Raw genomic sequence first — 97,465 nt, forward strand, 5'->3', positions numbered from 1 at the left:
TCAAACACCTGGTGCGACGCCGCAATGATCACGCGGGCGCCCACGGCGTAGGTGGTGCCGGCCGCCCATTCGGGGTAATCCGTCTCAGGGACAGTCGAGCTCGTGAGCTCCGCATCGCTTACGGTGGCCGGCACGCCGAAGTTGTGGGCGTGCGATGTGAGCGCATCAAACACGGGTTGCGGCACAACCACATCAAGGCAGTCGGCCACCCACGGCAACGGGCAGTAACGTCTTCCAGATCAACGGCGGCAACCTCACCGCCCACCAGGTCGTGGTCGGTGACGTCAATAACTACACCGTCGCCCGCCCACCACGCCCCCGCGTCGTCGTCACGCCCGGTGAAGGCGTCGTCACCGATGCCCAGAAGGCCAAGATCAACGAGCTCCGCCTCGACTGGATCACCCTGCACAACAGCATCAAGAAGACACCGCTCACCGACGCCGCCGCCTGGGTCAAGATCAACCGCAAGGCCGGGGTCACCTCCTACCACCTGATCCCGGGCGAGCGCTTCGACCTGGTCATCCAGTACATCAAGCGCGAGATGGCCACGCTCCGCGCCATGCGCTCCGCCCCCAAGAAGGACGCAACCTGGCGCACCACACGCATCAGCGCCATCAAGGCCCGCAGCAAGAACCAGCTCGGCGACCCAGACGCCTACCGCCCCTACATCGCCAAGAACTTCAGCGCCACGTCCCTGACCGACCTCACGGACGAAGCACTGCAGCGCACCTACAGCTACATCATGGCCAAGAAGCCCGCAGCCCAGGCCGCGCCCGAGTTTCCCGACGCCGACCGCAGTTAGCCAGCAGCGCCGCCAAACGCAAAACGGGCCAGGGATAACCCCCTGGCCCGTTACTTTTCACGCCCCTGCTCGGTTTCGCCCAGAAAACTAACGCTCCCGTGCCAAATCCTGTGCAAATCTGACCAGTTCCCGCGCATTTCCGCCGCCCGCCGTCGCGAATCCCCGCCCCACCAAAACCCGCCCGAAACCCAGTCCCGGCGCGGCCTCGCGGGCTCCCGCCCGCCCCTGGTCTCCTGTGCCAAATGAACAGCTCCCCCACACGAGATCGTGGTGACGACCGTTTACCCCCGCTTTTCCATCGCCGAACGACGCACGCCCCCCGGCACGCAACCGCTGGAAGCCGGAGACGAGGTTCACGGGCATTGAGAAGGAACGGTAGAAAAGCAAAAAGCCCTGATTGCTCAGGGCTTTTTGCTAAAGTACTTGGGGCGACATACCGGGTTCGAACCGGTGACCACTGGAATCACAATCCAGTGCTCTACCAACTGAGCTAATGCCGCCACTGCAGGTCATCGATTTGCATCGCCAACCTATAAACCAAATTATCCAGAGCCTGCCCGACAGGAATCGAACCTGTAACCCCCGGCTTAGAAGGCCGGTGCTCTATCCAGTTGAGCTACGGGCAGATTGCCGCGGGCACCGGGGTCAAGCTTTGGTCGGGGTGGAGAGATTCGAACTCCCGACATCTTGCTCCCAAAGCAAGCGCGCTACCGGACTGCGCTACACCCCGAGAGCCGCGAATAATACATATCCCTTCCGCCCTCGTCAAACAGGATCGCAACAATTTTTCGCAGCCCTCGAAAAACCGTCTGCAGGAACATATTCTTGCGCTGTCCGTGTCATGCCACATAGTCAGCCGCCGTTGACCCTGCAACAAATCCATCGCCTCAAACGATAATAGGATTCGATGCCTCCCTCCCCTACCCCCTCGCGGCCCCCCAGGGCCGTTCTCGCATGGCTGCTTGTTGCAGGCGGTGCCTGCACGCCCCTTGGCGCGGCCGCAAGCATGAGCCTGGGCGGGTTGATCGATGCAGCCCTCGCACCCTATCTGCTCGGCGGAGTGAGCGGGCTGGCGGCGGGCCTGGTGTTTCGGCGCCTGCTCCGGCGTCGCCCCCCGCAAACGCGCAGCGTGAGGGGCCAGGCTAACGAGCACCTGTGGCGGGATTTCATCGAGGTATCGGGTGACTGGCTGTGGGAAACCGATTCGGAGCTGCGCTTTGTCGCCATTCCCGATGCCCCTCCGCCGCCCAGCATTGCCCCACCGGATGTGATCGGCCGCCACTGGAAGGATGTGGTCCTGCCAGACCTGCCGGCCGACTTCGCGGTGGCCCTCGAAGAGACCATGGCACGCCACGGCCCTCTCGCCGCCACCCTGCCGCGCCGCACGCCGGGCGGCGAGCTGCGCCACCTCGAGCTGAAGGGGCGGCCGATGTTCGATGCGGACGGTCACTTTTCGGGCTATCGGGGCATTGGCCGGGAAGTCACCGAGCGGGCTCGCCTGGCTGCCGACCTGGAAAGGAGCGAGGAGCGCATCGTCGCGCTGATCGCCTATGGCCATGACGGCTACTGGGAACAGGATGCCGACCTGCGCTACACGACCATCACGCCCAGCACCGGACATCTCGCCGATCTGGCTGCCGAGGATGCCATCGGAAGCCGGCGATGGGAGCTGCCCGGCGTCTCCCCCACGGCTGAACCCTGGGTCGGACATATCGAACGACTGCGCCAGATCGAACCCTTCTCGGATTTCCTGTTCTGCCGCTCCGACACCCAGGGTCGACCGGTATGGCTGAAGGAGTCCGGCATCCCGGTGTTCGACAGGCGGGGGGTGTTTGCCGGCTATTGCGGCACGACGCACAACGTGACGGCCGAGATAGAGTCCCGGCGTGAATTGAACCGGGACGAAGCGCTGTTCCGCAGCCTGTTCACCTACGCGCCAGTTGGCATCGGTCGGATCTCCGCTGACGGACACCTCGTGCAGGCCAATCCGGCGCTGGCAGCCATGCTGGGGAGGCCAAGCACCGAACTGATCATGCAAACGGTCGAGTCCGTGCTGGAGGAGGACGACAGCGCCACTGGCGAGGCCCTGCGCAGACGCTGCCTGGCCGGTGAAATACCCGAGTTCTCCCGTGAAACGACCTACCGGCACGCCGATGGCAGGCAGGGCTGGTGCCACGAAAGCGTGCGGCGCATCGAGGATCCGGAAGGGGCTCCGAGCCTGCTGCTGGTACGCCAGGACATCTCGGCGCTGCGTGCCGTCATCACGGGCCATGAAGCCGCCGGACGGCGCTATCAGACCCTGTTCGAACACTCCCCCGAGGCCACCCTGGTGGTCATCGGTGGGCAGATCCGGCTCGTCAATGCCGCCTGCCGGCGCCTGTTCGGCGGAGACAAACCTGCCGAACTGGAGGGCATCGAGCTCATCAGCCTGATCCACCCGGACGACAGGGCCATGGAAGCCGCCCGCCTGGCCGATTTCGATGTAGACGCGCGGCAACTCCGCCTGCCCCCGCTGCCGCTCCGCTATCGCCGGCTGGACGGTGAGACCATCAATGCCGAGGCCACCGGCGTACGGCTCGACTTCGACGGGCGCCCGGCCATGCTGTACGTGCTCCGCGATGTGGCCCGCTGGCTGCTGGCCGAACAGGTACTGCGCGAAAGTCAGGCCATGTACCGGGACGTGGTCGAATCGGTCAATGAGATTCTTTTCCAGACCGATGCCGATGGCCGTCTCACCTTCCTCAACCGGGCCTGGCGCAACACCACGAACTTCGACACCCGCCTGAGCATCGGCCAGGACCTGCTCGACTTCGTGACGGAAGACGACCGGGGTCGGGTAGGTCATTGCCTGGGCGCGATCCGCGAGGGTTACGAGGAGATCGGCCAGTTCGAGTTCCGCCTGCGCACCCAGGCCAGCGGCCCCCGCTGGGTCGAGGCCACCATCCGCCCCCTGCGTGACACCTATGACCGCATCGTGGGCAGCTCCGGCACCCTTGACGACATCACCGTCCGCAAGGAGGCCGAGCAGACCCAGCGCAACCTCAACCGCGAGCTGGAAACCCGCGTGCGCGTGCGCACCGCCGAGCTGGAAGCCTCCAACCGGGAGCTCGAAGCCTTCTCATACTCCGTATCCCATGATCTGCGCGCGCCCCTGCGCGCCATCGACGGCTTTGCGCAGATCGTTGCCGAAGACTACGCCCCGCGCCTGGACGACATCGGGCGCGAATATCTGCAGCGCATCCGGGTGGCCACCCAGCGCATGGCCCGTCTCATTGACGATCTGATTGACCTGGCGCGCCTGACCCGCCAGAGCATGCGGCGGGAACAGGTCAACCTCAGCCAGCTGGTGGACCAGATCCTCGGCGAACTACACCAGGAAAGCCCTGAGCGCTGTGTCGAAACCAGCGTGGAACCCGGCCTCATTGTGGCCGCCGACCGAGCCCTGATGCGTGTAGCCCTCGACAACCTGCTGCGCAACGCCTGGAAGTTCACCAACCGGCGGGAGGTGGCCCAGATCCGCTTCCACGCCGAAATGCGCGACCGACAGATCGTCTATTGCGTGTCCGACAATGGCGCCGGTTTCGACATGAGCTTCGCCTCCAAGCTGTTCCTGCCCTTCCACCGCCTGCACGGCGTCAGTGAGTTCGATGGCACCGGCATCGGCCTGGCCACGGTGCAGCGGGTCATTCAGCGCCACGAAGGCAAAGTCTGGGCAGAGTCCACTCCGGATGAAGGCGCAAGCTTTTTCTTTACGCTCAGCCACTGAATCGTCGCGCTAGCACCAAACCGTTGTTGCCATGCAACACTTTGAATTAAAAGCCTTGATATATGTCACAACCGGAATTGTGCAGCGCAATATCGCGCTACTTTTCCCAATACGCAGGCGAAGCCCGCAGGGTAAAATCCGCCCCGACCCCAAATCGATCGACGACCCCGTGACAACGGCAGGCCAATAGCCGCACGAATGCACTCAGCCGAGTACTCACCATGAACGAACAACATTACCTCACGCCCCTCTTCGAGCCCCGCTCCGTGGCCATCATCGGCGCCAGCGAAAGGGAGATGTCCCTGGGCAACATCCTCGTCCGCAACATGCTGGAAGCAGGATTCAAGGGCAAGTTGTTCGCCGTGAATCCGAAGTACGAGCAAGTCCTGGGTGTCCCCTGTTACAAGAGCGTCGAAGACATCCCCCAACGCCTTGACCTGGCGGTCATCACCACCAAGGCCGACAGGGTCCCGGCCATCGTCGACGCCTGTGGTCGCGCCGGCACCAAGTCGGTTGTGGTTCTGCCCTCCGGTTTTTCCGACGCAGGTCCGCGGGGTCGCATGCTCGAAAAGAACACCTTCGAGAACGCCCGCCGCCATCGCATCCGCCTGCTCGGCCCGAACTGTCTGGGCGTGCTGCGCCCCGAGCTCGGCCTCAATGCCAGCTTTGCCGACGGCGGCGCCATCAAGGGCTCCATCGGCCTGATCTCCCAGTCCGGCGCCCTCTGTTCGGCCATCCTCGACTGGGCCCGCCCGAACAATGTGGGCTTCTCCTCCGTGGTGTCCCTGGGTACCTCGGTGGATATCGACTTCGGCGAAGTCCTCGAGTACATGGTGTCGGACTCCCGCACCGAGAGCATCTTCCTGTACGTGGAAGGCATCAAGGACGCGCGACGCTTCGTCAGCGCCCTGCGCGCCGCCGCCCGGGTCAAGCCAGTCCTGCTGATCAAGGTGGGTCGCCATCCGGCCGGTTCACAGGCCGCCCTGCTGCACTCGGGCGCCATGGTGGGCGAGGATGCGGTATTCGACGCCGCCCTGCGCCGTGCCGGCGTGATCCGCCTCTACAACATGGGCCAGCTGTTTGCCGCCGCCAACGCCCTGTTCTCCCACTTCCGGCCCCGCGGCAACCGCCTGGCCGTGATCACCAACGGCGGCGGACCAGGCGTGATGGCTGCAGATCGGGCTGCCGACCTGCGCATCCCCATGGCGCAGCTCACCGACGGCACTGTCGCTAAGCTCAACGAGATCCTCCCGCCCAACTGGTCCCACTGCAACCCGGTGGACATCATCGGCGACGCGGACCCGGAGCGCTATGCCAAGACCCTCGAGATCGTGCTCGCCGACGAGAACGTGGAAGGCGTGCTGACCGTCCTGACCCCCCAGGCCATGACCCGACCGACCGAGGTCGCCCAGAAGATCATCGACATCGAGCGCGCCGCCGACAAGCCGGTGTTCACCTGCTGGATGGGCGAGGAGCAGGTGCGCGAAGGGCGCAAGCTCTTCGAAGCCGCCGGCATCCCCACCTTCCGCACCACCGAACCGGCGGTCGAGCTGTTTGGCCACATCTCGGCCTACTACCGCAACCAGAAGCTGCTGGTGCAGACCCCCAGCTCCCTGTCTTCCGATCTCAACCCGCCCTCCGTCGAAAGCGCCCGGCTGGTGATCGAGACCGCCCTCTCCGAGCGCCGCAAGAACCTCAACGAGATGGAGTCCAAGGCCCTGCTGGCGGCCTTCCGCATCCCCATCGCGCAAACGGTGGTGGCCCGCTCGGCCACCGAGGCCATGGTGCTGGCCGAAGAGCTCGGCCTGCCGGTGGCTATGAAGATCGATTCACCCTCCATCACCCATAAGGCCGAGCTGGGCGGCGTGCGCCTTAACCTGCGCGGCCTGGCCGCCGTGCGCAGCGCCTACCAGGAGATCCTGGAAGAGGTGAAGAAGAAGCGCCCCGATGCCATCGTCAACGGTGTCGCCATCGAGCCGATGATCATCAAGCCCTATGGCCGCGAGCTGATGGTCGGCGCCTTCCGCGACCCGGTCTTCGGCCCGGTGATCACCTTTGGTGAAGGTGGCGCCCATGTGGAGATCCAGAAAGACCGCGCCGTCGCCCTGCCGCCGCTCAACAACTACCTGGTGCGCGACCTGATCAAGTCCACCCGCGTGGCGACCCTGCTCGGCGAATACCGCAACATGCCGCCGATCAACATGGAGTCTCTCGAGTTCGTGCTGCTGCGCATCTCCGAAATGGTGTGTGAGCTGCCGTGGATCCGCGAGATGGACATCAACCCGCTGATCGTGGACGAACATGGCGCCGTCGCCGTGGATGCCCGCATCGTGGTGGACAACATTGCCCCCACGGCGGACCGCTACGACCACATGGCAATCCACCCGTATCCGTCGCATCTGATCACCAAGGTGTCGATGCCCGAGGGCGAGATCGTCATCCGTCCGATCAAACCCGAGGATGCCGACCTGGAAATCGAGTTTGTGCGAAAGCTGACGCCGGAGACCAAGTACCTGCGTTTCATGAACACCATGCGCGAGTTGCCGCCTGCCATGGTCGCCCGCCTCACCCAGATCGACTACGACCGGGAAATGGCCTTCGTGGCGACCATCGACGAGGAAGGTGCCGAGGTGGAGATCGGGGTGGCCCGCTACGCGGTCAATCCCGACGGGGAAACCTGTGAGTTCGCCATCGTCGTGGCCGAAGACTGGCAGCACCGGGGCCTGGCCCGCCGCCTGATGGGCGTGCTCATCGAAACCGCGCGCAACCGCGGCCTCCATGCCATGACCGGCATCTTCCTGTCCAACAACGACCGCATGCTCAAGTTCGTCCAGAGCCTTGGCTTCGTGCTCACCAACGATCCGGAAGACAACACCATCAAGCATGGCGCCCTGATGCTGCAGGGCTGATGATGAGCGACGCACCCACCACCGTGCGCTGCGCCTGGTGCGGGGATGACCCCCTGTACCAGGCCTATCACGACACAGAGTGGGGCGTTCCGCTCCACGATGACCGGGCGCTGTTCGAACTCCTGACCCTCGAAGGCGCCCAGGCAGGGCTGTCGTGGATCACCGTCCTGCGCAAGCGCGAGACCTACCGCGAGGCCTTCGCCAACTTCGATCCGGCCATCGTTGCCCGCTTCACCGAGGCCGACCAGGCCGCGCTGATGCTGAACCCGGGCATCGTCCGCAATCGCCTGAAGATCTCTTCCACCGTCGACAATGCCCGCGCCTTCCTGGCCATCCAGGCCGAGTTCGGCAGTTTCGATGCCTGGCTGTGGCGCTTTGTGGAGGGTCGCCCCATCCAGAACAGCCTGCGCAGCCTGGCCGACGCCCAGGCCAGCACGGCCCTATCCGACGAACTCAGCAAGGCCCTCAAGAAGCGCGGCTTCCGCTTCGTCGGCAGCACCATCTGCTATGCCTTCATGCAGGCCGCCGGCCTGGTGAACGACCACACCACCGACTGTTTCCGCCACCGGGAAGTGGCCGCGTTATCATCGCGCCCTCTGTAACCCCGTACCCTCCGGAATCATGACCGACCCGATCGAAATGGCCGAGCTTCACGGCCAGCCCGTCATCAAACTGCAAACCCCCGAGGGCGCCGTCGCCCTGATCAGCCTGTTCGGCGCGCAACTGCTGTCATGGACCCCGGCCGGTGGCGAAGACCGCCTCTACCTCAGCCCGAAGGCCATCTTCGACGGCCGCACCGCCATTCGCGGTGGCGTTCCCGTCTGTTTTCCCCAGTTTGCCGGTGAAGGCCCCCTGCCCAAGCACGGCTTCGCTCGCAACAAGCTTTGGGAAGTGACCGGCAGCCGCGCCGGCAAGGATTTCTCCGTCGCCACACTGCAGCTCGTGGATGATGCCGACACCCGCGCCCTGTGGCCCCACGCCTTTACCGCGGAGATGAGCATCTCCATCGGCGGCGGACGCCTGGACATGGAGCTGGAAGTCACCAATACCGGCGACACGCCCTTGAGCTTCACGGCGGCCCTGCACACCTACCTCAAGGTGCGCGAAGTGGAAGCCCTGCGCATCGAAGGTCTGCGCGGGATCGACTACCGGGACTCGGCGGACGACAACAGGATAAAGAAGGAAAGTGGCGTCGGTGTTCTCATCGAAGAAGAGACCGACCGCATCTACCACGGCACGCCACCGACTCTGCTCGTGCGTGAAGACCACCGGGCAATGGGCATCCACGCCGAGAATTTTCCCGACGTGGTGATCTGGAACCCCTGGGAAGACAAGTGCCGCCAGCTGGCAGACATGCCCGCCGACGGCTTCCGCCGCATGCTCTGCGTGGAAGCCGCCGCCGTGCGTCAGCCTGTCGAGCTGGCCGCCGGCGCCTCCTGGTGGGGCCGGCAGACCCTTGTGGCGATGTAAGACACCTTCAAGGCCTGCAAAGAAAGCATAGCGAGCGGTCCGGGTTCGCGACGAGAAGCACAAGAGCGAAACCGGACCGCACAGCAGGTACTTTCAAACGCTCAGTTGGTTGAAGCCCGCACCGCCTCGGCCACGTTACGGCCGTTCACCCGCACCACCGCTACGGTGTGGCCGGAACCATCCACCTCCACCGGCTCAACCGTCACGCTGCCCGCATCAAGAGCCCGCTGCAGGCGCTGGGTGGCGTGCTCGGAGCTCATCCCCGGATCACGGGCATCGAGCCCCTGGACGCGGATTTTGCGGCCACTCTGATAGAAGGTCGCCCCATCCATCGCGTAAGCCCGTGCCACACCGCGCCCCGAACGGGCCTGGGGTTGAGCAGGCACGGCGGCGGGCGCCAACGGCGGGGGCATCACGGCCGGCATCGCCGGCGCCACCGCACGTTCCACCGGCACAGGCGCGGGTGCAGCCGGCGGCACTACAGGGCGCGCGGCTTCGGCGGCGCGTGAGGCATTCAGGGCTGCTGCCGCGGCCGCAGCAGCCTCAGGGCCGGACAGCTCGGACGGTGCAGGCGTGAAGCGGACTGCCGGTTTGGGCAGCTCGCTGGTCACCTGCAGCGGCGCTTCGGCAACCGGCGCCGGACGCGCTGCCGCGCGGGAAACCTCCACTGCAGGTGGCGGCAGCGTTAGCGAGGCACGCGGAGCCGTCACCGGCGCGGCAGGCGCCGCCGGTGACGCCACCCTGCCCTGCAACTGGCGCACGGCCTCGGCACGGGGAATCGGGGGCGAGCTGGGAACAAAGGCCTCACGGCCGATCGGTGCGCCCGTCCCCCTGACAACGGGCTGACGCTCCATCACCTGAGCGGGGGCCGGCGGCTCGACCCGAGCGCGACGCTGACTGCGCGGCTCACGGACAGCGGCTACCACCGGCTCGGCTCGGGCCTTGCGCCCTTTGGCCTCGGGCACGACCGAGGCCCGCTGTGAAACCGCCTTGGCGCCGCGCCCAGCCTTGCCGGTTGCGGCCTGCTTGCCCGCCACGTGCTTGCCGCCCGCCGCTTTCGACAGCACCGGCTTTGCGGGCACCGACTTGGCAGAGCTCCCCTTGGATACCACAGCCTTGGCCGCAGGCGCCCTGGCTACCTTGGCGGGCGCAGCAGAACGGGCTGGCGCAGACTTGGCCGCGGCCTTGGGGGCAGACTTGGGAGCTGACTTGGCTGTGGATTTGGCGGCGGACTTGGCCACCGGTGCGGCCTTGCGTGGCGCGGTGCGGGATGGCTCAGGGGCGGCCGAAACATCGGCTCCGGCCACGGTCAAGCCAAACGCCACCGCCGCCAACGCGGCGAAAAAAGGATTCATGCGGTGTTATCTCCTGCTGGGCCGGACTCGCCGAAAATGGCGGCCAGGCTGGATGTGCGCGGAATGGGACTGCGTCGCGACGCGGACAATTGATTGATTTTACCGGAAACTTGGTCGGCAACGGGCTTGCAGGCGCGGCCGGCTTTCTGCACCATGCGCCCTTTTTCGCGTCAGCCCGTCCATGCTTCTGCCGATCGAACAACGCATTGCCGCCGAATTGGGTGTACAGCCCCGCCAAGTTTCCGCTGCGGTGCAGCTCCTCGACGAAGGCGCCACGGTGCCCTTTGTTGCCCGCTACCGCAAGGAAGTCACCGGCGGCCTGGACGACACCCAGCTGCGCAACCTGGAGGAGCGCCTCGGCTACCTGCGCGAGCTGGAAGACCGCCGCGCCGCCGTGATCGCCAGCATTGCCGAACAGGGCAAACTCGACGCGCCCCTGCGCGAAGCCATCGAAAACGCCGAAACCAAACAGCGCCTCGAAGACCTCTACCTGCCCTTCAAGCAGAAGCGCCGCACCAAGGCCCAGATCGCCCGCGAAGCCGGCATCGAGCCCCTGGCCAACGCCCTGCTGGCCAACCCCAGCCTGGTCCCCGAGACCGAAGCGGGCGCCTATCTCAACGTCGAGGCGGGCTTTGCCGACACCCGGGCGGTGCTCGACGGCGCCCGCCAGATCCTGATGGAGCGCTTTGCCGAGGATGCCGAACTGATCGGCAAGCTGCGGGAATACCTGGCCGACCACGGCGTCGTCGCCTCCACCGTGATCGCCGAGAAGGAGAACGATCCGGCTGCGGCCAAGTTCCGCGACTGGTTCGACTTCCGTGAGTCCATCGAGACCGTCCCCTCCCACCGGGCCCTGGCCCTGTTCCGCGGCCGTAACGAAGGCTTCCTGCGCCTGCAGCTGGGGCTGGACTCCGACCCCACCGACGGCAGCGCCCCCGGCCCCAACCCCTGCGAGGGGCGTATCGCCGGCCACTTCGGCATCCGTGACGAAGGCCGCGGCGCCGATGCCTGGCTGCGCGAAACCGTGCGCTGGGCCTGGAGCGTCAAGATCTCCCTGCACCTCGAGCTGGAACTGCTCGGCCAGCTGCGCGAGAAGGCCGAGGAAGAAGCCATCCGCGTCTTCGGGCGCAACCTGAAGGACCTGCTCCTCGCCGCCCCCGCCGGCCCTCGCGCCACCCTGGGCCTCGACCCCGGCCTGCGCACCGGCGTCAAGGTGGCGGTAGTGGACCAGACCGGCAAGCTCCTCGACACCGGCGTGATCTATCCCCACGAGCCCCGCCGCGACTGGGACGGCAGCCTGCACGCGCTGGCCAAGATGTGCGAGAAGCACGCTGTGTCGCTGATCGCCATCGGCAACGGCACCGCCAGCCGCGAAACCGACAAGCTCGCCGCCGACCTGATCAAACTGCGCCCCGAGCTGCACATGACCAAGATCGTTGTCTCCGAAGCCGGCGCCTCGGTGTATTCGGCCTCGGAGCTGGCTGCAAAGGAGTTTCCGGATCTGGACGTAAGCCTGCGCGGCGCCGTGTCCATCGCCCGCCGCCTGCAGGACCCGCTGGCCGAGCTGGTCAAGATCGATCCCAAGTCCATTGGCGTCGGCCAGTACCAGCATGACGTCAACCAGACGCGCCTGGCCCGGGCCCTGGATTCGGTGGTGGAAGACTGTGTAAACGCCGTCGGCGTGGATGTGAACATGGCCTCTGCCGCCCTGCTCACCCGCATCTCCGGCCTCAACCCCACCCTGGCCGCCAACATCGTTGCCCACCGGGACGCCAACGGCCCCTTCCCGAGCCGCGAGGCGCTGCTCGACGTTCCCCGCCTCGGCCCCAAGACCTTCGAACAGGCCGCCGGCTTCCTGCGCATCAGCAATGGCAACAACCCGCTGGACGCATCGGCCGTGCACCCGGAGGCCTATCCGCTGGTGGAGCGCATCCTCGCCGACATCCGCAAGGACGCCCGCGAGGTGATGGGCGACTCCCGCACCATCAGCCAGCTCAAGCCCGAGCGCTACACCGACGAACGCTTCGGTCTGCCCACCGTTCAGGACATCCTCAAGGAACTCGACAAGCCCGGCCGCGACCCCCGCCCCGAGTTCAAGACCGCCAGCTTCAAGGACGGCGTTGAACAACTGAAGGACCTGGAAGTCGGCATGATTCTCGAAGGTGTGGTCACCAACGTCACCAACTTCGGCGCCTTCGTGGACATTGGCGTGCACCAGGACGGCCTGGTCCACGTCTCGGCCCTGGCCGACCGTTTCGTGAAGGATCCGCACAGCGTCGTGAAGGCCGGCCAGGTGGTGAAGGTGAAGGTCATCGAAGTGGACCTGCCGCGCAAGCGCATCGCCCTGACCATGCGCATGGGCGACCAGCCCCAGGGCGGCAGCAAGCCGGCCGGTGATCGACGCGATGCCCCCCGGAGCAATGCCCGCCCTGCCGCCGCCAAGCCGAGCCGGGAACCCGCCATGGCCGGCTCCCTGGCCTCGGCCTTCGCCAAGGCCCTGAAGAAATAAGCCCGGGCCCCGCCACGGGCGGCTAAAATCCGCCCCATCCCATTGATTTTCCAGCGACGCCTCCCGGGGCGTCGCGCTGCTTCCGGCGCCATGACGACGATTTACGGCATCAAGAACTGCGACACCATGAAGAAGGCCTTTGCCTGGCTCGACACGCACGCAGTGGCCTATACCTTTCACGACTACAAGAAATCCGGCATCGACTCCGCCCGCCTCCACGCCTGGAGCAAGGCCATCGGCTGGAAGAGCTTGATCAACACCCGCGGCACCACCTGGCGCAAGCTACCGGTCGAGCGCCAGGCCATCGACACCCAGAGCGCCGCCGTGCAGCTGATGCAGGAATTCCCCAGCCTGATCCGCCGGCCGGTCATCGAGACCGACGGCGGGCAACTGCTGGTCGGCCTCGACACCGCCCTTTACACCAGTTTTCTCAGCCCCGCGGGGACGACCGAATGAGCACTTCCACCATCCAGCGCTTTCTGCTTGAAGACCTCGACATCCGCGGCGCCATCGTCAGGCTCGACGATGTCTGGCAGGCCCTGCTGGCCAAGCGCGACTATCCGCCCGCCGTAAGCGACCTGCTCGGCGCCATGAGCGCCATCGCCAGCGTCATCGCGGGCAACCTGAAGCAGGCCGGCCGTCTCACCATCCAGCTCCAGGGCCACGGCCCGGTGAGCCTGCTGGTGGTGGACGTGACCGAAGCCCTCAACCTGCGCGGCTACGCCAAGGCCAGTGACGAAGCCGCCGGCAAGACCGGGATTGCCGACCTGGTGGGTGACGGTCAGCTCCTGCTGACCCTGGACATGCCCGGCCTGCGCCACCCCTACCAGAGCTATGTGCCCATCGAAGGCAACTCCGTGGCCGAGATCTTCGAACACTATCTCACCCAGTCCGAGCAGCAGCCTGCCGCCCTGCACACCGCGGCCTCGTCCCGCAGCGCGGCCTGCCTGTTCCTGCAGAAGCTCCCCGATGCCGACCGCAAGGACCCGGACGGCTGGGACCGGGTCACCCGCCTGGCCGCCACGGTGCGCGAGGAAGAGCTCCTCGGGCTCTCCGCCGAGGACATCCTGATCCGCCTCTTCCACCAGGAAACCGTACGCCTCCTCGACGCCCGTGAGGTCACCCATGAGTGGCCCCAGGCCTGGGACAAGGTGCGCGAGATGTTGCGCTCCCTGGGCCGGGCCGAGCTCGACGCCATGCTGGCCGAGCACGGCGAGATCCTGATCCACGACGATCTGTCGAACCACGAATACCGTTTCGATGCTGACGACGTGGCCGCCCTGTTCGCCGAGCCCCCCGCCGAACCCCGCATCCTGCATTGATCTTCAGCCATTTGGCGAGCGGACTTGCCCGAAACCCTGCTGAAAAGTAGACTCCACCGGTTTTAGTCCGCTAACCCTTCACCCGATATCCATGGCCGACGCTTCCCCGCAGGGCAAACTGATCGAGTTCAAAGGCGCCAGCCTGGCGGTAATGACCGCCCACGTCCGTGAAACGGAAGCCGTGCGTCTTGCCGACGCCCTGCACATGATGCTCGGCGGCATGCCGGACTTCTTCGCCGGAGAGCCGGCTGTGCTCGACTTCGCCCAGCTCGTCAGCACACCGGACCGGGTGGACTGGACCGCCATCATCAGCCTGCTGCGCCGCTACCAGGTACAGCCGATCGGTGTGCGCAACCTGCCGGACTACCTGCACGACGGCGCCCGCCGCGCCAATCTGGCCATTCTCGGTCCGGAAGGCATTTCCGCCGAGCGCCCTATCGCGCCCCCCAAGCCCCAGGCCCCGCCGCCAGCCCCCGCACCGGTCGAGACACCTCCACCGCCCCAGCCGGCTGCCGCGGCAGCCACCACGCCGGCCCCCACCCTGGTCGTCGAGCGCCCACTGCGCTCCGGCCAGCAGGTCTATGCCAAAGGCGGCGATCTGGTGCTGCTGGCCGGCATGAGCCCGGGCTCGGAAGTCATCGCCGACGGCAGCATCCACTGCTACGGCCCCCTGCGCGGCCGCGCCCTCGCCGGCGCCCGGGGCGACACCAGCGCACGCATCTTCAGCACCAATTTCGGACCCGAGCTGGTCTCCATTGCCGGGGTGTACCGCACCTTCGAACGGGGCATCCCGCAGGCCGTCGCCGGGCGCAGCGCCCAGGTACGGCTGAGCGGCTCGGACAACCTGCATACTCTCGAAATCATGTCGCTTCAGAACGACTGAAGCTGCAACTCACAGACTTAAGGGGACATCGTGGCACGCGTCATCGTAGTAACGTCCGGCAAGGGTGGCGTCGGCAAGACCACCACCAGCGCGAGCATTTCCACCGGTCTGGCCCTGCGGGGCTTCAAGACCGCCGTCATCGATTTCGACGTGGGCCTGCGCAACCTCGACCTCATCATGGGCTGCGAACGCCGCGTAGTGTACGACCTGATCAACGTGGTGAACGGTGAAGCCAACCTGCACCAGGCCCTGATCAAGGACAAGCACTGCGAGAACCTCTTCATCCTGCCGGCATCCCAGACCCGCGACAAGGATGCCCTGACCGAAGAAGGCGTCGAGAAGGTGCTCAAGGAGCTCGAGCACATGGGCTTCGACTACGTCATCTGCGATTCCCCCGCCGGCATCGAACGGGGTGCCGTGATGGCCCTGACCTTCGCCGACGAAGCCATCGTCGTGTCCAACCCCGAAGTTTCCTCCGTGCGCGACTCCGACCGCATCCTCGGCATCCTGCAAAGCAAGAGCCGCCGCGCCATGGAAGGCCGCGAGCCGGTCAAGGAACACCTGCTGGTCACCCGCTATTCCCCGAAGCGCGTCGAGGACGGCGAGATGCTCTCCTACAAGGACGTCCAGGAGCTGCTGCGCGTGCCGCTGATCGGCGTCATCCCCGAATCCGACGACGTGCTCCAGGCCTCCAACCAGGGCACCCCGGCCATCCACCTGAAAGACAGCGACGTGGCCACCGCCTACCAGGACGTGATTGCCCGCTTCCTCGATGAAGAACGGCCCCTGCGTTTCGTCACCTACGAAAAGCCCGGCCTGCTGAAGCGCATCTTCGGAGGCAAGTGAGATGTCCCTCCTCTCCTACTTCTTCGGCTCCAAGCAGAAGACCGCCTCCGTCGCCAAGGAACGCCTGTCCCTGATCATTGCCCACGAGCGGGGCACCAACCGGGCACCGGATTTCCTTCCGGAACTGCAGCGCGAGCTGATCGCCGTGATCTCCAAGTACGTCAATGTCGGCCCCGACGACATCAAGGTCCAGCTCGAAAAGCAGGACAACTGCGAGATCCTCGAAGTCAACATCACCCTGCCGGAACAGCCCCAGCGCTGAAGCCCTCCCCGCCCGGATGGTGAAATTGGTAAACACAGCGGACTTAAAATCCGCCGGCGCAAGCCTTACGGGTTCAAGTCCCGTTCCGGGCACCACCGTGCATAAAGTTGTAACGCAAAGCCTCCGGCCCTGGCCCGGGGGCTTTGTCGTTTCAGGGCGTGCGCAATGAATGCCCTGCTGCTCGGCGGCGACATCGGCGGCACCAAGACCTTGCTGGCCCTGGCCTCGGTGGAGGCCGCAGGTGTTTCCATCCTGCGCGAGCAGCGCTACGCCAGTACCGGGCATGAAGGGCTCGAAGCCTTGCTGGACGACTTCCTGGCCGGCGGTCCGATACCGGCAGCAGCCTGCTTTGGCGTGGCCGGGCCCACCGATGGGCAGACGGCCGACCTCACCTACCTGCCCTGGCATCTGTCCGCGCCGAACCTGGGAAAGCGCTTCGGCATCAGGCATGTGGGGCTGGTCAATGATTTTGCCGCGGCGGCCCACGGGCTGCCCCTGGTCGCGCCAGCACACATCGTGCCGCTGCAGGCCGGCCAGCCGCTGGCCCGGGCGCCCCGGGTCATCCTCGGTGCCGGCACCGGCCTGGGGGTAGCAGGCCTGGTGTGGAATGGAAAGCGCAGCCAGGTGGTTCCCGGCGAGGGTGGCCACATGGGCTTCTCGCCCCAGACCCCGGAACAACTGACACTGGCGGAGGCGCTGCTGGCCCAAACGGGCCGGGTCAGCGTGGAGGACGTGGTGTCGGGGCCGGGCCTGGTGCGCATCCACCGCTTCCTGGGCGGTCGGGCAGACAGCCCGGCCGGGATAGGCGCCGCCGCCCTGGACGGCAGCGACCCGATGGCACGCCGGGCCCTTGAGTTGTGGCTGGAAGCCTACGGCGCCTTCGCCGGCGACCTGGCCCTGCAGTGGCTGGCCCGCGGCGGGGTATACCTGGCGGGAGGAATGGCCGCCAAGCTGCTGCCCGGCGGTGCCGGCGCAGCCCCCTTCGTGACGGCCTTCAATGCCAAGCGGGAGCATCGCCCACTGGCCGAATCCATGCCAATCCATCTGGTCACCGAGGAACGCCTGGGCCTGCTCGGCGCCCTGGCCCTGGCCGCGACCCGTCTTCAGAGCGGCTGAAGGATCACCACGGCCAGGGGTGGCAGGGTCGCCACCAGACTGGCCGGCCGGTTCATCCAGGAGCCCTCGACCGCCGCAAGCCGCCCCCCGTTGCCCAGATTGCTCCCACCATAGTGGGCCGAGTCGGAATTGAGGATCTCCCGGTACTCGCCCGCCAGCGGCACACCGATGCGGTAGTCGCAGCGTGGCTCGGGCGTGAAATTGGCGAGGACCACCACGAAACGCCCATCCCGTGCCAGGCGCAGCCAGGCCAGAACCGAATGCTCGCTGTCGTGGCAGTCGATCCATTCGAACCCTTCCGGCTCGAAGTCCTGTTCATGGAGCGCGGGCAGATCGCGATAGAGGTGATTGAGATCGGCGGAGAGGCGCTGGACGCCGGCGTGGCCGGCATCGGCCAGCAGGGTCCAGTCCAGCTCACGGGCTTCGGACCACTCCCGCACCTGGCCAAACTCCCCCCCCATGAACATCAGCTTCTTGCCCGGGGTACACGCCTGCCAGGCCAGCAGCAGGCGCAACTGGGCCCGCCGCCGCCAATCGTCGCCTGGCATCTTGCCGAACAGCGAGCCCTTGCCATGCACCACCTCATCGTGGGACAGGGGCAGGACAAAGTTCTCGCTGTAGGCATACATCTGGCCGAACGTCAGCTCGTCGTGATGCCAGCGCCGATGCACCGGGTCACGCCGGAAATAGCGCAGGCTGTCATTCATCCAGCCCATGTTCCACTTCATCGAAAACCCCAGGCCCCCCGTGTAGGCCGGCCGCGAGACCTGGGGCCAGGCGGTGGACTCCTCGGCCAGGGTGAGGGCGCCGGGAAATTCCCCGTGCACCAGGGTGTTGAGATCGCGCAGGAAGTCGATGGCCTCCAGGTTCTCGCGCCCACCGAAACGGTTGGGCAGCCACTCACCGGGCCGGCGGGAGTAATCCAGGTAGAGCATGGACGCGACCGCATCCACGCGCAGGCCGTCGAAATGGAACTCCGCCAGCCACCAGTGGGCCGACGACAGCAGGAAGCTGCGTACCTCGTGGCGGCCGTAGTTGAAGATGTGCGTGCCCCAGTCGGCATGCACGCCCAGGCGCGGGTCGGCATGCTCATAGAGCGCGGTGCCGTCGTAGCGGGCCAGGGCCCAGTCGTCCTGCGGAAAATGCCCCGGGACCCAGTCGAGCAGCACCCCCAACCCGGCCTGGTGGCAGGCGTCGATGAAAGCGCGCAGCGCGTCGGGCGAGCCATAACGGGACGTCGGAGCGAAGTAACCGGTGGTCTGATAGCCCCAGGACTCGTCGAGGGGGTGCTCGGTGATCGGCAGCAACTCCAGGTGGGTATAGCCCTGCTGCAGGGCGTAGGGGATCAGATGCTCCGCCAGCTCGGACCAATGATAGGGCGAGCCGTCGGCATGACGCATCCACGAGCCCGCATGCAGTTCGTAGATATTGACAGGTGCATGCAGCCAGTCCCAGGCCGCACGACGAGCCATCCATTCAGCATCCTGCCAGCGGTGCTGGGATGGGCCCACCACCCGGGCCGCCGAACCGGGGCGCAGCTCAAAACCCCGGGCGTAGGGATCGACCTTGCGCAAGCGCGCCCCGCCATCCCGGCAGGTGATCTCGAAACGATACAGGCTGCCCGGCCCGGCGTCCGCCACCCGCCCTTCCCACAGGCCGCCACTGCCGAGGCGGTGCATGAAGTCGGCATCCCCGTCCCAGGCGTTGAAATCGCCCACCACAGAAACCCGTTCTGCATTGGGCGCCCACACCCGGAACAGGGTGCCGGCGGCGTCCGGATGGGCGCCCAGCAACCGGTAGGACTGCAGGTTGCGCCCTTCGTTGAAAAGATGCATGGCATCAGATAACTGCATTCGAGCCCCCTTCGCGCAGTACCATACGGCAAAACAGCAGCGAGGGAGAACAATCGTGGCCCCGAGCAACAACTGTCCGCATCTGCCGTATTGCGAGATGCGTGATCAGACCGACCTGCGCTTCATCAGCCAGCTCACCCGCAATACATTTGCCGTCATCCTGGCCGGTGGCAGGGGCAGCCGCCTCAAGCAGCTCACCGACTTCCGCTCCAAACCGGCCGTCCCCTTTGCCGGCAAGTTCCGCATCATCGACTTCACCCTGTCCAACTGCGTCAACTCCGGCATCCGCAAGATCGGTGTGGCCACCCAATACAAGGCCCATAGCCTGATCCGCCACATCCAACGCGGCTGGAGCTTCCTGGACGGGCGCTTCGGCGAGTTCATCCAGCTCCTCCCCGCCCAGCAGCAGATCGACGAAAACCAGTGGTACCAGGGCACCGCCGATGCGGTTTACCAGAACCTCAACTTCCTGCGCCACAACAGCCCCCGCCACATCCTGATCGTCGCCGGCGACCACATCTACAAGATGGATTACGGACGCATGCTGGCCTTCCACGCCCGCCACCAGGCGGACATGAGCGTGGCCTGCATCGATGTCCCCATTGCCGAGGCGCGGGAGTTCGGCGTCATGAATGTGGATGATGACGGACGGGTCATCGACTTTGTCGAAAAGCCCTCCGATCCGCCGCCCATGCCCGGCAACCCGGGGCGAGCCCTGGCCTCGATGGGCGTCTACATTTTCAACGCCGACTTTCTCTACGAGCAGCTCCGGCGCGACGCCCAGACCACCGGTTCGAGCCGCGACTTCGGCAAGGACATCATTCCCCACATCGTTTCGCGCCATCGGGTGTTCGCCCACCGCTTTGCCGAATCCTGCGTGGGCAGCGATCAGCATCAGCCCTACTGGCGCGATGTGGGCACCATTGATGCCTACTGGGAGGCCAACATGGAGATGACCAAGGTCACCCCGGACCTCAACCTGTATGACCGGGACTGGCCCATCTGGACCTACCAGGAGCAGTTGCCGCCGGCCAAGTTCGTGTTTGACGATGAAGACCGCCGGGGCATGGCCGTGGATTCCCTGGTGTCCGGCGGCAGCATCATCTCCGGGGCGACAGTCAAACGCTCGCTGCTGTTCTCCAGCGTCAACGTGCACAGCTGGGCCACGGTCGAGGATTCGGTGATCCTGCCCAACGTGGATATCGGCCGGCATGCGGTGATCCGGCGCTGTGTGGTGGACAAGAACGTGCGCATCCCCGAAGGCCTGGCCATCGGGCTGGATCCGGACGAAGACCGCAAACGCTTCGTCGTATCCCCCGGCGGCATCACCCTGGTCACCGCCGAGATGCTCGGCCAGGGCGCCGCCGCCCGCACCGCCTGAGCCAAGGCCGGCACCATGGCGGACCTCGCCTTCCTGTGGCACATGCACCAGCCGGACTATCGGCACCCGGAAACCGGCCACTTCACCCTGCCCTGGACTCTGCTCCACGCCCTCAAGGACTATCCGGACATGGCCAGCCACCTGGAGCGCCACCCGGCGATCCGCTGCACGGTCAACTTCGTCCCGGTGCTGCTGGCCCAGATCGAGGACTACTGCGACCAGCTCGCCACCCGGCAATGGCGCGACCCCCTACTGCGCATCCTGGCCTGGCCCGACCCGGACCACCTCGCCCCGGCCGACCGCAGCTGGCTCCTCGACATGGCCTTCCGCTGCCACGCCCCAACCATGCTGGAGCCCTTCGCGCCCTACCGGCGCCTGCGCGACCTGCTCACCTTCGTCCGCAGCCAGGACGGCAACGGCCTCGACTACCTTGCGGGGCAGTATTACGCCGATCTGGCCACCTGGTATGTGCTCGCCTGGAGCGGCGAGAGCCTGCGCCGCGGCCCCGGCCCCATCGCCGCCCTGATGGCCAAGGGCGGCAGCTTCGATCTGGCGGACCGGGAAGCCTTGATCAACGAGATCCGCACCGTGCTGGACGGCCTGACCCCGCGCTACCGGGCCCTTGCCGAGCGTGGCCAGATTGAACTCTGCTGCACCCCGGCGCACCACCCCCTGGCCCCCCTGTTACTGGATTTCGGCGTCGCCCGGGAGGCCATGCCCGACTGCCTGCTGCCGGCCGCGCCAGGCTATCCGGGCGGACGCTCGCGGGTGGAGGCCCACCTGCAACTGGCCCGGCAAAGTCACCAGCAACGCTTCGGCCACCTGCCCGCAGGCCTGTGGCCGGCGGAGGGCGCCTTGTCGCAGGCCTTCCTGCACCAGATCGCCGACGCCGGCTTCACCTGGACGGCCAGCAGCCGCGGCGTCCTCGAACACTCCGCCGGCCCCGACGCCAATACCGGCATCCCGTGGCAGGCCCCGGAGGGCATCCCCGGTGACCTCACCCTGTTCTTCCGAAACGAGCACCTCTCCGACCTGATCGGCTTTGAGTACGCCCGCTGGCATGGTCGCGACGCTGCTGCCCATTTCATGGCCGAAGTGACCACCCTGCACCGGCAGGACGCGGACGCCCTCATCCCGGTCTTCCTCGACGGCGAGAATGCCTGGGAGTACTACCCCTACAACGGCTGGTACTTCTTCAACGATCTCTACGAAGCCCTTGCCGGCACACCAGCCATCACCACCGTCACCCTCTCCGAAGCCACCGACAGGCACCGCCCGCGGCGCCGGCGCCTGCCCGGCCTGACCGCCGGCAGCTGGGTCTTCGGCACGCTCTCCACCTGGATCGGCAGCCCCGACAAGAACCACGCCTGGGAGCTGCTCTGCGACGTCAAACAGTGCGTCGACCGGGCCCTCGACAGCGCCAGCCTCGACGCCGGCCAGCGGCAGCACATCCTTGCCCTGCTCGCCGTGTGTGAAAGCTCCGACTGGTTCTGGTGGCTGGGCGACTACAACGCTCCCGAATCGGTGAGCGCCTTCGACCACCTCTTTCGCGACAACATCCGCGCCCTTTACCGGCTGCTCGGGCTACCCGCACCCACCAGCCTCGACCACCCCATCAGCCGCGGCGGTGGTACCCCCGAAAGCGGCGGCACCATGCGGCGCGCCACCTGAAACCCCAACGGAGGCCGACCTTGACCCGTGCCGTGACCCTGCTGCTGGGCGTACATGCCCACCAACCTGTCGGCAACTTCCCCGAGGTGATCGAGGATGCCCACCTGCGCTGCTACAAACCATTTCTGGAGACCCTCAACGCCTATCCGGATTTCCGCTTTGCCGCCCACTTCTCCGGCTGGCTGCTGGACTGGCTGCGTGAGCGCTTCCCGGAAGACATGGAGATGCTCGCCGGAATGGTGCGGCGCGGCCAGGTGGAGATGTTCAGCTCCGGCGACACCGAGCCCGTGCTCGCCGCGATCCCGCACCGGGACCGGGTGGGCCAGCTCGCCGCGCTCAACGACAAGCTCGGCACCTGGACCGGCGTACGCCCGCAGGGCGCATGGCTTACCGAACGGGTGTGGGAATCCGCCGTTGTCCCGGCGCTGGCCGAAACCGGCATCCGCTACGTGACCGTCGATGACTACCACTTCTTCTGTACCGGCCGCAGCGCCGACGAGCTGGACGGTCACTTCAGCACCGAGGAAGACGGCACCCGCCTCGATCTCTTTCCCATCTCCGAAGCCCTGCGCTACCGCCTGCCCTTCCATCCGGCCCACGAGGTGGTGGCCTACCTGGAGCAGCTGGCCGACAGCGGCCGGCGCGCCGCCATCTACTTTGACGACATCGAGAAGTTCGGCATCTGGCCCGAGACCTACGACTGGGTTTACAACCGGGGCTGGCTCAAGGCCCTGGTCGAAGGCGTGCTGGCCAGCCCGAAGATCCACACCGCCACCTACGCCGACTTCCATGCCCGGCACGCCACCCGGGGCATCGTCTACCTGCCCACCGCCTCCTACAGCGAGATGAACGAGTGGACCCTGCCCATGCCGGCCGCCGCCACCTATGCCCAGCTCCTCGCCAGCGAGAAGGCCGCCGGGCGCGGCGACCTGCACCGCCCCTTCATCCGCGGCGGGATCTGGCGCAACTTCCTGTCCCGCTACCCCGAGGCCAACTGGATGCACAAGCGCATGCAGGCCCTGTCGGCGCGCCTCGCCGCACTCCCCGCCGCTCCCCCGGACCTCACGGGCGCCCTGTACCGCGCCCAGGCCAACGACGCCTACTGGCACGGGCTCTTTGGCGGGCTCTACCTGCCCCACCTGCGCCGGGCCGTGTGGAACAACATCCTCGCCCTGGAAGCCGGCCTCGATCGCCTGCAGCCCCGCGCCGCCAGCGCACCTACTGATATGGACCTGGACGGCTGTCGGGAGACCTTCCTCACCACCTCACTGCTGCAGATCGCCCTGCGGGATGACGGGCTCGGCGCCGTCCATGAACTGGCCAGCTATCCCCTGGCCCACAACTTCGGCGATACCCTGCGCCGCCACCACGAGCATTACCACGAGCGCATCGGCGCCGGCCCCAGCCAGCACGACGGCGCCGGCATCGCCTCGGCCCACGACATCGTGCGTTTCAAGCATCCGGTGGAGCCCGCCGACGTGCGTCCTGACGCCCATCCCCGGGTTATCTGGCTCGACCAGCTCGACGGCCACGCCCTGACCGACTACCGGCAGGCCGACAGCACACCCGCGCACTTCCAGCGCGAGGGCATCGACAAGCGCTACACCGTGGATGCCGCCGGTGTCAGCGTGCACTGGCGGCTGCGTGGCCTCGCCGGGCGGCACTTCGCCACCACCCTCAACCTCGCCATGCCCAGCTGCGATGGCTTCCTCGGCCGCTACGTGCTCGACGACGGCCACATTCCCTGCGGCTTCGGCCAGGCCCTCGACCTGCCCGAAGCCACCGGGCTGACCCTCGAGGACGGCGTCCTCGGCGGCCTCCTGCACCTCACCTGCAGGCCCCCGGCCCAGATCTGCGGCCGCCCCCATCACACCGTTTCCCAGTCGGAAGCGGGCTTTGAGAAAATCATGCAGGCTGCCGAGATCCACCTCAGCTGGACGATTCCCGGCGACGACTGCACCCTCCAACTCCAGATCACCATCGAGCCCCGTACGCCATGACCGGCACCGTCTATAAACTCGAAGTCAATCCCCGCATTCCGGCGCGCCTCGAGCGCCTCGAAGACCTGGCCAACAATCTCTGGTACAGCTGGGACCGCCCCACCCGCTCGCTCTTTGCCAGCCTGTCACGCACCCTGTGGAAGGCGGTGGATCACAACCCCAAGGCCTTCCTCAAGCGCGCCGACCAGAAGCACCTCGACAGCGCCGCCGAGAACCCGGTGTTCCTGGGCAGCCTGGCCCGGGTGCTGTCCACCTACGATACCTACCACGACCTGCCGTCGATGGCCCACGTGCATGGCCGCCCCTTTCGCGACGACGATCTGATCGCCTACTTCTGTGCAGAGTTCGGCTTTCACGAAAGCCTGCCGATCTATTCCGGCGGCCTCGGCATCCTGGCCGGCGACCACTGCAAGGCGGCCAGCGACATGGGCCTGCCCTTTGTCGGGGTCGGCCTGCTGTACCGCCAGGGCTATTTCCACCAGACCCTCGACGCCGACGGTCAGCAACACGCCACCTACACCGATTCGGATTTCGACGACCTGCCCGTCACCCCGCTCCACGACGCGGAAGGTCGGGAGGTGCGCGTCACCGTGGATCTGCCCGGCCGCGCCGTACAGGCCAAGGTCTGGGAGGTCCGGATCGGCCACGTGCGCCTGATCCTCCTCGACACCTGGCTCCCGGAGAACACCGAGCACGACCGCGAGATCACCCACCGACTCTATGGCGGTGACCGCAACACCCGCATCGAGCAGGAGATCCTGCTCGGTGTCGGCGGCGTTCGTGCCCTCGCCGCCCTGGGTCTGAAGCCCACCGTGTGGCACGTCAATGAGGGCCACGCCGCCTTCCTGATCCTCGAACGCATCCGCAGCCTGGTGACCGGCGGCCAGCCCTTTGCCGCAGCGCTCGAAGCCACCGCTGCCAACGTGGTGTTCACCACCCACACCGCCGTGCCGGCCGGCCACGACCACTTTGCCGAAGACACGATCCGGCGCTACTTCTCCCACTGGGAAAAAGACACCGGCATCTCCTGTGATCGCCTGATGGCCCTGGGCGCCGAGCCGGGCAAAACCGACTTCAACATGACCGCCCTGGCGATCCGCGGCTCGCGCCACCAGAACGGCGTCTCGCGCATCCATGGCGACGTGTCGGCGCGCATCTGCAGTCACTTCTGGCCCCAGCTCAGCGCCGCCGAAAACCCCATCGACTACGTGACCAACGGCGTCCACCTGCCCACCTTCCTGGCTACCGAATGGCACGAAACCTTTGATCGCTACCTGGGTGTGGGCTGGCAGCAACGCCAGACCGACCCGGCCAGCTGGGAGGGCATCGACCGCATCCCCGACCAGACCTACTGGAGCGTGCGCCAGCTCCTCAAGTCGCATCTGCTCTACCTGGTGCGCGACCGGGTGCGCGAGCAGCACCTGCGCAACCAGGGCTCACCGGCACACCTGGATCGCCTGCTCAAGCTCGCCGACCCGAGCCGGCCTAACGTGCTCACCATCGGCTTTGCCCGGCGCTTCGCCACTTACAAGCGCGCCGCGCTGCTCTTCCACGATCCGGAAGTCCTGCGCAGCATCATCTGCGACGCCGACCGGCCGGTCCTCTTCCTCTTCGCCGGCAAGGCGCACCCGGCCGACCATCCCGGACAGGAGATCGTCCGGCGCATCGCCGAGATGGCCGCCCGCCCGGAGTTCGAGGGCCGCATCCTGCTGCTGGAGGGCTACGACCTGCACCTCTCGCGGCGCCTGGTGGCCGGGGTGGACGTATGGCTCAACAACCCCATCTATCCACTGGAAGCCTCCGGCACTTCGGGCATGAAGGCCGCCATGAACGGCGCCATCAACCTGTCGGTGCTCGACGGCTGGTGGGGTGAGGGCTACGACGACCGGGGAGAGGTCCCCAACGGCTGGGCCATCAAGCCCGCCTCCGGCCACCTGGATGAAGCCCGCCGGGACGCCGAGGAAGCCCACACCCTCTACGAGCTGCTGCAGGACAAGGTCATCCCGACCTTTTACCGCAGCGGCCCGATGGGCTACTCGCCCGAATGGGTGGCCATGTCCAAACGCTCCATCGCCACCATTGCACCCCGCTACAACGTGATCCGCATGGTCGGCGAGTATGTGCAGAAGTTCTACGCGCCCGCCGCACGCCAGGGCCGCCGCCTGGCCGCCGACGGTTTCGCCCCGGCCCGGGCCCTGGCCGACTGGAAGATCCGCATCCGCAACGCCTGGGCCGGCGTGCGCCTGCGCTGCCTGGAAACCCCCACCGGCCGGGTGCCATTCGGCCAGGCCGTGCGCGTACAGGTCGCCATCCAGCTGGGCGGCCTGCAGCCCGAGGACGTCACCGTCGAGGCCCTCTTCGGGCGTCCCGACACCGACCACGGCCGGGCCCGGCACTACAGCCTCACCCACAGCGGCGCTCTCGACCATGGCGAGCACCTCTTCGTGCTGGATCTGACCCCGGAGCAGTGCGGCAAGCTGGAGTACCGCATCCGCGCCTTCCCCGAGCACCCGCTGCTCACCCACAAGTTCGAGCTGGGGCTGATGGTATGGCTGTGATCCACCGCGCCGTCCTCTCTGATGGCCTATCGCGCACCTCACGGAGGCTGCGGTGAAGCGGCCCGGCGTACTCTTCGTCACCTCCGAGATGGCGCCCTGGGTCAAGACCGGCGGCCTCGGTGACGTGGCTGCGGCGCTGCCTGCCAGCCTGCGCGGAGCCGGCGTGGACATCCGTGTCCTGATCCCCGGCTATCCGGCCCTGCAGGCTGCATTTCCCGACGCCCGCCCGGTGGCCGAGCTACCCTCCCTCGCCCCCGCCCTGCCCCCGGCCCGGATCCTGGAGGCCCACACAGACGGCCTGCCCCTGTTGCTGCTCGACTGCCCCGCGCTTTTTGGCCGCCCCGGCAATCCCTATCTCGACAGTTACGGCAAGGACCAGCCCGACAACGCCCGGCGCTTCGGCCTTCTGTCCCGGGTCGCCGCCCACCTCGGCCAGCCCGGCTCCCCCCTGGGCTGGCAGCCCGACGTGGTGCATGTGAATGACTGGCAGGGCGGCCTGGCCCCCGCCTTCCTGCACTACGAAGGCGGCGCAGCCAGCGTCATCACCGTCCACAACATCGCCTTCCAGGGGTGCTTCGGCCATGACATGCTCGCCGCCCTGGGCCTGCCCGCGCACGCCTGGCGCTTCGATGCGGTGGAGTACCACAACCAGCTGTCCTTCCTGAAAGCCGGCCTGCAGTTCGCCACCCGCCTGTCCACCGTCAGCCCCACCTATGCCCGGGAAATCCAGGACGAGCACTTCGGCTACGGCCTGGCCCCCCTGCTGCGCCACCGTGCCGGGGCCCTGCGCGGCATCCTCAACGGCATCGACACCACCCTGTGGGACCCGGCCACCGACGCGGCCCTGGCGCATCCCTACTCGTCAGACCGCCTCGGCGCCAAGCGCCTCAACAAGGCCGCCCTGCAGGCGCAGATGGGGCTGCCGAGCGCCAGTGACCGGCCACTGTTCGGCGTCATCAGTCGCCTGACCCATCAGAAGGGCCTTGATCTGCTGCTCGCCGTCGCCGATGGCCTGCCGGCGCTGCCGGCCCAGCTGGTGGTGCTGGGCAGCGGCGACCGGGACATGGAGGCCGGCTTCTGCGCCCTGGCCGCGCGCCTGCCGGAGCACGTCGCAGTACAGATCGGCTTTGACGAGACCCTCGCCCACCGCATCGAGGCCGGTGCCGACAGCTTCCTCATGCCCTCGCGCTTCGAACCCTGCGGCCTCAACCAGATGTACAGCCTGCGCTACGGCACCCCGCCCGTGGTCCGCGCCACCGGTGGCCTCGCCGATACGGTTGTGGACATCGACGCGCCCCTTGCTGCCAACCCGGGCAACGGCTTCCGGATCGACGGCGATAGCCCCCATGCCCTGTGGATGACGCTGGAACGGGTGTGCCACACCTGGCACAACCGCCGCCGCTGGCTGGACATCCAGCAAAACGCCATGCGCCGGGACTTTTCGTGGGAGCAACCCGCCAGGGAGTACATTGAACTGTATCGGGAGGCTGCCGCAGCCCGCTGAACAAGGCCAGCGGCAGGCGCTGAACGCTTGCGTCAGGGCAGACGGCACGAGGAAAGCCCCACCCTGCCATGCTACGATGCCGCGGGTGCGGCCTCCCCGTCAGCCCTCAGAGCCCACGGGCGCACCTGCCCCAACCCATAACGGACGCCTCCTCCACCCCCCATCGGCCATGAGCAACGCACCAGAAGAAGACGACCGCACCATTCTCTCTGCTGCCAGCAACAACACATCGACAACGGCAACGAATACTCCGGCGATCGATGGCGATGAGGATGGTCACGCGCTCGCAGCCGGCACCCTGCTCGGTGAATTCGAGCTACAGGGAAAGATCGGGGAAGGCGGCTTCAGCATCGTCTACCTGGCCTGGGACCACTCCCTTGAACGCAAGGTCGCCCTCAAGGAATACATGCCGGGCTCCCTCGCCGCGCGCAGGGGGCCCAGTCTGGTGGCCCCCCGTTCGGAGCGCCATCGCAGCACCTACGAGGCCGGCCTGAGGAGCTTCGTCAATGAAGCCAAACTCCTTGCCCATTTCGACCATCCGTCCCTGGTCAAGGTGTATCGCTTCTGGGAGGCGAATGGCACAGCCTACATGGTCATGCCGCTGTATGAAGGGCAGACCCTGAAGGACAGTATTCAGGCAGACCGCCCCCCCGTCAGCGAAGCCTGGCTGATCGACATCCTGACCCCGCTGTGCGATGCCATTGGACTCCTTCACCGGGAGCAGTGCTTTCACCGGGACATTGCCCCCGACAACATCATCCTGTTGAAAGGCAGCGGGCGCCCCCTGCTCCTTGACTTCGGCGCCGCGCGGCGGGTCATCGGTGACATGACCCAGGCACTCACGGTCATCCTGAAGCCAGGCTACGCCCCGGTCGAGCAGTATGCCGAATTGCCCGACATGAAACAGGGGCCATGGACCGACGTCTATGCCCTGGCCGCCACCGTGCACTGGGTGATTACCGGCAGCACCCCGCCGCCCTCGGTGGGCCGACTGCTCAACGACCAGTACCAAGCGCTTGCCGAGCGCGCACTCCCGAGCTTCACCCCGGCCTTCCTGGGAGCGGTTGACAGGGCGCTGGCCGCCAGACCGGAACAGCGCACCCAGACCATCACCGACTTTGGCCATGACCTGGGCCTGGCTCCTCGGGGCGACACACGCATCCTTGATGCACCTTCCCCGGTATTGCCAGGCACCGATCCCGGCGCCGGCCCCACACAGATTGCCGCCAGACCAGCGGCGGCGGCGCGGCGTGCAGGCCCTCTTCTCGCCCTGGTGGGCCTTGCCTGCGCCCTGGCCGCGGCCTGGTGGCTGGCCACCCGAGAACATCCGGCGACGGTGCCACTGGCAACGACACGCCCCCAGGCACCCGCACCGGCGCCAGCCCAGCCACCCTCCGTGCCAGCAGTGCCCACCCCGCCCTCTCCCGCGGTAGCCCGTACACCTCCACCAGCCTCTCCGGTCGAGTCGCCGGCGTCACCTACCTCGCTAGGCAGCCAGGTTCAAAGCCCGGCCAGTGCATCCCGGGCGGCACCGCCTCCCACGCGGGAGGCACCACCCGCATCCGCGCCCGTTCGCAAGGCCCCGGTCGAAACCGCAGCAACCGCGGCCAGCAAGCCGGTCAAGGCCGAGAAGGCATCACCGCCCCGCTCGGCCGAATGTGCCAGCATCCTGCAACGCATCTCCCTCGGCGAAAGCTCACCCGAGCTCATGGCCAGATTTGATAAGGCGCGTTGCCGCTAGAACCACACACCGACGCCAACCAAAGTCCGAGGTCGAATGAATTCGACCCCACGAGAGGGCACCCATCAAGTCAGGATGACGGCCTCAGGAGGCCGCCACGCTGCGCAGGAAGACCTCAATCTCTCCGCCAGCCAGGGCTTCGCTGTCTTCCATCTTGGTGCAAGAAATGACGCTGACCGCCTTCCTGGCCAGCGATTTATCCCTCATTCCGGGTACGAACAACTGAACGCACCGGGGGTCCGGCACGATCTCGATCTCCACGACCGCGGATTCCGACTTCAGTCCGGAGGCGGCTTTCTGATCGGCCTGGACCTTACCCACCGCCCTCGGCGCACCCCACAGGAAGGTGATGGGTGCAATGACCCGTGCGGCCAGCAGGTAGTGGGCCCCGCTGCCCACCCAGGTCGAAGACAGGGCCGCCATACGGCTCGCCTGGCCGGAGGCCAGGCTCTCGCCCCGGTGACCTGCCCGTGCCGCCTGCAATATCAAGCGTACAGCCGAAGCCTGGAACCACCACGGGCTGGAGATGTATTCCTGATTTGCCACATCCGGTCGCAGGACGAAGCGGAAGAGCACCGTACCGGGCGAGAAGCCGCCCTCACCCTCGACACGCATGCCACTTCGGGCCTCATCCCAAGCCGCTTTATCTAAATAACAGCTGTTTAGCGCAGGCATTTCCACTCCCCTGCTGCGTCGACCAATCATCCGGGGCCGGTAGCGTTGCAGCCCCCGCAATGGCCCGCCCAGTCAGAACTTGAAACGCACCCCCAAGGCCACCGACTGCCCGCTGGATTGGCCGCGAACCCGGTCATCCATGCCGATCACGTAGATATCGGTGACGCTGTCGTATTCATACAGGTAGGCCGAGCTGAGGGTGGTGTGCTTACGATCTATCGCCGCCCCTTCAGTGGTGGATGAACCGATCTGGAACACCAGTGAACCGGGGCCGACCGGTACATTGACACCGGCCGAGGCCAGCTTGCTTCTGGCATCCAGAGCACGGTCCCGCACCTGCGAGTAAAGGCCGAAAACCCGCGCAAAACCAAAGTTGTAACTACTCCCCAGCTGCCACGTCGTCTCCTTGGCTGGATCCCTGATGCCATCATTCACATGGACATTCTGGGCCGCTGCCTCGATGGACAGCAGGCCCACGGACCACACCACGCTGCCTCCCTGATAGCTGCCCCGTTCATCCTGCTTCTGGACAGCATGCATCAGGTTGAAGGTCAGCCCGTCCAGATTCGGACTGGTGTAGCCGACGGCGTTGTCCCAGTAGAAATCCCCATCCACACCTTCGATATTGCCGCTGAAGAAGAGATGACGGATCGCCGGCGACAAGGGGGAACTACCGAGCGCGTTGAAGCGATTGGTGGTGTCAAAGATCAAAGTCTGCAGACGGCCGAAACGCAGCGAACCGTATTCAGTGCTACGCAAGGCGATAAAGGCATTTCTCGACAGCAGCGGATCGGAATCACGCCGGCCGGTCTTGAAATCTTGAAAGCGGATGAAGGTCTCCGCCACCGCGGCGACGCTCCACCCATCGTCGAAGCCGTAGCTGCCAGTGACGCCGACAAAGCTTGGCGACAGGGAGTTGCTGTTGAACCGTACATCCCTTGCCAGCCCACTCTGCCCGAAGGCCCCGTAGGAGAGGTCGGCGACGCCATAAACGCTGTAATCCACCTGGGCCAGGGTGGCGTCAGCGGTGATAAAAAGAAGCCCGCCCAGGATGGCAGACAGGGTCTTGGATGTCTTTTTCATGATGTTCAGCCGGTTTCGGCTCCGGATTATGGGCGGGACGCAAGGCCAGGGTCGATTCAAGTCAGGCTCGGTGCAGCGAGCAGCCAGACGCCATTCATCAGGGCATGGGCAAGCACGCAGGGGGCAAGCCGTCGCCAGCGCTCGTAGAGTGCTCCGACCAGAATGGCCGGGAGCACCACTGCGACCGCCTCAAGGCTCCCCCTCAGGGCCCAGTGGGCCAAGGCAAACGTCGCAGCCACGACCAGGTTGGCCTGCCAGCCGGACCAGCGCCGGGACAGGAGAAGCTCCTGCAGGCCCCGGCGAAAGATGATCTCCTCCACCACGGGGGAAAATAACAGCAGGACGAAGCCGCGCCGCCAGTCAGTACCACTCAGCCCCACCGCGAAGACGCTCAAGGCGATCACACCTGCAAACTGCAGCATCAGGCCGGTGCCGGGCCGGACGCCAAGGGCCGGCAACCGGTTCATGCCGCCTTGCGCCCAAGCCTGCCGGCCTCGCTACGGGCGCCAGCCTGCCTTCGCCACCACAGTACGCCAAGCGCGCCCGCTGCCAGCAGCCACAAGGTCGGGTCCAGGGGCGAATCACCCTGAGCCAGGGAGCAGCCACCGCCCCCCGACGTTTTGGGAGCCGGATCGGCCTGACCACTCAGGCTGACCTGCAATTCGGGAAGATCCGCCGCATTTGAAGCGATCTTCACGCTCCCCGTAAGCACCCCTTCCGAGGCGGGTTTGAAGCTCACCGAGAGCGTGCAATCGAAGCCCGGCTCCAGATTGAAAGGCGGCGCAGCGCAGGTCTGCTCGCTGATCACGAAGGCGCCGCTGACTGCAATGCCCGTAATCTGCAGGGATACCGAACCGTTACTGCGCAGCGTGATGACCTGCGGCACCGAACTGGAGCCGACCCGGACCGGCGCATAGCTCAGCGCCCCTGAGGAAAGACCCACCTTGGGCTCCGGCCCGCTGAGCCCGATACCCGTGACGGTCAGCAGGCCGGGAGCACTTCCTGTCGTACCGGCCTGAACGTCGGCGAGCTTGGTGCCGGACGAGCCGGGCTTGAAGGTGAGCTTGAACTGGCAGGACTGCCCTGCCGTGAGGTAGTCGTTGAACTGGCAGGAGCTCGGTACCACAAGGAAGGACTGGGCGTGGACGCCGAGGATGTTGGCGACCTTGAGGATCACTGCGGCAGGGCCCGGATTGGTGAGCGTCACATCGACTTCCTTCACAGCCCCGACCGCAACAGCCCCAAAATCGACCGCTGCCCCCACCGCAGACCATGCCAGCACGGGAGTCGGTTCATTCAACCCACGGCCGTTCAATGTGGACTTGTGGGGCGCATTTTCAGCATTGCTGGCAACGCTCACAACGCCCGTGTAGCTCGTATCCACCTGTGTGGGCGTGAATTGCACATCGATATTGCACTTGGCCCCTGGCACCAGGGTTGCCGGACAGGCTGGGCTGACCAGGGAGAACCCGGCGCCTGAAATCGAGACGGCGATATTGGAGATCGTGACGACACCGGAATTGGTGTAGATGAGTCGTCTGGGGGGATAGACGTTATTGACACCCTGGCTGCCAAAATCGGTCGATGCAGTCAGGGTGGCCGTGGGAGTTGGGGGAACGATGCCCCTGAAGTTCATGACAATGGGCAAACTGAAATCCTGACGGGGCACGCCTCCCGAATAGCTGACAGCCAGTGTTCCTTCCCGAACGCCAAGGGCGCTGGGCTTGAAGGTCATGCGGACCGTGCAAGTTTGAACGCCGCCGGGGGACGGAGGATTCGTGGCGCAATCTTCCGTGAAGGCATAGTCGGCAGCAGCAGCCCCCTGGATGGCAACGGAAAGCTGGGTGATCGGGGCGTTGCCGACATTGGCCAGCGTCACGTCGACGGTACTGCTCTCCCCCACCGGGCGATCCATCAGCGCGGCAATGTTGCCCGAGCTGAGGATGGGGACAGGAATCACCGGCGGAGGGCTCCCCGTCCCGGACAGCGCAATACTCGCCAGGGCTGGGCCAGGGTCACCACCGGCGGGGTCGAGCTGCACCTGGAGGTTGGCAGATTTAAGGCCCGCGCTCGCCGGCTTGAAGGAAACCGAGACCGTGCACGAACCGCCTGGAACAAGGCTTGGCTGACTGAAGCAGGTGCTTGAAGCCGGATTGATCAGGTAATGGGTCGTGTCGCTCACGCTGATCGACCCGGTATTCACGACAAGATTGCTGGCCCGCAAGTTGGTTATTGTGACGCTGTCACTCTTCGCAACATTGATGTCGCTGCTGCCAAAGTTGATGCTCGACTTGTCGAAGGCACCATCCAGTGCTGCCAACAGAAATATGCGCAGCTCATCGACGGCCGGGGAGCCACCGGCGATGTAAGTATCGTAATACGGCTTCATGGTGGAAGCCGCCGTAGCAATACTCTCAATGTGGGCCTTCAAGCCAGCGGCTGAGCCCAGCCAGGTATAGCTGCCTCGAAGGTTGGAACTGAAAATGGGCGGATAGGTGGCCGTCAGCGGGGGGTTCGAGGGCGTGGCCACGAATGTAGGGTGGTCCTTACCCTCGTGGCAGCTCTGGCAGACAGTCGTCCAGAGTGTCGAGCTCGGGACTCCAGCAGACATTGCCGGACCCGCCATGGCAAGACAGGAAAGCGCCACCACGACCCACTTTACGTTTCCAGGATTCCTGAACATGCCAATGTGCCCCCAGCTCGCTTATCCGGCACTCACCAGGCCGGTTGTGCAGTTGATTCCTAGATGCAATCGACGACCCGGAACTCGACCCGCCGATCCAATGCATCCCGCTGATCGTCCGTACCAAGCCCGATCAGGGCCTCCCGGGAGCCGACGCCGCCCACCGACAGCCGGGCGCGCAGTGAGCGGTCACGCCCCTCGAGCAGCTTGCTCACGGCTTCGGCACGCCTTAGGGACAGGCGCTCATTGGCGCTGGCGCTACCCGTCCGGCTGGTATGCCCAACGACCTTCATGCAGGCGGGGGTCTTGCCGGCCTCCCGCGCCATGGTGGCGAGCCACAGCTGGTATTGGGTGGGCAGGTCACCCACGTCATTGAAGCTGACCGTGCCCGGCTTGAAGAGCAGCTTCATGGGCAAACGCTTGGCCTCCAGGCCGGAAGCCACCAGCTTGCCGAAGGCGTCTTGCGCGGCCTCCCGCTGGCCCAACTGCCAGCTGGTCAGGTAGAGGCCGTTGAGGACGCGCAGGTCACCGCGGTCGGCGAGCTGGGAGGCTTCCTTGTACAGTGAGTTGGCGTCGCCGATCTTGCCGTCGTTGTAGGCCAGCATGGCTTCGTTGATAACCGCGGCGGCAGGCAGATGGGACAGATAGTCCGGGTCGGCCGGGTCGCCAACCTGGGTATTGACCTGGCAGGAGTTGATGTAGCCCATCACCGTCTTGTCTTTGTGCCAGCTCGGGCTGTCACGGAAGTAGGGCAGCGGCTCGGGATTCACCGAGCCTACAGTGGCCCGGTCGATCTGCTTGGCGACAACCCGCCTAGTCTTCAGGTCAATAACTGTCAGCCAGACCCGGAAGGCATCTGGCGGCGTGTCGACGGCCCGCTGGACGTTGACCGGGGTGAGGGTGCCGATCAGCAACAGGGGTTGTTCAGCCAGGGTCTGGCGGGTCAGCGGCTTGATAGTGAAATTGCTGTAGCGGCGCTGCTTGAGCAGGGCTTCAAGCTGCCGCCCCATCTTGACGGTACTGACCGTCTGGGCGCCGGTGTTGGCATCGATCAGCGGGTCAATGACGACGGCCCGCTTGGCACTGCCCAGTCTGGCCAGAGTGTCTTCCAACAGTTGATCTCCGGCACGGGTGATGGCGTCCTCGAACTTGATCGGAGAGGGCGCGACCAGGGGCTTGCGCGGAGACTGGGACACTGTCGACGGTGGGGCGCCCTCACCGATGTAGTCAGGCTCTGGATCGGCGGCAGCCTTGGCCGCGTCCGGGGCTTTGGGGATGCCGCCCGTTGAAGCGGGCCCCTTGATGTTGCTGCAGGCAGCGAGCCCCATGCTCAGGAGCAGCGCAGTGAGGATCTTGAGGGTGGGGATGGATGATTTCATCTGACTTTCCTTTGGTCCGGCAGGATGTCCGGGAATCAGCGACGGGGATAGACCGGATCAGGGGCCGGTGCGGAGCACCCCAGAAAATCCACTACCAGCGTCGCCAGGGAGGGGTCCGCCTGAATGTGGGTCTGAAGTTTATCCAGAGACATCAGGGCGTTCGGCATGGAGGCATTCGCATAAAGGTCAGCTTTGCCACCGCAAACATGGGGCAAGGCCACGCGGCTCAGCAGAATGGGCTGAGCCGCGCCCGCGTCCCAGTCGAAGTTGTCCTGCATCGCAGCGTGGCAGGTCCGGCAAGCGGTGCCCACCACTTCTCGGTAGAAGCGCGCGGCACCGGGCTTGACCGTGTCGTAGCTGACCCAGGCCGGCGGCACGTAGGTCTTGTCCAGGGTCAGGGGCGATTTGGCATACCAGCCCTGGATCAGGTTGCGGGTCGCAGTGGCAGGTTGGGTCGCGACGACGAGGTCGTTCAGTTTGCGGATGGCGGCGGATTGTTCTGCCTCGGAAAACCCCCTGCGGGTCGAGAACAGGTAGTTGCCGGTATCAAAGGGCAGGAAATTGGCCTTCAGATCAGGGCTGGGATGTCCCGACTCGGGGAAGCGCCCCAGATAGGTCGCCCCCCCATGGCAGGCCACGCAGGCGCCGGGCATGTATTTCTCGCCACGCCCGTCCAGGTTGACCGACAGCACGAGCTTGCCGTCGGGGCCGAAGGTCAGGAATTTGGTGAAGGGCTTGCCATCACTCCGCCCCGTGGCCGACGAATACTCCATGGCGACGCAGGCGACCCGCTTCTCGTCGGCGAGAGCCGTGTCGATCACCTCATTGGTCTCGCGCTGGGTGTCACCGTCAGGGCCAGGGTGGTTGCAGACGACAAAGGCAATCCGGTCCGGGGCGGCCTGAGTGGCCACCATGCGCCTGACCAGGTTGAGGTCGCGTTGATTCACGTAGGTGGCCGAGACTTCCTCGTTTGCGGCCCGGTAGGGGCCAATCCTGTTCTCGCGCTTCCAGTCCTCCAGGGTGATGGCACCCAGCATGTTGCCCTGGGCATCACAGTCCTTCACCGCCCCGAAGGCCCGGTAATAGTTGCAGGCGCTCACCCGGCTGTCGGCGCCCTTGTAGGTCAGGAACTGATCGGAACGGGGCTGGGCCACCGAAAACGCGCCGGCCACCGGCACCACCATCTGACCCCGGACATTGCCGTCCGGACCATTGGCCAGCATCCTGACCATGGCCGGGCGGGTATTGGGAATGACATGGGAGAACTCGACGGCGTTACCCAGGTAACCTCCGGTCGGAGTGGGCAGGTCGAGGATCGCAGAATAGGCTTCGCAACGGATACGAAGCTTGAGCCGGGCATTCACCAGCACGGCGGCATCAAGCGCATAGTCGCCGAAGCGGTTGACCCGGACCGGCGGAGCGATGCCACTGCCATCCGACTGCAGCACCTGAACGGTGGCGGAGGACTGCACACCGAAGAACGCGTTATCCACGCCGCAGAGGCCGCCATCCGCCAGCCCGACATGCCCGTACAGGCGCAGGTTATGCACGTTCGACGAAGTCTTGACGGGCAGCTGCAGCCCTTGCGAAACGGCGCTTCCCGTCAGCGTACTGCAGCCTTCGAGCATGTTCCCTTGCGGACCGCTGCAGACAATCTTGAATTGCTCCCCCTCGGCCAGGGCCGGGAGCGTCAGCTCTCCGCCAAGGCTGCTCGTACCGGAATAAACCACTTCGCCATTGCTGGCCTTGGTCAGGCTGACTCGGACGTCGGGTAGATAGACATTGCGCGCACCCGAGGCAGCCCCATCGTGGAAGGTCGTGTCGAAATCCGCAATGAAGCGAAGCCGGACGGAGCCTCCCTTCACGTCATCGCCGGCGACCACGGCCGGGGCCGAGTAGCTTGCCGGAGCGGCAACGGGGGCGGGGATCTTGAAGGCATCACTGGAGACGGCGTATTGCTGCTCGACGTAGCCCCCTCTGCCATCGCCGATCAGCACATAAGCAAAGTGCATACCAGGGCCATCGGGAAGGCTCCAGGTGGTAGCGCTGGCGTTGCGGTTGTCTATGCTGCCGGCGGTCACGCGCCATTGATAGTTCAGGTTGTCGCCGTCCGCATCACGTCCTTCAACCTGGAGGGACGTGAGCGTCGCGCCCGTGCTCTTCTTGACGCCGTCAGCACTTCCAGAGCCTCCGCATCCTGCGAGAAGACTCATGACGACCAAACAGGCGACAGACGCGGTGGACGCTTTCGAGACGAGCGAAATGCGCATTTGAGGCTCCCTCCGGGGTGACGCCGCGATGGCTTTATGCCTCGTCACGCGCAGCACTGAAACGCTTCCGTGCGCGGACGTCCTTGTCCGCTCACCTTAGCAAAAATGAGAATGTCGCGTCACTTTTTATCCCGCGCTTTATCCCGCACGCCTGAAGTCCTCTTGTCGGCACGGAGCCTGCATCAGGCTGCTCCCCGGGCAATTGCAGCAGTCACTGCTTCAAAGGCGGGCAGGCCACGTGGGGACTTGCCCGACGGCGTCACGCCGAAGTTCCGACCCATCGCACGGAGGCGCGCTCAAGCGCTGTGGTTACAGGATAAACTGCTGCGGTCGTCGACTTGCGGACCCCGATTCATGTGGAAGCCATTCAAGATCAGTTGCCAGGCAGGCCTGTGCATTGCGCTGGCCGCCTGTGGCGGGAGCAAGCCGCCAGTGCCCGAGCTTCCCCCCACACTGGTTCAACTGACACTCCAGGCAGATACGACAGTCAATCAGGACAACCGCGGCCGCCCCACCCCGGTCGTGGTGCGCTATTACCTGCTGTCTCACCCGGCTTCATTCGAAGCGGCTGACTTCTTCTCCCTCTTCGATGCCGACGAGAAAACCCTCGGCGCCACCAGCGTGCAACGGGAGGAAATCACCTTGCGGCCGGGTGAAAGCGTCAAGACCATCCTGCGGCCGGGATCCGAGGTCAAGTCAATCGGTGTGTTCGTGGCCTATCGCGATCCCAACCGCACAGTCTGGCGGGCAGTAGCCCCCATCCAGCGGAACACGCTCAATACCCTGCAGGCGAAAGTCGGGCGGGATACGGTCAGCATCAGCGCCCAACGCTGACCGGCTCCGGCCCAGGAGATCATCACAATGTCTTGGTTCAGTCGGGTTGTCTGGTCGGAAGGCCTCTTTCTGCAGCCCCAGCATTTTCAACAGCAGGACCGCCACGCCACCTGGTGGGTGGAGTCCCGCGTGGCCCCCCTGGTCGGCAATCACTGGGGTTTCTCCCATCTGGTGATCGACGAGGCGGCCCTGGTGGCCGGCAAGTTCGCCATCCTCGAGGCGCGCGGCATCCTGCCCGATGGCACGCCCTTCGACATCCCCAACGTCGACCTGCCCCCGCCAGCGCTGGACTTCCCCAGGGACGCCAAGGACCAGGTCGTCTGCCTGGCACTGCCCCTGCGGCGTGCCCAGGGGCTCGAGGTCAGCCTCGACTCCGCCGATGCCACCGCCCGCCTGGCCCGCTACGAGCCGGTGGATTTCGAGGTCAGCGACGCGCACACCGAGAAGGGCGGCGCCTTCTCCATCCAGGTCGGGCAGCCCAAGCTGCGCCTCGCCCTGAGTGACCCGCTCACCGATGCCTACGCCCGGGTCGGCGTGGCCCGCGTCACCGAGAGGCGTGCCGACAACAGCCTGCTCCTCGACCGCGGCTACATCCCCCCCGTGCTGGACAGCGCCGTCTCCCCCGTGCTCGCCGGCTACATCAAGGAAGTCAGTGCCCTGCTGCACCAGCGCGGCGACGCCCTCGCCTCGCGGCTGGCCCATCCGGGCGCCGGTGGCGTGGCCGAGGTGGCGGACTTTCTGTTCCTGATGACCGTCAATCGCTACCAGCCGGTGTTCGACCAGTTCCGCTCCGACCACCCGTTGCATCCCCGGCATCTGTTCGAGCGCCTGCTCGAAGTCGCTGGAGAGCTTTCCACCCTCGCCACCACCGAGCGGCGCCCCGGAGACTTTCCGGTGTATTGCCACGATGAGCTCGACCTGTGCTTCCTGCCCCTGATTCGCGCCATCCGCCTGGGGCTCACCACCGTGCTCGACCAGAATGCCATTGCCATCGACCTGCAGGACCACAAGCAAGGGCGGTATGTGGGCCACATCATTGATCGCAGCCTGCTGCGCAATGCCGGCTTCATCCTGGCCGTAAACGCCCAGTTGCCCGGCGAGATGTTGCGCACCCGCTTCCCGGCCCAGGCCAAGCTGGGCCCGCTGGAACGCATGCGCGACCTGGTCAACCTGCAACTGCCCGGCATCGCCCTGCGTCCGTTGCCGGTCGCGCCGCGCCAGATTCCCTATCACGCGGGTTTCTCGTATTTCGAACTCGATAACACTGGAGATCTCTGGCAGCAGCTGGATGCCTCCGGTGCGCTCGGCATCTATGTGACCGGGGACTTTCCCGGCCTTGATCTTTCCCTGTGGGCCATTCGCGCCTAGGCGCCGGCCCCGGCGCAATCGTTCCCCCCGCCCGCGCGGGGGTGTCATTGAGAGGTTTGCCCCATGGCGCACGATGATCCGTTCGGGCAGATGCCCGCCGATCGTACCCTGATCATTCCGTCTCCGGGTGCCCGCCCGGCCCCCCAGGCCGGGTCGCCACCGCCTGCCCACGGCGGCGGACGCTTCGAGCGTACCGACCTGAGCGCCCTCGACTGGGAAACCGGGCTCAACCCCCTCGTCGCGGCCGCCAGCCCTCTGCTCAACCTTGCCCCACAGCTGCGCCAGGTGGCGCCGCCCGACCCTTCAGGCCTGCGCGCCACCCTGGCCCAGGCTCTCCAGGAATTCGAGCGACGTGCCCGCGCCTCCGGCAGCCCCAACGAACACGTGGTGGCAGCCCGCTACGCCCTGTGCACCTTTCTGGACGAAGCTGCCGCCAACACCCCCTGGGGCGAGCGGATCTGGGCCCAGAACAGCCTGCTGATCCAGTTCCACAACGAGGCCTGGGGGGGTGAAAAATTCTTCCAGCTGATGGGCAAGGTCGCCGAGCAGCCCGATACCCACCGCGATCTGCTGGAGCTGTTCTATCTCATCATCAGCCTCGGTTTCGAAGGCCGTTACCGCGTGCTGCAGAACGGCGCTGCCCAGCTCGAGCAGGTACGCGAGCGCCTGTTCGCCATGCTCAGCCGGGTCCGCAGCGAGCCCGACCGGGAGCTCTCCCCTGACTGGCGGACCACTGCCAGTCAACGCAAACCGCTGCGCGACAGCCTGCCCCTATGGGCAGTGGTAGCGGTGGCTGCAGCACTGACAGGCCTGGTCTACGTCGGCGCATCCTTCGCACTCAACCGCCAGTCAGACCCGACCTTCGCCAACATCCTCGCCCTCTCCGTGACACCACGTACGGCCGTCGCCAAACCTGCGCCCACGGCCGCACCAGCCCCCGACCGCCTGGCCAGCCAGCTGGCCGCCGATGTGCGCTCAGGCCGCCTGGTGGTGCAGGATCTCGCTGACCGGTCCATCGTGCTGACCCAGGGCGATGGACTCTTCGACGCGGGCAGTGCCACCCCCTCGGCGACCTTCGTCGAGTTGCTCGACCACATCGGCGCGGCAACCGCCAAACTTGGCGGCAGCGTGCTGGTTCGCGGCCATACCGACAATCAGCCGATCCGCTCGGCACGCTTCCCATCCAACTGGCACCTCTCCAAGGCCCGTGCCGACGCGGTGGCGGCCTTGCTGGCAGCACGTCTGCCGGGCACCGCCAGCATCAAGGCGGAAGGCATGGCCGAGAGCGTGCCGGTCACCTCCAACGACTCACCCGAGGGACGTGCCCGCAACCGGCGCGTCGAAATCGTCGTGTTCCCCCCGGCCCCGGGCAACTGATCCGCTGGAAACCTCCATGAAAAGCATTTTCAAGGCCCTCCTCCACCCCTTAGCCATCACGCTCGTCGGCCTTATCGCCTTGAGTCTGGCGATTTGGTACGTGGGGCCCCTCATCGCCGTCGCTGGCCACGCCCCACTCGAATCAGAGACCGCCAGGCTGGTGCTCATCCTGCTTTGCGTGCTGACCATAGTCGGCCACCTGGCCTACCGCAGCTGGAAAGCCCGCAAGAAGAACGCCGAACTGATCGACGGCATTGTCGGTAAGCCCGCCCAGAAGGAAGAGTCACCAGAACTGCAGATTCTGCGCCAGCGCTTTGCCGAAGGTACGGCAGTGCTCAAGCAACGCCGGATGGGCGGCGAGACCCAGGGCGGCGCCCTGGACAAGCTCGCTGCGATGGGATCGAGCCGCTATCTCTACGAGTTGCCGTGGTACGTCTTCATCGGCGCCCCTGGTTCCGGCAAGACCACGGCGCTGATCAACTCCGGCCTGCGCTTCCCGCTGGCCGAGGGCACGGGGGGCCATCAGGTCAAGGGCGTAGGTGGCACCCGCAACTGTGACTGGTGGTTTTCCGACGAAGCGGTGCTGCTGGATACCGCTGGCCGCTACACGACCCAGGATTCCGACCGGGAGACGGACAAGGGTGCGTGGCGTGAATTCCTGGCCCTGCTCAAGAAGTTCCGCCCCCGCCAGCCTCTCAATGGGGTCCTGCTGACCATTTCTCTGAGCGACCTGCTCACCCAGAACGAGGCCGCTGCCAGCACCCACGCCGCCGCCCTGCGCGAACGCATCCATGAGCTGTACACCGAGCTCGGCGTGCGCCTCCCCATCTACGTACTGGTCACCAAGTCCGACCTGATCGCGGGCTTTCAGGAATTCTTCGGCAACCTGGGCAAGGATGCCCGCGACCAGGTGTGGGGCACCACCCTGCCCCTGGACGACGATGCAAAGCCCCTGGCCGGGCTCGGTGCCCGCTTTGCGGGCCTCCAGTCACGCATCGACGGCCAGCTCATGGAGCGCCTGCAGACCGAAAGGGACCTCTCCCGGCGGGAGGCCATTGCGGCCTTTCCCCACCAGTTTGCGGGCACCACCCGCCTGCTTGGCAGCTTCATCGACCGGATATTCGCGTCATCGGGCTTCAAGCATGATGCCCTCGTGCGTGGCGTCTACTTCACCAGCGGCACCCAGGAGGGCAGCCCTATCGACCGCGTGCTGGCCACCCTGGGTGGGGCCTTCAGCCTGGAGCGGCGAGTCCTTCCGCCCCAGTTCGGTTCGGGCAAGAGCTTCTTCATGACGCGCCTGCTGCGGGAAGTCATCTTTGCCGAACAGGGCATCGGCAAGGCCAATCTCGCCTGGGAACGCCGCCGCGGGCTCATCCGCCTGGCGGCGTTTGCGTCCATCGGCCTCGTTTCAGTGGGGCTGCTGCTCGCCTGGACCCTCTCTTACATCGGCAACCGCGGCTACATAGATGAAGTGGATGCCCGCGTTGCCGAGCTGAAACCCGTCACGGTCAAGGCCTCCGATCTGCCCCTGGATGACCTGCTCACCTTGCTGCCGGTGATCGATGCGGTACAAGGTGTATCCGTCACGGCCGCCCGCCCCGGCGGCAATACGCCCATGTCCCTGGGCTTCGGTCTCGCCCAGGATGAGAAGCTCGATGCAGCAGCCGGGCAGGCCTACCGCAACCTGCTGCGGGACGCGCTGATGCCGCGCATTGCGCAGCGCATCGACACGCAGCTGCGCGACAGCCTGTCACGGAGCAATCTGGAGTTCACCTACGAGGCCCTCAAGGCCTACCTGATGCTCCAGGACCCCGCCCGCTTCAATGCCGAGGCGCTGAAAGCCTGGATCACCAGCGACTGGGAACGGACCCTCCCTGCCGGCGCCACCACCGATCAACGCGGCGCCCTCAACCAGCATCTGGACAATCTGTTTGCGACGGGAGCCGTCAATTCACCGGTGGCCACGGATAGTGCCCTCGTTGCCCAGGCCCGCAATCAGCTCCTGCGCTTCTCGCTGCCTGCGCGCGTGTATAGCCGTCTCAAGCGCCAGGGGGTCGGTCGAGACATCCCCGACTTTGCCCTCGACCGGGCCGCCGGCCCGTCCGCCACACTGGTCTTTGTGCGCAAGAGCGGCCAGCCCCTGACCAAGGGTATCGCCGGCCTGTACACCCACGACGGCTACTACAAGGGCTTCGACCGGGAAGTCGGACGCGTGACCCAGCAACTGGCCAGTGAGGAGTCGTGGGTCCTGGGCACGGCGGCCGGCACGCCACCCGACTCCGTCCGCCTGATTGAGGATGTCCGGCGGCTTTACCTGGCGGACTACATCGCGGTATGGGACGACTACCTGCGGGACGTGACCCTGATCCGCTCCACCAGCCTGCAGCAGAGCATTCAGCAGGCCCGCACCCTGTCAGCGCCGGATTCACCCCTGCTGCGCTTCATGAAGGCCGTCGCCAAGGAAACCTCCCTGAGCCGCAAGCCCGAAGACAAGACCGTGGTGGATGCCGCAAAGGAAAAAACCTCCGGCGCCCGTCAAGAGCTGGGCAAGATCCTCGGCTTCGACCCGGTTGCCAACGTGCGCGGCCCCCAGGGCGTCTCCCAGGAGAGCATGGTGGACGAGCACTTCGCGCCGATCCGCAACCTGGTCGACAGCAGCGACGGAAAGACCGCCCCTATCGACGGCGTGATGTCCCTGCTCAACGAGGTCTACGTCAATCTCACTGCCACCGAAACGGCCCTTCGCGACAAAGTGGCGCCCCCACCGGGTGGCACCGCTGCCAAGGTAAAGGCAGAAGGCGCGCGCATGCCGGAGCCCCTGCGCTCAATGCTGCAGCAGATCTCCACGGCAGGCGTCAGCCAGGCCCTCTCGGCAACCCGCGAAAATCTGTCGGCTAACGTGGGCGGCCAGGTCGGCCAGTTCTGCCAGCGTGCCATAGACGGCCGCTACCCCTTCACCAAAGGCAGCAACAGGGATGTCACCCGCGAAGACTTCGCACGACTGTTCTCCCCCGGCGGCATCATCGACGACTTCTTCCAGAAAAATCTGGCCCAGTACGTGGACACCTCCACCCGCCAGTGGACCTTCAAGAAGGTTCAGGAGCAGTCCCTGGGCGACCCGGGCAGTCTGGTCCAGTTTCAGCGGGCTTCGGTCATTCGTGACGTGTTCTTCCGCAGCGGCGGTTCTCTGCGTCTCGACTTCAAGCCCCTGGAGATGGACCCTGCGCTCACCCAGATCACCATCGACGTGGATGGTCAGCTGATCCGCTATGCCCACGGCCCGCAGGTGCTCCAGTCGGTACAGTGGCCCGGCGCCAAGGGGGGCCTGAGTGCCCGGGTGCAGGTCAATCCGCCCTCTGCCAGTGGTAACTCCGGTTTCTCGACCGAAGGCCCCTGGGCCCTCTTCCGTCTCTTTGACAAGGCCCGGATCGAAAGCCTGGGCGCGCCGGAGAAGTTCCGTGTGAGCTTTGACGTGGACGGCCGCAGCGCAAGTTTCGAAGTGACCGCAGGGAGCGTCCAGAACCCCTTCCGACTGCGCGAACTCGCCGAATTCCGATGCCCCGGCGGCCTCTAGCCTCCCAAGGGTGCGATAGACCGGAACAGTAGAAAGGAGCCCGACGATGACTGCAGGCTGGTATGGCAAGCTTCCCGCACTGGGTGATTTTGCCCAGCGGCGGCTGGAACAGGACTTCATCGTAGGCTGGGACACCTGGCTGCAGAGCGTGATCGTCGACAGCCAGCGCATCCTGGGTGGAAACTGGCTGTCTGCCTACCTGAGGGCTCCGGTCTGGCGTTTCGTGCTCGCCCCCGGGGTGGTGGATAGCCGCAACTGGAGCGGCATCCTGCTCCCCTCCGTAGACCGGGTCGGCCGCTATTTTCCGCTGACCGTCTGCGCCCCGCTCCCGCAGTTCAGCTGGTCAGCACCTCAAGTAGCGATATTGGATGCATGGCTGAACCGTCTCGAGGATGCGGCCCGGGCCTGCCTGACCCACGAGGCCACGGTCGAGGGCTTTGAAGCCGCCCTGGCAGCGACCGGCACCCTCGACCTGGGGCCACCTTCACCTGGCGGCGCAGCCCTGGCCGCGCTGCGGAGTCGCAGTCGGGCCTGCACGCTCCCCCGCAGCCCCGGCCAGGCACCGGCCTTCGATCGGCTCGCCGGTGACGCACTGAACGAACTCCTGGGAGGCTACAGCCTGTGGTGGGACAGCGACGGACAACAGGCCCTTGCCCATTCGCATCTCCCCTCTGGCCCGGCCTTTGTGGACATGCTCCAAACCACGCCTCCCGCCTGAGCAGACCGATCAGGCCGGGAGAAAGCTGACGTTTATGCCCGCGGATAGGGCCGGATGACGGTGGTGGCGGGTCGGGCTCCATAAAACACCCCCACTGCGCTGAAATTGTCGTTTTCGGCCTTGGCGACCCTCTCCACCTGCAAAGCCATGCCCACCAGCCAATCATTCGCCTCGACCGCGCCTGCCAGTTGGGACAGCATGAATACCTCGTCCACATACTCCCACCATCCATCGGTGCAGATGAGGAAGGCGTCGCCCTGCTTCAGCCCCACCAGCGAACCCGCCACGGAGAGCTCAATCGTTTCAGCGGAGCCAATTGCCGAGGTGAGCAGACTGCGCTGGGGATGAGTACGGAGATCGCGTTCGTTGCTGTAACCCGCATCAATGAAGCTCTGTACCAGACTGTGGTCACGGGTACGGTAGGCGATATCACCATCGCGAAAAAGGTAGATGCGGGTATCCCCCACGTGCCCCCAGATGGCCGACTCCGTGGCCCGATCCACCATCAACAGGGCCACCGTTGCATGCATGTCGTCCTTGGTTACGCCAGCCTGCTTGGCGCTGATCACAGCATCATTGGCGTGACGCAAGAGCTCGATCGCCCGATCAGAACTCACTGACGGATTGGCGGAAAACGCTTCGAGGATAGTGCTGACGACCAGCCTCGACGCAATATCCCCGCTGCCGTGCCCGCCCGCTCCATCCGAAACGACCCAGCATGCCGCGCTGTCATTGCTCCAGAAGCCACAGGCATCTTCGTTGTAGCCCCTGCCACCCGGCTTCGAGAGATAGGCCGTTTCGAGCGCGTTAGACTGATCCATGCTTACTGGTCCTCCGCCTCATCCCTGAGGCGCTCGATCTGTTCTTCGTACGCCTTCAGAAACTCCCGTCCGAACAGAGCATCGAAATCGTCCTCGGCCTCCCGTGAGATGGCCGCATAGTGCTGCTCGTAGAGATCCCACAGGCGGGCCTTGCGCGCACCGGGCAGCACGCTGGCCAGGAAACCGCCGCGACTGATACGCTGCTCCAGCACCTCGGGCTTGAAGCGCTGAATCAGCCCGCCAATCGCGGCCCGCATGCCGGCCAGGAAGCCAAACTGATGGGAGCGCAGGTCCAGGTAAGCGTCGCGCATCGCGGGTTCGGCCGCAAGGAAGCCGCCTCCTTTGGGCTCCAGCAACTGAAACAATGCAAACTCGATGTCGGGCGCGAACTTCAGGGGGTTGTTCTCCCGACTCACGATCATTGTCATGTCTGCCCGAAACTCCCGCTTCGTCGTGGCCCTCGCCTTGAGCAAGCCCATCGTTCCCGACACAGCCTCCCGCACGACGACCCCCAGCTGCTCCATGCGCTCGGGCGTCAGCCCTCCATGCGCGTAGATCGGCATGCCCAGGCCACGCTGGAAAGCCGCGAGCAGCACGGCCGAAACATCCGGCGATGCTGACGGAGCAGGGGCAGGCGCAATGGGCTCAGGCGCCGGGCTTGGCGGAGGCGCAGCCGGGGACAGGGAAGGCGGCGGCGTGAGGACAACGTCAAAGGCCTGCGATCCGCTCCCCCGGGGTGGGCGGGCATTCGAGGACTGAACGTCCTTGCGGCGCTCATAGATCTCCGTCTGCGGAAGCGCGGCCACATCCCGGACCGGCGGAGGAGCGGCGTTGGGCCCCTCGCTCGCGGACCAGGACAGAACAATCCCCGCCCCCGTTTCGGACCGCCCCCCGGGGGGAGTGGCCCCGACCGGAGCAGGCACCGCCGGCTCCGATGCGACAGTCAATGGCACAGGGGTCGGAATCGGAGCCAGCGGCGAGCCACCTTCGCGCGCGATACCGAGGGGCGAAGCCTGCGCTGCAGATACCCGCGGCAGCCCAATGTTCTCGGCGAGCAACGGCGCATCGTCACGCATGGGATCCGGTACAGCCCCGCGGACAGCCCCCCCAAAAAGTGCCAGAGGATCATCAACGACAGGAGCCTGACCCAAGGACGGAGTGACATTTCCGGAAAGGGATGTGCCAGCAAAGGGATCCTTGCTTCCCTCCCCTGCACGGATGCCGAACAAGGCATCGACACTCGCGTCCAGTGCGGGCATTCCGCCAACGACCGAAGGAGGTGCCACCGCCGGGCGCGGCGCAGGCGCAAAGGGGTCCGGCAGGGACGCCGCCGACTCCGGCGGCGCGACTGGCGCTGCAGCCGCATGGAAGAACACACCGAAAGGATCTTCTGCAGGGGTCGTCAGCAGAGGGCTTCGTGCCTGAGACCGGAAGGGGTCGGCACCGCCCGGCGACACATCTCCAAACAGCCCGAGCGGATCACTGCCGACGGACCTCGGCCCCTCCCCAGCAAGCTCGGCTTTGCATTGATCGACCTGCATCTCGTACTGCCCGACACAGATCCGGTCACCGTCAGCGAGTTGAACACGGGTTCCGCGACCCACGGGGCGCGCATTGATGAGGCTCGGATTGCCCCCCAGATCCTCCAGCAGGAAATTCCCGCCTTCGAAGATAACCCGTGCCTGAACCCGGGAGATGTGGCGCTCGGGATCAGGCAGCATGAGGCGGTTACCCGCCTCACGACCGATGGTTCCTCCGCCAGCACCGAACTCCGCATGGATGGGCTCAGCCAGCGGAGCACCCTTGAAAGTCATCACCACGATGCGCATAAGCGAATGCTCTTTAAATTTCAATAAATCCGATTGTGTCAGACTGACGGCGGTGGCGAAATGATCCTTTGCCCTGCCAACGCTGCCCGGGCACCAAAATCCCAGCGGGCTTCAAGGTCGATCCATCGCTGGGCTTCACGGCTCAAACTGCCTTGAATATCGTGCCCAAGGCGCCAGCGTACACCACCCTGCCAGCGTTTGCCGTGCTCGTCCCATTGCTGACGGGCCTTAGCCAGGTCAGGCAGAACAAGCTCCTCTTGGAGATCCCGCAATACCGGATCATCCTCGTGATCTTCGGGGGAAGCGATTCGAGCACCGTCCGCGCTCAGCGCCGTCATCCGACTCCAGCCGCGAAGAGCCGACGCGGCCAGCAAGGGATCATCCGACGCCATCCAGGCGTACACACGCTCGAGTGCCTGAAAGGAGCCAAGACGCGCAGCCAGGAGGCCCCGCACGGCAGCGGGCTGCTCGCAGATCCGGGCGAGAACTGCGGACTGTTCCCCGGGAGGTGTCAGTGCCGCAAGCCATCCCAAAGCCCATGGCTGCCGCTCCGGGGCATCGGCGAGACGCCAGAGAGCTTCCGGAACCCAGGGCTGACCTGTCCATATGGCCGTCTCGACAGCTGCTTCCACCACGCCCGGGTCCGCGTGGCGAATTGCCTCCGCATAGGGCCTCGGTCGTGCCGTATGACGCGTGTCGACACACAGGGCCGCCCTCCAGGCGATCGCCGCCACATCACCTTTATCGTGCCCCAACAGGTGGTTCAGGTCGGCCGTATCGGCATCAAGGCGATCGTGCTGGGCAAGGGCAAGCGTGGCCCAAGCTGCATGTAGAGCGCTACTCTCGATAAGGGCAGTACGCAATGTGGGCTCTGCCGCCGCCAGGGGCAGAAGTGTCAGCGCCTCTCCGAACCCAGCCAATGCAGGCCCCCTGGCATGCAGGAATGACGCTAAGACCTGAGAGACCTGGCGACTCGCACCGCAGCGAAGGAGGGCCCAGGCAATGGCAAAGACCTCGTCCCGATCGGGCGACACCAGGCCAGCGCCAGCAATAGCGTCAAGGGAATCGCCAGCCACCATGGCGCCCTGGACATGCGCCTCGATTCTCTCAGTCAGGTAAGCGAAGTCCGACAGCGTCAAGCTGTCCGAGCGCACCGAGGCGCGACGACGTTGCCACAGGTAGGCAAGCTCTTCCAGGTGAGTGAGCACCCTGTCCGGAATGAAGGACCAGGAACGCGTGAGCGGGGCGACGACTGGCATCGCCTAATTGATGGACACGCTACCGGCCTTGATCCGTTGCAGGCCCCGAGCCCGGATCAGCACATCCTCCCCACGCAGCACGGCCTTGCCATCGGCCCTCAGATCAAGCACAGCATCGCCACACTTGAGGGTAAGGACTTCGGTCGCCTCGAGGCACAGCCGCGCCGGCGGCGCCGGAGGGCTGTATGGGCCGATCCGTCCCATCACCACAGCGGGATGGGCGCCGACGGGTGGCAGCACGATGACCCAATCATGTGCAGCCAGCTCGATCGAGCCGCTACTGCCGGACTGGAGCCAGGCGGCATCCCATTCGCGACCTCCCGGCAGGCGTACCCGTATCAGCCCGCCCTCCAGCAGCGCGATCACCTCCGCCCGCTGGGGCTGCGGATCGACTTCATGGGGCAAGACTAGGACACGTGCGGCTTCGGACATTGGGAATCTCCAGGCACCAAATACGGATAGCGGCAGATCATCACGGATTCTGCAAGTTCCGTCATGACCTCACCCAAGGATGTTCTTTTTGTTGTGCCAGAGGGGGTCGCCGAGGCGACAGACATTCTTCCCGTCGAGCATCACATTGAAGGAGTACATCAGGAACTCGCACTCCTGCTTGAAGGTGCTGCTGATGACCCCTCCGAGTGTCCCCGCCTCGTCCCCCGAGCTCGTCATGTACTTGGCGCCCTTCACCATCACCATCGAACCATCCGCCTTGACGGTCGTCGTGCCAGCAATGGTGTCTGACGACTTGCCGATGTTTGGATAGGGAATGGGTACGGGCGGCGCCGAAGGCACCGGTGTCTTGCAGACATCGGGAAAGACCATGCTCATTCCGCCGCTGGTCTTGTGCGCGAATCCGGCAATATTATGAACACTGCATGACATCACTCTACCCTCAGGTGCTGCGCTCGAAGATGACCGCGGCCCGGTCCCCCCTGTCGGAGGAAGCATAGACCAAAGCCGGGCCGGGTCGATAGCCCCCGGTCAAGCCGTGACACGCCAGCGCGGCCAGCGCCAGGCCGTGGGCAGCCCCCAGGTCGCCAAAACACTCCGCCGGGTGTTCCGTATGAGCCTCGTCGGCGAAGGCCGAGGCATTGCGGATTCGTGCCACACCAAACTCCCGTGCCCAATAGCGCTCTCCATTGAAACTGCAGTAAACGGTCTGCAGCGGCACCGTCAGACCCGCGGCGTCGAGGCACGCCGAGACGACGCCGGCCAGCCCCTCCCCCAGGTAGGGCTCATCGGCGTAAAGGTGCCCGGGCTCGAACCCGCTACCCGTCGCGGCGATCCGCGCCAAGACCGGTAAGCCGTAGCTGCGCGTCACGGACTCGCTCGCCACCAGAAGGAAGGCCGCGCCTTCAGCCGGGCTGAAGCCATCACTGACGGTCTCCCCGCGAACGCGCCCGGCCTCATCCAGCGTAGCCAGCACATGCATGTCGACAAAGGAATCCAACCCGCCCACCAGGATCAGCCCGGCCTCCCCCGCAGCGATTCGCGCAGCAGCCTGAGACAGGGCCATCAGGCCACTGGCCCGCCCCCGCGGAGCGGCAATGCTGAGCGACGGATCAAAACACGCGCCAGCCTGGCTTGCCAGAGCCTTGAGAAAGCGATCAGGATCAATCGGTCGGGTGGTGTGATGTTCAGGAAGGCCCAGGAAAAGCGGGGGAGCAGGCAAATCGGCGGGCAGTCCAGCATACAAATCACCCAGGGCCGCATGGGCCAGGCGCAGCATGCGCCCCTCGCGGGCCTGCAAAGGTGCGGCGGCCGCTGCGGGCGCGAGGGCTGGCAGGCCTTGGTCGGGAACGACCCCGACGATGAAAGGCTCCTGTCGCCGGTCGCACCAATCAATCTCACGCAACACGGACAATCGCGCCCGAGCACCCGCCGCGCTCTCCGCCAGCCCGAGGCCTGCCGGACACACCAGGCCCGCCGCGGCAATGACGACGCTCATACTGCGTGCCCTGCCTGCCCGGATACATGCAGGGCACGCAGCTTCAGCAAGTGCTTGTCCACCGTCAACTCCGCCCGCCAGACCATTTGCAGCCGGGCCATGTCGGGCTCAATGAGAACAGTGTCAAGGAGCGGTTCGGCCGCCATGTGGCGACCCGCAAAATCGAATACCAACTGCAGATCAGGGCGGGGCAAAGTGAAACAGGCCTGGCCTCCCCCCGTCACCCCCTCCAGTTCGACGGTCTCGCCCCCCACCAGACGCTCCGGGGCGACAAGCCCAGGAGGGGCGACCTGGAAGAAGCGGGGGTCGAAGTCGAGGGGAAGATAGGGGGCCCGTGTCTTCTGCCAGAGCGCATCGTAAGTGCCGGCAAACCGGGCCCGCCCCAGCCAGGCTGCAGCGACAGGCGCCACGCCGACGGGCTCGGGCCGCTCATGGGGGTGGCCCAGGAGGGCATCGGGGTCCTCGATGCAGGGCAAGGGCAGACCCACCGGGTCGGTGTCCCAGCTCGCGACAAAACCACGCCCTACCGGATTGCGCAACTCGCATTCGGGCGGATGGTCTGGCTGAGCCCGGGACTGCCCGCCAAAGGCCAGCTCCCAGCGCAGGGGCAGGCGCGCGAAGGGCTGGGGAGTGCTGGGCCGCCAGCCTTCGCCCGCCCGCTGCCAGAAACGTTCGCCGAAAACACGCAGGCGCCGGCCAAAGGTGCCGACGCGCAAGGCAACGTCCATGCTCTGTACCGGGCCCGCAGGCGCCACCGCGCGACCGAGCAGCAACACATCGGTGGATGGCTTGAGCAGGGTCAGGTCTGCCGCAGCACGCAGCGAACTGCCGGCCGGGTCGCCCCAATACACATCACTGACGAGGAACATGGCCTGGCTCGCAGCCAGCTGCGGCACCCCCGTGGAGAGGTCGTAGCTGATCTTCACCGCGGCATAGGCGCACTCAACCCCTGTCGGTGAAGGAAAGACCGACAACGTGGCCGGATAGGGAGTGGTATTGACGACCTGGAGCATCGGGCTCAGTTACTGGCTATTTTCGAACCCTTGATGACCACATCGCTTGACGCCTTGACGCTCACCTTGCCGCTGCCTTTGATGGTGATGTCACGCCCCTGGATGGTGATGGTACCGTCCTTCTTGAGGGTGATGGATGCATCGCCGGTCTTGAAGGTGATGGCATCGGCGGCCTCAAGGTAATAGGTTTTGCCGAGCTTGACCCGCCCGTCTTTGCCCACGCTGACCGACTGATTCTCACCGATGCTGAGGGTCACGTTCCTGCTGACGGTCTCGCTGAGATCGGCACCGATATCCACATGCTCGTCCCCCCCCACGCTGCGATTACGGCGCCCTCCCACATGGTGGCTTTCATTGGCCCCGACGGAGATGCTGCGGTCGGATCCCACGGCGGTGCTGGCATCTGCCCCCACCGTCAGGTCACGATTGACACCGATGGTGATGGATTCATTGTTCTGCACCGACTCGATGCGATCATGACCTACCGAGACTGTTTCATCGTGACCCACAGTCTTGGATCGGTCTACGCCGATGGAGCGGGTCTCGCAGTTTTCGATGACACCATCGAAATTGCGCTCGGCATGAACATAGACCTGCTCCTCTCCCTTCTTGTCCTCAAAGCGGAGCTCGTTGAAGTTGGCTGGGGTACCGCCTTTGCTGGAGCGGGTCTTGATGCCGGTCTGGGTCATGTTGGCGGGCAGGGCATAGGGGGGCATCTGCTCCGCGTTGTAGACCCGGCCGGTGATGATCGGTCGGTCCGGATTGCCCTCAAGAAAGTCCACGATGACTTCCTGTCCAATGCGTGGCAACGCGACCATGCCCCAATTCTTGCCGGCCCACGGATGGGACACCCTCACCCAGCAAGAGGCGTTCTCGTCCCTGCGGCCGACGCGATCCCAGTGAAACTGGACCTTTACCCGCCCGTACTTGTCTGTGTAGATCTCCTCGCCAGCCGGCCCCACCACCACGGCTGTCTGCGGCCCACGCACGATGGCCCGGGGCGTCCGGCGCTCCGGGCGAAAGACTTCGGTAGTGGGCATCGCGGTGAAACGGCAGGAATGGCTGGACCCTTGCCCAGCGCCTGTCTCATGGCCGCCATGGACCATGTCGTAGGCCGCCGAGACCACCAAATATTCCCGGTTCTGGTCTTCGCGGGGATGCTCCTGCAATGTAAAGGTGGCACCACTGGCGATCTCCACCACGCCGCTACGCCCTTCCATCACCTCATAAGGGATACGCAACGCCTCCAGGCGGGTCTTGACGTAGCGCTCGCCATCCGCCGTGCGGAGATAGTCGCCGGGGTAATCGTAAACTTCAAGCTTCGCCCCCCCATCACTGGAAGAGACCTTGCTGGACTTCTTCAAGTCCAGGGAGGGCCGTTCAAAATCATAGTCATCCAGTTCGGTCATGCCGGTCCGGATCTCCCGGGCGCTCATCCACTCGCCGATGGTCTTGTTCTCGGCCCGGCCCCGCCCACCTTCGGGCAGGAAGCGGATGGACGCATGCCCGACAACCGGCTTGTGGGCACTGATGGAGTCACATAGCACGACCGTATGCTTGCCCGGCGCATGCTTGAGGAAATAGTAGATGCCCTCCGTTTCCAGGAGCCGGCTGATGAAATCGAAGTCGCTTTCCCGATACTGAACACAGTAGTCCAGGGAGGGATAGCTACCGGTCAGGCGAAAGTCGAAGCTCGCATCCGGATACTTGCCGAAGATCTCTCGAACGATGTCGGGCACGGACTTGTTCTGGAAGATCCGGCAATCCGCGCTGCGCGTGAGCAACCATAACCAGGTGTGGGCCACGATGCGATAGCGGAAATAGCGCCCTTCCACCCCCACCAACCCGAAGCGCGTAACGCAGGCATTAAAATGCCGCGGCCCCGCTTCAAGGCCGTTGTGGATCACCGTCACGCCCTGCCCGAGGATCTCCTTGGGCAACAGGGTTTCCTTGGCCGACAGCACCGTAATGTCGTACTCCGCCAGGCGCCCCAGCTCCTCCCGGGCCTGCATCGTCTCGAAGCGTACTGCGTCCCCGAACGGGGACGTGATCTCCATCAGTTGTTCCATGACATGTCCCTCAAGGCTTGCGTGCCACTACAACCAATCCGAGCACGGGCTTGCCCCCCTCGGTCCGCAGGGTGTCCTCGCCAGCCTCCAGCAAGTCCAGGCCGGCAGCCCGGATCACTTCCTCGACGTGCCCACAGGTATGGCTGTAGCGGCCATGGGGATTAATGCGGAAACCCTCGGGGGCATCCCCATCGTCGGCCCGCTCCACGGTAAAAACCAGCACCCCTTCTGCCTTCAGTGCCCCTGCGGCAGCCATAACGACCCGCCGCAGATCGCCGAAATAGCATAGGGTGTCAGCAGACATGATCACGTCCCACACCCCATCCTGACCAAGCAGGAACTCGGTCAGCTCGGCCTTTTCCAGTTCGGTATACACACCCTTGTTGGCCGCCAGCTCCAGCATGCCGCCGGAGAGGTCAACACCGGCCAGACGACCGCACATGGGAGCGACCAGCGGGCCGCACAGGCCGGTCCCACAGCCTGCATCAAGCAGACTTAGCCCGCGGCGCGCCCCCACCTGACGGGACAGCGCCGCCGCGCAGAGCTGAGGCGCCTGATAAGAAAGCTTGAGATTAAGCTGCTCCTCGAAACTCGAGGCGAAGCGGTCGAAGGTGTATTCCAGGTAATCGTCAGCCGCTCGCTCCGGCACCCCCTGCCCCGAACAGGCCGCATGCAGGTGACGCGCCACCGGATGGTCAGGCGCTACCTCGACCCATTGCCGGAACACCTCGGCCGCCTCCTCGTGACGGCCAAGGGAATAGTAGGTCAGGCCGAGCAGCTTGTGCGCCTCCGGATGGCCCGGAATCCGGCTGATGGACTGGCAATAGTAGTGGATAGCCTCCGCGGTCTGCCCCTGGGCCGCATACAACAGCCCCATGTTGTTGTATGCCCGGGCGTTTTGCGAATCAAGCGCGATGGCATGCCTGAAGCTGGCGGCAGCCTCTTCGAAGCGCCCCTCGGCCTTGAGCAGCGCTCCGTAATTGTTGTGGAGGTTGGCGTCGTCAGGCGCGAGTTCGATGGCGCGTCCGTAGCAAGCAGTGGCTTCCGCCAGCTGCCCGCACTGGACGTGGATATTGCCGAGATTGTTGTAAAACCCGGGAAAATCCGGAACCAGCTCGATTGCCCGCGCGATCAGGGCAACGCCCTCGGCACTGCGGCCACGCTCATGACACAGCACGCCGAGGAAATGACAGGCATCTGCCATATCGGGGGCCACCTCGATGATGCGCCGATACAGCGCCTCGGCCCCCTCATGGGCCTTCTCCCGATGCAACTGCAGGGCGAGGCCCAAGGCCTCCTCCAGGCTGAGATCGGTGATTGCCTCCATCTCTCTCTGAATGTCGTCAGTCATGGCTTTTCTGATTCAGGCACAAATTTGTTCATTCAAAGGCGTAACTGAAACCACCGTCAGCCACCCCGATCCGCACGGCAGCCACTGGACGGCCCTCCATGGTGCGGGTCAGAAACTCCCGGCTCAGATCGGGCAACAGGGTGTTGGTCAGAATGGCATCAATCATGCGGCCACCCGATTCGCTCTCGGTGCAGCGAGACACCACCAGCTTGCGGACCTCGTCGGTGTACTCGAAAGGAATCCTGTAACGCGCCTCGACCCGGGCCTTGATACGGTTGAGCTGCAGGCTGACGATGCGCCCGAGCATCTCGTCAGACAGGGGGTAGTAGGGAATCACCACGAGACGGCCGAGCAGGGCCGGCGGGAAGATCTTGAGCAGCGGCTCGCGCAGACTCTTGGCCAGCCCATCGGGTTCGGGCATCAGCTCCGGATCGCGGCACATGGACGAGATCAGCTCGGTGCCGGCATTGGTGGTGAGCAGGATCAGGGTGTTCTTGAAATCGATGAAGCGCCCCTCCCCGTCTTCCATGAAGCCCTTGTCGAAGACCTGGAAGAAGATCTCATGGACGTCCGGGTGGGCCTTCTCGACCTCGTCCAGCAGCACCACCGAATAGGGCTTGCGGCGCACCGCCTCGGTGAGGACACCCCCCTCGCCATAACCCACGTAACCCGGTGGCGCACCCTTGAGGGTGGAGACCGTATGCGCCTCCTGGTATTCGCTCATGTTGATGGTGATCAGGTTCTGCTCACCACCGTAAAGGGCCTCGGCCAGGGCCAGGGCGGTTTCGGTCTTGCCCACGCCGGAAGTGCCGGCCAGCATGAAGACACCGATAGGCTTGCTCGGATTGTCGAGCCCGGCGCGAGAGGTCTGGATGCGCTTGGCGATCATCTCCATGGCGTGATCCTGACCGACCACCCGCTCTCCCAATGCGGAGGCCAGCTTGAGAATGGTCTCCACTTCATTGCGGGCCATGCGCCCGACGGGAATTCCGGTCCAGTCGCCCACCACACTGGCGGTGGCCTGGTAGTCGACGGTGGCGAGGATCAGCGGGCTTTCACCTTGTACTTCGGCCAGAGCCGCCTGCACCTTACCAAGCTGCGCCAGCAACTCGGCCCGCTCCGTCTCATCCGGTGCGCCGACCAGGGCCGCCGGATCGCCCCCGGCAACTTCGCCGGCAGCCTCTTCCAGGGCGCTGCCGGTCCCTTCGACCGGCTGGGCGCCCCCCCGCAGGCGGGCACGCAGGGCCAGCAGCTCGTCCACCAGCTCTTTCTCGCGCTTCCAGCGCGCCTCCAGTTCGACCAGACGCGCACGCTCCCCCTCGAGAGCGACGTTGACCTCGGTTTCGCGCTGGGCCACCTCGATGCCCACCGCCTTCTCACGGCCGATGATCTGCTCCTCGGTTTCAAGGGCCTCGATGCGCTTGCGGCAATCGTCCACTTCAGCCGGCGTGGCATGCAGGCTGATCGCCACCCGCGCGCAGGCCGTATCCAGGAGGCTGACCGATTTATCTGGCAACTGACGCGCCGGAATGTAGCGATGGGACAGACGTACCGCGGCCTCCAGAGCCTCATCGAGAATCTGCACCTTGTGGTGCTTCTCCATGGTGGATGCAACACCTCGCATCATCAGGATGGCGCGACGCTCGTCCGGTTCGTCCACCTGCACGGCCTGGAAACGCCGGGTCAGCGCGGGATCCTTCTCGATGTACTTCTTGTACTCGGCCCAGGTGGTGGCGCCGATGGTCCGCAGCTGCCCGCGGGCCAAAGCCGGTTTCAGCAGGTTGGCGGCGTCGCCCGTGCCTGCGGCACCGCCCGCCCCCACCAGCGTATGGGTTTCATCGATGAACAGGATGATGGCCTTGGGGCTGGCCTGTACTTCATCGATCACCGCTCGCAGGCGCTGCTCGAACTCGCCCTTCATGCTGGCGCCTGCCTGCAGCAGGCCCACGTCGAGGGCACGCAACTCGACATCCTTCAGGGACGGAGGAACGTCGCCACGCACGATGCGCTGGGCGAAGCCCTCTACCACCGCCGTTTTGCCGACCCCGGCCTCGCCGACCAGGATGGGGTTATTCTGGCGGCGTCGCATCAGGATATCGATGAGTTGGCGGATCTCTTCATCACGGCCAACAATGGGGTCCATCTTGGCTTCCCGCGCCTGGGCGGTGAGATCGGTGGTGAAGCGCTTCAGCGCCTCCTGCTTGCCCATGGAGGCCGGCGCCAGGGCATCACTGGCCTCTCCAGGCTGGCCCGTGCTGCCGGACACGGACAGCGCCTCTTCGGCAGAAGAGGCCACGATCGCAGCAAATTCATCAACCAGGGTATCTGCGCGGATCCGCTCGAACTGTCGGGAGATGCCCAGCAGCACGTTAAGCAGGCGCGGCGTTTTGAGTGCGCCGACGATCAGGTGGCCCGTACGGATCGCACCCTCACCGTACATCAGCGAGCCGTAAACCCAAGCACGCTCCGAGATATCCATCACATGCTCGGAGAGGTCCGAAATCGCCGTCGCGCCCCGTGGAAGCTTATCAAGCGCCGCCGTTACGTCTGCCGACAGGCGGGACGCATCAATCTCGAAATGACGGACGATGCAGTGAATGTCAGTGTTATCCGTCTGAACGATCTGGGCGATCCAGTGCGCCAACTCCACATAGGGATTGCCACGCAGCTTGCAAAACACGGTGGCACTCTCGATGGCCTTGTAGGCCACGCTGTTGAGTTTGCCGAACAGGGCAACACGACTGATCTCGCTCATACCGACCTTTCAATTAGGCTGACTGGGCTGCAGGGAATCGATCAGTGGCAACACTGCCTGGGTTGCTGCCACCAAACTGCGAAGCGGGGCGCCCAAGCACCCGCTCCACGTCCAGCACGAGGTCGTCGGCATCACGGGACGCATCCCGTCCGCCCAGCCAGGCCGTGTAGCCCAGCCGCACCCGACCATCGAGCCGCGCAACAGGAACGTCCGCAGCGGCGAGCACCAGCCGGACATCCCAGAAATATTCCAGATTCACATAGTTGTGCACACAGGCCGCCAGAGCCCGGATACCCGCGCCGGCAGGCAGCAGCGACCCATAGCTTGCGCCGGAGAGCGGGCCGACACGCAGACGGAACTTGTGTTGCCTGTCCCACACACGGCTACCCACCACTGCACCACGGCCCAGGGCCTGACGTCCCGCGCCCAGGGCGAGGCGATCATCCTCTTCGAGCACAATCCAGTGACCGACGAACTGCTCAACCTGCGCTTCGCAACGGAAGTAAGCCGCCACCAGCTTGGCCAAGCCTTCTCCGTTGCGGATCTGGCGACTCAGATGGCCGGCATGGGCCAGTTTGGCAAAGTCTGGAAGCGCATCCCGATCACGCAACTCGGACAGGCCAATGCCCGCCAGGGCCCCCAGATAGCGCCCGAAGGGATCGTCGTCGGGCCGATCAAGGCTAACGGTCGGTTGGGCCTGCGCCCAAGCACGGTAAAAAAGGCTTAGAAAACGGTGATGAAAAACATCCAGGAAGCGTGCGAAGCTCGCATCGCCACCATGCAAAAGACGATTACGGGCGTGCTCGGTGAGGTGTCGCGGCAACGGTCCGTTAGGGCCGAGCATGCCGAAAAAGCGCACCTCCAGGCGATTCGGCCGCCGGCCCTTGGCTGGGGCAACCGACGCCAGCGAGGCGGGCGCAAAACTGAGGTCGGGATCCTGCCCCAGACGTATCGGCTCCTCGGCGGGGCTCCGCCCAAACCCGATGCGTGGCGCGTCCGCGTTGGCCGCATCAAGGCGGCGCAGCGCGTGATAGAAATCCCATGCCCAGGGCTCCCTGGCCATGGACTCCAGCAGGGTCAGAAGATCGGGCGAAGCCCGCATCGGACCTCCCAGTTCATGACCTCGCCACGGGTCAAGGAACGCAGCCTGGTCCGCGTGAAGCTGTTTATCGACACATATCGGGCGAAGAAATGTTCAAGCACAGAGCCGAGCAGGAAGGCACTCCCACCCTCAAAGGCGAGTTCGTCGACCTCGACCGTGATGTCGATTCCCCGCCCGAAACAGGGAGGCCCGGCCATCGGAAGGCGCGTGGAAAAAGCTCGGGCGTGCACCGATCGCAGCCCCTCGATCTGCCGCCGGACGCTCAGATCATTGCTTCCGCCGTACAAGCCCAGCATCTCCCGCAGGGCCGCCGCGCCTTTGGCGCTGTCGCTGTCCAGTAGTGAGAGATAATTGAGGGAGAGCAGGCTGATGCATTTCCAGGCTCGGGCGCCTTCCGCTACGGGCGCGGCAGGCATGGAGGGGCCCCGCACGCAACGCACACCCTCCACTGGCGCGGATACGTCAAGCGCGAAGTCGCTGCCTTGACCGCTCAGGTTCAGCAGAATGGGCAGATCCCGGTTCGTACACAGAAGGGTCGCCGCCAGTTGGCGCAGGTCCGGGCTGTAAGGCGCCTCGGTGGAGTCCACGATCGAAACAAAGGTCTCACTGCCCGTGTAACGGGTCCGAGTACCGATACGACGTTGCCTCTCTGACAGCAGCCGAGGCTCACGCCGGAGGGTGAAATAGCCCTGAGCCCCCGCATCCCAGCCATGATGGCTCTCATAGAAGCTGACGAAGTTCTGCTCTCTTTCTACTCCTGAACTGTAACCGGTGAGCGTCTGCACATCGTAGACCTCGAAATCCATTGCCCGCGTTCGATCCGGTACCACGTGGAACTCATACTCACCTGTGGTGACATGAATCCGATCCGCTCGCCGCTTGAAAAGATTGATGACAGGCGTGGCGTTGAGCAAGAAATGCCCGGCATCCACCTGGCTTTCAAGGGATACATCCCCCTTGGAAAAGAGCAGATGAAGTTCCAGCTCGCTCTCCGGCAGACGGGGCAAGGCCGCGGCGAGGCCCGAGATATCGAAGAACAGGAAGCGCTGAGGGAAGGCGAAATACTCATGGATCAGACGATGACCGCTGAACCCTCTGGGGGTTGACGGCAGCAGGGCTTCATCCTCATCGTAGCCCGCCAGGGTAAGGCAACGGCCAGCCAGGAACTGGCGGTTGCGGATGGGCCGATCGATACCGGTGATCATCACGCCAAGCGGATTGCTGCCGATGCACTCAAGGAGCCGATAGGCCGCCTCGTCCGCCCCCCCAAGACAGAAGCGCAGGCGGTCGACACCCAGCTGATCAAAGCGTAAACCGGCCGTGCAGCGCAGGCGGATGCGCACACCGCCACGGAACTTGCGAGCCACGTCAGGCGATGCCAAGGGCAGGTCCGTTGCGGCACTGAAGTAGCGAGCATCCACCACCTCGATGGGCCACAAGCGGACATCCTGAGCCGTTGTGAAAGTGCACGCGCTACCGTCACGCGCCGCCGAAGCGGTGTGCAGCGCACTCCCCCGCTTGATGACGAACCCCTCGGCCAGATTCGCGTCGGACAGGATCGGCTGGAACTGGGCGATCGCCATGGCTGGCGTCGGCGACAGAAAATGGGGGTGCACCATTTCCAGCAGATGATGGGTGAAGCGGGGAAACTCGGCTTCGAGCTTGAGCTGGACACGTGCAGCGAGAAAGGCCGCGCCTTCGAGCAAGCGCTCGACATAAGGATCCGCAACCTCAAGGCCGTCCATCGACAGACGGCTGGCAATCTTCGGGAACTCCTCCGCGAACTCGCTTCCCATCTCCCGGAGATGCCGGAGTTCCTGATTGTAGAGATGCAGCAGCCGAGGATTCATGCGAACTTCATTTGCTCAGTTCGAACAGTTCAACCTGTCCGGTTTCCAGATCCAGCGTGGTCCTGATGAGCATTTCAAGAGGCACGGGCTGGGCCCACAGCAGGCCTGATATCTTCAGGCTGACAAGGTTGTGCCAGTCAAGCATGCTGTCGTCGAGAATCGCCGAGACGACAAGGGAGTCCGGCAGAATGCGAGGCTCGAATCGAATGATGGCCTCCCTGACGGCCCGTTCAATGTCGCTGACCTCGATGGAGGCCGCGGTCTCTCCGGAAAATGACGGCACACCATAGTTGAGCACCGAGTTTCCTGCGTGAACCGCCGCGGCGAGAAGATTGTCCCTGTCGGACAAACGTGTGCAGTTCAGCAGCGCGGTCAGGTCACGCAAGACAGCGGCACGCATCTGACTTCTACTGAGCACCCGGCGCTCAACCGGCTCCTGCACGCTCCCGGGATCATCATCGATCAATCGATCCAACAAGGACGGCTGGAGCCGCTCCCGCGGCACCAGTTCAGTCATCCGCAGACTCCGTGCCTTCTTCCGGCAAGGTATCAAATTCGATCAGGCGCACATCCATCAGGGCCTTGTCACCGCCGTCGGTGCTCAGGATGCGCTGACCACTGCCGTGGAACACGCCCGGCAGCGTCTCGAGCCATTCGGTGCGACGCGCCAACTGAACGAGGGGTTCGGTGGACAATTCACTGCCCGGGTAGCGGGTCGGAATCAAACCGACGCTTTCGCCACCATTGACAAACTCGAAATGAACCGGAGTCCAGACCACGTCGCGCAGGTCGGTAGGCTCCTCTAACTGGATGCGACGCAGATTGGCAAAGGGCAGCCAGTAATAGCGACCGTTGATGACCGCCTCGCACACCGGCCCCAGGCGCATATCGGCATCGGCAAGCCAGGAGAAAGCTTCGCCATCAAGGGTGCCGGTACTTGCCGGTGCTGCGTCAAATGCCTGCTGCCGCAAGCGCTCAGCGCCGACCGCATCTCCTTTCCCAGCCGTGAGCAAGGACTCGATCAGCAGCGCCAACCAGGCATCGGGCTGCCCGAAGATCATCGGCACCTTGCGCCCGGCAAACACCTCGCTGCGCAAGGATTCACACTGGATGGCCTCCCGGTAGGTCTGGGCCATGGGTAGCGCCGCTGCATCAAGTTCGGCTGCCACACTTAACTGATTGAGTGCCCTCCCCCACTGCCCGAGAACGGACAATAGCTGAAACAGGAAAACACGCAGGCGCGGGTCCGACGGGTTGGCCTTGACGCCATCCTGCAGTAGTTTGAGCGCCTGTGCCGGCGCTCCCTGATGAAGAGCACTCTCGGCATTCGTCACAGCATTCATTGAGGCGCTCCTGAAATTTGAATCTTGATTTCGGCAGACCGTGGCGCGCCCGACGGGCTCAAGCCTGATCAATCTCGGTTTCGAAGGTACAGACTCCCTTGCCCGAGCCACCCCGGTCCTGCTGCCGGTATTCCACATTCACCTTCTGAAAGGCAAAGCGGATCTCCTCAATCAACTCTGGCGATCCAGACCCGACAATTCGGTGCGAAGTCACCCTCCCCCGCTCAATGGTCACGGTAAGGTAATCGAGACCGGTTTCACCGGATGCCTTGCGCACACTCAGCACGGCTTTCTTGATCGGATCATTCCGGCGCAAGGCAGCCATCAGGCCAGTCGAAGCGGTATCCACGCGCTTGGTGACAAGCAACTCGTGAATAGTCGTACGCCCTCCCTCCCTGGAGGCCTTGTTCTGGTACCAATCACCTTCGCACTCCATTCCCCAGGACCAGCCAAGCACCTCAATCTCGCCGGCATGCCGGGAGTCACCGCTTTCGCCCCGAATCGGGCCTTGACGTGCGGACTCAACCTTCAAAAACATGTCGCAAATGGCCATGGCCGCCTTCACACTCCGCTCTGATTGCTGAAATTAGGGAGCAGCCGCCACGGCCGCCAATCGTGCCCCGGATCAGGTCGAACCGGGGCCACAGCATCAGCCAACGGGCTTGTTGGCTGGAATGTCCCAAGCCGCGGTCTTCGTGCTTCCACCGCCGCCCTTGGCGTCCTGCGGGGTGTATTCGACCTTGAACCTGCCAAAGTTCAGCGTCACATTTTCGGTCAGACGATCCTCACCACCACTGCCACCCGTCTGCACGGACGACACAAGCACATCCTCAAGGGTGATCTTGATGTATTCGAGGGGCTGGTCTCCCGCCTTGCGCACCGTCAGCTTGGCTTCCTTGATATGGGTGCCCTTGCAGCAGGAAATGATGAGCGGAGTGGACGCCGAATCCACCCATTTGGTAAAGCTCAGGTTCTGGACGTTCACCTTGCCAGAACCGCTACCAGTACCCACATGTGTGTTGCCGCTTTGGGAAAGCCCCCAACTCCACGCCAGCACGTCGATTTCCTTCTCGTGCTTGGAGTCCTTGGACTCACCCTCAATGCTGGTGAGTTTGAAAAACATATCGACTGCCATGATCTACCTCCGCACTCCGCTAAATTGTCATCTGGAAAAAGCCAGGATCCGGGCAGAACTCACTTTCTGCCCCATCCGGCATCCGCCTCGCTTCACCCATTGGAAGGGGAGTCGCCCCTGCCTCTCGAGTTTCGTCACGCCGCCTTTTGTGAGGGCAGCTTGGACACCAGCCTGAGGGACACGGTCAGGCCTTCCAACTGGTAATGCGGACGGAGGAAGAACTTCGAGGTGTAGTAACCCGGGTTACCCTCCACCTCCTCCACCACGATCTCCGCCGCTGCCAGCGGACGCCGGGCTTTGGTCTCTTCCGACGAATGGGCAGGATCCCCATCCACATAATTCATGATCCAGTCCTTCAGCCAGCGCTCCATGTCGTCACGCTCCTTGAACGAGCCGATCTTGTCGCGGACGATGCACTTCAGATAGTGAGCAAAGCGACAGCATGCAAAAAGATAGGGGAGACGCGCTGCCAGATTGGCATTGGCAGTCGCATCAGGATCGTCATATTCGGCCGGCTTGTGTAGCGACTGGGCACCGATGAAGGCCGCGAAATCCGAGTTCTTCTTGTGCACCAGCGGCATGAACCCGTTCTTGGCCAGTTCCGCCTCGCGTCGGTCGCTGATCGCGATTTCGGTGGGGCACTTCATGTCCACACCACCGTCATCGGTGGGGAAGGAATGAACCGGCAGACCTTCTACTGCTCCCCCCGACTCAATGCCGCGGATCCGCGAACACCAACCGTAATACTTGAATGAACGATTGATATTGACCGCCATCGCATACGCCGAGTTGGCCCATGTGTACTTGCTGTGGTCGGCTGCGCCAGTATCTTCCTCAAACGCAAACTCATCGACGGGATTGGTCCGTGCCCCATACGGCACCCGTGCCAGAAAACGAGGCGCGGCGAGACCAATGTATCGCGCATCATCACTTTCCCGCAGGGATCGCCAGGCGGCATATTCAGGCGTACCGAAGATCTTGCTGAGATCACGGGGATTGGCCAGTTCCTGCCACGAATCCATCTGCATCAATGCCGGGCTGGCCGCTGCAATGAATGGCGCGTGTGCCGAAGCGGAGATCTTGGCCATTTCCCCAAGCAGCTCCACATCCGGCGGCGTTTGATCAAAATAATAGTCGCCAACCAGGCAGCCGAAGGGCTCACCACCAAATTGACCGTACTCTTCCTCGTAAATGCGCTTGAACACCGGGCTTTGATCCCAGGCCGTGCCCTTGAAGCGCTTCAGGTTCTTGTGAAGCTCCGACTTGGTGATGTTCATTACCCGGATCTTCAGCATCTCGTCGGTTTCGGTGTTATTGACGAGATAATGAAGCCCGCGCCATGCCCCCTCCAGCTTCTGGAAGCTGGGGTTATGCATGATCAGATTGACTTGTTCCGACAGCTTCTTGTCGAGCTGGGCGATCATCGCCTCGATCGATTTGACGACATCGTTCCCGACCAACTGGGTCTGGGAAAGCGCCTGTTTCGCAAGCGCTTCGACGGCTTTGACGACGGCATCACGTGCCTCTTCGGACTTCGGCTTGAACTCCCTCTGCAGTAGCGATGCGAACTCGCTGCTTTCTGCCCCGGCAACGCCCTTGGCGTCGGCCTGAAGTTGCGGATCGACCATGCTCATATTCTCCGGTTGTTATTGGTAGTGACGCGCAGCGGGCTTCTCGCCCACTCAGCCTTCTGAGGGCTTCGGCGCCGAGGCAAGGGTCTGCAACAAGGCAGGGTCGTTGAGCAAGCGCCCCACCAACTCTTCGGCGCCGGTCTTGCCGTCCATGTAGGTAATCAGGTTGGACAATTGCTGGCGGGCTTCGAGAAGCTTGTTGAGCGCATCCACCTTGCGTGCAATGGCGGCCGGCGTAAAGTCGTCCATGCTTTCAAAAGTCAGCTCGACATTGAGATTGCCCTCGCCGGTGAGGGTATTGGGAACCTGAAATGCTGCCCGCGGCTTCATCGACTTCATCCGGCTGTCGAAATTGTCCACGTCGATTTCCAGGAACTTGCGCTCGGCAATCGGAGCCAAAGGCTCAGAAGGGTTGCCCGACAAGTCTGAAAGCACCCCCATCACGAAGGGCAACTGGACCTTTTTCTCGGCACCATACAGTTCCACGTCATACTCAATCTGAACCCGGGGCGCCCGGTTACGGGCAATGAATTTCTGACTGCTGTCTGCCATTTTGTGCCTCCATATGGGGATAGCGATATTGCACTGCGCAATTTGCCGGCATCACGACTCCGGGTTATCGAAACGCGCTCCAACGACCTTTTCTGCCTGATTCAAGCCGTCAGGCGCAAGATCATTCATGAGCTCAAGGAAATTCATGTTCATCATTTTCTGGGCTCGCCGCAAGACCATTGGAACCGGGCTACCCGGCTCAGTCTGGGCCAGAAAATCACACAGTCGATCGAGCGTCCGAAGGACATCGGAACGGGAGTTGATTTCCCCCTGAGGGGCAGCAGAAGTCTTGACCGCACCTACCGCGCCATCGTCTGCCAGCGTGGCGTCGGGGCTGGGAATATCGAAGTCGCCTCCCGAACCACGGGTGCATCGCTCGACGACCTGCCGGACCGGATACAGCACTGACTGAAGCGGCTTGAAGTCGACGCCCCCAGCCGCGCCAACTCGCTCGGACAGCAGCGCATCGATGCTTTTGAGCAAACCGTCCAGATTCCGCACCCTGACTGCAAGCTCTGGGTCCTCACCAAGAGCGGCCGTGATCAGTCCACTGACCTGCGCCTCACTCAAGGCCTCCGTGCCACTCCTTGCTTGCAGCCGCCCCGCAGCCACCTCGATGTCACGGACGGCAAGCATCCCAATCTGACGGGAGCGCACGACCCATGCATCGCGAACAGAACCCACCATGCTTTCTGCCGCCAGACCCGCCAAGGCGTTGATCCGCTCCGTGGGGTCATCATTGTCGTCCCGATCCAGCATGGGGTGGACATGATCCCAGAAGCCTTCGAGGAGAGAGAGCGTGAGCCGAAGCCCCATCTCCAGGCCTGTCAGCCCGTCTGAATGTGTCAGTGCCCGGGTCAGGAAGACAGCGACACGGAGATCCTTGGTTCGGGAGAAGAGCCCTTCGGACAGTTTGCGCACCTTGGCCCAGTCCGGCCCCACGCCTTCGATTCGGGTAACACCGTCTCCGTTTCCCGCACCGAACTCCAGCTCGGGAGTACCACTGGCAGCCTTTTCAAGCTCACGAAAATCGTCGTCGTACTCCAGATTCAGACCACAAGGCAGCTCGCCCGGAAAGGGCTCAAGCAATGCGTCCAGATTCACGTTCACCCCCACCGCCTCATCACCCAGAATGGGCAAAGCATCATCATCAAGACCTTCCCTCTGGATGCTAGCAAGTGGAAAGATTATCTTGGATCAAAAGAAAACGGACTACACTTTTGCCGCTGCCCGTAACCCTGCTTGCAGGACAAGATTGATAACATATTCGCATCATATTTCATAGCATTCAGGCTTAGCGCCGGCCTCGATCCGCTCTAGCTGTCTCGGGGTGATGATTTAAGCCAATACCTCAATCAGGCAATAATCCACCAGTTCGCTGTCACACAATGATCGGAACGAGCGGTATTGGCTCTCGCCTTCGTACATACTTTCAACTCGCCGGGAACCTGGCCTGACAGAACACTCACTACCTTCCACCATGATCGTCCTCGACCTGTCCTGTGACCGGGAGCACCGCTTCGAAGCCTGGTTCGCATCGAGCGAGGCCTTCGAAGCCCAGCGTGCTGCCGGCTTGGTGGGCTGCCCCCATTGCGGCAGCAGCGACGTACGCCGCCTGCCCTCGGCCCCCTACGTTCAAACCTCGTCCCATTCCGCCCCTGCGGCGCCAGCAGCCCCCAACCCTCAGGCCATTGCCGCGCGTTTGATAGAGACCCTACGCAGTGCTGCAGCCCGCTCCGAAGACGTGGGGGAGCGCTTCGCCGAAGAGGCCCGCCGCATTCACTACGGTGACAGCGAGGAAAGGGCCATCCGGGGCAAGGCTGACAGGGAAGAAATGATCGACCTGATCGAGGAGGGCATTCCCATCCTGCCGGTTCCCCCGGACAAGGACGACATGCACTGAGGCTTGGTGCGGGCAAAGCGCCCGCGACGACTAATCCGGCTGCCCCGAACGTCGGGGGTCGAAGCGCGACAGCAGACGATAGGCCGGGTGACGCAGCGGTGTGGGTAATACTGCTCGCAGCAGGGGGACAAAGCAGGCCAGACGCTTCCAGAGGGGCATGCCCAGCAGGCTGGCGCCCCGGTAGCCGCTTAGCGCCCTCTCCAGGGCATCCCGGAAGGCATGGCGCAGGTGGCTGGTTTCATCGAAACGATGGAGGATCAAGGCTTCTGGCAGGTTGGCAAAGCGCATGCCCGCCTTCGCGCAGCGAAACCACAGATCGTAGTCTTCGCTGCGCCGCAGATCGGTGCGGTAGCCGCCAACGGCCAGGATCCTGCTCCGCCGGTAGGCCACCGTGGGGTGAATGAGCGGACAGGCCCACAGCTTGGCAAGTATGTCTTCGTGGGATACGGGCATCGAGCGGACTCGGCCCAGGATGCCGACGCTGTCCATTTCCTGCGCAAAACTGCCCATGACGTCGACTGCCGGGTCTGCGCAAAAGGCCTGGATCTGCCGTGCAAAGCGCTCTGGCAGCGCCACGTCGTCACTGTCGAAACGAACCACGAGTTCATGGTGGCAGTGCTGCAAACCGGCGTTAAGAGCACTGGCCAGGCCGACGTTACGAGGCATCACGACCGACTGGATGTTGAGCGCCGCGCGATAGCGCTCGATGACAGCCCGCGCAGCGTCTCCGATCGGCCCGTCCTCAACCAGCACCACCTCCGATGCCCCGAGGCGCTGCCCGGCCAAACTCTCCAGCGCCTGCTCCAGATGCCCCGCATCATCGCGCCCGTAGGTCGCCATCAGAACCGAGAATTCCGTACCGCTCAAACCAGACCTTTCAACCCTGCGAGCACCGCAGCAATGCGGGAAACGCGTGAAGGCTCGACCCCCTGCGGAATCGAGCTATTTCGACGTAAACCCTTGAATTGTACTAGAAAACAGCTATGGCAGCCACGCCCCACCCTTAACAGGCAGCGTGCATTGACAGGTCAATGAGGGAGGTTCGTACGAAAAGAGAGACGGAGAAAGCCGCAACTACGAGCATCAGCAGCGAAGAAACTCCCTCTGGCTGATGGCGATTTCGGGCAACTCCAGCGCGCCTTTTTCCGCCGTCTCGAAGGCATCGGGGACAAACAGGGGCGCGCGCCACTGGCCGTCCATCAGGAAGGCCGTCACTTCCGGACCGAAGGCGGTATGGCACAGCTTTCTGGCGAGGGCATCGAGAACTTGCTTCATCCTGGTCTCCCGTCGGTCCGGCCCGGAGTGGGCCGACAACACTGTCGACAGGCCCCATCCTGCGTCAGCACCGTGACATGCTGACGACAACCGCTTGTCAGCCAGACTACACAACGAGGCCGAAAGATGGCAGAAACCGATGAGAATGAGCAGGGATGAAGCGGATCCGCGGCGGGAAGCAGGAAGTCCCGCAAGAAGAAAACCGCAACCTGAAAAAACAAAACGGGGAAAACGAATCATCGCAAACCATTGCGAATCATTGTTTTCCCCGTTGCATTCTGGAGCGGCAGAAGAGTCTCGAACTCTCGACCTCAACCTTGGCAAGGTTGCGCTCTACCAACTGAGCTACTGCCGCTTTGTTCTACACCTGGAGGCGCGAGCCGGAGTCGAACCGACCTACACGGATTTGCAATCCGGTGCATAACCGCTTTGCTATCGCGCCGTGAATCAAACGGGGAAGCAAGGCTTCCCCGGAAATTCTTGGAGCGGCAGAAGAGTCTCGAACTCTCGACCTCAACCTTGGCAAGGTTGCGCTCTACCAACTGAGCTACTGCCGCTCGACAGACCGCCATTATAGGTAAAAATTTTCGGATGTCAAATCCGAAATGCGGCTTTCAGCGACTACGCTTCATCAGCTCGGGCCAGGCGCAGCGCATGTAATAACCCATGGACCACAGGGTCAGAACCGCCGCCACGTAGATCAGCACGGTACCCAGGGCCATTCCGTCAAAACCGAAAACCGGGGCCTGGTAGAGCAACAACGGAATCGCTGACATCTGGGCAGCCGTCTTGAGCTTGCCGACAAAGGCCACCGCCACGCTACCCGCTGCCCCCACTTTGGCCATCCACTCGCGCAGGGCCGAAATGGTGATCTCGCGACCAATGATGACCAGTGCAATCAGCGAATCCACTCGCCCCAGGTGCACCAGCACGATCAGGGCAGCCGCCACCATCAGCTTGTCCGCCACCGGATCAAGGAAGGCGCCAAAAGCCGAGGTCTGGCCAAGGGAGCGTGCCAGGTAGCCGTCGAACCAGTCCGTCACGGCCGCGGCGACAAAGGTCAACGTGGCCACCAGGTTCTTGTCTTCCGCAGAAATGGCGGTGTCCGGAAGGTAGTAGATGCCGACGAAAAAGGGGATCAGGGCAATACGTGCCCAGGTCAGGGAGTTGGGGATATTGAAAAGCATGTCGGCGTTTGCGGGCTATCGCATCGCATTGTATATCTGTTCGGCAAGATGCCGGTTGATGCCTTCCACACGACACAGATCCTCAATCGTGGCCTTTCGCACACCATCGATACCGCCAAACGCGGCCAGCAGCTTTTTGCGCCGTGTCGGCCCCACCCCGGCAATGTCCTCCAGGCGCGAGGTGTTGCGGGTCTTGGCCCGTCGGGCACGGTGGCCGGTGATGGCAAAGCGATGCGCCTCGTCACGGATCTCCTGGATCAGGTGCAGCGCCGGTGCATCGGGGCGCATGTGCACCGGCTCGCGCCCGTCGGGGAAGACCAGCTCTTCCAGCCCCGGCTTGCGGCTCTCCCCCTTGGCCACACCGAACATGGTGATGGCCTCCAGCCCCAGTTCGGCCAGCACCTCCCTGGCAACGCCCATCTGGCCCTTGCCGCCGTCGATGAGGATCAGGTCGGGGCGAACGCCTTCTCCGGCAGCCACCTTCTCGTAGCGCCGGGTCAGAGCCTGGCGCATGGCGGCGTAGTCGTCACCCGCAGTAATGCCGGCGATGTTGTAGCGCCGGTACTCGGAGTTCTTCATGGCCTTGCCATCCCACACCACGCAGGAGGCCACGGTGGCTTCGCCCATGGTGTGGGAAATGTCGAAACACTCGATTCGGCTGGGTGTATCGGCCAGGCCAAGGGCATCGCGCAGGGCCTCGAGGCGCTGCTCACCCCGGCTGGACTCCTGCTCCCGCACCATCAGGGCCAGGCCGGCGTTGTTCTCGGCCATGCTCATCCACGCCCGCTCGTTTTCGTAGCGGGCCGCCATGACGCCGAGCTTCCCTTCGACCACCTCGTCGAGCGCCTCCTTAATGGTCGCAGGGTCGACATTGACCAGGATCTTTCCCGGCAAGGGGTGGTCCAGGTAGTGCTGCTCGACAAAAGCCACCAGCGCATCCAGTGGCGTGCAGCCCTGGGCGTTGCTGGGGAACAGGGGCCGGTCACCGAGATGGCGCCCGCCACGGATCATGGCCAGGTTGACGCACACCATGCCGCCCCGCTCCACCGCAGCCAGCACATCCACGTCCTCATCCCTGGCGCTTTCGACAAACTGCTTGTGAAGCACAGCCTGCAGGTTGCGGATCTGGTCGCGATAGACGACGGCCTTCTCGAAGGCCAGCGCATCCGATGCCTCCTGCATGCGCCTGGACAAGTCGTCCACCACGTCGCCATGACGCCCGTTGAGGAACAGGCTGGCCAACTGCACGTCGGCGGCGTAGGCATCCTTGTCGATCAGCCCGACACAGGGCCCGGTGCAGCGCTGGATCTGGTGCAGCAGACAGGGCCGCGAGCGGTTGCTGAAAGTGCTGTCCTCGCAAGTGCGCAGGCGAAAGATCTTCTGCATCAGGTGCAGGCTTTCGCGCACGGCCCAGCTGTTGGGAAAGGGCCCGAAATAGCGTACACCCTTCCGGAAACCACCCCGGTGATAGTAGATCTGCGGAAAGTCCCCCCCAGACAGGGCGATGTAGGGGTAGGACTTGTCGTCGCGGAACAGGATGTTGTACTTGGGCCCGAGGCTCTTGATGAGGTTGTTCTCGAGGATCAGGGCCTCGGCCTCGGAGCGGGTGGCGGTGATATCGACGCGCGCCACCTGCCCTACCATGATGGCGATGCGCGGACTGAGCTGGGTGCGCTGAAAATAGGACGACACCCGGCGCCTGAGGTTCTTCGCCTTGCCCACGTACAGCACGGCCTCGTCGGCCCCGATCATGCGATAGACACCGGGCTCCTCGGTCAGGGTGCGCAGGAAGACTTTGGCGTCGAAGGCCACGAACGAACTCCGGCTCAGGCGAGGGCCAGCACGCCGTCGCGGGCCGCGCGGTAAGGCGCCCAGCCGGCCAGGGTGCCTGGATCGGCCGGCGCCGTACCCGGCCTGGGGCGCAGGGCCACGATGCGCTCGCGGCTGCCCGCGTGGGCCTGGGGGTGCCAGTTGTCGAGCAGGTCTACGGCCATGTCCGGGCGGTTGCACACCAGCACCATGTCGCAGCCGGCCGAGTGGGCCGCCTCGGCCCGGGCGACGATGCCGCCGGCCACGCTGGCGCCCTCCATGGTCAGGTCGTCGCTGAAGATCACGCCCTGGAAACCGAGCTTGCCGCGCAGGATGTCCTGCAACCAGAAGCGGGAAAAGCCCGCCGGACGGGCGTCGATGTTCTCGAAGATGACATGGGCCGGCATCACGCCGCCGAGCTGGGCGGAGAGCAGGCGGAAAGGAAGGATGTCCTCGGCCCAGACGTCCTCGAAGCTGCGTCCATCAACGGGAATCGCCACGTGGGAGTCCGCCTCGACGGCCCCATGTCCGGGAAAATGCTTGCCCACCGCCCGCAGGCCACCGTCGGCCAGCCCGGCCACGACCTCGCCGGCCAGCTCGACGGTGACCTGGGGATCCCGATGGAAGGCCCGGTCGCCGATGACGCTGCTGACGCCGTAATCCAGGTCGAGCACCGGCGCATAACTCAGGTCCACACCATGGGCCCGCAGCTCCGCCGCGAGCACAAAACCGGCCTGGCGGGCACAAGCCCTGCCAACTGCCGGATCGGCAGCCCAGGCCTCACCGAGGCGACGCATCGCCGGCAGCCGGGTGAAGCCCTCACGGAAACGCTGCACGCGCCCGCCTTCATGATCGACAGAAATCACCAGCTCCGGCCGGGCCGCGCGGATCGCCCCGGTGAGGGCGCGCAACTGCGCCGGCTCGGCATAGTTGCGGGCAAACAGGATGACGCCGCCGACAAGGGGATGCTGCAGGATCTCCCGCTCTTCGGCGGTGATCTCATGGGCAGCCACGTCGAGCATGACGGGGCCGGGAAGGGCAGGAGATAACTTCATGGTCTTTCGATGACGGCAAAGGCGACAACATAGTCGGCCTCGTCGGACAGGCTGAGATGGGCGCTGAGACCCCGCTCCGCCATGTAGTCGGCAAGGCCTGGCGAATACTCGAAGTGCGGCTTTCCCAGGGCATCGTGGCCGACCCGCATTGCATGCAGCGTGGCCGGCGCGGCAACGCCGGTACCCAGCGCCTTGCCAAAGGCCTCCTTGGCGGCAAAGCGCTTGGCCAGGAAACGGGCCGGCGCGGATGCGGCCTGGAAGGCGGCGCGCTCGGACGCATCCAGGATGCGCTCGGCGAAACGCACACCGTGGCGGATCAGCGCATCCTCCATGCGGGCCACCCGCACGATGTCGGTACCGACCCCGTGGATCACGCCTGCTCGCCGCGCTCGGCAGCTTCCCGCATGAGGCGTTTCATCTCGCGCACCGCCTCACGCAGGCCGGTGAACACCGAGCGACTGACAATGGCGTGCCCGATGTGCAGCTCGCGAATCCCCGGCAGACGGGCGATGGGCTGGACGTTGTAGTAGTTGAGGGCGTGGCCGGCATTGAAGCGCAGCCCGAGCTGCCGTATCGCGGCCCCCGCCTGGCGGATCTTGTCGATCTCGGCCAGCACCGCCGGGCTCTCGGCGTCGCGCCCTGCACCGTGGAAAACATGGGCATAGGGGCCGGTATGGATCTCGCACACCTTTGCGCCAATCCGCGCCGCCGCCTCCACCTGGGCGATCTCGGCATCGATGAAGACGCTGACGATGATGCCCTCCTCTGCCAGACGCGCCACGGCATCCTTGAGGCGGGCCTCCTGGGAAACGATGTCGAGGCCGCCTTCGGTAGTCACCTCATGACGCCCCTCGGGCACGAACATGGCCATCTGGGGCTTCAAGGCGCAAGCGATGCCGACCATCTCGTCGGTCGCCGCCATCTCGAGGTTGAGCTTGATCTGGGTGAGCTCACCAAGCTTGCGTACATCCGCATCCTGGATATGGCGGCGATCCTCGCGCAGGTGCACGGTGATGCCGTCCGCACCACCAAGATGGGCTTCCACGGCGGCCCAGCAGGGATCGGGCTCCCAGGTGCGACGGGCCTGGCGCAGGGTGGCCACGTGGTCGATATTGACGCCGAGTTCGATCAAGAGGGGTCTCCGGGATAGGCAAACAGTTCAGTGAACACACGGCGGGACTGGAGCACCTGCCCGCCGAGGTAATGCTGGATGAGCCGGCGCATCAGGGCCTTGCTCTGGGCCAGGGTATCGGGATCGCGAAGATCCTGGTGGGCCATGTCGATGAGCGTCTTGCCACGGACCACCGCCGGATCGTCGATCCCGTGTTCGTCCAGGGCTACCGCACCGCGCTCGATTATATAGGCGTAGTAAGTGTCGGGCCGGACAGGCACGCCGTCGCAATCCGACTCCAGCTCAAGGCCGTAACCGAGCTCCTGGAGCAGCGCCAGCTCGAAGCGCCGGAGCACCACTTCCTGGGATTCGCCCACGGCCAGTGCCCGCAAAGCTCCACCGTAGGCCTGGTAGAGCGCCGGGTGGGCATCTTCCCGGGGCATCAGGCGCAATAGGAGCTCGTTGAGGTAATAGGCGCACAGCAAGGCCTGGCCCCCGAGGAGCGGTTGCCCGCCCTGCCACTCGGCACGGACCAGGGTCTTCATCTCGCAGCCCCCGCTCCAGTCGATGAACAGGGGCTGAAAGGCCATCAGCACGCCGCGGAGCTGCGACATGGGACGCCGCGCGCCCTTGGCCACCAGGCCGATGCGGCCGTGGTCGCGGCTGAAAACCTCGACGATCAGGCTGGTTTCCCGGTAGGGATAGCTGTGCAGCACGAAGCCGGGCTGCTGGTCGATACGCTGCCTGACACTCACGGCGGGCAGTTCCGGCCGGGCTTACTCGTAACCGAGGCTCTTGAGGGCCCGCTCGTCGTCGGCCCAGCCGCTCTTGACCTTGACCCAGACCTCCAGGAAGACCTTGGAGTCGAAGAGTTTTTCCATCTCGAGGCGGGCTTCGGTGCCGATACGCTTGAGACGCTCACCGCCCTTGCCGATCACCATGGCCTTGTGGGCCGACTTGTCGACGATGATGGCCGCATGAATGCGGCGCAGGCCAGGCTCGGCCTCAAACTTCTCGATCTCGACTGTCATGCCATAGGGCAGCTCTTCACCCAGTTGGCGGAACAGCTTCTCACGCAGGAATTCTGCCGCAAGGAAACGTTCGCTCCGGTCGGTAATGTCGTCCGCATCGAAGATCGGATCTCCGGCGGGCAGATAAGGCTGGGCCGCCTTGATCAACTGGTCGGTGTTGCGCCCTTTCTCGGCACTCACCGGGACGATCTCCGCAAACGGGAACACGGCGCTCATCTTCTGCATGAAGGGCAGCATGCGCGCTTTTTCCTCCAGGAGATCAACCTTGTTGATCACCAGGATCACCTTGGCGCCCTCGGGAAGCAGCTTGACCACCTGCTCGTCCTCGGGCCCGAAGCGACCGCTTTCGATGACGAAGAGCACCAGATCCACATCCGCCAGCACCTGGGTCACGGTGCGGTTCATGGCCCGATTGAGAGCGTTCTTGTGGCGGGTCTGGAAACCCGGGGTATCCACGAAGATGAACTGGGATGCCCCCTCAGTGAGCACACCGGTTACCCGGTGACGGGTGGTCTGGGCCTTGCGCGAAACAATGCTGATCTTCTGACCGATCAGGCGATTGAGCAGGGTGGACTTGCCGACGTTGGGACGGCCGACAATGGCGACAAAGCCCGTGCGGAAGGGCTGGTCGACAGGAGATACGGTTTCGGTCATTGCTTGGGGAGGAGTTCCAGCGCCCGCTGGGCGGACTGCTGTTCGGCAGCGCGGCGACTCACGCCGATGCCGCGGGTCTTGAGGCCAAGGCCGGCGATCTCGCACTCGACCTCGAATTCCTGCTGGTGGGCCTCGCCACGGGTATCGGCGAGGGAGTATCGGGGAAGCGCCATGCGCCGGCCCTGCAGCCATTCCTGCAGGGCGGTCTTGGGATCTTTCAGGGCGCGGGCCGGGTCGAGAGCGGTCAGGGACGATTCGTAGAGCCGATCAATGACCGCCTTGGCCGCCTCGAAACCGGCATCAATGTATACCGCGGCAAAGATGGCTTCCAGTGCATCGGCGAGAATGGATGGGCGGCGATGACCGCCGCTTTTCAGCTCACCCTCACCCAGGCGCAGGTAGTCACCTAGATTCAGGCCGTCGGCAAGTCGGTGCAGGGCTTCCTGGCGCACCAGATTGGCCCGCAGGCGGGACAAGTCGCCTTCACGCAGTTCTGCAAAACGTCCGAACAGGGCCAGGGCGGTCACGCAGTTGAGGACACTGTCCCCCAGAAACTCGAGCCGCTCATTGTGGGGCGACCCGAAACTACGATGAGTCACGGCCTGTTCGAGCAGTTCGGGGCGGGCAAAGCGATGGCCGATGGCCCGCTGCAAACCTTCCAGCTTCATAGCGGCCTGATCAACGGGAAGCCCCGGTGGTCGCCGAGAAATCGATGACAAGACTCACGTTGGAGAACAGATGAACCTTGCGGGAATAGTCGACCGAAATCACGATCCGGCCGTCCTCCTTGGTGATGTCCAGATCGGAAGGAGAAATGCTGGTGATGTCGTCCACTGTGGCACGCTTGGAAAACGCGTTGCGCAACTGGGGCACACTGGCGTTCTGAGGATCTGCTTCACTGGCCACTGCGGCAATTGAGCGCTTGATGCCGTGATACTCGGTCAATACCGGCACCAGCTTCAGACCCAGCATTAGGACCGAAGCAAGAGCGGCGCCGACAAACAGCACACCGATGAGGCTGAGGCCCGACTGACTTTTTCGCGTCATGATCAATGGAAGCTGCCGATACGTTTCAGATCACTGAAATTGAACCAGATGAAGAATGCCTTGCCAACGATATTCTGCTCGGGGACGAAACCCCAGCCACGGCTGTCGAAACTACCGTCCCGGTTGTCACCCATCATGAAATAGTGACCATCCGGCACGGTGCAGGTCACACCGCGGCTAGTATAGGTGCAGTTGTCGCGGTAGGCGTACTGGGTAATCTGGGAAACAAAGGCCGGTGCGTCATTTTCCACGATGATGCTGTGCTCGACCTCGCCAAGCTTTTCGGCCCGGCGCGGTGAATAGTAGAGACGGTCGGCGTGGAGGTAATCGCCCTCATCACGCTGGGTCATGGCCACGCCATTGATGCTCAGCTTCTTGTCGATGTACTCGACCTTGTCACCGGGCAAACCCACCACACGCTTGATGTAGTCGAGGGACGGATCGGCCGGGAAGCGAAAGACCATGACGTCACCGCGCTTGGGCTGGTTAACCTCGACGACCTTCTTGTTGATGACCGGCAGACGAATCCCGTAAGTCCATTTGTTGACGAGGATAAAGTCCCCCACCAGCAGGGTGGGAATCATCGAACCCGAGGGAATCTTGAAGGGCTCGACGACAAACGAGCGCAGGCAGAAAACCACCAGGATCACCGGAAAGAAGCTGGCCCCGTACTCCACCCACCAAGGCGACTTGGCCCCCACAGAACGCCGCTTGCTTGCAACGAAGTGGTCAAGTGCCCACAGGACACCACTCAGGACCAGCAAGCCGAAAAGAATCAGGGCGAAATTCACGCACACACTCCTGCTGCCGGACGCACCGGCTTATTTGCCTTCATCGACCCGCAGCACGGCCAGAAACGCCTCTTGCGGAATCTCCACGTTGCCCACCTGCTTCATCCGCTTCTTGCCCTCCTTCTGCTTCTCGAGGAGCTTCTTCTTCCGCGTGATGTCGCCGCCGTAGCACTTGGCCAGCACGTTCTTGCGCAGGGCCTTGATGGTCTCGCGAGCCACGATGTTTGAGCCGATAGCCGCCTGGATGGCCACATCGAACATCTGGCGCGGAATCAGCTCACGCAGTTTGGCGACCAGCTCACGGCCACGGTACTGGGAGTTGGCCCGGTGTACGATGATGGACAGGGCATCCACCTTCTCGCTGGACACCAGCACATCGAGCTTGACCAGATCGGCAGCACGGTACTCCTTGAATTCATAGTCGAGAGAGGCATAGCCCCGCGACACGGATTTCAGCTTGTCGAAGAAGTCCATCACGACTTCGTTCATGGGCATGTCGTAGATCAATTGCACCTGACGACCGTGGTAAAGCATATCCACCTGGGCGCCACGCTTCTGGTTGCACAGGGTGATGACTGAGCCCACGTACTCCTGGGGCAGGAAGATGATCGCCTTGATGATTGGCTCCCGCACCTCCTCCACCTTGGAGAGATCCGGCAGACGCGACGGGTTGGAGATCTGCTCGACCGTACCATCCTTCATGAGCACCTCATAGACCACGGTCGGCGCCGTGGTGATGAGATTCATGTCAAATTCACGCTCCAGGCGCTCCTGGACGATCTCCATGTGAAGCAGCCCCAGGAAGCCGCAGCGGAAGCCGAAACCCAGGGCCTGGGACACTTCGGGCTCGAACTGCAGGGATGCATCATTGAGGCGCAGCTTTTCGAGGGATTCGCGCAGCTGGTCGTACTCGTTGGACTCCACCGGGTACAGGCCCGCAAACACCTGGGGCTTGATTTCCTTGAAGCCAGCCAGCGGCTGTTCAGCCTTGCGGTTGGCCAGGGTGATGGTGTCACCGACCTTGGCGGACTTCAGCTCCTTGATGCCGGCAATGATGAAACCCACCTGACCGGCGGACAGGGTGTCACGCTGCTGGGACTTGGGCGTAAACACGCCAACCTGCTCGCACAACTGCTGGACGCCGGTGGACATGAACATGATTTTGTCCTTGGGCTTGAGCGAGCCATCCACCACGCGCACCAGCATCACGACGCCCACGTAGTTGTCGAACCAGGAGTCGATGATCAGGGCCTTGAGAGGCGCATCGCGATCGCCTTTGGGCGCGGGAATGCGGGTGATCACCGCCTCAAGAATGTCCTCGACACCCATGCCCGTCTTGGCAGAGCACGGGATCGCATCGGTCGCGTCGATGCCGATCACGTCTTCGATCTCCTGCTTCGCGCCATCCGGATTGGCCTGGGGCAGGTCCATCTTGTTCAGTACCGGCACCACCTCCACGCCCTGCTCCAGCGCCGTGTAGCAGTTGGCCACCGTTTGCGCCTCAACGCCCTGGGAAGCGTCCACCACCAACAGGCCGCCTTCGCAGGCAGCAAGGGAACGGGAGACTTCATAGGAGAAGTCCACGTGCCCCGGCGTGTCGATGAGGTTGAGGTTATAGATCTGACCATCCCTGGCGCGATAGCTCAGCGCTGCCGTCTGGGCCTTGATGGTGATGCCACGCTCACGCTCGATATCCATCGAGTCGAGCACCTGGCTTTCCATCTCGCGGGCGGAGAGGCCTCCGCACAGTTGGATGATCCGGTCGGCCAGGGTGGATTTACCGTGGTCGATATGGGCAATGATCGAGAAGTTTCTGATGTGTTGCATGTGGGCCATGAAAAAGGGTGCCGAAGGGCACCCTGATAAATTTTGTTTGCCTGGCAAAGACTTGCATTCTAACCGATACGCCGTAAATGAGCACGAACGGCAGATTCATCAAGGAAGTGGTGGCAAATCTCGGTATCTCCATCGAGCACGACCGGGACCCACTCGCTCCACCGGGCCTCAAGGGCTTCGTGGGCGTCCACATCCACGACCGTCACCTTGAAGCCCAATTCATCCTGCAACGGCTTAAGGGCATCAAGCAGGTCATGGCACAAATGGCACCACTCCCGGCTCAACACGGTGAGCTCGCGATCAGCGCTCAAGGGAGCGCACCGGAACAAAGGTTTGCATGTCACCACGCGCGACCAGCAGCGTCACGGCCTGGCCTGCATCCAGGCCTGCCACGGCACGATTGAACTGTTCGACCGAGCGGGTCTCGATGCGCACCCCCTTGCTGACCAGCGCCAGAATCCCATCCCCCGCCTGGATCTCGGAGGCCCGGGCAGAGGCGCTCCGTAGAGCCTCCACCACCACGCCACCCGCGGCAAACCGTCCGTCCCGACGCTGCTCGGCATTGGGCTCGACAACGGTGATCCCAAGTTTGTTGGGCGATACGGCCTCAGGCTTGGACTGGCGAGCAGTCACCTTGCGGGGCTTCTCCTCGGGCAGTTCGGCCACCTGCACGGTCAAGGCCTTGACCGCCCCACGGCGCCACACCTGCACCGGCACCCGGCTTCCCGGGCGGGTACTGCCCACCAGGCGCGGAAGATCTGCCGACATATCCACCGCACGACCATCGAAACTCAGGACGATGTCACCCTGCTCAAAGCCTGCTTTCTCTGCCGGACTTGCCTTCTCAACCAAACTGACCAAGGCGCCACCGGGCTTGCCCAACCTAAAGCTGTCAGCCAGATCGCGGGACACCTCTTGTATGACCACGCCAATTCGGCCACGCTGGACACGGCCGGCAACTCGCAACTGCTCGTGCACCCCCATAGCAACATCAATGGGGATAGCAAAGGACAACCCCATGAAACCACCTGTGCGGCTGTAGATCTGGGAATTGATCCCCACCACCTCACCCTTCATGTTGAAGAGCGGCCCTCCGGAATTACCGGGATTGATGGCAACGTCAGTCTGGATGAAGGGAACAAAGTTCTCCTGGGGCAGGGAACGCCCCTTGGCGCTGACGATCCCTGCCGTCACAGAATTCTCGAAACCGAAGGGCGAACCAATGGCCACGACCCAGTCCCCTACCCGCAGCTTTGCCGGATCACCCAGATTCACCCTCGGCAGGCCTGCCGCATCGATCTTCAGCAGGGCCACATCGGTCCGGGCATCCGTCCCCATCACTCGGGCGCGGAACTCCCGCTTGTCGGTCAACTTGACGATGATCTCGTCGGCACCCTCCACCACGTGGGCGTTGGTCAGGACGTAACCATCCGCCGATACGATGAAACCCGAGCCCAGGGAGCGATTATCGGGTTCGCTCCCCCGGGGAGTTCCCGGATGACGCGGCACAAAGCGTCGAAAGAAGTCGAACATCGGATCGTCTTCTTCCAGGCTGGGCACACCCGGGCGCGCCTGCCGCACGGCCTGTGTGGTGCTGATATTCACCACTGCCGCCCCCTGCCGTTCGGCAAGCCCGGCGAAATCGGGCAGATCCCGCGCGACCACCGGGGTAACGAGCATCACCGAAAGGAGCACCACGAAACTGCGGGAAGCCATTTGCGCCAACACCGAAACGGTCATCGCCCACAGCCTCCGGCCGGCTCACCGGCAACACGCTCAATCTTCATGGGCATCACCCCTGCAGGCCCGCTGCGAGCACGCCCAAAGAGATACATCGCCACGCCGCCTGCACCTGCCCCCAGCGCTGCCGGCAAATCCGTGTTGCCGCCTGTCGCCAATACCGTTCCCAGCGCGGCACCGGCAAGCACCCCAAGAATGGGGCCGCCGTAGGTGAACAGTGCCGCTCTGAGGGGGACTGCGTCGTCCACAAAGACACCGACCGGATCTCCCGGCAGGGCATCGATCTCATTGAGCAATCTCAACTCCCGGCGAGCCTGACCGAAGGGCCGGGCGATATTTACACCACCACACCCCCCCGCTTCGTGACAACGCCCGCAACCGCCGGAAACGGAGACGTCAACCCAGGCATAGGCGCCTTCCACACGACTCACCACGCCCCGTGCACGCATCACCGCTTCCGCATTTCCACGCCATCGGCAATCCGCACCAATGCCTGCGCCGGAACCTCACCAAGTACAGTGATGCGGTGATCGGCGACGCTGCGCCGGAAGATGTTGAAGGAGCCGGATGCGCTCAGTCCGCTCTGGGCCGTGCCCTTACCCGACTCGGGCTCGATGAACACTGAGATGGCGGCAAGGCCGTCTGAGAAGACCACATGGTAGGCCTCACCCCGCTCCTTGCGCGCCTGGCGCGCCACCGAAACAACCTGCCGGAAGCCAGGAATTGAGTGCTTGAAGACCCAGCCGATATCCTCGACCTTCACATCGTTGCCCCGAGCGTTCACCACCTTCCAGTCTGCGGAACGGACAAACCGAGAGCGCACCTTTTCTTTGTCGAAAGGGGCTCCGATCTGCACTTCCGTAAACACGAACTGCTCGATACTGTCGCCCTTCTCCCCCATCAGACGGGCGCGCAGTAACAGCCCCGACGCAACATCAGCCCATAGGTGATGGCCAAAACGCATGTCGTCCCGGGGTTCAAGAATAATCTGCTGACTCTCCATCCCGGCAATCCGGGAAATCTCACCCTTTCGAATACGATAGTTCTCGGCAAGGGCGCTGGGCGAAGGAGGCAAACGCGCAGGAAAGCTTCTACGAGCGCCAAATTGGTCCACGATCAGCAGCTTCTGTTCAGGGAGAAAGCACTGCACTTCGTCGTTATTGCGAACCACCTCCCGCGGACTGCCATCAAGCGCTTCCAGCTTTTCGTACTCGCCGTTGGCATCCACCAGATGGGTGATGCGCGACGTTTCCATGTGCTTGCCGCTCTGATAGGTGAAGGTACCTGTGTAATTGAGCTTGTGCGCTGCGCTCGATATCCGCCCCAGCCAGCTCAGAGGATCGTTCGGCACCTGAGCCAACGCCGACCCGCAACCGGCAAAAACAACCGCCAGGAAGCAAAGGAAGCGCTTCATCGCTCGCCGGCCGCCCGCGTCTCGGAAACGGAGCGCACATACATCGCCACGCCCGGCATGGCAGCCGAAGGCGCCATGGCCTGATGAGCAATCAGATATTCACGCTCGGAAGGCTCGGAAGAAGCCGCCGCGAGCCGGGCCGAAGACGTTGCATCGACAACCGCTACGGCAGGAACCGGCTTCTTGAGTGCGGCCAGGGGTGCCGATGTCGATCCCGGAGCGTTCAAGGTCATGGCCACCCAGCCAACCGCAGCCACGCCCATCACCGATGCAGCGATCGGCATGAAGTGACGAATCCAGCCGTTACGCGGCTCCACCTGCGTGGGCGCCAGTACCGTGGGCTCGTCGTCCAGGCGCAACATGAGCCGACTTGTGAAATCCGCCGACATCACGGGCTCATCCCGCAATACATCTCCGATAAGACTGTAGTGATCCCATTCCCGCCGCAGGCCACCATCCCGTTTCAGGGAATCCAGCATGCGGACAGAGGCGGCCTCGTCAAGCGCGCCATCCAGCAGGGCAGAAACTTTCTCTTTCATCGTCTTACCACCTCTTGTTCGGAGCCGTATCGAGCAACGGCTTGAGCTTTTCTGAAATTGCTTCACGTGCGCGGAAAATCCGCGAACGCACCGTGCCTATCGGGCACTCCATGATCGTGGCGATCTCTTCGTAGCTCAAACCTTCGATCTCTCGCAGCACGATCGCAGTCCTCAGTTCCTCGGGCAGGGCCTCCATGGCCACATTGACCGTGTCACCGATCTGCTTGGTCATCAGCAGCCGTTCAGGCGTATTGATATCGCGAAGCTGATCTCCCTCCTCGAAGGTCTCGGCCTCTTCCGAATCGAACTCCGTGGACGTAGGGGCGCGACGCCCTTGGGACACAAGGTAGTTCTTGGCAGTATTGATCCCGATCCGGTATAGCCATGTGTAGAAAGCACTGTCTCCCCGGAACGACGGCAAGGCTCGATAAGCCTTGATGAACGTCTCCTGGGCAACATCCTCCACTTCGGCGGGATCCCGGATCAATCTCGACAGCAGGCGGCCAAGCTTGCGCTGATACTTGGAGACGAGCAGCCCAAACGCCTGCTTGTCTCCACGCTGCACTCGCTCAACCAAAAGCTGGTCAATTTCGCGATCACTCATGGTCGGGGAACGTGATCCTTCGTAGTCGTGACCGGGACGGTCACCGACCGCGGAGTATACCGCGAGACATCCTCATTCCTCGCCGAAGTAATCGCTAGACTGCCCGACGCACGTATAGTTCAGTCACGCGCAGGGTCTTGGGCGTTCAGTGTGGCCGAGTGCCCATGCTATAGTCGGCACTCCGTAATATCGCCCTTTGCGGCAACTCCAGAAGTGATCGCTTTCGATGTCCTCATCCTGGGCAGCGGCCTTGCCGGACAGTCCCTCGCACTGCGCCTTGCCGACAAGCTCAAGGTAGCCCTCATCACCAAGCGAACCCTTGAGGACAGTGCCAGCGCCTGGGCCCAGGGAGGCATCGCCGCCGTCCTCGACCCCGCCGACAGCACGGAGGCCCACGTGGCCGACACGCACACGGCCGGCGCCGGGCTCTGCTCCGACAAGGCCACCCGCTTTGTCGTCGAGAATGGCCCCCGGGCGATACGCTGGCTGATAGACCACGGTGTCCCTTTCACCCCAGACGCGACCTCACCGATCGGCTATCACCTCACTCGGGAAGGCGGCCACGGCCAGCGCCGCGTCATCCACGTGGCCGACGCCACCGGCGCTGCCGTACAGGCCACCCTGACCGAGCAGGTCAGGGCCCATCCGAACATTTCAATCTTCGAACAGCACATTGCGGTCGACCTCATCGTCGGAGACAAGATCGGCAGGCCGGGCGAAGGCTGCCTCGGAGCCTATGTGCTGGATATCGCCAGCGACGAAGTTCGCACCTTTGCCGCCCCGCACACCGTGCTTGCAACCGGCGGCACCGGAAAGGTTTACCTCTACACCACCAATCCCGACACCGCCACTGGCGACGGGGTGGCCATGGCCTGGCGTGCAGGTTGCCGGGTGGCGAATATGGAGTTCATCCAGTTCCACCCCACCTGTCTCTACCATCCCCAGGCCAAGTCCTTCCTGATCTCCGAGGCCGTTCGTGGCGAGGGTGGGCTGCTGCGCCGCCCCGACGGTTCGCGCTTCATGCCCGACCATGACCCCCGGGAAGAGCTCGCGCCCCGGGACGTCGTCGCCCGGGCCATCGACTTCGAGATGAAGAAGCATGGCTTGGACTGTGTCTTCCTCGACATCAGCCACAAACCTGCCGATTTCCTCGAAGCCCATTTCCCCAACATCCTGGCCCGTTGTGCTGAGTTGGGCATAGACATCACCCGCCAGCCGATACCTGTCGTCCCCGCCGCGCACTACTCCTGCGGCGGAATCGTGGCCGATCTCCAGGCACGAACCGACGTGGCGGGCCTGCACGCCGTCGGCGAGTCAGCCTGCACGGGCCTGCATGGCGCCAATCGACTGGCCAGCAATTCGCTTCTGGAATGCCTGGTTTTCGGTGAGGCAGCGGCCAGGGACATCCTGGAAAATCCCCGCCACCACCCAACCGACCTACCCCAGTGGGACGAGAGCCGGGTGACAGACGCCGACGAGGCGATTGTGATCTCCCATAACTGGGAGGAATTACGCCGCTTCATGTGGGACTACGTGGGCATTGTGCGCACCAACAAGCGCCTCCGGCGCGCCCAGCACCGCATCCGCCTGCTGGCCAGGGAAATCGACGAGTTTTACAGTCACTTCCGCATCTCGAACGATCTGATCGAGCTGCGCAACCTGGTTGTCACCGCGGACCTCATCGTGCGTAGCGCCCTGAAGCGCAAGGAAAGCCGTGGCCTGCATTTCAGTCGGGACTATCCGGAAACCCAGCCCAAGGCCCGGGACACCGTGATTCGCCCAGGCAAGATCCGCAGCTGACCGCCTAGGTATCGCCCGAGGCGGCCGCGGTCAGTGACCCGACCCTCAGGCGAAGCCAGACCTGGAGCGCCCGCCACGCGGTGGGCGCCATCTGGTCGCGGACGAGCAGGCGCGCACCAGCTCCCCCGCCCCGTGCCTCGCGCCACACCAGCCAGATCGCTCCGCCGCTCACCACCGTGGAAGAGGTGACGACCCTGGCTGGCGCGCCATCAACTGCAGCCTCCGGCGCAAAATGCAGGCCCCCGTCTTCGCCCATACCGAGCACGAACGCCCCCCTTCGAGCCGCGCCCAGCTCCCTCACAAAGGACAGGGCAACGATGGTCAGCCCCAGGCAAACCTGCCACGGCTCCGGAAGAAACAGACATGAAAAAGCCGCCAGGGCATGCCCCCCTGCCAGTAGCAGGACGAGGCGCCGTGACGGCCTGATTTCAATGACGTTCAAGACGCACGGCCTCCCGTGTCGCCTCTTTCGTCAGATCTTGCGAAACACCAGCGTACCGTTGGTGCCACCAAAACCGAAATTGTTCTTCATTGCCACATCAATCTTCATCGGACGGGCCACATTCGCACAGTAGTCCAGATCACACTCCGGATCCTGTTCGAAAATGTTGATGGTCGGGGGAGAGACCTGGTGATACACCGCTAGGGTGGTGAACACAGACTCGAGCCCGCCGGCACCACCGAGCAGGTGCCCGGTCATGGATTTAGTGGAATTCACCACCAGGGTCTTGGCCACATCAGCACCAAAAGCCAGCTTGATGGCCTCGGTCTCGTTCTTGTCACCCAGCGGCGTGGAGGTGCCGTGGGCATTGAGATACTGCACCTGACCCCCATTGATGCCGGCGTTGCGGAGCGCATTGACCATGCTCCGGCGCGGGCCGTCGGTATCCGGCGCAGTCATGTGGTAGGCATCACCGCTCATGCCGAAACCAGCCAGCTCCGCATAAATGCGCGCCCCACGCTTCACTGCATGCTCGTACTCTTCAAGCACCAGCACACCCGCGCCTTCACCGAGGACAAAACCATCCCGGTCCTTGTCCCAAGGACGGCTCGCAGTTGCGGGATCGTCGTTGCGGGTAGACAAGGCCTTGGCCGACGCAAATCCGCCAACAGCCAGAGGCGTGACTGTGGACTCAGCCCCACCGCACACCATGACGTCGGCGTCACCGTATTCGATCATGCGCGCGCTGGTACCAATGGCGTGCAGCCCGGTAGTACAGGCCGTCACCACTGCGATATTCGGCCCCTTCAGACCGAACATGATCGACAGATTGCCGGAGATCATATTGATGATCGTGCCCGGAATGAAGAAGGGCGAGATCTTGCGAGGACCGCCGGCGAGGAAATCGTCGTGCGTTCCTTCGATCATCGGCAGACCACCGATGCCCGAACCGATATTGACACCGATCCGCTCAGCATTGGCCTCGGTAACTTCGATTCCGGAATCACGGAAAGCCTGAATGCCCGCAGCGAGGCCGTAGTGGATGAAACCATCCATACGACGCGCCTCTTTCGGCGAGAGATAAGCCCCAAGATCGAAGCCTTTTACCTCACCGGCGATCTTCACCGGAAAGGAAGAGGTATCGAAACGGGTAATCTCGCCGATGCCGGAACGCCCATTGGTGATGGCGTCCCAAGCTTCAGACACGGTATTACCGACCGGCGAAATAACGCCAAGGCCGGTGACGACGACTCTGCGACGGGTCAAGGCAGGCTCCGGGGAATTACTTCTTGAGGTGAGCGGTGACGTAGTCGATCGCCTGCTGAACGCTGGTGATCTTTTCGGCCTCTTCGTCGGGGATCTCGCACTCGAACTCTTCTTCAAGGGCCATCACCAACTCGACGGTGTCGAGGGAGTCGGCGCCCAGGTCGTCCACGAAGGAAGACTCGTTCTTGATCTCGGACTCGTTCACGCCGAGTTGTTCGGCAACGATCTTCTTGACGCGCTGTTCAATATTTTCCATGTGATAACTCCTTCCCAGATTGTGCGGGTGAATTCAAAAACCCCCGCATTCTACCAAAAACGCGCACCCCCGCCAGCACGGCGAGATTTACGCCATGTACATGCCGCCATTCACGTGCAGGGTTGCCCCCGTCACGTAGGAGGCTGCGGGGGAGGCCAAAAAGCCCACCACGCCTGCAATCTCTTCCGGTTTGCCGAGACGGCCGAGGGCAATCTTGCCCGCCAGCTCCTTGCGCTGAGCCTCTGGCAGGTCCTTGGTCATATCGGTATCGATGAAGCCCGGCGCCACACAATTGACCGTGATGTTGCGGCTACCGAGCTCCTGGGCCAGGGCTCGGGTCATGCCGGCCACACCGGCCTTGGCCGCAGCATAGTTGGCCTGCCCGGCGTTACCCGAGCTACCGACCACCGAGGTGATGTTGATGATGCGGCCGACTCGGGCCTTCATCATGCCGCGCATGACCAGCTTGGACATGCGGAAGACAGCCTTGAGGTTGGTGTCGATGACCGCATCCCACTCGGCGTCCTTCATGCGCATGGAGAGGTTGTCACGAGTGATACCGGCGTTGTTCACCAGGATGCCCACCGCCCCGAAAGCCTTCTCGATCTCACCCAGAGCCGCATCACAGGCTTCGGCATTGGTCACATCGAGGGCCAGACCCCGCCCCTTGACACCTGCGGCCTCAAGGCCAGCCTGGATGTCAATAGCACCGGCCTCGGAGGTGGCAGTGCCGACCACCGTCGCCCCAAGCCGACCCAACTCAAGCGCAATGGCTCTACCGATACCGCGCGATGCGCCGGTAACCAGCGCAACCTGACCTTGCAGAACCTGACTCATGCGTCCCCCGTGATCTTGAGAATGTCATCCAGACTGGCTGCGTCGGCGATCGCGCCGCCCTGCAGACCGCCCTCAATGCGCTTGGTCATGCCAGCCAGCACCTTGCCGGGACCGCACTCGAAGACGTGAGTCGCACCACGCCGGGCGATCTCCTGCACCGTCTCGATCCAGCGCACCGGCGAATAAGCCTGGCGCACCAGCGCATCCTTGATCCGGCCGGGCTGATCCTCGACAGCCACGTCCACATTATTGAGCACGGGAATGCTCGGCACACGGACCTCGATCTCGACCAGGGCCTGCTGGAGACGCTCGGCGGCAGGCTTCATCAGGGCGCAATGGAAGGGCGCGCTGACGGGCAGCAGAACGGCACGCTTTGCCCCCTTGGCCTTGGCAGTGACAATGGCCCGCTCGACGGCAGCCTTGGATCCGGCGATCACGATCTGCCCCGGAGAGTTGAGATTGGCTGCAGAAACCACATCTCCCTGAGCCGCCTCGGCACAGGCCTCAATGGCCTGGGCTTCGTCGAGCCCCAGCAGCGCAGCCATGGCGCCTTCGCCCTGCGGCACGGCCTCCTGCATGGCCTGGGCGCGCAGGCGCACGAGCTTGACGGCCTCTGCAAAATCGAGGGCGCCAGCAGCAACCAGCGCCGAATACTCACCGAGGCTATGGCCGGAGACGAGGGCCGGAACAGCACCACCCCGGGCAATCCACTCACGATACACGGCGATGCCGGCAGTCAGCATCAGCGGCTGGGTGTTGACCGTCTGGGCCAGCACGTCGGCGGGGCCTTCGGCAATCATCTGCCAGAGATCCTGACCGAGGGCATCGGAGGCCTCTGCGAAGGCCTGACGGATCACTGCGGATTCGCCATAGGCGGCCATCATGCCGACCGACTGGGAGCCCTGCCCCGGAAACACAAAAGCAAAATTCATCGTTCCCTACCTTTGGTTTGGCTTGCGAAGCGGATTGATATGGCGCAGAACCAGCTCAGAACTGGATTAGGGCAGCACCCCAGGCGAAGCCACCGCCAATCCCCTCAAGGATGACCTTGTGACCCGGCTGGATACGTCCATCACGCACGGCCAGATCCAGCGCCAGCGGGATCGATGCCGCCGAGGTGTTGCCATGCATGGCGACGGTAGCGATGACCTTGTCCATGGACAGGCCAAGACGCTTGCCAGTAGCCTGGATGATGCGGATGTTGGCCTGATGGGGAATCAGCCAATCCACCTCGTCGAGGCCAAGTCCACCCAGCGTGGCCACTTCACGCGCCACATCGGCCAGCACCTTGACGGCAAACTTGAACACAGCCTGCCCGTCCATGCGCAGGAAGGGGTCACCGGTGACTGCGCCGCAACTGACCTGGCCTGGCACACACAGGATTGGGTTGTGAGTGCCGTCAGCGTGCAGGGCCGAGGCCAGGATGCCGGGCGCCTCCGAGGCCTCCAGCACCACCGCACCGGCACCATCACCGAAGAGCACACAGGTGCCACGATCATTCCAGTCGAGGATGCGCGAGAACACTTCTGCGCCGACCACCAGCGCACGCTTGTGGCTTCCCGAGCGGATGAACTTCTCGGCGGCGGTCAGCGCATAGGCGAAGCCCGCGCATACCGCCTGCAGATCAAAGGCTGCCCCCCCGTTGCGGATGCCCAGCTTGGCCTGCAGCAGGGTCGCCGTACTCGGGAAGATATAGTCCGGCGTTGAAGTCGCGACGATGATCAGGTCAATGTCGGACGCCCGGCACCCAGCCGCCTCAATGGCCCGGATACTGGCCTCGTAGGCCAGTTGACTGGCGGTGACATCAGGTTCGGCAAGGTGACGGGAACGGATACCGGTACGCTCGGCGATCCACTCGTCGGAGGTATCGATCCCGCGCGCCACCAGATCGTCATTGGTCACCGGCTCGCCGGGGAGGTAGCTCCCGGTCCCGGCCACTCGTGCATAGATCATGCGGCAGACCTTTCGCGTTCCATGCGCTCGCTGATGCGCTCGATGAGTCGATTTCGGGCCGCCTCGGCCGCCCGCCAGATGGCCTGTTCAAAGGCAAAGGAATCAGCCGCCCCGTGGCTCTTCACCACCACACCACGCAGGCCGAGCAGGGCCGCACCGTTGTAGCGCCGGGAGTCCAGCTTGTGTTTGAAGCCCTTCAGGGCAGACATGGCGAAGACCGCTGCCAGCTTGGTCAGCCAGTTGCGTGAGAACTGCTCGCGCAGGAAGGTCGCCATCATCTGGGCCAGCCCCTCCGAGGTCTTCAGGGCCACATTACCGACGAAGCCATCACAAACGACCACATCGACAGTACCCTTGTAGATATCGTTGCCCTCGACATTACCGTAGAAGTTGAGACCGCTCTTGCGCAGCAACTCGCCGGCCTGCTTGACCGCTTCGTTACCCTTGATCTCTTCCTCGCCGATATTGAGAAGCCCTACGCTGGGGCGCTCGTTGTGCTCAACCGCCGCAACCAGCATGGCCCCCATGATGCCGAACTGGAGCAGATGCTCCGGCGTGCAATCCACGTTGGCTCCCAGATCAAGGACATGGGTCTGGCCACGCAGCGTCGGCAGGGTGCTGCAGATCGCGGGACGATCGATCCCGGGCAGCGTCTTGAGGACAAACCGGGAGATCGCCATCAGCGCCCCCGTATTGCCCGCCGACACCGCGGCCTGAGCCTCGCCAGACTTGACGAGATCCACAGCCACCCGCATCGAAGAGTCTTTTTTGTTGCGCATGGCCAGCGCAGGCGCTTCATCCATGCCAACCACTTCGGAGGCACGCTGGATGCGTAAACGCTCACCAAATTCGGCCAGGGCCGTCCCCAGGTGAGGCTCAATGGCCTCGGCGCGCCCGACCAGCACGATACGGGTATCGCGATCGACCCGCATGAAATGCAGGGCGGCGGGGACGGTCACCGAGGGGCCGTGATCGCCCCCCATACAGTCAATCGACAGGGTGACAGTCATTCGGCGCAGTGATATGGATACATGTATAAAAACGGCGCGAGCGCCCGAGGGCGCCGCGCCGCTTCCAGACCGGGGGGATTACTCGCCCTTGGCCTTGGCAACCTTCTTGCCACGATAGACGCCGGAGGGCGACACGTGGTGGCGCAGATGCACTTCACCGGTGGTCGGCTCGACGGCCAGCGGGGGCGCCACGAGGAAATCGTGGGAACGATGCATACCGCGCTTGGACGGGGACTTCTTGTTCTGTTGGACAGCCATGAAAAACTCCTTGAGGAATACTTAAACCTTGCCGCGCAACTGGCGCAGAACGGCGAAGGGCGAAATCTCTTCATCGTCGCCGGCTTTCACCGGCGGCTCGCAATCATCGTGACGCGGAACCAAGGGCAGGGACAGCAACAACTCGTCCTCAACCAAGGCGAGCAGATCGGTCAGCGGCTCTACCTCAAGGGCATCCACTTCGTCATTCTCCAGCTCGTCGTCCGGCAATGCGTCACCGGCGCGCAGCAAAAGAAGGCGATTACTGACTTCACATGGCCACACCAGAGCCTCAAGACAGCGCTGGCACTGCAAAACCAGATCTGCCCGGACCAACAATTCGACGTAGAGCTTGCCTCCGTCGTCCCGCTCGCCCTGAAACTCGAATTCCACCGACCCCACCGGCTCCAGCAAGGACTCAGCCAAACGGCCGAGACGCTCCACCGGCACCGCGCTCTGCACGCGACGTCCGTCTTTGGCTAACGCCCGCAGGTCAATCACGAAGCTTTCTTGCGACATAAGCGCGGCATGATATTATTTTCGGCTGCCTGTGTCAAAACTCTGCTACACCCCTCGCTCACCTCGTCGACACCCCTGAGCCCCATCCATGAAACTCGTCCTCGCCTCCACCTCGGCCTATCGCCGGGAACTGCTCGACCGCTTCGGCCTGCCCTTCGAGATCGCCCGCCCCGATATTGACGAATCCCCTCTGCCCGACGAAGCACCCCGGGCCACGGCCGAGCGCCTGGCCATCGGAAAGGCGAAAGCCGTGGCTGCACAGTTCGACGACGCGCTGATCATCGGCAGTGACCAGGTGGCCAGCATGGGCGAGCAGCGCTTCGGCAAGCCTGGCACACAGGAACGCGCCGTGGCGCAACTGCGGGCGATGAGTGGGCGCAGCGTGATTTTTGATACTGCACTGGCCGTGCTCAACAGCCGCAGCGGCCACATTCAGGTAGACGTCATCCCCACCGAAGTCCGTTTCCGCGCCCTGTCCGATGACGAGATCGTCCGCTACGTGGAGCGCGAGCGCCCCCTCGACTGTGCGGGCAGCGCAAAATCCGAAGGACTGGGGATCACCCTGCTCGACGCCCTGAGCGGCAACGACCCGAACGCACTGGTCGGCCTGCCCCTGATCGCTCTGGCACGCATGCTGCGCAACGAAGGCCTGACCCTGCCCTGACGATGCGTAAAGGCACCCTCTACCTGATCCCCGTCAGCCTCGGCCCCAGCCCCAGCAGCCTGACAACCCCCACAGACGTTGCGACCCGGGCGCGCAGCCTGAATTACTTTGTCGTCGAGAACGCCAAGACAGCCCGCGCCGAACTGAAACGACTGGAGCACCCGGCGCCGCTGCGCGATCTGGACATCCGGGAACTACCCGAAAAGCCTGGCGCAGCAGACCTGGACGGACTGCTTGCCCCCCTGCTCGCCGGCCTCGATGCCGGACTGATGTCGGAAGCCGGCTGCCCTGCAGTCGCAGACCCGGGCGCACTCCTAGTCCGACGCGCCCACGAAAAGGGCATCGCGGTTGTCCCGTTGGTCGGCCCCTCATCCCTGCTCCTGGCCCTGATGGCATCGGGGCTCAACGGACAGAGCTTCGCCTTTCACGGCTACCTCCCGGTCGATGAAGAGGCGCGCAACAAACGCATCCGCGAACTGGAAGCGGAGTCGGCACGCCACGCCCGCACCCAGCTGTTCATCGAAACGCCCTATCGCAACGAACGCATGTTCGAAGCCCTGCGCAACACCTGCCGGCCCGACACCCGCCTGTGCGTGGCCCGAGACCTGACCCTGGAGAGCGAATCGATCTCCACGCGCACCATCGCCGACTGGAAGCAGGCCTCACCCCCAGACCTGGCCCGGCGCCCCACGGTATTCCTGATCCTCGCGGCCTGAGTCCGCCCAACCGGCAGACGCGCCAGCTCACTCGACCAGATAGACCGCGCCGTCCCGCTCCTCGACCCGCAGCGGCACCAGGCGGGCACCACGACACGGCCCGGAAACACAGTAGCCCGTCTCCGGCTCGTACATGGCGCCGTGAGTCGCACAGATCACATACAAGCGGGAATCATCGAAGAACTTGCCGGGCAACCAGTCCAGCTCCACCGGCACATGGGCACAGCGATTGAGGTAGGCATGCACCCGCCCCTGAAAGCGCACGACGAAGGCCGGCTCCTCGCCAGTCACACGCGTCACGCTGAAGCGAACACCATCCTCCCCCTCGCGCACATCCTCCGACCTGCAGATCACGCATGCGCCTCCAGCCAGGCACGCAGCTCGGCAGGGGTGTGCACGCAGGCCAAAGGGGCCTCCGCAAGCAACTGCTCGACAGGATGCGCACCAAAACTGACCGCCAGCCCGGCCACCCCGGCATTCCTGGCCATCTGCAGGTCGTGGGTGGTGTCGCCGATCATCAGGGTGACGTCCCGCGCCACGCCCAATTCATCCATCAGCTCTTCGAGCATGGCCGGATGGGGTTTGGAGAAGCACTCATCGGCACAACGGGTGGCGTGGAAGAAGCGCCCCAAGCCCGAAAACTCAAGCGCACGCGCCAAACCCTTGCGACTCTTGCCGGTCGCCACGGCCAGGCTATAACCCTGCCCGTGGAGCGATTCGATCAGCGCATGGGTGCCTTCGAAAAGCGCAAGCTCATGATCACCTGACAGGTAATGATGGCGGTAACGCTCCACCATCGCCGGATAATCCTTCTCGGCCAGTTCCGGGACCGCATGCCGCAGCGCATCCACCAGGCCCAGACCAATGACGTGCCGCGCCCGCGCATCCGTCGGCACCGGTAGTCCCAGGTCGGCACTGGCCGCCTGGATGGCGCGGACGATGGCCGCCGCCGAATCCATCAGCGTGCCATCCCAGTCGAAGACGATCAGTTCAAAACGCTTAGCCATGCTCCCTCTCCCGGGTCTGCTCGACAAAGGCCACGAAGCCCTCCAGTTCGGCCGGCAGCGGCGCGGAGAGTTCAATCGTCTGGTCGGTCAACGGATGCCGGAACGCCAGCTTCGCGGCGTGCAGGAACATCCGCTTCAGCCCCTCCTTTTCGAGTTGCTTGTTCAGCGCGAAATCACCGTACTTGTCGTCGCCGCACAAAGGAAAGCCAAGATGGCTGAGATGGACGCGGATCTGGTGGGTCCGGCCGGTCTTCAGCTCCACCTCCACCAGACTGTAGCCATTCCAGCGTTTCACCAGCCGGACGATGCTATGCGCGGGCTTGCCCTCCGGATTCACGCTGACGCGGCGCTCCCCGTTTTCCAGCAGATACTTGTGCAGCGCCAGCCTGACGTGCTGCTGCTGATTAAGCCAGCGCCCCGCCACCATGGTCAGGTAACGCTTCTGTACCTTGCCGTCACGCATCATGTCATGGAGCACCGTGAGGGCACTGCGCTTCTTGGCGACGATCAGGAGGCCTGAAGTCTCGCGGTCGAGACGATGCACCAGCTCTAGGAACTTCGCCTCCGGGCGCTGACGGCGCAGCTGCTCGATGAGACCGAAACTGACGCCGCTCCCGCCGTGCACTGCCAGACCGGCAGGCTTGTCGAGGACAAGCAGGGCCTCGTCCTCAAAAACGATGTCAAAAGCCTTGCCCACCGGCACGGGCGCTGCCGCAGTCTTGTCCGCCAGGCGGATAGGGGGAATGCGCAGCTCGTCCCCCTCCTGCAGGCGGTAGGTCTGATCGACACGCCGGCTATTCACCCGCACCTCGCCACTGCGCAGGATGCGATAGATGTGGCTCTTGGGCACACCCTTGCATATCCGCACCAGGAAGTTGTCGATGCGCTGCCCCGCACTGCCTTCATCCACGCGGGTATGGCTTACTGCGGGAGCTTTACTCAAGGCCATCTTTTTGAAATATACTAATTAACGGTTTTTTCGGTCCTGATGCGTCGCGCTCACCTGCAGCTGTGTTGGCAGATTTCAACACCGGTCCGCGTCGTCCCAGAGCGACTCAACGCCTGGATATCCAGCGCCTTCACCGCTCCCGAGAAAATCACAGGAAGGTCCGTCGCCAGACAAAAAGAGGGCGATGGTACTGTATTCGACAATAAACTTGTACCAATTGCGCGTAGGCGCACACGCAGATTGACGGCCCTGAAACCGGGAGCCGCGAAGCACGCCAGGCAAGCAGGCCCGAGGTCGCAACGAGAGATGCCGTCGTACCCGTGAGTACGCCCCGTCCTCGAATGGCGAGACCAGGCGACGCAGCCAGCACTTCGCAGCCCCCCAGCGTATATCGCGGTTCAGGGTACAAAAGACGAATCCCGCCACCCACTTTAGTTTGTTTCCCCCCGATGAAGGATAGTCGCGAAAACGCCAAACTAAGTCACCGCAGTTAAGCGGGTGGCGCGCTTCGTCCTGCCCGTGTGCCGCGCGGGAGAAGAAGACGAATGAAGCGCATGCTCTTCAACGCGACGCAGGCCGAGGAACTCCGCGTTGCCATTGTTGACGGTCAAAAACTGATTGACCTCGACATTGAATCGGCCGCCAAGGAACAACGCAAAAGCAACATCTACAAAGCCGTCATCACGCGCATTGAGCCCAGCCTCGAAGCCGCGTTTGTCGACTACGGCGCCGAACGCCACGGCTTCCTGCCGTTCAAGGAAATTTCCCGCTCCTACTTCCAGCCCGGCGTGGAAGCCAGCCGTGCCTCCATCAAGGAAGCCCTCAAGGAAGGCCAGGAGCTGATCGTCCAGGTCGAGAAGGACGAACGGGGTAACAAGGGCGCAGCCCTGACCACCTTCGTTTCCCTGGCCGGCCGTTACCTGGTGCTGATGCCCAACAACCCCCGTGGCGGTGGCGTATCCCGTCGCGTCGAGGGTGACGAGCGTGCCGAGCTGCGTGACGTCATGGACCAGCTCGAAGTGCCCGGTGGCATGAGCCTGATCGCCCGTACCGCCGCCATCGGCCGCAACGCCGAAGAGCTGCAATGGGACTTGAACTACCTCTTGCAGCTGTGGCGCGCCATTGACGGCGCCGCCCAGTCCCAGGACGGCGCTTTCCTGATCTATCAGGAAGGCAGCCTGGTCATTCGCGCCATCCGCGACTACTTCCAGCCGGACATCGGCGAAAT

Annotated in this window: 86 protein-coding genes and 7 tRNA genes; 29 read left to right on the top strand and 64 right to left on the bottom strand. The window is 64.1% G+C overall.

Annotated elements, in window-relative coordinates; all coding sequences use genetic code 11:
- Positions 1-271: 271 nt before the first annotated feature.
- On the top strand, positions 272-802 hold the full coding sequence (locus tag ACIQ09_RS00630; RefSeq protein ID WP_398304543.1) for a hypothetical protein: 531 nt from the start codon (positions 272-274) through the stop codon (positions 800-802).
- A gap of 424 nt (positions 803-1,226) precedes the next feature.
- Here the strand turns inward: ACIQ09_RS00630 and ACIQ09_RS00635 are convergent.
- The 3 genes from ACIQ09_RS00635 to ACIQ09_RS00645 all read right to left on the bottom strand — a co-directional run bounded on the left by ACIQ09_RS00635 (position 1,227) and on the right by ACIQ09_RS00645 (position 1,532).
- Positions 1,227-1,302 (bottom strand) — tRNA-His (locus ACIQ09_RS00635).
- A 52-nt stretch (positions 1,303-1,354) separates the two neighbouring features.
- A tRNA-Arg gene (locus ACIQ09_RS00640) sits at positions 1,355-1,428 on the bottom strand.
- A gap of 27 nt (positions 1,429-1,455) precedes the next feature.
- A tRNA-Pro gene (locus ACIQ09_RS00645) sits at positions 1,456-1,532 on the bottom strand.
- 276 nt (positions 1,533-1,808) lie between these two features.
- Here ACIQ09_RS00645 and ACIQ09_RS00650 point away from each other — a divergent pair.
- From ACIQ09_RS00650 to ACIQ09_RS00665, 4 genes are all read left to right on the top strand, one after another.
- A complete protein-coding gene (locus tag ACIQ09_RS00650; protein WP_398304546.1) occupies positions 1,809-4,568 on the top strand; it encodes a PAS domain S-box protein in 2,760 nt (919 codons plus the stop codon).
- 221 nt (positions 4,569-4,789) lie between these two features.
- Complete coding sequence (locus tag ACIQ09_RS00655) at positions 4,790-7,477, top strand: GNAT family N-acetyltransferase (RefSeq protein WP_398304549.1); 2,688 nt, start codon at positions 4,790-4,792, stop codon at positions 7,475-7,477.
- 2 nt (positions 7,478-7,479) lie between these two features.
- On the top strand, positions 7,480-8,079 hold the full coding sequence (locus tag ACIQ09_RS00660; protein WP_398304552.1) for a DNA-3-methyladenine glycosylase I: 600 nt from the start codon (positions 7,480-7,482) through the stop codon (positions 8,077-8,079).
- 19 nt (positions 8,080-8,098) lie between these two features.
- Complete coding sequence (locus tag ACIQ09_RS00665) at positions 8,099-8,947, top strand: D-hexose-6-phosphate mutarotase (protein ID WP_398304555.1); 849 nt, start codon at positions 8,099-8,101, stop codon at positions 8,945-8,947.
- A gap of 101 nt (positions 8,948-9,048) precedes the next feature.
- Here ACIQ09_RS00665 and ACIQ09_RS00670 read toward each other — a convergent pair whose 3' ends face one another.
- Positions 9,049-10,302, bottom strand: a complete 1,254-nt coding sequence (locus tag ACIQ09_RS00670; protein ID WP_398304558.1) for a hypothetical protein — start codon at positions 10,300-10,302, stop codon at positions 9,049-9,051.
- Positions 10,303-10,483: 181 nt separating this feature from the next.
- Between ACIQ09_RS00670 and ACIQ09_RS00675 the strand changes: the two genes are divergently transcribed.
- The 8 genes from ACIQ09_RS00675 to ACIQ09_RS00710 all read left to right on the top strand — a co-directional run bounded on the left by ACIQ09_RS00675 (position 10,484) and on the right by ACIQ09_RS00710 (position 17,240).
- A complete protein-coding gene (locus ACIQ09_RS00675) occupies positions 10,484-12,811 on the top strand; it encodes a Tex family protein (RefSeq protein ID WP_398304561.1) in 2,328 nt (775 codons plus the stop codon).
- 90 nt (positions 12,812-12,901) lie between these two features.
- Positions 12,902-13,267 carry an ArsC family reductase gene (locus tag ACIQ09_RS00680; protein WP_398304564.1) on the top strand — a complete coding sequence of 122 codons (366 nt, stop codon included), beginning with the start codon at positions 12,902-12,904 and terminating at the stop codon, positions 13,265-13,267.
- Entirely contained in the window at positions 13,264-14,133 is an 870-nt protein-coding gene (locus ACIQ09_RS00685) for an Hsp33 family molecular chaperone HslO (RefSeq protein WP_398304567.1), read from the top strand. Before ACIQ09_RS00680 ends, ACIQ09_RS00685 begins: the two co-directional genes overlap by 4 nt.
- Positions 14,134-14,224: 91 nt before the next feature.
- Positions 14,225-15,016, top strand: coding sequence for a septum site-determining protein MinC (minC, locus tag ACIQ09_RS00690; protein ID WP_398304570.1), 792 nt, complete (start codon positions 14,225-14,227; stop codon positions 15,014-15,016).
- A gap of 30 nt (positions 15,017-15,046) precedes the next feature.
- Complete coding sequence (gene minD, locus ACIQ09_RS00695) at positions 15,047-15,862, top strand: septum site-determining protein MinD (RefSeq protein ID WP_398304573.1); 816 nt, start codon at positions 15,047-15,049, stop codon at positions 15,860-15,862.
- 1 nt (position 15,863) lies between these two features.
- Positions 15,864-16,124, top strand: coding sequence for a cell division topological specificity factor MinE (gene minE, locus ACIQ09_RS00700; protein ID WP_296411854.1), 261 nt, complete (start codon positions 15,864-15,866; stop codon positions 16,122-16,124).
- Positions 16,125-16,134: 10 nt separating this feature from the next.
- Positions 16,135-16,219, top strand: a tRNA-Leu gene (locus tag ACIQ09_RS00705).
- Positions 16,220-16,289: 70 nt separating this feature from the next.
- On the top strand, positions 16,290-17,240 hold the full coding sequence (locus ACIQ09_RS00710) for a glucokinase (protein WP_398304577.1): 951 nt from the start codon (positions 16,290-16,292) through the stop codon (positions 17,238-17,240).
- On the opposite strand, the gene glgB is transcribed toward ACIQ09_RS00710, so the two are convergent.
- On the bottom strand, positions 17,228-19,075 hold the full coding sequence (gene glgB, locus ACIQ09_RS00715) for a 1,4-alpha-glucan branching protein GlgB (protein ID WP_398304580.1): 1,848 nt from the start codon (positions 19,073-19,075) through the stop codon (positions 17,228-17,230). The genes ACIQ09_RS00710 and glgB overlap by 13 nt on opposite strands.
- Before the next feature lie 73 nt (positions 19,076-19,148).
- Here glgB and glgC point away from each other — a divergent pair, with 73 nt between their 5' ends.
- The 6 genes from glgC (at position 19,149) to ACIQ09_RS00745 (ending at position 29,948) form a co-directional block, all read left to right on the top strand.
- On the top strand, positions 19,149-20,474 hold the full coding sequence (gene glgC / locus ACIQ09_RS00720) for a glucose-1-phosphate adenylyltransferase (protein WP_398304583.1): 1,326 nt from the start codon (positions 19,149-19,151) through the stop codon (positions 20,472-20,474).
- Positions 20,475-20,489: 15 nt separating this feature from the next.
- Positions 20,490-22,145 (top strand): glycoside hydrolase, encoded by a 1,656-nt coding sequence (locus ACIQ09_RS00725; protein WP_398304586.1) that lies wholly within the window; start codon positions 20,490-20,492, stop codon positions 22,143-22,145.
- 20 nt (positions 22,146-22,165) lie between these two features.
- Positions 22,166-24,145, top strand: coding sequence for an alpha-amylase/4-alpha-glucanotransferase domain-containing protein (locus ACIQ09_RS00730; protein WP_398304589.1), 1,980 nt, complete (start codon positions 22,166-22,168; stop codon positions 24,143-24,145).
- Positions 24,142-26,703: an alpha-glucan family phosphorylase gene (gene glgP / locus ACIQ09_RS00735; RefSeq protein WP_398304593.1), complete on the top strand. Its 2,562-nt coding sequence runs from the start codon at positions 24,142-24,144 to the stop codon at positions 26,701-26,703. The genes ACIQ09_RS00730 and glgP overlap by 4 nt, the downstream gene beginning before the upstream one ends.
- Positions 26,704-26,755: 52 nt before the next feature.
- Positions 26,756-28,207, top strand: coding sequence for a glycogen synthase GlgA (gene glgA, locus ACIQ09_RS00740; protein WP_398304596.1), 1,452 nt, complete (start codon positions 26,756-26,758; stop codon positions 28,205-28,207).
- 169 nt (positions 28,208-28,376) lie between these two features.
- Positions 28,377-29,948, top strand: coding sequence for a serine/threonine protein kinase (locus tag ACIQ09_RS00745; protein ID WP_398304599.1), 1,572 nt, complete (start codon positions 28,377-28,379; stop codon positions 29,946-29,948).
- An 84-nt stretch (positions 29,949-30,032) separates the two neighbouring features.
- Here the strand turns inward: ACIQ09_RS00745 and ACIQ09_RS00750 are convergent, their stop codons facing one another.
- The 6 genes from ACIQ09_RS00750 to ACIQ09_RS00775 form a co-directional block, all read right to left on the bottom strand.
- The gene (locus tag ACIQ09_RS00750; RefSeq protein WP_398304602.1) at positions 30,033-30,563 is read right to left on the bottom strand and encodes a hypothetical protein; all 531 of its coding nucleotides are present in this window, start codon (positions 30,561-30,563) and stop codon (positions 30,033-30,035) included.
- A 132-nt stretch (positions 30,564-30,695) separates the two neighbouring features.
- A complete protein-coding gene (locus ACIQ09_RS00755; RefSeq protein WP_398304605.1) occupies positions 30,696-31,706 on the bottom strand; it encodes a porin in 1,011 nt (336 codons plus the stop codon).
- Positions 31,707-31,762: 56 nt separating this feature from the next.
- The gene (mrtJ, locus tag ACIQ09_RS00760) at positions 31,763-32,173 is read right to left on the bottom strand and encodes a JDVT-CTERM system glutamic-type intramembrane protease (RefSeq protein ID WP_398304608.1); all 411 of its coding nucleotides are present in this window, start codon (positions 32,171-32,173) and stop codon (positions 31,763-31,765) included.
- The gene (locus ACIQ09_RS00765) at positions 32,170-34,095 is read right to left on the bottom strand and encodes a choice-of-anchor D domain-containing protein (protein WP_398304611.1); all 1,926 of its coding nucleotides are present in this window, start codon (positions 34,093-34,095) and stop codon (positions 32,170-32,172) included. Before ACIQ09_RS00765 ends, mrtJ begins: the two co-directional genes overlap by 4 nt.
- A 353-nt stretch (positions 34,096-34,448) precedes the next feature.
- On the bottom strand, positions 34,449-35,768 hold the full coding sequence (locus tag ACIQ09_RS00770; RefSeq protein ID WP_398304614.1) for an OmpA family protein: 1,320 nt from the start codon (positions 35,766-35,768) through the stop codon (positions 34,449-34,451).
- A gap of 35 nt (positions 35,769-35,803) precedes the next feature.
- Entirely contained in the window at positions 35,804-37,981 is a 2,178-nt protein-coding gene (locus ACIQ09_RS00775; RefSeq protein ID WP_398304617.1) for a hypothetical protein, read from the bottom strand.
- Between the two features lie 411 nt (positions 37,982-38,392).
- Here ACIQ09_RS00775 and tssJ point away from each other — a divergent pair, with 411 nt between their 5' ends.
- The 5 genes from tssJ to tagF all read left to right on the top strand — a co-directional run bounded on the left by tssJ (position 38,393) and on the right by tagF (position 45,909).
- Entirely contained in the window at positions 38,393-38,872 is a 480-nt protein-coding gene (gene tssJ / locus ACIQ09_RS00780) for a type VI secretion system lipoprotein TssJ (RefSeq protein ID WP_398304620.1), read from the top strand.
- A 27-nt stretch (positions 38,873-38,899) separates the two neighbouring features.
- A complete protein-coding gene (tssK, locus tag ACIQ09_RS00785; protein ID WP_398304624.1) occupies positions 38,900-40,240 on the top strand; it encodes a type VI secretion system baseplate subunit TssK in 1,341 nt (446 codons plus the stop codon).
- Positions 40,241-40,303: 63 nt separating this feature from the next.
- A complete protein-coding gene (locus tag ACIQ09_RS00790; RefSeq protein WP_398304627.1) occupies positions 40,304-41,617 on the top strand; it encodes a DotU family type VI secretion system protein in 1,314 nt (437 codons plus the stop codon).
- Between the two features lie 16 nt (positions 41,618-41,633).
- A complete protein-coding gene (gene tssM, locus ACIQ09_RS00795; protein ID WP_398304630.1) occupies positions 41,634-45,191 on the top strand; it encodes a type VI secretion system membrane subunit TssM in 3,558 nt (1,185 codons plus the stop codon).
- Positions 45,192-45,237: 46 nt separating this feature from the next.
- Positions 45,238-45,909 (top strand): type VI secretion system-associated protein TagF, encoded by a 672-nt coding sequence (gene tagF / locus ACIQ09_RS00800; protein WP_398304633.1) that lies wholly within the window; start codon positions 45,238-45,240, stop codon positions 45,907-45,909.
- A 32-nt stretch (positions 45,910-45,941) separates the two neighbouring features.
- On the opposite strand, the gene ACIQ09_RS00805 is transcribed toward tagF, so the two are convergent.
- From ACIQ09_RS00805 to tssA, 19 genes are all read right to left on the bottom strand, one after another.
- On the bottom strand, positions 45,942-46,730 hold the full coding sequence (locus tag ACIQ09_RS00805; protein ID WP_398304636.1) for a PP2C family protein-serine/threonine phosphatase: 789 nt from the start codon (positions 46,728-46,730) through the stop codon (positions 45,942-45,944).
- A 2-nt stretch (positions 46,731-46,732) separates the two neighbouring features.
- A complete protein-coding gene (gene tagH / locus ACIQ09_RS00810) occupies positions 46,733-48,559 on the bottom strand; it encodes a type VI secretion system-associated FHA domain protein TagH (RefSeq protein WP_398304639.1) in 1,827 nt (608 codons plus the stop codon).
- Between the two features lie 38 nt (positions 48,560-48,597).
- Entirely contained in the window at positions 48,598-49,818 is a 1,221-nt protein-coding gene (locus ACIQ09_RS00815) for a hypothetical protein (RefSeq protein ID WP_398304643.1), read from the bottom strand.
- A 3-nt stretch (positions 49,819-49,821) separates the two neighbouring features.
- A complete protein-coding gene (locus tag ACIQ09_RS00820) occupies positions 49,822-50,250 on the bottom strand; it encodes a hypothetical protein (protein WP_398304646.1) in 429 nt (142 codons plus the stop codon).
- A gap of 69 nt (positions 50,251-50,319) precedes the next feature.
- Positions 50,320-50,646, bottom strand: coding sequence for a DUF4150 domain-containing protein (locus ACIQ09_RS00825; RefSeq protein WP_398304649.1), 327 nt, complete (start codon positions 50,644-50,646; stop codon positions 50,320-50,322).
- A 64-nt stretch (positions 50,647-50,710) separates the two neighbouring features.
- Positions 50,711-51,766, bottom strand: a complete 1,056-nt coding sequence (locus tag ACIQ09_RS00830; protein ID WP_398304652.1) for a hypothetical protein — start codon at positions 51,764-51,766, stop codon at positions 50,711-50,713.
- Positions 51,763-52,779 (bottom strand): DUF2169 domain-containing protein, encoded by a 1,017-nt coding sequence (locus ACIQ09_RS00835; RefSeq protein WP_398304655.1) that lies wholly within the window; start codon positions 52,777-52,779, stop codon positions 51,763-51,765. Before ACIQ09_RS00835 ends, ACIQ09_RS00830 begins: the two co-directional genes overlap by 4 nt.
- A gap of 5 nt (positions 52,780-52,784) precedes the next feature.
- Positions 52,785-54,836 carry a type VI secretion system Vgr family protein gene (locus tag ACIQ09_RS00840; RefSeq protein WP_398304658.1) on the bottom strand — a complete coding sequence of 684 codons (2,052 nt, stop codon included), beginning with the start codon at positions 54,834-54,836 and terminating at the stop codon, positions 52,785-52,787.
- Positions 54,837-54,858: 22 nt separating this feature from the next.
- Positions 54,859-56,199: a tetratricopeptide repeat protein gene (locus ACIQ09_RS00845; RefSeq protein WP_398304661.1), complete on the bottom strand. Its 1,341-nt coding sequence runs from the start codon at positions 56,197-56,199 to the stop codon at positions 54,859-54,861.
- Between the two features lie 28 nt (positions 56,200-56,227).
- Positions 56,228-58,954, bottom strand: coding sequence for a type VI secretion system ATPase TssH (gene tssH / locus ACIQ09_RS00850; protein WP_398304664.1), 2,727 nt, complete (start codon positions 58,952-58,954; stop codon positions 56,228-56,230).
- Between the two features lie 13 nt (positions 58,955-58,967).
- On the bottom strand, positions 58,968-60,056 hold the full coding sequence (tssG, locus tag ACIQ09_RS00855) for a type VI secretion system baseplate subunit TssG (RefSeq protein WP_398304667.1): 1,089 nt from the start codon (positions 60,054-60,056) through the stop codon (positions 58,968-58,970).
- Positions 60,032-61,906 carry a type VI secretion system baseplate subunit TssF gene (tssF, locus tag ACIQ09_RS00860; RefSeq protein ID WP_398304671.1) on the bottom strand — a complete coding sequence of 625 codons (1,875 nt, stop codon included), beginning with the start codon at positions 61,904-61,906 and terminating at the stop codon, positions 60,032-60,034. The genes tssG and tssF overlap by 25 nt, the downstream gene beginning before the upstream one ends.
- A gap of 7 nt (positions 61,907-61,913) precedes the next feature.
- On the bottom strand, positions 61,914-62,423 hold the full coding sequence (tssE, locus tag ACIQ09_RS00865) for a type VI secretion system baseplate subunit TssE (protein ID WP_398304674.1): 510 nt from the start codon (positions 62,421-62,423) through the stop codon (positions 61,914-61,916).
- Positions 62,416-63,249 carry a type VI secretion system accessory protein TagJ gene (locus ACIQ09_RS00870; protein ID WP_398304677.1) on the bottom strand — a complete coding sequence of 278 codons (834 nt, stop codon included), beginning with the start codon at positions 63,247-63,249 and terminating at the stop codon, positions 62,416-62,418. Before ACIQ09_RS00870 ends, tssE begins: the two co-directional genes overlap by 8 nt.
- Before the next feature lie 58 nt (positions 63,250-63,307).
- Complete coding sequence (locus tag ACIQ09_RS00875) at positions 63,308-63,802, bottom strand: Hcp family type VI secretion system effector (RefSeq protein WP_398304680.1); 495 nt, start codon at positions 63,800-63,802, stop codon at positions 63,308-63,310.
- 96 nt (positions 63,803-63,898) lie between these two features.
- Positions 63,899-64,384, bottom strand: a complete 486-nt coding sequence (locus ACIQ09_RS00880; protein ID WP_398304683.1) for an Hcp family type VI secretion system effector — start codon at positions 64,382-64,384, stop codon at positions 63,899-63,901.
- 134 nt (positions 64,385-64,518) lie between these two features.
- The gene (tssC, locus tag ACIQ09_RS00885; RefSeq protein ID WP_398304686.1) at positions 64,519-66,012 is read right to left on the bottom strand and encodes a type VI secretion system contractile sheath large subunit; all 1,494 of its coding nucleotides are present in this window, start codon (positions 66,010-66,012) and stop codon (positions 64,519-64,521) included.
- A gap of 54 nt (positions 66,013-66,066) precedes the next feature.
- On the bottom strand, positions 66,067-66,567 hold the full coding sequence (tssB, locus tag ACIQ09_RS00890; protein ID WP_398304689.1) for a type VI secretion system contractile sheath small subunit: 501 nt from the start codon (positions 66,565-66,567) through the stop codon (positions 66,067-66,069).
- 51 nt (positions 66,568-66,618) lie between these two features.
- Positions 66,619-67,677, bottom strand: a complete 1,059-nt coding sequence (tssA, locus tag ACIQ09_RS00895; protein WP_398304693.1) for a type VI secretion system protein TssA — start codon at positions 67,675-67,677, stop codon at positions 66,619-66,621.
- Between the two features lie 370 nt (positions 67,678-68,047).
- Here tssA and ACIQ09_RS00900 point away from each other — a divergent pair, with 370 nt between their 5' ends.
- Complete coding sequence (locus ACIQ09_RS00900; RefSeq protein WP_398304696.1) at positions 68,048-68,470, top strand: DUF1178 family protein; 423 nt, start codon at positions 68,048-68,050, stop codon at positions 68,468-68,470.
- A 30-nt stretch (positions 68,471-68,500) separates the two neighbouring features.
- Here the strand turns inward: ACIQ09_RS00900 and ACIQ09_RS00905 are convergent, their stop codons facing one another.
- The 22 genes from ACIQ09_RS00905 to rpoE all read right to left on the bottom strand — a co-directional run bounded on the left by ACIQ09_RS00905 (position 68,501) and on the right by rpoE (position 84,563).
- Positions 68,501-69,310: a glycosyltransferase gene (locus ACIQ09_RS00905; protein ID WP_398304699.1), complete on the bottom strand. Its 810-nt coding sequence runs from the start codon at positions 69,308-69,310 to the stop codon at positions 68,501-68,503.
- Positions 69,311-69,553: 243 nt separating this feature from the next.
- Positions 69,554-69,745, bottom strand: a complete 192-nt coding sequence (locus ACIQ09_RS00910) for a hypothetical protein (protein ID WP_398304702.1) — start codon at positions 69,743-69,745, stop codon at positions 69,554-69,556.
- A 279-nt stretch (positions 69,746-70,024) separates the two neighbouring features.
- A tRNA-Gly gene (locus ACIQ09_RS00915) sits at positions 70,025-70,100 on the bottom strand.
- Between the two features lie 13 nt (positions 70,101-70,113).
- Positions 70,114-70,187: transfer RNA gene (locus ACIQ09_RS00920), tRNA-Cys, on the bottom strand.
- Positions 70,188-70,226: 39 nt separating this feature from the next.
- Positions 70,227-70,302 (bottom strand) — tRNA-Gly (locus ACIQ09_RS00925).
- Positions 70,303-70,359: 57 nt separating this feature from the next.
- Positions 70,360-70,932: a CDP-diacylglycerol--glycerol-3-phosphate 3-phosphatidyltransferase gene (gene pgsA / locus ACIQ09_RS00930; RefSeq protein ID WP_398304705.1), complete on the bottom strand. Its 573-nt coding sequence runs from the start codon at positions 70,930-70,932 to the stop codon at positions 70,360-70,362.
- A 15-nt stretch (positions 70,933-70,947) separates the two neighbouring features.
- The gene (gene uvrC, locus ACIQ09_RS00935) at positions 70,948-72,684 is read right to left on the bottom strand and encodes an excinuclease ABC subunit UvrC (protein ID WP_398304798.1); all 1,737 of its coding nucleotides are present in this window, start codon (positions 72,682-72,684) and stop codon (positions 70,948-70,950) included.
- Positions 72,685-72,758: 74 nt separating this feature from the next.
- Positions 72,759-73,796 (bottom strand): beta-N-acetylhexosaminidase, encoded by a 1,038-nt coding sequence (gene nagZ / locus ACIQ09_RS00940; protein WP_398304708.1) that lies wholly within the window; start codon positions 73,794-73,796, stop codon positions 72,759-72,761.
- Positions 73,793-74,170 (bottom strand): holo-ACP synthase, encoded by a 378-nt coding sequence (gene acpS / locus ACIQ09_RS00945; RefSeq protein WP_398304712.1) that lies wholly within the window; start codon positions 74,168-74,170, stop codon positions 73,793-73,795. Before acpS ends, nagZ begins: the two co-directional genes overlap by 4 nt.
- On the bottom strand, positions 74,167-74,928 hold the full coding sequence (locus tag ACIQ09_RS00950; RefSeq protein WP_398304715.1) for a pyridoxine 5'-phosphate synthase: 762 nt from the start codon (positions 74,926-74,928) through the stop codon (positions 74,167-74,169). Before ACIQ09_RS00950 ends, acpS begins: the two co-directional genes overlap by 4 nt.
- On the bottom strand, positions 74,925-75,662 hold the full coding sequence (gene recO, locus ACIQ09_RS00955) for a DNA repair protein RecO (RefSeq protein ID WP_398304718.1): 738 nt from the start codon (positions 75,660-75,662) through the stop codon (positions 74,925-74,927). Before recO ends, ACIQ09_RS00950 begins: the two co-directional genes overlap by 4 nt.
- 21 nt (positions 75,663-75,683) lie before the next feature.
- Entirely contained in the window at positions 75,684-76,592 is a 909-nt protein-coding gene (gene era, locus ACIQ09_RS00960; protein ID WP_398304721.1) for a GTPase Era, read from the bottom strand.
- Entirely contained in the window at positions 76,589-77,260 is a 672-nt protein-coding gene (rnc, locus tag ACIQ09_RS00965; protein ID WP_398304724.1) for a ribonuclease III, read from the bottom strand. Before rnc ends, era begins: the two co-directional genes overlap by 4 nt.
- Positions 77,261-77,270: 10 nt before the next feature.
- Entirely contained in the window at positions 77,271-77,639 is a 369-nt protein-coding gene (locus tag ACIQ09_RS00970) for a DUF4845 domain-containing protein (protein ID WP_398304801.1), read from the bottom strand.
- A 2-nt stretch (positions 77,640-77,641) separates the two neighbouring features.
- Positions 77,642-78,430: a signal peptidase I gene (gene lepB / locus ACIQ09_RS00975; RefSeq protein WP_398304727.1), complete on the bottom strand. Its 789-nt coding sequence runs from the start codon at positions 78,428-78,430 to the stop codon at positions 77,642-77,644.
- A 30-nt stretch (positions 78,431-78,460) separates the two neighbouring features.
- Positions 78,461-80,257, bottom strand: a complete 1,797-nt coding sequence (gene lepA, locus ACIQ09_RS00980; protein ID WP_398304730.1) for a translation elongation factor 4 — start codon at positions 80,255-80,257, stop codon at positions 78,461-78,463.
- Positions 80,258-80,325: 68 nt separating this feature from the next.
- Positions 80,326-80,577, bottom strand: coding sequence for a glutaredoxin family protein (locus ACIQ09_RS00985; RefSeq protein WP_398304733.1), 252 nt, complete (start codon positions 80,575-80,577; stop codon positions 80,326-80,328).
- Positions 80,567-81,982, bottom strand: a complete 1,416-nt coding sequence (locus ACIQ09_RS00990; RefSeq protein WP_398304737.1) for a Do family serine endopeptidase — start codon at positions 81,980-81,982, stop codon at positions 80,567-80,569. Before ACIQ09_RS00990 ends, ACIQ09_RS00985 begins: the two co-directional genes overlap by 11 nt.
- 20 nt (positions 81,983-82,002) lie before the next feature.
- Positions 82,003-82,455, bottom strand: coding sequence for a SoxR reducing system RseC family protein (locus tag ACIQ09_RS00995; protein ID WP_398304740.1), 453 nt, complete (start codon positions 82,453-82,455; stop codon positions 82,003-82,005).
- Positions 82,455-83,420 (bottom strand): MucB/RseB C-terminal domain-containing protein, encoded by a 966-nt coding sequence (locus tag ACIQ09_RS01000; protein WP_398304743.1) that lies wholly within the window; start codon positions 83,418-83,420, stop codon positions 82,455-82,457. Before ACIQ09_RS01000 ends, ACIQ09_RS00995 begins: the two co-directional genes overlap by 1 nt.
- Positions 83,417-83,959: a sigma-E factor negative regulatory protein gene (locus ACIQ09_RS01005; protein WP_398304746.1), complete on the bottom strand. Its 543-nt coding sequence runs from the start codon at positions 83,957-83,959 to the stop codon at positions 83,417-83,419. The genes ACIQ09_RS01000 and ACIQ09_RS01005 overlap by 4 nt, the downstream gene beginning before the upstream one ends.
- Positions 83,960-83,963: 4 nt before the next feature.
- Complete coding sequence (gene rpoE / locus ACIQ09_RS01010; RefSeq protein ID WP_398304749.1) at positions 83,964-84,563, bottom strand: RNA polymerase sigma factor RpoE; 600 nt, start codon at positions 84,561-84,563, stop codon at positions 83,964-83,966.
- A gap of 213 nt (positions 84,564-84,776) precedes the next feature.
- Between rpoE and nadB the strand changes: the two genes are divergently transcribed.
- Positions 84,777-86,363 (top strand): L-aspartate oxidase, encoded by a 1,587-nt coding sequence (gene nadB / locus ACIQ09_RS01015; protein WP_398304752.1) that lies wholly within the window; start codon positions 84,777-84,779, stop codon positions 86,361-86,363.
- A gap of 4 nt (positions 86,364-86,367) precedes the next feature.
- Here nadB and ACIQ09_RS01020 read toward each other — a convergent pair whose 3' ends face one another.
- From ACIQ09_RS01020 to ACIQ09_RS01060, 9 genes are all read right to left on the bottom strand, one after another.
- Complete coding sequence (locus ACIQ09_RS01020; protein WP_398304755.1) at positions 86,368-86,805, bottom strand: protein YgfX; 438 nt, start codon at positions 86,803-86,805, stop codon at positions 86,368-86,370.
- Positions 86,806-86,835: 30 nt separating this feature from the next.
- Entirely contained in the window at positions 86,836-88,071 is a 1,236-nt protein-coding gene (gene fabF / locus ACIQ09_RS01025) for a beta-ketoacyl-ACP synthase II (protein ID WP_398304758.1), read from the bottom strand.
- 16 nt (positions 88,072-88,087) lie between these two features.
- Positions 88,088-88,327 carry an acyl carrier protein gene (acpP, locus tag ACIQ09_RS01030; protein WP_079435598.1) on the bottom strand — a complete coding sequence of 80 codons (240 nt, stop codon included), beginning with the start codon at positions 88,325-88,327 and terminating at the stop codon, positions 88,088-88,090.
- An 87-nt stretch (positions 88,328-88,414) separates the two neighbouring features.
- Positions 88,415-89,164 carry a 3-oxoacyl-ACP reductase FabG gene (fabG, locus tag ACIQ09_RS01035; protein WP_398304762.1) on the bottom strand — a complete coding sequence of 250 codons (750 nt, stop codon included), beginning with the start codon at positions 89,162-89,164 and terminating at the stop codon, positions 88,415-88,417.
- Positions 89,161-90,096: an ACP S-malonyltransferase gene (gene fabD / locus ACIQ09_RS01040; RefSeq protein ID WP_398304765.1), complete on the bottom strand. Its 936-nt coding sequence runs from the start codon at positions 90,094-90,096 to the stop codon at positions 89,161-89,163. The genes fabG and fabD overlap by 4 nt, the downstream gene beginning before the upstream one ends.
- 55 nt (positions 90,097-90,151) lie before the next feature.
- Positions 90,152-91,117 carry a beta-ketoacyl-ACP synthase III gene (locus tag ACIQ09_RS01045; RefSeq protein ID WP_398304768.1) on the bottom strand — a complete coding sequence of 322 codons (966 nt, stop codon included), beginning with the start codon at positions 91,115-91,117 and terminating at the stop codon, positions 90,152-90,154.
- Positions 91,114-92,127 carry a phosphate acyltransferase PlsX gene (plsX, locus tag ACIQ09_RS01050; protein ID WP_398304772.1) on the bottom strand — a complete coding sequence of 338 codons (1,014 nt, stop codon included), beginning with the start codon at positions 92,125-92,127 and terminating at the stop codon, positions 91,114-91,116. The genes ACIQ09_RS01045 and plsX overlap by 4 nt, the downstream gene beginning before the upstream one ends.
- Positions 92,128-92,205: 78 nt before the next feature.
- Complete coding sequence (gene rpmF, locus ACIQ09_RS01055) at positions 92,206-92,385, bottom strand: 50S ribosomal protein L32 (protein WP_079435603.1); 180 nt, start codon at positions 92,383-92,385, stop codon at positions 92,206-92,208.
- A gap of 21 nt (positions 92,386-92,406) precedes the next feature.
- Positions 92,407-92,883 carry a YceD family protein gene (locus ACIQ09_RS01060; RefSeq protein ID WP_398304777.1) on the bottom strand — a complete coding sequence of 159 codons (477 nt, stop codon included), beginning with the start codon at positions 92,881-92,883 and terminating at the stop codon, positions 92,407-92,409.
- A gap of 106 nt (positions 92,884-92,989) precedes the next feature.
- On the opposite strand from ACIQ09_RS01060, the gene ACIQ09_RS01065 reads away from it, so the two are divergent.
- Positions 92,990-93,565, top strand: a complete 576-nt coding sequence (locus tag ACIQ09_RS01065; RefSeq protein ID WP_398304780.1) for a Maf family protein — start codon at positions 92,990-92,992, stop codon at positions 93,563-93,565.
- A gap of 2 nt (positions 93,566-93,567) precedes the next feature.
- Positions 93,568-94,281, top strand: coding sequence for an SAM-dependent methyltransferase (locus ACIQ09_RS01070; protein ID WP_398304783.1), 714 nt, complete (start codon positions 93,568-93,570; stop codon positions 94,279-94,281).
- A gap of 27 nt (positions 94,282-94,308) precedes the next feature.
- Here the strand turns inward: ACIQ09_RS01070 and ACIQ09_RS01075 are convergent, their stop codons facing one another.
- From ACIQ09_RS01075 to ACIQ09_RS01085, 3 genes are read right to left on the bottom strand one after another with little or no spacing between them, the layout of a single operon-like run.
- The gene (locus tag ACIQ09_RS01075) at positions 94,309-94,635 is read right to left on the bottom strand and encodes a Rieske (2Fe-2S) protein (RefSeq protein ID WP_398304786.1); all 327 of its coding nucleotides are present in this window, start codon (positions 94,633-94,635) and stop codon (positions 94,309-94,311) included.
- Positions 94,632-95,288: an HAD-IA family hydrolase gene (locus tag ACIQ09_RS01080; protein WP_398304789.1), complete on the bottom strand. Its 657-nt coding sequence runs from the start codon at positions 95,286-95,288 to the stop codon at positions 94,632-94,634. Before ACIQ09_RS01080 ends, ACIQ09_RS01075 begins: the two co-directional genes overlap by 4 nt.
- The gene (locus ACIQ09_RS01085) at positions 95,281-96,237 is read right to left on the bottom strand and encodes an RluA family pseudouridine synthase (RefSeq protein ID WP_398304792.1); all 957 of its coding nucleotides are present in this window, start codon (positions 96,235-96,237) and stop codon (positions 95,281-95,283) included. Before ACIQ09_RS01085 ends, ACIQ09_RS01080 begins: the two co-directional genes overlap by 8 nt.
- A gap of 545 nt (positions 96,238-96,782) precedes the next feature.
- Here ACIQ09_RS01085 and ACIQ09_RS01090 point away from each other — a divergent pair.
- On the top strand, positions 96,783-97,465 hold a 683-nt coding region (locus ACIQ09_RS01090; RefSeq protein WP_398304795.1), incomplete at its 3' end, for a ribonuclease E/G.

Origin of the sequence: Zoogloea sp. (assembly GCF_044344315.1) — a bacterium.
In the GTDB taxonomy this organism is placed as follows: domain Bacteria; phylum Pseudomonadota; class Gammaproteobacteria; order Burkholderiales; family Rhodocyclaceae; genus Zoogloea.

What these genes read in the sequence shown, in the direction of transcription:
- pgsA (WP_398304705.1), bottom strand. Translation starts at nt 70,932, where the DNA reads ATGCTTTTCAATATCCCCAACTCCCTGACCTGGGCACGTATTGCCCTG.
- tssF (WP_398304671.1), bottom strand. Translation starts at nt 61,906, where the DNA reads ATGAATCCTCGGCTGCTGCATCTCTACAATCAGGAACTCCGGCATCTC.
- tssB (WP_398304689.1), bottom strand. Translation starts at nt 66,567, where the DNA reads ATGGCAGACAGCAGTCAGAAATTCATTGCCCGTAACCGGGCGCCCCGG.
- ACIQ09_RS00655 (WP_398304549.1), top strand. Translation starts at nt 4,790, where the DNA reads ATGAACGAACAACATTACCTCACGCCCCTCTTCGAGCCCCGCTCCGTG.
- tssE (WP_398304674.1), bottom strand. Translation starts at nt 62,423, where the DNA reads ATGACTGAACTGGTGCCGCGGGAGCGGCTCCAGCCGTCCTTGTTGGAT.
- ACIQ09_RS00745 (WP_398304599.1), top strand. Translation starts at nt 28,377, where the DNA reads ATGAGCAACGCACCAGAAGAAGACGACCGCACCATTCTCTCTGCTGCC.
- glgB (WP_398304580.1), bottom strand. Translation starts at nt 19,075, where the DNA reads ATGCATCTTTTCAACGAAGGGCGCAACCTGCAGTCCTACCGGTTGCTG.
- minE (WP_296411854.1), top strand. Translation starts at nt 15,864, where the DNA reads ATGTCCCTCCTCTCCTACTTCTTCGGCTCCAAGCAGAAGACCGCCTCC.
- ACIQ09_RS00805 (WP_398304636.1), bottom strand. Translation starts at nt 46,730, where the DNA reads ATGGATCAGTCTAACGCGCTCGAAACGGCCTATCTCTCGAAGCCGGGT.
- ACIQ09_RS00835 (WP_398304655.1), bottom strand. Translation starts at nt 52,779, where the DNA reads ATGCTCCAGGTCGTCAATACCACTCCCTATCCGGCCACGTTGTCGGTC.
- ACIQ09_RS00725 (WP_398304586.1), top strand. Translation starts at nt 20,490, where the DNA reads ATGGCGGACCTCGCCTTCCTGTGGCACATGCACCAGCCGGACTATCGG.
- ACIQ09_RS00680 (WP_398304564.1), top strand. Translation starts at nt 12,902, where the DNA reads ATGACGACGATTTACGGCATCAAGAACTGCGACACCATGAAGAAGGCC.
- ACIQ09_RS00875 (WP_398304680.1), bottom strand. Translation starts at nt 63,802, where the DNA reads ATGGCCATTTGCGACATGTTTTTGAAGGTTGAGTCCGCACGTCAAGGC.
- ACIQ09_RS00995 (WP_398304740.1), bottom strand. Translation starts at nt 82,455, where the DNA reads ATGCGTGCACGGGGCGTGGTGAGTCGTGTGGAAGGCGCCTATGCCTGG.
- rpmF (WP_079435603.1), bottom strand. Translation starts at nt 92,385, where the DNA reads ATGGCTGTCCAACAGAACAAGAAGTCCCCGTCCAAGCGCGGTATGCAT.
- ACIQ09_RS00775 (WP_398304617.1), bottom strand. Translation starts at nt 37,981, where the DNA reads ATGAGTCTTCTCGCAGGATGCGGAGGCTCTGGAAGTGCTGACGGCGTC.
- ACIQ09_RS00685 (WP_398304567.1), top strand. Translation starts at nt 13,264, where the DNA reads ATGAGCACTTCCACCATCCAGCGCTTTCTGCTTGAAGACCTCGACATC.
- ACIQ09_RS00990 (WP_398304737.1), bottom strand. Translation starts at nt 81,982, where the DNA reads ATGGCTTCCCGCAGTTTCGTGGTGCTCCTTTCGGTGATGCTCGTTACC.
- ACIQ09_RS00845 (WP_398304661.1), bottom strand. Translation starts at nt 56,199, where the DNA reads ATGACTGACGACATTCAGAGAGAGATGGAGGCAATCACCGATCTCAGC.
- ACIQ09_RS00820 (WP_398304646.1), bottom strand. Translation starts at nt 50,250, where the DNA reads ATGTCCGAAGCCGCACGTGTCCTAGTCTTGCCCCATGAAGTCGATCCG.
- ACIQ09_RS00970 (WP_398304801.1), bottom strand. Translation starts at nt 77,639, where the DNA reads ATGACGCGAAAAAGTCAGTCGGGCCTCAGCCTCATCGGTGTGCTGTTT.
- ACIQ09_RS01085 (WP_398304792.1), bottom strand. Translation starts at nt 96,237, where the DNA reads ATGGCCTTGAGTAAAGCTCCCGCAGTAAGCCATACCCGCGTGGATGAA.
- ACIQ09_RS00870 (WP_398304677.1), bottom strand. Translation starts at nt 63,249, where the DNA reads ATGAATGCTGTGACGAATGCCGAGAGTGCTCTTCATCAGGGAGCGCCG.
- nagZ (WP_398304708.1), bottom strand. Translation starts at nt 73,796, where the DNA reads ATGAAGTTATCTCCTGCCCTTCCCGGCCCCGTCATGCTCGACGTGGCT.
- ACIQ09_RS00825 (WP_398304649.1), bottom strand. Translation starts at nt 50,646, where the DNA reads ATGAGCATGGTCTTTCCCGATGTCTGCAAGACACCGGTGCCTTCGGCG.
- ACIQ09_RS01070 (WP_398304783.1), top strand. Translation starts at nt 93,568, where the DNA reads ATGCGTAAAGGCACCCTCTACCTGATCCCCGTCAGCCTCGGCCCCAGC.
- ACIQ09_RS00660 (WP_398304552.1), top strand. Translation starts at nt 7,480, where the DNA reads ATGAGCGACGCACCCACCACCGTGCGCTGCGCCTGGTGCGGGGATGAC.
- ACIQ09_RS00755 (WP_398304605.1), bottom strand. Translation starts at nt 31,706, where the DNA reads ATGAAAAAGACATCCAAGACCCTGTCTGCCATCCTGGGCGGGCTTCTT.
- ACIQ09_RS00840 (WP_398304658.1), bottom strand. Translation starts at nt 54,836, where the DNA reads ATGGAGATCACGTCCCCGTTCGGGGACGCAGTACGCTTCGAGACGATG.
- ACIQ09_RS00900 (WP_398304696.1), top strand. Translation starts at nt 68,048, where the DNA reads ATGATCGTCCTCGACCTGTCCTGTGACCGGGAGCACCGCTTCGAAGCC.
- glgP (WP_398304593.1), top strand. Translation starts at nt 24,142, where the DNA reads ATGACCGGCACCGTCTATAAACTCGAAGTCAATCCCCGCATTCCGGCG.
- tssK (WP_398304624.1), top strand. Translation starts at nt 38,900, where the DNA reads ATGTCTTGGTTCAGTCGGGTTGTCTGGTCGGAAGGCCTCTTTCTGCAG.
- lepA (WP_398304730.1), bottom strand. Translation starts at nt 80,257, where the DNA reads ATGCAACACATCAGAAACTTCTCGATCATTGCCCATATCGACCACGGT.
- ACIQ09_RS00790 (WP_398304627.1), top strand. Translation starts at nt 40,304, where the DNA reads ATGGCGCACGATGATCCGTTCGGGCAGATGCCCGCCGATCGTACCCTG.
- era (WP_398304721.1), bottom strand. Translation starts at nt 76,592, where the DNA reads ATGACCGAAACCGTATCTCCTGTCGACCAGCCCTTCCGCACGGGCTTT.
- ACIQ09_RS00665 (WP_398304555.1), top strand. Translation starts at nt 8,099, where the DNA reads ATGACCGACCCGATCGAAATGGCCGAGCTTCACGGCCAGCCCGTCATC.
- fabG (WP_398304762.1), bottom strand. Translation starts at nt 89,164, where the DNA reads ATGAGTCAGGTTCTGCAAGGTCAGGTTGCGCTGGTTACCGGCGCATCG.
- rpoE (WP_398304749.1), bottom strand. Translation starts at nt 84,563, where the DNA reads ATGAGTGATCGCGAAATTGACCAGCTTTTGGTTGAGCGAGTGCAGCGT.
- ACIQ09_RS00905 (WP_398304699.1), bottom strand. Translation starts at nt 69,310, where the DNA reads ATGGCGACCTACGGGCGCGATGATGCGGGGCATCTGGAGCAGGCGCTG.
- ACIQ09_RS00880 (WP_398304683.1), bottom strand. Translation starts at nt 64,384, where the DNA reads ATGGCAGTCGATATGTTTTTCAAACTCACCAGCATTGAGGGTGAGTCC.
- tagF (WP_398304633.1), top strand. Translation starts at nt 45,238, where the DNA reads ATGACTGCAGGCTGGTATGGCAAGCTTCCCGCACTGGGTGATTTTGCC.
- ACIQ09_RS00765 (WP_398304611.1), bottom strand. Translation starts at nt 34,095, where the DNA reads ATGAAGCCGTATTACGATACTTACATCGCCGGTGGCTCCCCGGCCGTC.
- ACIQ09_RS00670 (WP_398304558.1), bottom strand. Translation starts at nt 10,302, where the DNA reads ATGAATCCTTTTTTCGCCGCGTTGGCGGCGGTGGCGTTTGGCTTGACC.
- tssM (WP_398304630.1), top strand. Translation starts at nt 41,634, where the DNA reads ATGAAAAGCATTTTCAAGGCCCTCCTCCACCCCTTAGCCATCACGCTC.
- ACIQ09_RS01005 (WP_398304746.1), bottom strand. Translation starts at nt 83,959, where the DNA reads ATGAAAGAGAAAGTTTCTGCCCTGCTGGATGGCGCGCTTGACGAGGCC.
- tagH (WP_398304639.1), bottom strand. Translation starts at nt 48,559, where the DNA reads ATGCGCATCGTGGTGATGACTTTCAAGGGTGCTCCGCTGGCTGAGCCC.
- plsX (WP_398304772.1), bottom strand. Translation starts at nt 92,127, where the DNA reads ATGACTGTCACCCTGTCGATTGACTGTATGGGGGGCGATCACGGCCCC.
- ACIQ09_RS00830 (WP_398304652.1), bottom strand. Translation starts at nt 51,766, where the DNA reads ATGAGCGTCGTCATTGCCGCGGCGGGCCTGGTGTGTCCGGCAGGCCTC.
- minC (WP_398304570.1), top strand. Translation starts at nt 14,225, where the DNA reads ATGGCCGACGCTTCCCCGCAGGGCAAACTGATCGAGTTCAAAGGCGCC.
- ACIQ09_RS00750 (WP_398304602.1), bottom strand. Translation starts at nt 30,563, where the DNA reads ATGCGTGTCGAGGGTGAGGGCGGCTTCTCGCCCGGTACGGTGCTCTTC.
- rnc (WP_398304724.1), bottom strand. Translation starts at nt 77,260, where the DNA reads ATGAAGCTGGAAGGTTTGCAGCGGGCCATCGGCCATCGCTTTGCCCGC.
- tssJ (WP_398304620.1), top strand. Translation starts at nt 38,393, where the DNA reads ATGTGGAAGCCATTCAAGATCAGTTGCCAGGCAGGCCTGTGCATTGCG.
- tssC (WP_398304686.1), bottom strand. Translation starts at nt 66,012, where the DNA reads ATGGTCGATCCGCAACTTCAGGCCGACGCCAAGGGCGTTGCCGGGGCA.
- fabD (WP_398304765.1), bottom strand. Translation starts at nt 90,096, where the DNA reads ATGAATTTTGCTTTTGTGTTTCCGGGGCAGGGCTCCCAGTCGGTCGGC.
- ACIQ09_RS00675 (WP_398304561.1), top strand. Translation starts at nt 10,484, where the DNA reads ATGCTTCTGCCGATCGAACAACGCATTGCCGCCGAATTGGGTGTACAG.
- uvrC (WP_398304798.1), bottom strand. Translation starts at nt 72,684, where the DNA reads ATGATCGGGGCCGACGAGGCCGTGCTGTACGTGGGCAAGGCGAAGAAC.
- ACIQ09_RS00910 (WP_398304702.1), bottom strand. Translation starts at nt 69,745, where the DNA reads ATGAAGCAAGTTCTCGATGCCCTCGCCAGAAAGCTGTGCCATACCGCC.
- ACIQ09_RS01080 (WP_398304789.1), bottom strand. Translation starts at nt 95,288, where the DNA reads ATGGCTAAGCGTTTTGAACTGATCGTCTTCGACTGGGATGGCACGCTG.
- ACIQ09_RS00770 (WP_398304614.1), bottom strand. Translation starts at nt 35,768, where the DNA reads ATGAAATCATCCATCCCCACCCTCAAGATCCTCACTGCGCTGCTCCTG.
- ACIQ09_RS01065 (WP_398304780.1), top strand. Translation starts at nt 92,990, where the DNA reads ATGAAACTCGTCCTCGCCTCCACCTCGGCCTATCGCCGGGAACTGCTC.
- acpP (WP_079435598.1), bottom strand. Translation starts at nt 88,327, where the DNA reads ATGGAAAATATTGAACAGCGCGTCAAGAAGATCGTTGCCGAACAACTC.
- ACIQ09_RS00710 (WP_398304577.1), top strand. Translation starts at nt 16,290, where the DNA reads ATGAATGCCCTGCTGCTCGGCGGCGACATCGGCGGCACCAAGACCTTG.
- ACIQ09_RS00650 (WP_398304546.1), top strand. Translation starts at nt 1,809, where the DNA reads ATGAGCCTGGGCGGGTTGATCGATGCAGCCCTCGCACCCTATCTGCTC.
- tssH (WP_398304664.1), bottom strand. Translation starts at nt 58,954, where the DNA reads ATGAGCGAGATCAGTCGTGTTGCCCTGTTCGGCAAACTCAACAGCGTG.
- ACIQ09_RS01045 (WP_398304768.1), bottom strand. Translation starts at nt 91,117, where the DNA reads ATGATCTATGCACGAGTGGCCGGGACCGGGAGCTACCTCCCCGGCGAG.
- mrtJ (WP_398304608.1), bottom strand. Translation starts at nt 32,173, where the DNA reads ATGAACCGGTTGCCGGCCCTTGGCGTCCGGCCCGGCACCGGCCTGATG.
- ACIQ09_RS01000 (WP_398304743.1), bottom strand. Translation starts at nt 83,420, where the DNA reads ATGAAGCGCTTCCTTTGCTTCCTGGCGGTTGTTTTTGCCGGTTGCGGG.
- tssG (WP_398304667.1), bottom strand. Translation starts at nt 60,056, where the DNA reads ATGCGGGCTTCGCCCGATCTTCTGACCCTGCTGGAGTCCATGGCCAGG.
- ACIQ09_RS00815 (WP_398304643.1), bottom strand. Translation starts at nt 49,818, where the DNA reads ATGCCAGTCGTCGCCCCGCTCACGCGTTCCTGGTCCTTCATTCCGGAC.